Source organism: Bacillus sp. URHA0034, assembly GCF_056280405.1.
In genome coordinates, this window is record NZ_JBWCDK010000002.1 from 745,393 (window position 1) to 860,735 (window position 115,343).

The 115,343-nt window shown below is 38.5% G+C and carries 104 protein-coding genes and 3 pseudogenes (2 of these 107 only partly in view); 31 read left to right on the forward strand and 76 right to left on the reverse strand.

The genetic code is table 11. From position 1 onward, the window contains the following. The 5 genes from ACZ9EE_RS05760 to ACZ9EE_RS05780 form a co-directional block, all read right to left on the reverse strand. On the reverse strand, positions 1 to 351 hold the 5' end (the start) of the coding sequence (locus ACZ9EE_RS05760; protein ID WP_476025707.1) for an alginate lyase family protein. The gene continues 2,409 nt to the left of window position 1, outside the view; the window shows 351 of its 2,760 coding nt (coding positions 1-351); it begins with the start codon at positions 349 to 351; the stop codon falls past the left edge of the window. A gap of 114 nt (positions 352 to 465) precedes the next feature. After that, the gene (locus ACZ9EE_RS05765; RefSeq protein ID WP_476025708.1) at positions 466 to 1,494 is read right to left on the reverse strand and encodes a TRAP transporter substrate-binding protein; all 1,029 of its coding nucleotides are present in this window, start codon (positions 1,492 to 1,494) and stop codon (positions 466 to 468) included. Between the two features lie 45 nt (positions 1,495 to 1,539). Beyond that, on the reverse strand, positions 1,540 to 2,835 hold the full coding sequence (locus ACZ9EE_RS05770; RefSeq protein WP_476025709.1) for a TRAP transporter large permease: 1,296 nt from the start codon (positions 2,833 to 2,835) through the stop codon (positions 1,540 to 1,542). A gap of 1 nt (position 2,836) precedes the next feature. Then, positions 2,837 to 3,337 (reverse strand): TRAP transporter small permease, encoded by a 501-nt coding sequence (locus ACZ9EE_RS05775; RefSeq protein WP_476025710.1) that lies wholly within the window; start codon positions 3,335 to 3,337, stop codon positions 2,837 to 2,839. 217 nt (positions 3,338 to 3,554) lie between these two features. Continuing rightward, positions 3,555 to 6,266, reverse strand: coding sequence for a polysaccharide lyase 8 family protein (locus ACZ9EE_RS05780; protein WP_476025711.1), 2,712 nt, complete (start codon positions 6,264 to 6,266; stop codon positions 3,555 to 3,557). Between the two features lie 291 nt (positions 6,267 to 6,557). Between ACZ9EE_RS05780 and ACZ9EE_RS05785 the strand changes: the two genes are divergently transcribed. Next, entirely contained in the window at positions 6,558 to 7,022 is a 465-nt protein-coding gene (locus ACZ9EE_RS05785) for a hypothetical protein (RefSeq protein WP_476025712.1), read from the forward strand. A 363-nt stretch (positions 7,023 to 7,385) separates the two neighbouring features. After that, positions 7,386 to 7,823, forward strand: a complete 438-nt coding sequence (locus ACZ9EE_RS05790; protein WP_476025713.1) for a hypothetical protein — start codon at positions 7,386 to 7,388, stop codon at positions 7,821 to 7,823. Between the two features lie 153 nt (positions 7,824 to 7,976). On the opposite strand, the gene ACZ9EE_RS05795 is transcribed toward ACZ9EE_RS05790, so the two are convergent. From ACZ9EE_RS05795 to ACZ9EE_RS05835, 9 genes are all read right to left on the reverse strand, one after another. Beyond that, on the reverse strand, positions 7,977 to 8,612 hold the full coding sequence (locus ACZ9EE_RS05795) for an HlyD family secretion protein (protein WP_476025714.1): 636 nt from the start codon (positions 8,610 to 8,612) through the stop codon (positions 7,977 to 7,979). Between the two features lie 44 nt (positions 8,613 to 8,656). Beyond that, a complete protein-coding gene (locus tag ACZ9EE_RS05800; protein WP_476025715.1) occupies positions 8,657 to 10,291 on the reverse strand; it encodes an MFS transporter in 1,635 nt (544 codons plus the stop codon). A 265-nt stretch (positions 10,292 to 10,556) separates the two neighbouring features. Continuing rightward, positions 10,557 to 10,982, reverse strand: a complete 426-nt coding sequence (locus ACZ9EE_RS05805) for a MarR family winged helix-turn-helix transcriptional regulator (protein WP_476025716.1) — start codon at positions 10,980 to 10,982, stop codon at positions 10,557 to 10,559. A gap of 222 nt (positions 10,983 to 11,204) precedes the next feature. Beyond that, complete coding sequence (locus ACZ9EE_RS05810) at positions 11,205 to 12,089, reverse strand: cytosine permease (RefSeq protein ID WP_476025717.1); 885 nt, start codon at positions 12,087 to 12,089, stop codon at positions 11,205 to 11,207. Continuing rightward, a complete protein-coding gene (locus ACZ9EE_RS05815; protein WP_476025718.1) occupies positions 12,019 to 12,675 on the reverse strand; it encodes a cytosine permease in 657 nt (218 codons plus the stop codon). The genes ACZ9EE_RS05810 and ACZ9EE_RS05815 overlap by 71 nt, the downstream gene beginning before the upstream one ends. 272 nt (positions 12,676 to 12,947) lie before the next feature. Beyond that, positions 12,948 to 14,870, reverse strand: a complete 1,923-nt coding sequence (locus ACZ9EE_RS05820; protein ID WP_476025719.1) for an FUSC family protein — start codon at positions 14,868 to 14,870, stop codon at positions 12,948 to 12,950. A gap of 142 nt (positions 14,871 to 15,012) precedes the next feature. Next, complete coding sequence (locus ACZ9EE_RS05825; RefSeq protein ID WP_476025720.1) at positions 15,013 to 16,236, reverse strand: MFS transporter; 1,224 nt, start codon at positions 16,234 to 16,236, stop codon at positions 15,013 to 15,015. Positions 16,237 to 16,589: 353 nt separating this feature from the next. Continuing rightward, positions 16,590 to 17,768, reverse strand: coding sequence for an NAD(P)/FAD-dependent oxidoreductase (locus ACZ9EE_RS05830; protein WP_476025721.1), 1,179 nt, complete (start codon positions 17,766 to 17,768; stop codon positions 16,590 to 16,592). A gap of 37 nt (positions 17,769 to 17,805) precedes the next feature. Then, positions 17,806 to 18,216, reverse strand: coding sequence for a helical membrane plugin domain-containing protein (locus ACZ9EE_RS05835; RefSeq protein ID WP_476032866.1), 411 nt, complete (start codon positions 18,214 to 18,216; stop codon positions 17,806 to 17,808). Between the two features lie 408 nt (positions 18,217 to 18,624). On the opposite strand from ACZ9EE_RS05835, the gene glsA reads away from it, so the two are divergent. Continuing rightward, positions 18,625 to 19,554, forward strand: coding sequence for a glutaminase A (gene glsA, locus ACZ9EE_RS05840; protein ID WP_476032867.1), 930 nt, complete (start codon positions 18,625 to 18,627; stop codon positions 19,552 to 19,554). A 180-nt stretch (positions 19,555 to 19,734) separates the two neighbouring features. Here the strand turns inward: glsA and ACZ9EE_RS05845 are convergent, their stop codons facing one another. From ACZ9EE_RS05845 to ACZ9EE_RS05870, 6 genes and pseudogenes are all read right to left on the reverse strand, one after another. Next, a complete protein-coding gene (locus ACZ9EE_RS05845) occupies positions 19,735 to 20,523 on the reverse strand; it encodes an ABC transporter permease (RefSeq protein WP_476025722.1) in 789 nt (262 codons plus the stop codon). 2 nt (positions 20,524 to 20,525) lie between these two features. Beyond that, positions 20,526 to 21,299, reverse strand: coding sequence for an ABC-2 family transporter protein (locus ACZ9EE_RS05850; protein ID WP_476025723.1), 774 nt, complete (start codon positions 21,297 to 21,299; stop codon positions 20,526 to 20,528). Continuing rightward, a complete protein-coding gene (locus ACZ9EE_RS05855) occupies positions 21,289 to 22,269 on the reverse strand; it encodes an ABC transporter ATP-binding protein (RefSeq protein ID WP_476025724.1) in 981 nt (326 codons plus the stop codon). The genes ACZ9EE_RS05850 and ACZ9EE_RS05855 overlap by 11 nt, the downstream gene beginning before the upstream one ends. A 245-nt stretch (positions 22,270 to 22,514) precedes the next feature. Continuing rightward, positions 22,515 to 22,616 (reverse strand): annotated as a pseudogene (locus ACZ9EE_RS05860) (universal stress protein); the annotation flags it as partial. Positions 22,617 to 22,630: 14 nt separating this feature from the next. Next, positions 22,631 to 23,410, reverse strand: coding sequence for a Cof-type HAD-IIB family hydrolase (locus tag ACZ9EE_RS05865; RefSeq protein ID WP_476032868.1), 780 nt, complete (start codon positions 23,408 to 23,410; stop codon positions 22,631 to 22,633). 229 nt (positions 23,411 to 23,639) lie between these two features. After that, positions 23,640 to 24,443: a helix-turn-helix domain-containing protein gene (locus ACZ9EE_RS05870; RefSeq protein ID WP_476025725.1), complete on the reverse strand. Its 804-nt coding sequence runs from the start codon at positions 24,441 to 24,443 to the stop codon at positions 23,640 to 23,642. Between the two features lie 217 nt (positions 24,444 to 24,660). On the opposite strand from ACZ9EE_RS05870, the gene ACZ9EE_RS05875 reads away from it, so the two are divergent. The 3 genes from ACZ9EE_RS05875 to ACZ9EE_RS05885 are packed head-to-tail and all read left to right on the forward strand — an operon-like array spanning position 24,661 to position 27,703. Continuing rightward, positions 24,661 to 25,821, forward strand: a complete 1,161-nt coding sequence (locus ACZ9EE_RS05875; protein ID WP_476025726.1) for a Gfo/Idh/MocA family protein — start codon at positions 24,661 to 24,663, stop codon at positions 25,819 to 25,821. 28 nt (positions 25,822 to 25,849) lie between these two features. After that, positions 25,850 to 26,584, forward strand: coding sequence for a ThuA domain-containing protein (locus tag ACZ9EE_RS05880; protein WP_476025727.1), 735 nt, complete (start codon positions 25,850 to 25,852; stop codon positions 26,582 to 26,584). A 27-nt stretch (positions 26,585 to 26,611) separates the two neighbouring features. Further along, positions 26,612 to 27,703, forward strand: a complete 1,092-nt coding sequence (locus tag ACZ9EE_RS05885; protein WP_476025728.1) for a Gfo/Idh/MocA family protein — start codon at positions 26,612 to 26,614, stop codon at positions 27,701 to 27,703. Here the strand turns inward: ACZ9EE_RS05885 and ACZ9EE_RS05890 are convergent. Beyond that, positions 27,692 to 27,814: a hypothetical protein gene (locus tag ACZ9EE_RS05890; protein WP_476025729.1), complete on the reverse strand. Its 123-nt coding sequence runs from the start codon at positions 27,812 to 27,814 to the stop codon at positions 27,692 to 27,694. The genes ACZ9EE_RS05885 and ACZ9EE_RS05890 overlap by 12 nt on opposite strands. Before the next feature lie 96 nt (positions 27,815 to 27,910). On the opposite strand from ACZ9EE_RS05890, the gene ACZ9EE_RS05895 reads away from it, so the two are divergent. The 3 genes from ACZ9EE_RS05895 (at position 27,911) to ACZ9EE_RS05905 (ending at position 29,639) form a co-directional block, all read left to right on the forward strand. Then, positions 27,911 to 28,057: a hypothetical protein gene (locus ACZ9EE_RS05895; RefSeq protein ID WP_476025730.1), complete on the forward strand. Its 147-nt coding sequence runs from the start codon at positions 27,911 to 27,913 to the stop codon at positions 28,055 to 28,057. Positions 28,058 to 28,385: 328 nt separating this feature from the next. Continuing rightward, positions 28,386 to 28,772 carry a hypothetical protein gene (locus ACZ9EE_RS05900; RefSeq protein WP_476025731.1) on the forward strand — a complete coding sequence of 129 codons (387 nt, stop codon included), beginning with the start codon at positions 28,386 to 28,388 and terminating at the stop codon, positions 28,770 to 28,772. Positions 28,773 to 28,913: 141 nt separating this feature from the next. Continuing rightward, positions 28,914 to 29,639, forward strand: a complete 726-nt coding sequence (locus ACZ9EE_RS05905; RefSeq protein ID WP_476025732.1) for a VC0807 family protein — start codon at positions 28,914 to 28,916, stop codon at positions 29,637 to 29,639. Positions 29,640 to 29,714: 75 nt separating this feature from the next. On the opposite strand, the gene ACZ9EE_RS05910 is transcribed toward ACZ9EE_RS05905, so the two are convergent. Continuing rightward, positions 29,715 to 30,614: a diacylglycerol/lipid kinase family protein gene (locus ACZ9EE_RS05910; RefSeq protein ID WP_476025733.1), complete on the reverse strand. Its 900-nt coding sequence runs from the start codon at positions 30,612 to 30,614 to the stop codon at positions 29,715 to 29,717. A 152-nt stretch (positions 30,615 to 30,766) separates the two neighbouring features. On the opposite strand from ACZ9EE_RS05910, the gene ACZ9EE_RS05915 reads away from it, so the two are divergent. Together ACZ9EE_RS05915 and ACZ9EE_RS05920 are read left to right on the forward strand one after the other, a co-directional pair. Then, positions 30,767 to 30,985 carry a hypothetical protein gene (locus ACZ9EE_RS05915; protein WP_476025734.1) on the forward strand — a complete coding sequence of 73 codons (219 nt, stop codon included), beginning with the start codon at positions 30,767 to 30,769 and terminating at the stop codon, positions 30,983 to 30,985. A gap of 148 nt (positions 30,986 to 31,133) precedes the next feature. Further along, positions 31,134 to 31,403 (forward strand): DUF2188 domain-containing protein, encoded by a 270-nt coding sequence (locus ACZ9EE_RS05920; RefSeq protein WP_476025735.1) that lies wholly within the window; start codon positions 31,134 to 31,136, stop codon positions 31,401 to 31,403. A gap of 119 nt (positions 31,404 to 31,522) precedes the next feature. On the opposite strand, the gene ACZ9EE_RS05925 is transcribed toward ACZ9EE_RS05920, so the two are convergent. Together ACZ9EE_RS05925 and ACZ9EE_RS05930 are read right to left on the reverse strand one after the other, a co-directional pair. Continuing rightward, positions 31,523 to 33,199: an ABC1 kinase family protein gene (locus ACZ9EE_RS05925; protein ID WP_476025736.1), complete on the reverse strand. Its 1,677-nt coding sequence runs from the start codon at positions 33,197 to 33,199 to the stop codon at positions 31,523 to 31,525. An 8-nt stretch (positions 33,200 to 33,207) separates the two neighbouring features. Continuing rightward, positions 33,208 to 33,537: a phasin family protein gene (locus ACZ9EE_RS05930; RefSeq protein ID WP_476025737.1), complete on the reverse strand. Its 330-nt coding sequence runs from the start codon at positions 33,535 to 33,537 to the stop codon at positions 33,208 to 33,210. Between the two features lie 231 nt (positions 33,538 to 33,768). Between ACZ9EE_RS05930 and ACZ9EE_RS05935 the strand changes: the two genes are divergently transcribed. Beyond that, on the forward strand, positions 33,769 to 34,071 hold the full coding sequence (locus ACZ9EE_RS05935) for a hypothetical protein (RefSeq protein ID WP_476025738.1): 303 nt from the start codon (positions 33,769 to 33,771) through the stop codon (positions 34,069 to 34,071). Between the two features lie 131 nt (positions 34,072 to 34,202). Here ACZ9EE_RS05935 and ACZ9EE_RS05940 read toward each other — a convergent pair whose 3' ends face one another. Together ACZ9EE_RS05940 and ACZ9EE_RS05945 are read right to left on the reverse strand one after the other, a co-directional pair. Continuing rightward, a complete protein-coding gene (locus tag ACZ9EE_RS05940; RefSeq protein WP_476025739.1) occupies positions 34,203 to 34,760 on the reverse strand; it encodes a CBO0543 family protein in 558 nt (185 codons plus the stop codon). A gap of 359 nt (positions 34,761 to 35,119) precedes the next feature. After that, positions 35,120 to 36,040 (reverse strand): aldo/keto reductase, encoded by a 921-nt coding sequence (locus ACZ9EE_RS05945; RefSeq protein WP_476025740.1) that lies wholly within the window; start codon positions 36,038 to 36,040, stop codon positions 35,120 to 35,122. Positions 36,041 to 36,667: 627 nt separating this feature from the next. Here ACZ9EE_RS05945 and ACZ9EE_RS05950 point away from each other — a divergent pair. Next, a complete protein-coding gene (locus ACZ9EE_RS05950) occupies positions 36,668 to 37,006 on the forward strand; it encodes a hypothetical protein (protein WP_476025741.1) in 339 nt (112 codons plus the stop codon). Between the two features lie 112 nt (positions 37,007 to 37,118). On the opposite strand, the gene ACZ9EE_RS05955 is transcribed toward ACZ9EE_RS05950, so the two are convergent. From ACZ9EE_RS05955 to ACZ9EE_RS05980, 6 genes are all read right to left on the reverse strand, one after another. Continuing rightward, positions 37,119 to 41,588 (reverse strand): coiled-coil domain-containing protein, encoded by a 4,470-nt coding sequence (locus tag ACZ9EE_RS05955; protein ID WP_476025742.1) that lies wholly within the window; start codon positions 41,586 to 41,588, stop codon positions 37,119 to 37,121. After that, entirely contained in the window at positions 41,566 to 42,312 is a 747-nt protein-coding gene (locus tag ACZ9EE_RS05960) for a DUF6063 family protein (protein ID WP_476025743.1), read from the reverse strand. The genes ACZ9EE_RS05955 and ACZ9EE_RS05960 overlap by 23 nt, the downstream gene beginning before the upstream one ends. After that, positions 42,309 to 43,823: a hypothetical protein gene (locus ACZ9EE_RS05965; RefSeq protein ID WP_476025744.1), complete on the reverse strand. Its 1,515-nt coding sequence runs from the start codon at positions 43,821 to 43,823 to the stop codon at positions 42,309 to 42,311. The genes ACZ9EE_RS05960 and ACZ9EE_RS05965 overlap by 4 nt, the downstream gene beginning before the upstream one ends. Further along, entirely contained in the window at positions 43,814 to 44,893 is a 1,080-nt protein-coding gene (locus tag ACZ9EE_RS05970) for a Wadjet anti-phage system protein JetD domain-containing protein (RefSeq protein ID WP_476025745.1), read from the reverse strand. The genes ACZ9EE_RS05965 and ACZ9EE_RS05970 overlap by 10 nt, the downstream gene beginning before the upstream one ends. A gap of 176 nt (positions 44,894 to 45,069) precedes the next feature. After that, entirely contained in the window at positions 45,070 to 46,440 is a 1,371-nt protein-coding gene (locus ACZ9EE_RS05975; protein ID WP_476025746.1) for a glycoside-pentoside-hexuronide (GPH):cation symporter, read from the reverse strand. A 5-nt stretch (positions 46,441 to 46,445) separates the two neighbouring features. Further along, positions 46,446 to 48,845: a hypothetical protein gene (locus tag ACZ9EE_RS05980; protein ID WP_476025747.1), complete on the reverse strand. Its 2,400-nt coding sequence runs from the start codon at positions 48,843 to 48,845 to the stop codon at positions 46,446 to 46,448. A gap of 255 nt (positions 48,846 to 49,100) precedes the next feature. Here ACZ9EE_RS05980 and ACZ9EE_RS05985 point away from each other — a divergent pair, with 255 nt between their 5' ends. Further along, positions 49,101 to 49,979 carry an AraC family transcriptional regulator gene (locus ACZ9EE_RS05985; RefSeq protein ID WP_476025748.1) on the forward strand — a complete coding sequence of 293 codons (879 nt, stop codon included), beginning with the start codon at positions 49,101 to 49,103 and terminating at the stop codon, positions 49,977 to 49,979. Positions 49,980 to 50,003: 24 nt separating this feature from the next. Then, entirely contained in the window at positions 50,004 to 50,171 is a 168-nt protein-coding gene (locus ACZ9EE_RS05990) for a hypothetical protein (protein WP_476025749.1), read from the forward strand. A gap of 74 nt (positions 50,172 to 50,245) precedes the next feature. Here the strand turns inward: ACZ9EE_RS05990 and ACZ9EE_RS05995 are convergent, their stop codons facing one another. Next, positions 50,246 to 52,111: a sigma-54 interaction domain-containing protein gene (locus ACZ9EE_RS05995; protein ID WP_476025750.1), complete on the reverse strand. Its 1,866-nt coding sequence runs from the start codon at positions 52,109 to 52,111 to the stop codon at positions 50,246 to 50,248. A gap of 288 nt (positions 52,112 to 52,399) precedes the next feature. On the opposite strand from ACZ9EE_RS05995, the gene ACZ9EE_RS06000 reads away from it, so the two are divergent. The 6 genes from ACZ9EE_RS06000 (at position 52,400) to ACZ9EE_RS06025 (ending at position 59,905) form a co-directional block, all read left to right on the forward strand. Further along, complete coding sequence (locus ACZ9EE_RS06000) at positions 52,400 to 53,386, forward strand: heme-dependent oxidative N-demethylase family protein (RefSeq protein WP_476025751.1); 987 nt, start codon at positions 52,400 to 52,402, stop codon at positions 53,384 to 53,386. A gap of 26 nt (positions 53,387 to 53,412) precedes the next feature. Continuing rightward, positions 53,413 to 53,931, forward strand: a complete 519-nt coding sequence (locus ACZ9EE_RS06005) for a dimethylamine monooxygenase subunit DmmA family protein (protein ID WP_476025752.1) — start codon at positions 53,413 to 53,415, stop codon at positions 53,929 to 53,931. A gap of 57 nt (positions 53,932 to 53,988) precedes the next feature. Beyond that, positions 53,989 to 54,963: a PDR/VanB family oxidoreductase gene (locus ACZ9EE_RS06010; RefSeq protein WP_476025753.1), complete on the forward strand. Its 975-nt coding sequence runs from the start codon at positions 53,989 to 53,991 to the stop codon at positions 54,961 to 54,963. 98 nt (positions 54,964 to 55,061) lie between these two features. Continuing rightward, complete coding sequence (locus tag ACZ9EE_RS06015) at positions 55,062 to 56,558, forward strand: aldehyde dehydrogenase family protein (RefSeq protein WP_476025754.1); 1,497 nt, start codon at positions 55,062 to 55,064, stop codon at positions 56,556 to 56,558. A gap of 138 nt (positions 56,559 to 56,696) precedes the next feature. Then, positions 56,697 to 58,229 carry an APC family permease gene (locus tag ACZ9EE_RS06020; protein WP_476025755.1) on the forward strand — a complete coding sequence of 511 codons (1,533 nt, stop codon included), beginning with the start codon at positions 56,697 to 56,699 and terminating at the stop codon, positions 58,227 to 58,229. Between the two features lie 275 nt (positions 58,230 to 58,504). After that, positions 58,505 to 59,905, forward strand: a complete 1,401-nt coding sequence (locus ACZ9EE_RS06025) for a PQQ-dependent sugar dehydrogenase (RefSeq protein ID WP_476032870.1) — start codon at positions 58,505 to 58,507, stop codon at positions 59,903 to 59,905. A gap of 132 nt (positions 59,906 to 60,037) precedes the next feature. Here ACZ9EE_RS06025 and ACZ9EE_RS06030 read toward each other — a convergent pair whose 3' ends face one another. The 11 genes from ACZ9EE_RS06030 to ACZ9EE_RS06080 form a co-directional block, all read right to left on the reverse strand. Further along, positions 60,038 to 60,901, reverse strand: a complete 864-nt coding sequence (locus ACZ9EE_RS06030; RefSeq protein ID WP_476025757.1) for a carbohydrate ABC transporter permease — start codon at positions 60,899 to 60,901, stop codon at positions 60,038 to 60,040. Beyond that, entirely contained in the window at positions 60,898 to 61,887 is a 990-nt protein-coding gene (locus ACZ9EE_RS06035) for a carbohydrate ABC transporter permease (protein ID WP_476025759.1), read from the reverse strand. The genes ACZ9EE_RS06030 and ACZ9EE_RS06035 overlap by 4 nt, the downstream gene beginning before the upstream one ends. A 59-nt stretch (positions 61,888 to 61,946) precedes the next feature. After that, the gene (locus ACZ9EE_RS06040; RefSeq protein ID WP_476025760.1) at positions 61,947 to 63,239 is read right to left on the reverse strand and encodes an ABC transporter substrate-binding protein; all 1,293 of its coding nucleotides are present in this window, start codon (positions 63,237 to 63,239) and stop codon (positions 61,947 to 61,949) included. Positions 63,240 to 63,522: 283 nt separating this feature from the next. Further along, on the reverse strand, positions 63,523 to 64,344 hold the full coding sequence (locus tag ACZ9EE_RS06045; RefSeq protein WP_476025761.1) for an STAS domain-containing protein: 822 nt from the start codon (positions 64,342 to 64,344) through the stop codon (positions 63,523 to 63,525). A gap of 141 nt (positions 64,345 to 64,485) precedes the next feature. Continuing rightward, complete coding sequence (locus ACZ9EE_RS06050; protein WP_476032871.1) at positions 64,486 to 65,085, reverse strand: PP2C family serine/threonine-protein phosphatase; 600 nt, start codon at positions 65,083 to 65,085, stop codon at positions 64,486 to 64,488. 89 nt (positions 65,086 to 65,174) lie between these two features. Next, positions 65,175 to 66,179 carry a SpoIIE family protein phosphatase gene (locus tag ACZ9EE_RS06055; protein WP_476025762.1) on the reverse strand — a complete coding sequence of 335 codons (1,005 nt, stop codon included), beginning with the start codon at positions 66,177 to 66,179 and terminating at the stop codon, positions 65,175 to 65,177. Between the two features lie 3 nt (positions 66,180 to 66,182). Then, a complete protein-coding gene (locus ACZ9EE_RS06060) occupies positions 66,183 to 66,599 on the reverse strand; it encodes an anti-sigma regulatory factor (protein ID WP_476025763.1) in 417 nt (138 codons plus the stop codon). A 3-nt stretch (positions 66,600 to 66,602) separates the two neighbouring features. Further along, positions 66,603 to 66,965, reverse strand: a complete 363-nt coding sequence (locus ACZ9EE_RS06065) for an STAS domain-containing protein (RefSeq protein WP_476025764.1) — start codon at positions 66,963 to 66,965, stop codon at positions 66,603 to 66,605. Between the two features lies 1 nt (position 66,966). Beyond that, positions 66,967 to 67,791, reverse strand: a complete 825-nt coding sequence (locus ACZ9EE_RS06070; protein WP_476025765.1) for an STAS domain-containing protein — start codon at positions 67,789 to 67,791, stop codon at positions 66,967 to 66,969. 278 nt (positions 67,792 to 68,069) lie between these two features. After that, the gene (locus ACZ9EE_RS06075) at positions 68,070 to 68,720 is read right to left on the reverse strand and encodes a FusB/FusC family EF-G-binding protein (protein ID WP_476025766.1); all 651 of its coding nucleotides are present in this window, start codon (positions 68,718 to 68,720) and stop codon (positions 68,070 to 68,072) included. A 351-nt stretch (positions 68,721 to 69,071) separates the two neighbouring features. After that, positions 69,072 to 69,341, reverse strand: coding sequence for a CD3324 family protein (locus ACZ9EE_RS06080; protein WP_476025767.1), 270 nt, complete (start codon positions 69,339 to 69,341; stop codon positions 69,072 to 69,074). Positions 69,342 to 69,708: 367 nt separating this feature from the next. On the opposite strand from ACZ9EE_RS06080, the gene asnA reads away from it, so the two are divergent. Further along, on the forward strand, positions 69,709 to 70,722 hold the full coding sequence (gene asnA / locus ACZ9EE_RS06085; RefSeq protein WP_476025768.1) for an aspartate--ammonia ligase: 1,014 nt from the start codon (positions 69,709 to 69,711) through the stop codon (positions 70,720 to 70,722). Positions 70,723 to 70,807: 85 nt separating this feature from the next. Here asnA and ACZ9EE_RS06090 read toward each other — a convergent pair whose 3' ends face one another. The 3 genes and pseudogenes from ACZ9EE_RS06090 to ACZ9EE_RS06100 all read right to left on the reverse strand — a co-directional run bounded on the left by ACZ9EE_RS06090 (position 70,808) and on the right by ACZ9EE_RS06100 (position 73,140). Next, positions 70,808 to 70,933: a hypothetical protein gene (locus ACZ9EE_RS06090; RefSeq protein WP_476025769.1), complete on the reverse strand. Its 126-nt coding sequence runs from the start codon at positions 70,931 to 70,933 to the stop codon at positions 70,808 to 70,810. A gap of 95 nt (positions 70,934 to 71,028) precedes the next feature. Further along, positions 71,029 to 72,434, reverse strand: a pseudogene (locus ACZ9EE_RS06095) (amino acid permease). 250 nt (positions 72,435 to 72,684) lie between these two features. Beyond that, on the reverse strand, positions 72,685 to 73,140 hold the full coding sequence (locus tag ACZ9EE_RS06100) for a C40 family peptidase (RefSeq protein ID WP_476025770.1): 456 nt from the start codon (positions 73,138 to 73,140) through the stop codon (positions 72,685 to 72,687). 311 nt (positions 73,141 to 73,451) lie between these two features. Between ACZ9EE_RS06100 and ACZ9EE_RS06105 the strand changes: the two genes are divergently transcribed. Both ACZ9EE_RS06105 and ACZ9EE_RS06110 read left to right on the forward strand, forming a co-directional pair. Further along, positions 73,452 to 74,375, forward strand: a complete 924-nt coding sequence (locus ACZ9EE_RS06105; RefSeq protein ID WP_476025771.1) for an MFS transporter — start codon at positions 73,452 to 73,454, stop codon at positions 74,373 to 74,375. Between the two features lie 12 nt (positions 74,376 to 74,387). Further along, positions 74,388 to 74,600: an MFS transporter gene (locus ACZ9EE_RS06110; RefSeq protein WP_476025772.1), complete on the forward strand. Its 213-nt coding sequence runs from the start codon at positions 74,388 to 74,390 to the stop codon at positions 74,598 to 74,600. A 318-nt stretch (positions 74,601 to 74,918) separates the two neighbouring features. On the opposite strand, the gene ACZ9EE_RS06115 is transcribed toward ACZ9EE_RS06110, so the two are convergent. From ACZ9EE_RS06115 to ACZ9EE_RS06125, 3 genes and pseudogenes are all read right to left on the reverse strand, one after another. Further along, a complete protein-coding gene (locus ACZ9EE_RS06115) occupies positions 74,919 to 75,929 on the reverse strand; it encodes a LysM peptidoglycan-binding domain-containing protein (RefSeq protein ID WP_476025774.1) in 1,011 nt (336 codons plus the stop codon). A gap of 299 nt (positions 75,930 to 76,228) precedes the next feature. After that, on the reverse strand, positions 76,229 to 76,936 hold the full coding sequence (locus ACZ9EE_RS06120; RefSeq protein ID WP_476025775.1) for an SDR family oxidoreductase: 708 nt from the start codon (positions 76,934 to 76,936) through the stop codon (positions 76,229 to 76,231). Positions 76,937 to 76,997: 61 nt separating this feature from the next. Next, positions 76,998 to 77,549 (reverse strand): annotated as a pseudogene (locus tag ACZ9EE_RS06125) (MFS transporter); the annotation flags it as partial. 260 nt (positions 77,550 to 77,809) lie between these two features. Between ACZ9EE_RS06125 and ACZ9EE_RS06130 the strand changes: the two are divergent. Next, positions 77,810 to 78,703, forward strand: a complete 894-nt coding sequence (locus ACZ9EE_RS06130; RefSeq protein ID WP_476025776.1) for a LysR family transcriptional regulator — start codon at positions 77,810 to 77,812, stop codon at positions 78,701 to 78,703. A gap of 116 nt (positions 78,704 to 78,819) precedes the next feature. On the opposite strand, the gene ACZ9EE_RS06135 is transcribed toward ACZ9EE_RS06130, so the two are convergent. Both ACZ9EE_RS06135 and ACZ9EE_RS06140 read right to left on the reverse strand, forming a co-directional pair. After that, positions 78,820 to 79,797, reverse strand: coding sequence for an aldo/keto reductase (locus ACZ9EE_RS06135; RefSeq protein WP_476025777.1), 978 nt, complete (start codon positions 79,795 to 79,797; stop codon positions 78,820 to 78,822). 53 nt (positions 79,798 to 79,850) lie between these two features. Further along, positions 79,851 to 81,023 (reverse strand): MFS transporter, encoded by a 1,173-nt coding sequence (locus ACZ9EE_RS06140; protein ID WP_476025778.1) that lies wholly within the window; start codon positions 81,021 to 81,023, stop codon positions 79,851 to 79,853. Between the two features lie 293 nt (positions 81,024 to 81,316). Between ACZ9EE_RS06140 and ACZ9EE_RS06145 the strand changes: the two genes are divergently transcribed. After that, on the forward strand, positions 81,317 to 81,856 hold the full coding sequence (locus ACZ9EE_RS06145) for a TetR/AcrR family transcriptional regulator (RefSeq protein WP_476025779.1): 540 nt from the start codon (positions 81,317 to 81,319) through the stop codon (positions 81,854 to 81,856). 177 nt (positions 81,857 to 82,033) lie between these two features. Here the strand turns inward: ACZ9EE_RS06145 and ACZ9EE_RS06150 are convergent, their stop codons facing one another. After that, positions 82,034 to 82,537, reverse strand: coding sequence for an arsinothricin resistance N-acetyltransferase ArsN1 family A (locus ACZ9EE_RS06150; RefSeq protein WP_476025780.1), 504 nt, complete (start codon positions 82,535 to 82,537; stop codon positions 82,034 to 82,036). Positions 82,538 to 82,658: 121 nt separating this feature from the next. Between ACZ9EE_RS06150 and ACZ9EE_RS06155 the strand changes: the two genes are divergently transcribed. The 3 genes from ACZ9EE_RS06155 to ACZ9EE_RS06165 all read left to right on the forward strand — a co-directional run bounded on the left by ACZ9EE_RS06155 (position 82,659) and on the right by ACZ9EE_RS06165 (position 84,018). Then, positions 82,659 to 83,105, forward strand: a complete 447-nt coding sequence (locus ACZ9EE_RS06155) for a MarR family winged helix-turn-helix transcriptional regulator (RefSeq protein WP_476025781.1) — start codon at positions 82,659 to 82,661, stop codon at positions 83,103 to 83,105. A 149-nt stretch (positions 83,106 to 83,254) separates the two neighbouring features. After that, positions 83,255 to 83,740, forward strand: coding sequence for an ArsI/CadI family heavy metal resistance metalloenzyme (locus tag ACZ9EE_RS06160; RefSeq protein WP_476025782.1), 486 nt, complete (start codon positions 83,255 to 83,257; stop codon positions 83,738 to 83,740). Positions 83,741 to 83,805: 65 nt separating this feature from the next. Then, positions 83,806 to 84,018, forward strand: coding sequence for a hypothetical protein (locus tag ACZ9EE_RS06165; RefSeq protein WP_476025783.1), 213 nt, complete (start codon positions 83,806 to 83,808; stop codon positions 84,016 to 84,018). A gap of 406 nt (positions 84,019 to 84,424) precedes the next feature. On the opposite strand, the gene arsC is transcribed toward ACZ9EE_RS06165, so the two are convergent. From arsC to ACZ9EE_RS06185, 4 genes are all read right to left on the reverse strand, one after another. After that, the gene (gene arsC, locus ACZ9EE_RS06170) at positions 84,425 to 84,847 is read right to left on the reverse strand and encodes an arsenate reductase (thioredoxin) (RefSeq protein WP_476025784.1); all 423 of its coding nucleotides are present in this window, start codon (positions 84,845 to 84,847) and stop codon (positions 84,425 to 84,427) included. 25 nt (positions 84,848 to 84,872) lie between these two features. Then, entirely contained in the window at positions 84,873 to 85,928 is a 1,056-nt protein-coding gene (gene arsB, locus ACZ9EE_RS06175; protein WP_476025785.1) for an ACR3 family arsenite efflux transporter, read from the reverse strand. Positions 85,929 to 85,953: 25 nt separating this feature from the next. Continuing rightward, positions 85,954 to 86,301 (reverse strand): ArsR/SmtB family transcription factor, encoded by a 348-nt coding sequence (locus ACZ9EE_RS06180; RefSeq protein WP_476032872.1) that lies wholly within the window; start codon positions 86,299 to 86,301, stop codon positions 85,954 to 85,956. A 407-nt stretch (positions 86,302 to 86,708) separates the two neighbouring features. Further along, positions 86,709 to 89,792: an MMPL family transporter gene (locus ACZ9EE_RS06185; protein WP_476025786.1), complete on the reverse strand. Its 3,084-nt coding sequence runs from the start codon at positions 89,790 to 89,792 to the stop codon at positions 86,709 to 86,711. A gap of 239 nt (positions 89,793 to 90,031) precedes the next feature. Here ACZ9EE_RS06185 and ACZ9EE_RS06190 point away from each other — a divergent pair, with 239 nt between their 5' ends. Further along, entirely contained in the window at positions 90,032 to 90,577 is a 546-nt protein-coding gene (locus tag ACZ9EE_RS06190; protein WP_476025787.1) for a TetR/AcrR family transcriptional regulator, read from the forward strand. Between the two features lie 114 nt (positions 90,578 to 90,691). On the opposite strand, the gene ACZ9EE_RS06195 is transcribed toward ACZ9EE_RS06190, so the two are convergent. Further along, a complete protein-coding gene (locus tag ACZ9EE_RS06195) occupies positions 90,692 to 91,450 on the reverse strand; it encodes an SDR family oxidoreductase (protein ID WP_476025788.1) in 759 nt (252 codons plus the stop codon). A 73-nt stretch (positions 91,451 to 91,523) separates the two neighbouring features. Next, positions 91,524 to 92,978, reverse strand: coding sequence for a DHA2 family efflux MFS transporter permease subunit (locus tag ACZ9EE_RS06200; RefSeq protein ID WP_476032874.1), 1,455 nt, complete (start codon positions 92,976 to 92,978; stop codon positions 91,524 to 91,526). A 277-nt stretch (positions 92,979 to 93,255) separates the two neighbouring features. Between ACZ9EE_RS06200 and ACZ9EE_RS06205 the strand changes: the two genes are divergently transcribed. Beyond that, the gene (locus tag ACZ9EE_RS06205; protein WP_476025789.1) at positions 93,256 to 93,849 is read left to right on the forward strand and encodes a TetR/AcrR family transcriptional regulator; all 594 of its coding nucleotides are present in this window, start codon (positions 93,256 to 93,258) and stop codon (positions 93,847 to 93,849) included. Between the two features lie 202 nt (positions 93,850 to 94,051). Here the strand turns inward: ACZ9EE_RS06205 and ACZ9EE_RS06210 are convergent, their stop codons facing one another. From ACZ9EE_RS06210 to ACZ9EE_RS06290, 17 genes are all read right to left on the reverse strand, one after another. Beyond that, on the reverse strand, positions 94,052 to 94,234 hold the full coding sequence (locus ACZ9EE_RS06210) for a Fur-regulated basic protein FbpA (RefSeq protein WP_476025790.1): 183 nt from the start codon (positions 94,232 to 94,234) through the stop codon (positions 94,052 to 94,054). Positions 94,235 to 94,551: 317 nt separating this feature from the next. Beyond that, positions 94,552 to 95,334, reverse strand: coding sequence for a 2-dehydro-3-deoxy-D-gluconate 5-dehydrogenase KduD (gene kduD / locus ACZ9EE_RS06215; protein WP_476025791.1), 783 nt, complete (start codon positions 95,332 to 95,334; stop codon positions 94,552 to 94,554). Positions 95,335 to 95,382: 48 nt separating this feature from the next. After that, complete coding sequence (gene kduI / locus ACZ9EE_RS06220) at positions 95,383 to 96,213, reverse strand: 5-dehydro-4-deoxy-D-glucuronate isomerase (RefSeq protein ID WP_476025792.1); 831 nt, start codon at positions 96,211 to 96,213, stop codon at positions 95,383 to 95,385. Positions 96,214 to 96,287: 74 nt separating this feature from the next. Then, complete coding sequence (locus ACZ9EE_RS06225) at positions 96,288 to 97,754, reverse strand: tagaturonate reductase (RefSeq protein ID WP_476025793.1); 1,467 nt, start codon at positions 97,752 to 97,754, stop codon at positions 96,288 to 96,290. Positions 97,755 to 98,003: 249 nt separating this feature from the next. Further along, positions 98,004 to 99,434, reverse strand: coding sequence for a glucuronate isomerase (gene uxaC / locus ACZ9EE_RS06230; RefSeq protein WP_476025794.1), 1,431 nt, complete (start codon positions 99,432 to 99,434; stop codon positions 98,004 to 98,006). A 210-nt stretch (positions 99,435 to 99,644) separates the two neighbouring features. Continuing rightward, entirely contained in the window at positions 99,645 to 101,225 is a 1,581-nt protein-coding gene (locus ACZ9EE_RS06235; protein WP_476025795.1) for a response regulator, read from the reverse strand. Beyond that, positions 101,225 to 103,018: a sensor histidine kinase gene (locus ACZ9EE_RS06240; RefSeq protein WP_476025796.1), complete on the reverse strand. Its 1,794-nt coding sequence runs from the start codon at positions 103,016 to 103,018 to the stop codon at positions 101,225 to 101,227. The genes ACZ9EE_RS06235 and ACZ9EE_RS06240 overlap by 1 nt, the downstream gene beginning before the upstream one ends. Before the next feature lie 177 nt (positions 103,019 to 103,195). Then, positions 103,196 to 104,506 (reverse strand): pectate lyase family protein, encoded by a 1,311-nt coding sequence (locus ACZ9EE_RS06245; RefSeq protein WP_476025797.1) that lies wholly within the window; start codon positions 104,504 to 104,506, stop codon positions 103,196 to 103,198. Positions 104,507 to 104,524: 18 nt separating this feature from the next. Continuing rightward, complete coding sequence (locus tag ACZ9EE_RS06250) at positions 104,525 to 105,643, reverse strand: glycoside hydrolase family 88/105 protein (RefSeq protein WP_476025798.1); 1,119 nt, start codon at positions 105,641 to 105,643, stop codon at positions 104,525 to 104,527. Between the two features lie 27 nt (positions 105,644 to 105,670). Beyond that, complete coding sequence (locus ACZ9EE_RS06255; protein WP_476025799.1) at positions 105,671 to 105,994, reverse strand: cupin domain-containing protein; 324 nt, start codon at positions 105,992 to 105,994, stop codon at positions 105,671 to 105,673. After that, entirely contained in the window at positions 105,995 to 107,164 is a 1,170-nt protein-coding gene (locus ACZ9EE_RS06260) for an oligogalacturonate lyase family protein (RefSeq protein WP_476025800.1), read from the reverse strand. It lies immediately after the preceding gene. A 70-nt stretch (positions 107,165 to 107,234) separates the two neighbouring features. Beyond that, a complete protein-coding gene (locus tag ACZ9EE_RS06265; protein WP_476025801.1) occupies positions 107,235 to 108,578 on the reverse strand; it encodes an ABC transporter substrate-binding protein in 1,344 nt (447 codons plus the stop codon). 121 nt (positions 108,579 to 108,699) lie between these two features. Next, a complete protein-coding gene (locus ACZ9EE_RS06270) occupies positions 108,700 to 109,533 on the reverse strand; it encodes a carbohydrate ABC transporter permease (RefSeq protein ID WP_476025802.1) in 834 nt (277 codons plus the stop codon). A gap of 1 nt (position 109,534) precedes the next feature. Continuing rightward, a complete protein-coding gene (locus ACZ9EE_RS06275; RefSeq protein ID WP_476025803.1) occupies positions 109,535 to 110,482 on the reverse strand; it encodes a carbohydrate ABC transporter permease in 948 nt (315 codons plus the stop codon). Positions 110,483 to 110,658: 176 nt separating this feature from the next. Next, entirely contained in the window at positions 110,659 to 113,265 is a 2,607-nt protein-coding gene (locus tag ACZ9EE_RS06280) for a right-handed parallel beta-helix repeat-containing protein (RefSeq protein ID WP_476025804.1), read from the reverse strand. Between the two features lie 127 nt (positions 113,266 to 113,392). Continuing rightward, the gene (locus ACZ9EE_RS06285; protein WP_476025805.1) at positions 113,393 to 114,904 is read right to left on the reverse strand and encodes a pectinesterase family protein; all 1,512 of its coding nucleotides are present in this window, start codon (positions 114,902 to 114,904) and stop codon (positions 113,393 to 113,395) included. A gap of 283 nt (positions 114,905 to 115,187) precedes the next feature. Next, positions 115,188 to 115,343: the end of a fibronectin type III domain-containing protein gene (locus ACZ9EE_RS06290; protein WP_476025806.1), read on the reverse strand. The gene runs 2,787 nt beyond the window's last position; the window shows 156 of its 2,943 coding nt (coding positions 2,788-2,943); its start codon lies beyond the right edge, outside the window; its stop codon occupies positions 115,188 to 115,190.

The following is a 115,343-nucleotide window of genomic DNA, read 5'->3' on the forward strand; positions in this document are numbered from 1 at the left end:
TGCAAACGTATACTCCATATCATTGGTTAAAGCATCAATTGTAATAGAGCCAACACCCTTATCTACTAACCTAGTTAATGGGTGAGGATTAGAGGGCTCGGAAATATCCGTTACAATCACATGATCAAAATCTACATAGTTACTATTTTGTACCGGGTCTTTCCATTGAATCGTCCCTTTTTCGTTTCCACTTACTACAAATGCATTCGTAACTGGAGCAGTTTCGGGTGTAATTGCGTTGTCAGCTGCCTTGGCACTGTGCGTATTATGACCTGTTTGAAACAATGAAGTAATCACTAGAATAATAGTAACTATGCTGATTATTCTCCGAATATCCTTTATTTTCAACATGGATTCCTCCTGGTATTTATAGATTCAACTACTCTACGTAATCCAAAATATAAAAATAAAAGACTACGTAATCAATGTTAAATTACGTAGTCCGTCTAGTTGGCCAAAGTGTAATTATCTTAATTTGTCAATTTCATCAAGGATATCTTTATACTCACTGCGATATTTCTCAATAACTGGTTTTACCTTTTCCTGCCAAGGTTTTAAATTTTTCACTTCCGTTACGGTTACACCGGCAGCTTTTACTTTTTCTTCCGATTGTTTTTCAAATTTAGCCCATTCCTCACGTTCTGTCTTTACAGACTCTACGGCAGCATCTTGAATAATCTTTTTGTCTTTTTCACTCATTTTATCCCAAATCGAATTACTCATCATCAACACTTCCGGTACACGCTGGTGACCGTCCAAAATGAAATTTTTCGCAACCTGATAATGGTTGGAGGAGTCATAGCTAGGGTAGTTGTTCTCAGCACCATCAATAACGCCTGTCTGAAGGGAACTGAAGACTTCGCCGTATGCCATCGGGCTGGCATTGGCACCAAGAGCTTCCATTAAATCAATATTAATTTTGTTCTGGATGACACGAATTTTTAAGCCTTTGAGGTCTTCCACTTTCTTAACTGGTTTTTTTGTATAGAAGCTGCGCGCCCCTGAGTCATAATAGGCCAAGCCTTTCAATTTTGAAGATTCGAGGCCGTCTAATAACTCTTGCCCTTTTTTGCTTTCCAGGAACTTCCATTCATGTTCTTCATTATCAAAGATGTATGGAAGGCTAAATACACCTAAATCTTTGCTAAATTCGGCAAGTGGCCCTGAGCTCACACGAGTAAATTCAATCGCACCTAGTTGCACCTGTTCAATAACTGCTTTCTCTTCACCAAGCTGGGAGTTCGGGAATACATCGATCTTAATCCGTCCATTTGATTTTTCACTAACAATTTCAGCGAATTTCTTATCTCCCAAAACCGTTGGATAGTTATCCGGGTGAGTATCAGCGAGTCGGAAGGTGTACTTTTTGGCTTCTGACTTCGTCCCGCCTCCACTGCTTGATGTTTCAGAGCTTCCGCAACCAGCTAACAGCAAACTAGCGGAAAGAGTTGTACCTAACAAAACAGCCATCGACTTTTTACTAAAAAATCTCATCGTTTACCTCTCCTTTATAAAGCGAATAATTTAACAGATTCATTGTTAATGGTTCATTAAACCAGGCAGCCACATTGATAGTGATGGAATAAAGGTTAAAAGTATTAATACGGCAAGGAGAACCAAACCGAAAGGTGCCATTGCTTTTGTCCCTTGTCCAATTGATACCTTACCTATTGCACAGCCTATGAACAAGACGGTTCCAACTGGCGGGGTCAAGAGACCAATTCCAAGGTTAAGCATCATGACAATACCAAAATGAACAGGATCCATTCCCAGAGATGTCACAACAGGAAGCAGAATCGGTGTCATGATTAAGATTAAAGGTGCCATATCCATCGGAGAACCTAGTATTAACAGTAAAAGAATGATAATTAGCATAACAATCGTAGGATTGTCAGAAATCTGTAATAAAGCATTCGTAAAAAGCGCAGGAATTTTCAAATAGGCCAGTACCCAGCCAAAGGCGTTTGATGCCGCGATCAAGAACAACACCATAGAAACCGTCCGCAGTGTTCGTTTAATAATCGTCCACATCCGGCTGATTGGTATTTCACGAAAAACGAAAAAGGTAACAATAAATGCATATAAACAAGCGATGGCACCGGATTCTGATGCGGTAAACCAACCAGAGAAAATCCCGCCAAGTATGATAATGACTGGCATAATCGCAAGGATTCCGTCGATTAAAATTTTAGGAATGTCTTTACGTTCAACCACGTAGGTTTGTGTAAACCCTTTTTTAATTGCCATGAAATAGCTGGCAATCATTAGGCAAATACAAAGGATAATCCCTGGAACAACACCGGCTAGAAACAGTGCAGAAATGGAAGTTCCACCTGCTGCAAGGGAATAGAGAATTAAATTATGGCTTGGGGGAACAACAACGCCTTGGATTGCGGCTGATGTAGTCAAGCCAACCGCAAAATCGGTGCTATATCCTTTTTTCTTCATCATCGGGATCATAATCGATCCTATCGAAGATACGTCAGCGGCTGCAGAACCGGATATATTCCCAAAAAATAAACAGGCTACACAGTTAACCATTGCCAGTCCGCCACGGATTCGGCCGACAATTAGTAATGAGAAATTAATAAGTCGTAAGGCAAGTCCGCCTTCTCCCATGATTTGTCCTGCAAGTATAAAAAACGGAATGGTTAGCAAGGCATAAGAGTTAACTCCTTGAATCATCCTTTGACCAATTACTTCTAGAGGAACATTCAAATACATAAGCGTAAATATCGTTGACCCCGCCAAGCAAAGTGCTACAGGAAAACGCAGAATCAGCATGGCTATAAAACTAATTAGTAATATCAGGATTGCGACTGTAGTCGATTCCATCTTAATGACCTCCTTCCTCTATATCTTGATGACGTTTTGTTTCGACCCCTAGTAGCTGCAGTAGTGAATATAAACTAATCATTATTCCCGATACTGGCATGACTGCGTAAAACATGCTGTTCGACATGTGCGTGGCTGGAAGCGTGGAGTCGCTCATAAGAACTGTAAAATCCCAACCATACTTAATTAAGTAAATACCGAATGCGAGACCCCCAAAATCAACTAATCTATCAATCCAAGTAATCACATGTTTCGGCCATTTTGCCGTAAACGAGTCAATCGCCAAATGCAGTTTTTCCCGAAACCCAATGGCGATCCCCATAAACGAGAACCAGATGAGCAGTACCATGGTAACCTCTTCTGACCAGAATATGACGAAATTGAACAGCTTCCTGGTTATGACTTGAACAGTTACAATGATAATCATCGTTAATAAGGAAATTTGGGCGATATTTTCAAAAAAGCTATCAATGAGTAAGGCAGCTTTTTTTATTGTTTTCATTGATTCATCTCACCTCCTCTGGATTGAAAGTGCTTTCATCCTTTGATATTCTTATTGTAATGAATTTTCTAAATTTTAAAAACAGGCCTCATTTTAGGGTTTGTTGTAAATTTTTTAGGTTGAGCTGTACCACCTATTTGATTATAACGAAACGAAAACCTCTCCGGGCTATACGCTCGGAGAGGTTTTTGACTATGCTACAATCCGTTGACAAGAATCACGATTGAGACCAATATTCGATCAGTTGCTGCACTTTAGAGCTTAGTTCCTCTTTTGCACTACTTGAAATATTGTCCTGCTGAGCTTTTATTTCGATATGCTTTAAAAAATCTTGTAAACTCTTAATCGCTTGTGTTTGATGCTGTTTATCAGCTTGGTCCTGCGCCTGTTTCAAGCTTTCTGTAACCTGCACCAGCATCGGTCCTGCCAAATCTCCGGACTGTGCATATTGATCGACAAGCTTGCTGATTGAATCAATACTTAACAACGCCACTTTTGCTTTAAACGTTTTTCCTTGTGCATTCTTGACATCGATGGATAATTTTATCGCAGGGTATACTTGAGTCACTTTAACCCCACTGTCAGCCGATATCGCAAACGCAGCTGGATCATTAATCTCCACATTAATGGTGCCGCTGTTTGCTTGGGTCGGATCCGATACTGAAATTTCCAATTCATTTCCTGTTTGCTTGGTCATAACAGATGCCTTTTTATCACTAGTGATATAATTTTTACCGTTTACTTGTACAGATTTATTCTTATCACTCCAGAAATTTGCGGCGACAATGTTTAGTTTCTTTTCCTGAACAGCTTGCAAGTCACCTGAATTTTCCAATACTTGAATATCAGGATTGTTCGCATATTCGGACACCGCGCTGCTTGTTTTATTCGGTAGAAGTACATATTCATACATAGCGTTAGATGGGTTCTTGCCGTGGTCCAGCCAAAGTGTGACAAAGTTCTTTGTTACATCCGCTGAATCTGTGAATTTAGGATACAGGTTACTATTGCTCCATTTGTCGGTTCTTGCTTCACGTAAGCCATTAATGGTAGCTGGCTCAGGGAAGAAGTAACCGATATCAGATCCTGGCTTGCTGCCTTGAAGATGAACGGTTTTGACACCCTTCATCGTTTCAGACCATCCTATATTGGATGGCTTGATGCTTCCATTTACTGTGAGTGTATTATTGCCGGCATCACTGATTTTCCGATTTTCAATTGTGGTTTCAATCGTACGGTTGTCTGTGCTGCTAATGCCTGTACCCAGCGCAACGACCTCGTCATCAAACATGAACCATGATTTTTTAGCGGTCAACGTGCTGTTCCATGCATCTAATTCCATACCGGATACACCGTAAAGCCCAGTTATGTTGGTTCCACCCACCCAGTTTTTCGAGCTCTTATAGCTTTGTCCAGAGCTGTTCTGACGCAGTTGGGTATCCACTGTTGTACCAGGCAGTCTATACATATTGACAGTACCCCAGTAATCATCACTGTACTGTGATAAATCACTATTATACAAATAGGTCATGCCATCTCCCATATACCAGCCCTTTAAGTTTTCGCTATTAATAGACTCATAGTTAAAGATTCGGCTGGAGGACATACCAATGCTGAAACCAAAATCAGGGCGAAGATGAACCGTTCGATCCATATTCGGGAATTGGCGGTTTGTGACCAGTTCTCCTCTTGGTTTAATAGTAGAATCTTGAACAATCTGTTTGGCTAAAACCACATGATAGATAGGTGCAGTTTCATAAAAATTCAAGTAAGTATCTGATTGAATCCATTCCTTCACCATGCTTTTCAGCCTTTCAGCATACTTAGGAGGAGCAAACTGGGCAAGATGAACAATTGGCCTGATCGTCTCGTGGCCCATTAAATGATCCTGCTGATTGAACCTCGATATTTCACGACCGCGGATAATATCCATCAAGCCACCCTTGTAGATAACCGGTTCATAGGAATCAAAAATCCATTGGTACATGTTATCAAGGTTCGGATCGGTGACTTTCCATGTAGATCCATCGAGCAAATAAACGAACGAGACTAGATTGGCAAGCAGTGCCTTACCATACCCTCCAGTATATGGATGTGAGCCATGCTGCAGGAAGGACCCGTCTTCATAAAATCCATCCCCAGAAGTCACATATTCGAAAATCGGACTGATGGCATCACGTGAGGCAGCAACTTTCGCCCCATCATTCACGATGATTCCACGTATACCAACAACTGTTGCGACATACATTAGATTTGCTCCAGTTGCCTTACCTCCATTTGCTTTGGTCGGATCTGGGGTGAATTTGTTAATCACTTTCATATAGTTCGTTATTTCTTCCTCTGATAACTGATCGTATAAGAGCACGACAGTGTTATTAAGAGTCAGCGGTGTCCCAATACACCAGTCAAACCAGTTCGTTTTGCCAATCGTTCTATTCTCATTGTATTTTTTGGCATAGAGCCAGCTTAGTCCATTTTTGATATCTGTTAATAATTGTTCATTTTGATACAATTTGATAGTTTCTCCAGAACTCTCCTTAACAGCAGTACCTTTAGTCGAATAAGCCAATGCCATCGATTCTAATCGCTGATAGGCCAAGGTCATCGGGCTAGATTTACTTTTTTCTTCGGTTATAATGCTATCGTCTAAATCCGGCCAGATATAGTTGTCAGGGGATGTTTTAACCATCGTTTTCCAATAATCATTTGCCGTATTCGCAATGATATCAACCTTACTTGCCACATCCGGATCATCAAGTGAGAAGTCTCCCCCTACTAAATAGGATTTCCACTTTGATCTAAGGGTTTGAAACTCATCAGATGTTCCTTCCGCTGCGAAACTTTTATGTACTGCCACAGGGAAGTAAGTTGAAATCACAACTGCTAGGGCTAAAATGATTTTACCTAATACCGAAAATTTCAATTTCAAAATTTCTCCGCCTCCTCAAAAAGAGATAAACAATAGTCAGTAAGGTCATTAACAAAGTTCTAAGTATGGTAAATTGCTTCAGTTGCTGTTAGCACTTTTATTTAAATTGCATCCCCCCATTTTAAAACAACCTTTTTACTCCTCCTGAAAAAATATCGCAAACGCTTTCAAAGAGAACGTATTCCGATTCTAGCACTTATGATAAAAAAGCGTTACCGACTTGTTTTAGTTTTTTTTGCAATTATATTAGGTTTTAACTTTTCCTAAAGGTTTTTAGGAGGGTCCTTTGGGGTGGCGGGTACAATTTCGTTTTATTTTGACCGTCCCGGCTTCCCTTTTACCGAGGCGGGCACAATCCCATTTTATTTTGACCGTCCCGGCTTCCCCTTTACCGTGGCGGGCACAATTCCTTTTTATTTTGACCGTCCCGGCTTCCCTTTTACCGTGGCGGGCACAATCCCATTTTATTTTGACCGTCCCGGTTCCCTTTTTCCGTGGCGGGCACAATCCCATTTTATTTTGACCGGCCCGGCTTCCCTTTTTCCGTGGCGGGCACAATCCCATTTTATTTTGACCGTCCTGGTTCGCCTTTTACCCGTGGCGGGCACAATTCCTTTTTATTTTGACCGGCCCGGCCTTCCCTTTTACCCGTGGCGGTCAAAAATTCGTTTTCTTATCCATTTCTGGTGTGTACTGCACAATGAATCAGGCATAAAAAACGTGGTAAGCAATAAAAAAAGTCCCATCAGCCGTTAATCAGCCAATGGAACTATTTCTAAATCATTATCAAATGTTAATTCCCGATTCTAGTTTTCAAATCCCAACCTGGAAGATAGTCTTTTGTGTTGTCTAGCATTCTGTCAAACAATTCCCTCGCCTCTTCAGATGGGATAGCCACCAAGGGATCGTTTACAAAAGCACGGAAAGCCAAATTGACGTCCTTATTTAGAGCGTCTTCAGTGTTGTTCGGGGGGATTTCCTATTCTTACTAATTGTACCTACTTCTTTATAACCCAAGTGCTTAAGAATTTAAAACAAATATCATTGCTGTCTTTGAACAATGTATAGAGGAAACAGTATTTGTAAAACCTTCTAGTAATGATTATTTGATGGAGGAAAATGGAAATAACTATGTTTTCTTTACGTGGAGATGCTCATAAAATCTATCTAAAACTTAAAAAAGCTGCAAACAACAAAAAACCTTTCAAATCAATTAAAGAACTTATAGAAGTAGAGGATATTGAAAAATTTTATATTTCTATTGATAGTGAAACACTAAAAAAAATTTATTTTTGTATGATAAAAGAAAAAAGTGGATCCGGAATCATTCCAATTCTCATATCTTCAGCACCATGGCTCTTCTTCTTATTCTCAAAACAATTACAAGAATTCCTTTTCAAAGAAGGTAGTTTTCTTTGGGTCATCTTTGTTTTTGCTTACATAACTATTCTTACTGTAAGTGTAATTCTTCACTTTCATGAAAAATCTTGGGCTTCCGTCCATATTGAAATTATTCAAGAAATATTACATGAGCGAAAACAAAAGCTCTCCGAATAATGTATCTGACATTAGATCCAATAACCCCAAAAATTTGCTTTGTTTATAACTTCTAACATATCTTACTCCCCCTTTTATCCTTAACCGAAACACACTTAACGGATGAAACCCCATTTGCATGAGCAAATGGGGTTTCCAAAGAGGTAAATTTTATTATATAGAAATTTTGACCTCAGCATTCATACCAGGCAGGACCTTACTTGAAGGATTTTCAACTGAAATTTTTACAGGAACCTTTTGAGTTACCTTTGTATAGGTGCCGTTAGAGTTTTGAGAAGGAAGAGCGGAAAATACGGAATTAGTCGCATAACCAATCTCCACAATCTGACCATTAAAGGTTGTTTCAGAATCGCCGTCGACAGTAATATCGACACTATCTCCTACTTCAATATTGTTTAATTGGTCTTCTTCAATGTTGGCTGTAATATATAAATGATCCATATCCGCTGTTTGAGCCAAAACCTGACCAGCCTGTACCATTTGATTTGTTTTTGCTTCATTTTTAATGATCGTTCCTTTAGCCATGCTATCCACAGGAAGACCTTGCTGTCCTGTTGAAATTTTGCCCAGTTCCTGATTTCCAGTGACTACTTCACCCTCTTTTGCAGTCCAATTGGTCAATAAACCAGAATTAGTTGCGACTATTTGGTTAATATCTGCTGAAACAACAGCATCATCGGTTTTCACATAATTCTGATTATCATAGTAGAAGTATCCACCTGCTGCAATTAATGCCAAAACAACTATCATCCCAACAACATTAATCAGTAATAAACGACCTTTACTCATGTTTGAAATCTCTCCTCACATTTTTTAAAAATTTCCTTGGTAATTTAAACGGATGTCTCCATGCCAGCTTTTGCTTTTTTATCTGGTAAGTGCACTCTCTTCTGTTTCTGAACCAATGACCGTCCTTTGCCAGTCAAAGTTTTTCCTATCGAGCCAATCAGCATAATAATGCTGAGAACAAGTAAGATCGTAAACAAATCATGATAGGCACCCAAAATAGCAGATTTTTTAGAATTGGCGACTAGTTCATAAGCCGCTGTACTCTTTGCATCCGATAAAGACAAGTGTTTTCCCATTAAGGAACGAATTGATTTTGTCATTTCCCATTTAAATTCTGAACTATTGGGGTCTACCTGCCCGCGTATGTCTTCATAATTTTGAGCGTTTTGTCTCGTTAAAAACCAGCCGATCACTGGTGAAATAACCGCGCCAATAAAATTACGAATTGAGTGCAAGGTGACGGACCTCATGGATGCTTTATGAATATCTCCGGCTAGTGCAGTTCCAAGTGCACCTGAAACGAGTGTCATACTGATCCCGGCACCCAGGAAGGCCACTTGAAAATATAATGAGGATAAAGTAGTTGCTGGACCAATCACTCTCCATTTGATGCTTACAAATAAAACGATGAGTGAGCCAATAATCCCAAGTACCCCAGCCCCCCATTTATCATAAAATAGGGTCTTGAATATGGCAGTAAACACAATGCCTGCAAAAAACCAAAAGTAAAAATGGCTTAGATATAAAAATGGCAGGTTCAAATTATTTTTTAAGAATCCGTTTATCCCTGCAATGGCAACAATAAGAGAAGCATGGGATGCGACTGCCATAATGGTACCCGAAATAGGCTTTGGTGCCTTTAATGTCCGAAACGGAACGATTGGTGTATCGGCTTTTACGTCTACATAAATAAACAATAGTAACAAGATTAGCCCTACAAGTAGAAATGGCCAAACATATAAAGAAGTAAACCCTTTTTCTAATAAGTTACATAGTGGAAAAGCGAGTACAATCATAAGAAGACTCAACAAAAAAACTCCTGTTTTATTGACGGGACTATGATCAGGAACAGGCTCTTCATGCTTAGGTAAACCAAAAAAACCAATGATTAAGCAGCATATTGATGCAATTACATTTAAAACAAATAACCAACGCCATGCATCAGCTCTTAATGATATAGAACCGAATAAAGCTCCAATTGCACTCGATCCAAATAATCCCGTAATGACCATAAACAGAAAGGTATTTCGGATTGCATTTGGGAAAGATCTCAGACTAACTGGCAAGATCGTTAAAAAAAGCAAACCTGCACTCAAACCTTGAATGATTCTACCTACAATTAAAATAATCAATCCTGGTGATACTGCAGAAATAATGGAGCCACATAAAAAAACAAACACGAACATTAAATAGTTTTTTCTTAATCCAAACTTCCTTGTGAGTACTGGACCCAATGGCACACCAAGTGCAAATGCCAAATTCGATAGTGTAGATGGGATTAGTAAATGATTTGAACCTAGTCCCAGCCCATTCTGAATAATACCTTGGTTTAAGATGTAGGACAGATTAGAAAAATACTGTGAGCCAATCGCAAGGATTGTCAAAATGGATATAACCAAATATTGTGGGACAGCAACCTTTTCAGTCTCTGAAGCTGCCGTATTAATCTGTCGACTCATCATTTTCCTCCTTTCAATACCTGTAAAATTTCATTATAAATTTGTTAAATAAAGAATTATAAGTGGTTCTTATCAACATATTTTTCATCATAAATATATTGCATGGCACAAGTTGCATTATACAACCTATAGCAAAAAAAAATCAATGAAAAACTTTATTTTATAAGTACTAGCTAAAACAAAAAGATCGTGACAACTGGTCACAATCCTTATCTATTACCGTTTTTCTTGCTTTTTTTATGAAAAAATTAACAAAAAAATATTATCATTTTCGTTGTTTAAAATCCATATTTAAGCGAATTAAGTTAGCCTCCAATTGCTGTAATTCCTCCTTCGACCACTTTTGGAGTACTTCGGAATAAAACTTATACCGAGATCTTTGAACAATGGTAAGTATCTCTTTTCCCTTATTTGTAATTTCTATGAGACTAATCCTGCCATTGTCAGGATCTGGAAAACGCTTAATATATTCTTTTGATTCTAAAGTACCAACTTGCCTGCTCGCTGTGGATATATTTAGCATTAGTTTTTCAGCAATCACATTAATTGCCAGCGGGCCATTTTCATTAATTTCACTCAATATAAGATACTCTGAACGGTCCAAGTCACCTAGTTTAGGACTATAAGCTGTTGTAAGCCGAACCAACAAGGCAATTTCATATTCAATAGATTGGAGTGAGTCGCGATTCAAAAGTCCTTCCCCCTTATAAAGCAAACCGTTTTACTTATTGTAAACAAACTGATTTTATTATAACAGATATATCATAGTTAACATTTATTAACAAAGTGTTTTTGGGAATTCTTTATGTATATTTCTTGGGTTCCGGACAAGCAAATGCAAGTACTCTTTAAATGTAAGTAACATCAATAAAGGCCCGTCTATATAGATGGGCCTTTGTTTTTGAAAGACAAATTAGATCGTAGTCTCCACATTTTCAAGATTTGCTTCTGACAATTTTTCCGATTTCATCAAGAAAAGGTACGAAATGAAACCGAAACCAATCCCCAAGAACCATGAATACGTGTAAAGCTCCTTCAAAGCAGGGATCATTAATCCAATAAAGGATGCGATCAGCCCAATCACCAAGGCAATCAATGCTTTAACATTCCAGCCATTTGTATACTCGTATATTCCGTCTTTTTTATAAAAACTAGCTAAATCATATTTTCTGCGTGCAATCAAATAATAATCGGCAATCATAATACCACCGACCGGTCCAAGTGCGCCGCCGATTGCCCCCAGGACATTAAAAATGGTACCGGAGTTGTTATACCAAAGCCATGGTGCAAAAAATAAGGCAACCACGATCGAAATAAGTCCCGCTTTAACAAAATTAAGTTTTCTAGGAAATAAATTTACTAGATCATAGGCAGGTGAAACAACATTTGCAGCTACATTGACAGACAAGGTAGCAATGAGCAGGGCAAAAGCGCCTAAGAATAAAACAATCGGATTTCCGAATTGCTGAAGTAATTCAACTGGATCCCAAATCGGTCTGCCAAAAGCAATAATCGTTCCAGAAGTGGTAATAATACTCATAATGGCAAAAACAATCGCTGTTCCTGGCAAACCAATTGCCTGACCTATGACTTGATCTTTCTGACTTCGAGCAAACCTCGTAAAATCTGGAATATTCAATATTAAAGTCGCCCACGTTCCAATCAGTCCGGTAATTGCTATCCCAAAGGCACTCCAAAAGGCGCCACCCGTTAATTTTGCTGGTTCATCAAATAGCGGTCCCAATCCATTTGATACGGAAACTGCCCAAATGACTAACGCTAAACCTAAAACAATCACGAGGGGGTCCAGCCCAAAGCTCAAAGAATTTCACTCTTTCCATCCCATGAGAGATGACCCATGCATGTAAAACCCAGAAAAGAGCAACTGCAAGGGCATCATTTAATCCCATACCTAAAACATGGATGGAGGACAAACTGTTCCAGCTTGGGATTAATGCACCTAGAACGGCACCAACAGCTTTACTGCCCAAATAAGCTTGAACGGCAAACCAAAAGATCGCCACAAACGCCCTGATAATAATGGGAAGCTGTGCCCCTTTGTATCCAAAAGAAGCACGAATGAGAACCGGAAATGGGATCCCGTACTTCGCTCCGGCTGCACTGTTCAGCCACATCGCTATAATTAGGATAATGTTGGCAGTTATTACTGTTGCTAGTGCCTGCCAAACACTCATTCCTAAACCAAGCAGACTACCAGCTGTTTCATAGGCGACAATATTATGAACCATCCCCATCCAAACGGTCGTATAGTTCAGCCAATTCCAATTCCTCTTTCCTTTTTCAAGTGGTGCAAGATCCTCATTGTATAAAGAGGGATCCTTTTCGATCAAGGTTTCTTGTTCTTCCATAGATATGGTACTCATTGCTTTCACTCCTTTTTCTTTTCATCTTAGAAGGATAGATTAAAATCTTCATATTCTTTCTGAATGTTCTGAATTTCATCTGCGCAATGTAGCTCCCCTTCCCTTTTTACTTGTTGTGATAAAAGTACAACTTATTGATTGTATTCTACTGAAAGAATCGTAAGTTGTATCAAAATTGGTAAGAAAATCTCACAGAAAATTCCATAAACAATGCGAAACAAAGGCCGATCCCGTTAGAGAGGCCTTTGTTTCGCATTGTTTTTTTAGTAGAACTAGTCCAGTGTTTGAAGTCCTTTTTGTAAATTTAAAATCTCGTTTTTTATGCTTGGAAATTCTTTTATTTCAGGAACCTTTCTAATGATTGGCGATCTTTTCAAATCTGCTGCAATGGCCATTGTTTCATAAATATAAAGCAATTGGGCAAGTATCTCATCAGAAAGGAACCGACGTACACCTGTTTTAGCGCAATTTTCCAATAAAAAACCTAAATGTTCAACCGAGAATACAACAGTCCAGTAATAATCCAATGTTTTTCGATCGGCTGGAATCTCACCTAAAGCTGTATTATAGAGGGTTTTTAAATTAAAGATATTCGTTTTCATCTTGTTTAACTCTCTGCTATCTCTCGCATTAAACCCCTTTCCTTGGTCAGAGAACAGACTAACTAAAAATTGACCTTGACTCCGAATAGTTTTTGAAATCAGGTGGGGAAGACGACTAGAGGCTGTTCTTCTCCCTACTAACCATACTCCTAAGAGACCTATGATGCTGCCGAATAAAACATCAATGATTCTTGCAGAAGCAAAATAGCTAAAGTCAAACTCCCCCAAACTAGTACTTTCAGCCATAAGTAAAGCGTTAGGTGTAAAAAACAGTGCGGCTAACCCATAATTTTTCACGATAAACAGCTCTGTTATAAACGTTAATAATAAAACGAGGAAGGCGATTAAATAACTACTAGGATGGAAAGAAAGTATGACGCTGGCTATTAAGATCCCTAGCAATGTACCAAGCCCTCTTTGGATGGCACGATGAAAGGTGGCCACAATCGAGAATCCTGACATGACAGCTACACAGGATAGCGGAACCCAATAAGACCGTGTTAGACCAAACTGAAAAGCGATAATGGCAGCTATAGTTGTGACAATACCAAACCTGAAGGCCGTAATAAAAATAATCGAATTTTTGTCTAACGCACCCCCAAGCATAGTCTTTGTGGAGGGCTTCGAGAATTCAACTACTTTATTAATTTTGGCAGCTGGTTCGTTAAAGATTGCATCTGCATCAAAAATTATTTTAAACAAGTAAGCAATTTGATCATTCATCACATCTGGCTGTAAAATTTTCTGATCAGTAAAATGACCCTTCCTTTTGGCATCTAACGATAAAGTCATTTTCCGAAGCGAGTACCCTAGTTCAGGAGGTAACTTAGCAGAATGTTCGGAATAGTTTTCAAGTATGTACGTGAATATCGTATGGGCAGAACTATTTAATACATATAATCGTTTAAAAAAGTCTGTTTGTTTCCATGAGATATAACCGGAAGCAAGTGTTTCTTCTGCCTCATTTAAGACTGACATGACACGATGTCTCGACTCGTTAAAACGCTCAGTTCCGACAGCATCAAGAAATGCAGCGAGCTCGATTAAGGCCCTTATCATTACACCCCTTTCTGGACCGTGCGGGTCAAAAAAATAACCAAGCATTGCAATGATCCACGACAAACATCCACCAAGGAACACAAGTCCTGCTCGTAAAAGGGCTTGTTCCGGTTCTACAGGCATACCTGACGTCATTGAAAAAACCAGAACAAAAAAGATGGCCGATGGGCCTGTAATTCTTAACGCTCCAAAAATAAATATGGCTGCGGCTCCAATCATCCCCATTAAAATGGTAATCGCCATTGGGTATGGAGCAACAAGTGTCCCTAGCGCAGTTAGTAAAGTTAAAGCAACTAAGACAAAAAATATTTTTTTAGCCCTTTGAGCGTAAGGAATATTAAACACGTAAAGATAAGTAAAACCACCTATTCCAGCTATCAACCCATATTTGAAATTGCCTAATAATAAGCCAATCATAATGGGCAAAGACGCAGCAACCCCTGCAGAAAATGCCTTTAACCATGGAAACGGCCTTTTATTAACCGACAATGCCTGATTAATAATGGATGGAGATTTGGAGGGACTTTCTTTCATTCTTTTCACTTCTTTCTAAACTACCTAATTCAATTTAATATGCATTATTAAGATATAAGTTAGTTGAAATACTACTCTTGAATTATTATCTCCCAACAAGGCAAAAAAACCCAAGTGAAGGCAATTCACTTGGGCTTTTTTCTTAATAGGACTCAGCTTTAGAAAGTACAGTGAGCTTTTTTTTAGTAGCTTTTCCTTTTTTCAGACTAAGCATGGCGATAAAAGAGATGCAGTAAAGTACGGCAAGATAACCCATTGCGACCGTAACATTCGTATGCTGGAGGATATAACCCACTAAAATGGGAGATAAACCGCCCAATGCTCTGCCGAAGTTAAAGATGGTATTAGTGGCTGTGCTGCGAATTTCTACAGGATAATAATTACTGATTAAAGCACCATATCCGGCAAACATTCCATTTGAGAAAAATCCTACAAGCGCCCCGCCGATTAAAAGACCGGCACTACCTGATGCATAGGAATATAAGAACACAGCCAATGCTGAAGCAGCAAGGAAAATTCCATATGAGCGCTTCATTCCAAAACGATCCATAAATTGGCCAAACGTTAACATTCCTGCAATCATCCCTACAGCCGTACTAATCGTCCAAAGGGCCGAATTGGAAACGGATAATCCTTGTGATTGTTGAAGCATCGATGGCAGCCAAATCATCAAACCATTATAGCCAGCAATTTGAACAGTTGCCATGATTGCTAACGCAATTGTTGTGACTGAAGTTCTTGGAGAAGCAAACAATTGTTTTAATTTCCCTTGCCTAGGCAGAAGTTGTTTTTGCTTTTGTGCCTGTACCCAAACAGGTGATTCGTCTAATTTCTTTCTCACGATAAAAGCGAATATAACCGGAACCAATCCGACGAAAAACAATCCTCTCCATCCCCAGGCAGGAAGAATCATGGCACTAAGAAGCGCAGCAAGGATTACACCGTATTGAGCACCGATACTTACGTAGGAAGAAGCGCGCCCCTGTTTATTCTTTGGCCAAGCTTCTGCCACAAGCGCCATACCAATACCATATTCTCCACCTGCACCTAAACCTGCAATAAATCGAAAGAGGTAGACTTGTTCAATATTCTGAGCCAACCCAGTTAACGCTGTTCCAATCGCGAATAGTAGAATCGTATAGGTAAATACTCGAACTCTCCCAAATTTATCCGCTAAAATACCGAAAATCATTCCCCCGGCAAGCATTCCTATGTTTGTTATCGAGGAAATAAGACCTCCAGACACCATGTCAATATGAAACTGGGCAATAATCATCGACATTGCAAAGGATATAAACATAATATCCATACCCTCTAGTGTTAAACCTGCTACTGATGCTACTACTGTTTTTTTACGATAATCCATTTTTGTCGTTCTCCTTTCAAGCCTCACGGGACTTTGATTTAAAAGATAGCCGGCAAAATAAAAGCCCTTTTATCCAATGGACAAAAGGGCATTATATATATAAAAATATATATAAAGTTTACTTTTGCCTTTTTGGCCTCTCTGGACCAATTTAAAGGAACTAATTTTATCTAATATTAACACGATAGTATGTATGTGACAATATTTTTATATTATTTTCTAAATAATAATAAAACCACAGCGTTTAATGAACCGCTGTGGTTTTACTGAAAGCTAGCCTATTCTCATTTAAGAGAATATTATTGAAAAATAGAGATAACATTCTACGAAACGAAACGTTAAAACCTATTTAATTAATAAGCTAAACTATATAATGCTTTAATATGTGATAAATATCGAACATTACTTGCTTCTTTCATTAACGAAGCTGGAAGCCCTTTAAGCGGGATAGAGTTAGCACCAATCGAAGCAACAGCGTCTTTACGTCCCAAGCTTGCTAGTGTTCCAGAGTTAACTTGAGTAAACTCTTTAAATGATTTGTTTTCCAAGAAAGCAAATACATTATAGCCTGTTTGTTCTCCCATTTGCCAAGCTATTTGGGCAGTAGGAGGTAATGGCCGTCCATCTTCTCCGAAAACAACCGCACTGTCACCGACAACAAATACGTCTTTATGTGAAGTAGATTGAAGGTATTCATTTACGGTTGCGCGTCCACGATCCACATCAAGGCCTGATTGACCGACTAGAGGATTCCCTTGTACGCCGCCAGTCCAAACAAAAGTATTAGCCGTAATCTTTTGTCCATCTTTTAAATCAATGACATTTCCTTCTACGTTTGTTACTGGAAGACCTGTCAAGAATTGAACACCACGAGCTTCTAGACTTGCAGTTGCGCGTTCGATTAATGGAGCTGGTAACACTGGTAATATCTTAGGCCCTGCTTCTACTAGCAGCAGCTTAACTTCTTTAGGATCCACGCCATAGCCTCTCGCAAGTTTAGGCATCATATCAGCTATTTCTCCCACCAACTCAACGCCAGTTAAACCGCCGCCGCCAATGAGGATTGTTGCATCTGCTTCATTTTTAGTTTTGGCATATTCAGCAATTCGTTCTTCGATATGTTGATATATCTTATTGGCATCGTCAGCAGATTTTAACACCATGCTGTGTTCTTCTAATCCTGGAATACCGAAGTAAGCAGTTTTGCTTCCCAATGCAACGACTAATGCATCATAGGATAAAGAAGATCCATCTGATAGTTTAACCTCTTTTTTATCTGCTGAGAAGGATTCAACCTTTGCGATTTTAAGGTCAATATCTTTTCCTTTGAAAAGCTTCGTTAAAGGCATTGCAACAGCTTGTTCTGCCACATTTCCTGCAGCCAAACGATGAAGCTCTGTGATAATTTGGTGCGTAGGGTACTGATTAATCACAGTAACTTGCGCTTGATCTTCATTTAAATATTTACGTATATTCATTGCAGCTAATAGTCCGCCATAACCGGCACCTAAGATGACAACTTTCTTTGACATAGTCTCTCCCCCGTCTCTATGGATGTAATGTAAATAATTATTTTACTGAACGTTCTGCTGAAACCTCAAGGTAAGCGTTAATGAAACGGAAAAGTTTTTGAGCTTGAGGATCTTTAATCATTTTCAAAAGTCCAAATAAACCAATCACTTCATTACTTTCCTCTGCACGATCTTTTGCTTCAATCGCAGTTGCAGCCACGCTTTTCACTGTATCTTTAATAGGTTCAACAATCTCTGTGATGGCACCGATTGTATCACTTTTTAATACTTCGTCCGTAGCAACTGACTGAGCAAAGTCATACGATTTTGTTAAAACATTCACAAGTTCAGTTAATTTTGGAAGCTGTTCCACTAAAGTAGTCAAGGATTCCTGAACCTCTGGCTTTAACAATTGGTCAAGGACATCCAGTTGCTCTGCTTTAAATTCTTGTGACTTCGATTTTTCCATAACTTCTGACATCTCTAATTCCCCTTTCGAATGGCCGGTAAGGATTGCTTAGGTAAATCGATTTATAAAATGAACAATTATAAAAAGTTCCTACGAGCCTCTTTTCTTAAAACAACAAATACACTATTTTCAAATTAATTAACAAAGAAATATAATAGAGTAAGTGAGCACTTTTTTCAAGAAAAAAGCTTCGAGATACTAATTTCTAAGTTTTCCGTAAAATGGATGGTAATAAGTAAGACCAATGAAAATCTTACCATTTCCAAAAGAAAAACCTAAACTACTGAACAATTGTTCATTATAATTAATAGTGATGATCACATACTCCAAATAGGTTTTTATACTAGGTCTATTATCGATGATGAATTTTGCCGATATCGCAGGCTCATACTACTATGGGTGATGAAAATGCTATGTCAAACAAGCAGTGAATTAAAGCTATTGGTGGAGGAAGCAAAAAGATATACACAAGATGGCAAGGTCGCAGACTATATACCGGAGCTAGGTAAAGCAAATCGGGATGATTTGTCCATTGCCATTCATTATCCTGACGGGAGATGTCTTTCTGCGGGAGATATTGATAAAAAATTCACCTTGCAAAGTATCTCCAAGGTTATAAGTTTAGCCCTTGTTTTAATGGAAAGCGGATTTCATTATGTATTTGAACGGGTGGGAATGGAACCGACCGGAGACCCCTTTAATTCAATTGCCAAATTGGAAACAATGGCCCCTGCTAAACCGTTAAACCCCATGATCAATGCAGGGGCACTCGTTGTCACCCATATGATTAAAGGGGATTCAGCAGCGGATCGGTTGAATCGACTATTAGGCTTTATTCAGGAATTGGCCGATGACTCTTCCATTGGATATTGTGAGCAAGTTGCTCGGTCCGAATTCGAAACAGCAGATTTAAATCGCGCACTATGTTATTTTCTTAAGCAGCATAAAATCATCACGGAGGATGTCGACGTATTATTGGATTTATATACAAAACAGTGTGCTATTGAAATGAACTGTTTGGATTTAGGACGAATCGGGATGATTTTTGCCATGGATGGAATCGATCCTCTCAACGGGAAAAGGATCATGCCTGAAGATGTAGCCCGAATTTGCAAAACCTTTATGGTTACGTGCGGAATGTATAATGCTTCTGGTGAATTCGCCATCAAAATCGGTATACCAGCGAAAAGTGGAGTTTCCGGCGGTATCATGGGCGCGGTTCCAGGTAAATTTGGAATTGGAATCTTTGGCCCAGCATTGGATGAAAAAGGTAATAGTGTAGCGGGAATTAAACTTTTGGAACTTTTATCAAAAAATTATCGGTTGAGTATGTTTTAGTTTTTTGCCTAGAGCCATTTACTACAAAAAGGCATGGAATGTTTTCCATGCCTTTTCCTTCGAGGTTTTGATCCGGTCTTATCTGCTGTACCCCCTGCTTTCTTTCTCTTTCAGGGGTTATGAACCGTTTTTATTTGTTGTAGCTCCTGATTTTAGCCAAGGCATATGCCCACTCTACTTTTAACTGCTAGCACTAGTGTAATTCGCAAGTGCAAATTTCCAGAATCTACGAGCCAACCATAGGAACACGACAGCGACAACAATTGAAGCAGCGGTTGTTCCGCCATTCCACTTTCCAATTAAGGAACTGGCCGGCGAAAACGTAAGAAACGCTGCAGGTAGAACATAGGTTAACGCCATACGCAGCCAGCCCTTATACATCGTGATCGGGAACCGAGTCGTTTCAAAAAAGGAGTTAAATAAGAAAGACAGATCATCCATTCGAATCACCCAAAAGGCGGTGGTCATCAATAACATCCACAAAGAGTAAATGATTATTAAGGCAGCAAAAATACTAATAAAAAAGAAGCCCACATCAAGTAACGACGGGATAAAATGCTTTTGAAATAGACCGTAAATTATTAATCCAATCCCTAATAAGACATCAATCAAGCGCCAGAACACCAGATGTCTTAGACTCACGAAAAACATGCTGTCCACCGGTTTGGTTAGCACATAATCCAAGGTTCCCATCCTAATATGCAAAAGAAGTCTCGGCATATTGGGGCGAAGAGCGAAGTCTACCAATCCTTGCAAAGTATTGAAAATACCAAGCAGAATCAGAACATCGGCATATGCCCAGCCACCCAATTGGTCCGTTTGAAAGAAGAAAATTTGGACCATCAAGATCGAGATGATAATGCCAAATAAGCTAGACAGAAGATTTCCAATAAATTCACTTCGATATTCAAGTTCCTCTACGAGGCATGTTCGAAAGAACTCTTTAAAAATACGCCAATATCGCCTCATGATTATCCTCCCACCGCCTGATTTTTCTTTAATCCAGCCTTCCACAACCACCCTATCGCCAAAATGAGAACAACAGTCCAAATAAAAGACCCGATAAATCCAACTAGGAGAGTTTGCGAATCGGCTGATTCCGTTAGAATTTCTAAAGGAAATCCAATCATATAGCGATATGGTAAATAGGTACTGATTTGTTTAACCACCGGCGGTAAGAGTGAAAAGGGTGCGATCCGCCCGGAAATAAATAGCGAAACCGTTTCGAACATGGCAAAAACCGCGGTCACTTTGGTCATCCAAAAACCCAAAATCCCGAACATAAAACTAAAAGCAAACCGGATAATCGCTCCGAGTAACAGCGCAATTAGGAATAGTCCCCATTGGCTTACGGTTAGATGCAGCTGCAGAGTAGGAATAAAGAAAGACAGGATAATCCAGCAAGGAATAAGAACCACTAAAAATAAACCTTTATAAACGATATTTTCAGCAATCGCCCAATGAATGGGATGAAAAGGTCGAACAATTTGATAAGAGAACGAGCCCTCCCGTATCTGACGGTCCATCTCCCAAACATCCCAAGCACTCGTCAACCGCTCGACCACAATCAATGACGTAAAATACAAAATAAAAGAATCTCCTTGGTCGGGATAAATATTCATCCAGACCATCATCGTTATCAATGGCTGAACCATCGTCCCAAACATCCAGACCAGCGTAGAAAGCTGATAAGAAAACATCTCGACATATTTCATCCGTAAAATCGCTCGATATTTAGTGATCATGGGATTCCTCCTGGAAAGCTAACGAAATCACTTCCTCCATCGGCGGATCTTGTATATTGAGGTCATTAATTTCAAAATTAGCCAGCAGTTCAGATGAGACAATCGGTACACGCTCCCGTGCGACTCGAAGTGTCAATTTCCCATCCTCAAATGAAACCACTTCACCGAAGGACTCCCATCGACCGAGTGAGCCAGAAGGAAGACGAACCTCTAACAATTTATAAGGAGTTAACTTTTTAGTTAAAACTTGTAACCCTCCGTCGTAAAGAAGCTTCCCGTGATTAATGATCAAGACCCGATCACAAAGTGCGGTAACATCGCCCATATAATGAGAGGTTAGCAGAATCGTGGTTTTGTGTTCACGATTATATTTGGCAATGAATTGACGTACTTTTTCTTGCGTATCCACGTCCAAACCAATCGTCGGTTCATCTAAAAAAAGAACCGACGGCCGATGTAATAACGACACCGCTAATTCACACTTCATCCGCTGACCAAGACTTAGGTTTCGGACGGGTTTTCCAAGCAACGGAGCCAATTCTAGTAATTCAACTAGTTCATCTAAAGTTTGACGATACACGTTTTCCTCAATTTCATAGACGCTTTTATTCACGAGAAAGGTCTCCATCGGTGGGATATCCCAAATTAATTGACTCTTTTGCCCCATGACCAGACTCATCATTTTTTTAAATTCATTCTTCTGTTCTTGTGGTTTAAAACCGTTCACTTCAATATTTCCTGATGTAGGATGCAGCAAACCAGCTAACATCTTTATTGTGGTCGTTTTCCCGGCACCGTTAGGTCCTAAGAATCCCACAATTTCACCTGTATGAATAGTAAAAGAAACGTCCTTTACAGCATGAACGGCTTGGTACTCCCGTTTGAACAAACTACGTAATGCTTCTGACCAGCCCTCCTGCCTGACATGGACACGAAAAGACTTATTTAAATTTTGCACTTGAATAGACATAGTTCCTCCAACGATGAAAATAGTAAACTTACTCTATAAGTATAGTTTTTCAAAATATAGAAGTACAAGTATAAAAACATCTGTTAGTCTTACTACTTATTGGTAATGATGGATCTAACATTGATATATTTATGACATTTGCCCTAATCATAATGACACGATAATTGGCCTACCTTTTTAAGAGGCAAAATAAAAAGGGCATGACCAGGAACAATATCGTGGTCATGCCTACCTTCTACTTGAATTTATTTAATAATCAAAACAGGACAATGCGATAACTGAGAAACCTTTTGACTAACACTTCCGAGCATTAAGCCTTTAATTTTCCCCAGACCTCTACTGCCCATGAACATTGATTTTTTTAAAATAATCCTACCATGTGAAGACCATGGCGAATACCATCTTCTTCAACAGATTTTGTTACGTATTTTGCTGCAGACTTTACTATTTCTTCTGCATTCCCCATCGCTACACTATTTCGAACGGTTGAGAGCATTTCCATATCATTGAGCCCATCCCCAAAGGCATAGTGCCGTTCTGGTGGAATACCTAAACTTTCAACGATCTTTTTAATACCTTGTGCTTTTGATCCTCCCCTTGGGAGTACATCAACTGAAACTGGATGCCATCTTACAAAATCAAAATCGTGAAACTGCTGCTCATATTGTTTTTCTTCCCCTTCTGGACAAAAAAGAAGCGTTTGAAACAGCTCGCGACCTTTGTAATAATGCGGATCATGCGAAGGAAAACGCCCTGTTTTTAACGTCGCAATACTTTCATTAATATAACTATGTTCTGGTACATTAGCTTTCATATCCTCATGGTCCATAAAAACGACGGGATGATCGTTATGAAGTGCAACTTCTGTTAACTTTTCCAGAGACATTACGTTTAATGGATTTGTATATAATACTTCACCTTTTAAGACAACGTACTGCCCGTTATAACTAACAAAAGTGTTAATATCTAATTCTTTTCGCAGTTCCTCGAACATAAAAGGGGCTCGTCCAGTCGCAATGGCTACTTCATGACCAAGGTCTTTTAATTTAAAAATAGATTCTTTCGATGAGAGAGGCAATTTTTTATCATGGTTAAGCAACGTTCCATCAATATCAAAAAAAATAATACTTTGATTCGTCATTTTTGTTTCCAACTTTCGAGATTTAATCTAGTTTCCTTTTATAATTTATATTTTACTGTTGGGTTTATAGGAAAGTTTACCCGAAAATATAAAAAAATAACTATCTCACCATATTACTTGCTTTTTGCTCCATAAGAAAGCCTCCTTCGCTAATTGTGATTCTCACTAGCAAAAAAAGCTATAAATCCTTAAATGAAATCATTAATAGACAGCACTAGGTGAGCTCCTTTTAGGTAGTATGAACAGGGTGCAAATTAAGATACATCAAAGGTATATTTTCTCGGTATTTCTTAGGTGTGCATAAAGTTTTCTTCACAAAATTGCGGTTAAATGAACGAATGTTTTCATAACCACAAAGATAAGCAATTTCAGTTATATTTTTTTCTGTCGTTCTTAGTAGATGACAGGCATAGCTAATCCTAGTTCCATTTAAAAAATCGGCAAAAGACGTTTTAACACTTGCATTAAAATATTTCGATAAATAATTATAACTATACCCAAGGGTAACAGCGATACTGTGTAACGAAATAGCCTCCGTAAAGTGATCTTGTATATAGGTTAGCAAGGTATGGAGCAACTCTGAGTCATTTTTTTCCGCTTTAATTAAAGTGGTTTGTGCCATTAGTTCTGATAATAATAAATAGAGACTGCCCTTCTGTGCTAGTAGATTTGAGTCATCTTTAAAGAGGGTCCTAGAAATAATTGTGTTTGCCTCGGAAGATAGACTGAAAATGGGATTTTCAAGGGAATGATTTTCGATCATCCTTTGAAACGTCGGAATATAATCCGGAGAAAAGATACATATTTTAGCTCTAGCTTGTGATTTTGTAACGATTGAATGAACCTCATTCGGTAATATTAATAAGTATTGTCCAGTATGTAAATGACAACTTCTTAGTTCAATGATAACCTCCATTTCTCCCTCAACGACAAATATTAATTCATAACAACGATGGAGATGACTTGGAAAGTTTAAATTGATAACATCAAAGTTTGAAATCAGATCAAAATGGTGGGGTTCATATAGTAACATTAAGATTGACCCTCTCGAAAGGTTAAATTTTGTCTATGATTATATAAGTTTTATCTTGTTGTATCAAACGTAAAAGTGTTACATTTACAAATATTATAGCATTTTTCATAGTCTTGGTATCAGATTCTCAGAGTTACACTTGTGGACTCCCTCTTATTCTCGTTTTTGGAGTGTCCACACCTATTCTTAAAATATCAGATAAAAAAGGAGATAAGCTATGGAAAAACTTAGAATTGGCATGGTCGGCTATAAATTTATGGGCAAGGCACACAGCCATGCATACCGGGACCTTCCCCTTTTCTTCCCGGACACTGTTCATCCTGAAATGAAGGTCATTTGCGGCCGTGATGAAAAGGCTGTCGCTGCTGCTGCTAAGCAATTTGGCTGGGAGGAATATTCAACAGACTGGAAGAGTCTCTTAGAAAGAGATGATATTGATTTAATTGACATCAATGCACCGAGTGATGTACATAAAGAAATCACGATTGCTGCAGCACAGGCAGGCAAGCATGTTTTTTGCGAAAAACCGTTAGCGCTTACATTAAAGGATTCTAGAGAAATGCTTGAGGTTGTTGAGGCTGCTGGGGTTAAACATATGGTTGGATTTAATTACCGCTTTGCCCCTGCTGTTATGCTGGCTAAAAAACTGCTTGATGAAGGTAAATTAGGTAAAATCTATCATTTCCGCGCCTGGTTCCTACAGGATTGGCTCATTGATCCCAACTTCCCGCTAGCTTGGAGACTTCAAAAGGAAATTGCAGGATCAGGTTCTCATGGTGACCTCGGGGCTCATCTGATCGACTTGGCCCACTACCTAATTGGTGATATGACAGAAGTGATTGGCATGAATGATACCTTTATTAAAGAACGGCCAATTCCAGCTCAGATGACCGGCTTATCGGCAAAAGGCAGCGATAGTGGTGAAAAAGGCGAAGTGACGGTTGATGATGCTACCCTTTTCTTGGCTCGTTTTGCAAACGGAGCTCTAGGAAGCTTTGAAGCAACACGCTTTGCTGCAGGACATCGCTGTACGAATTCATTTGAAATCAACGGCAGTAAAGGCAGCGTCATCTTCGACTTTGAGCGCATGAATGAACTGCAGGTTTACTTCACGGATGACAGAGATGATGTACAAGGCTTCCGCCGCGTATTAGCCACTGACCCTTCTCACGCTTTTTCAGAGGCATGGTGGCCGCCAGGACATACAATCGGCTATGAGCATACGTTTATTCACGAAGTAGTGGAACTCATGGAGTCTTTCCGCGAGGATCGCGAGCCGGTTCCCAACTTCCGTGATGGCGTAAAGTGCCAAGAAGTTTTGGAAGCGGTTGATTTATCGATTGAGAAACGCCAATGGATTCGAATTTCTGACGTTTAATATAAACCTATAAAGGAGTGCTTTTACCATGAAGAAAAATGCATTGATCGTGTGGGGCGGATGGGATGGACATCAGCCTGAACAGGTTGCAGACATTTTTAAAGGAATCCTGGAAGAAGAAAATTTCCACGTCGAGGTATCCAATTCGCTTGACACTTATGCGGACAAGGAAAAGTTGAAATCAGTGGATTTAATCATTCCCCACTGGACAATGGGTGAAATTGAAAGAAAGTATGTACTCAATATCTCTGAAGCAGTCGCAGCTGGTGTCGGTTTAGCGGGCTGCCACGGTGGGATGTGTGACTCTTTCCGTAACAATGTCGACTGGCAATTTATCACGGGCGGAAATTGGGTTGCTCATCCAGGTAATGATGGTGTGGAATACACCGTAAATATCAAGCATTCCTCCAGTCCACTACTAGAAGGAATCTCTGATTTCAAAGTCGCTAGTGAGCAATATTACCTTCACTATGATCCAGCTGTGGAAGTGTTAGCTACTACCCGCTTCCCTGTGTTTCATGGACCGCATTCTGCCAATAAGGCAGTGGATATGCCTGTTGTATGGACCAAACGCTGGGGACTTGGAAATGTGTTCTATAGTTCATTAGGTCATCAGGCAAATATCGTTGCGATGCCGGAGGTTTCCCTGATTATGCGCAGAGGATTTTTATGGGCTGCTGAGGGAAAGAAACGGGCTGAACAATTCGTAGATTCTATTTATGGAAATGTACGTACCTATACTGGTATGGGAGACAGCCAATAAGAAATTCAAAAACTAGGAGGAGCTATTTTGAAAAAACTAAAAGTTGGCATCATCGGCTGTGGAAATATTAGTTCGATTTATATGGAAAACTGTCCGAAGTTCCCTCACCTTGAACTGGTTGCCTGTGCGGACTTAGATGTACAGCGGGCCCAATCTCAAGCTGAAAAATACGGTGTTCCGACCTCTTGTTCCGTTGAAGAACTACTGTCTGACCCAGAGATCGAACTAGTGATCAATTTAACCATTCCAAAAGCACATGCCTCTGTTTGCATCCAGGCACTTGAAGCAGGAAAGCATGTTTATACGGAAAAACCACTGGCTGTTACACGTGAGGAAGGCAGACAAATTTTAGAAACAGCCAAAAAGCACGGTCTCCTTGTTGGCAGTGCACCCGACACCTTCTTAGGTGCTGGTATTCAAACGGCCATCCATTTGATTGAACAAGGTGAAATTGGTGTGCCAATCGGTGCATCTTCCTTTATGATTTGCCGCGGGCACGAACATTGGCATCCAGACCCTGCCTTCTATTATGATTTGGGCGGCGGACCAATGTTTGATATGGGACCATACTATTTAACAGCTTTGGTGGCCCTGCTAGGACCAATTAAACGAATCTCTGGCTTCACTCGGATCAGTTATCCTGAAAGAACAGTGCTAAGCCAACCAAAAGCGGGTACAAAAATCGAAGTAAGTATTCCCACTCATATTTCAGGTGTAATTGACTTTGCATCAGGGGTAATTGGAAACATTACTACCAGTTTTGATGCGTTCGGCGGTACATCCCTTCCACCAATCGAAATTTATGGAAGTGAAGGAACTATACTTGTTCCAGATCCAAACACCTTCGGTGGGCCTGTTAAAGTTAGAAAACGTGACGAAAATGAATTTACTGAGGTCCCACTTGCTTACGGACACGCCCAAAACAGTCGAGGGCTTGGTGTGGCCGATATGGCCCAAGCCATCCTCGAAGGTGGTCAATATCGAGCCAATAGTGACTTAGCATATCATGTTTTAGAAGCAATGCATGGGTTCCATGATTCCTCAGATAGTGGTAAACACTATATAATGGAAAGTACATGTGAGCGTCCTGAATCCGTATCTTTTGAATTACAGAAGTAAATTTGATTTTAATCCTATATTTGTATCCTTTCCAATCTTTATAATCGATTCACAAGGGCTGCCTCTTTTTTGAGGCAAGCCCTTTTTTGTTGCATTTATTTTAATCATCACTTCTTAACCACCTTATTGAGAATAATTCCCGATTGTATGTTTCTAGTTATCTTAACAGATAATATGGGAGGTATTATTATATAGGAGGTGAGTAGAGTGAAAACAAAGGATGATTTTCTAGAAGGCGCGAAAGTAACACAGGATAATCAAATCTATGGAACACCTAATAGTAAGAGTAAAAATGGAACTGGTGATTCACCAAATGATAATGTAGGGAAGAAAACTTCTGATCGTAACCGCTAAACTAGCAGCCGGCTAATGACCGGAAAGCTTGATAAACTAAGGGCTCGGGCTGTAATCCAGCCGACTGAAATATGAACTGCACTCCTCATTGTTAAACACATTCAAACAATGAGGAGTGCAGTTTTTTTGATTTTTATTCCAATTATTTTGTCATAACGTTTATCAGTTTGGCTTAAAATGATAGTAAATCCATTTTGTCCAGCTTCGTAGTCGTTTTTGAGTTACGGCGTGTAATGATTATGTAAGTTTAATTTTAAATCACTTTCAAATTTCTAGATTAAATATGATAAGATAAAACCAATAAGTGAACAAGGGTGGGCAAAGAAAGATGCGAAGTCTAATAGGCAGGGCTGACATCAATAAATACATGAACCAATTAATAGATATAGTAGAAACCATGGGAGGAACTGTCCGTTTTTCACACGAAAACCGGGTGAGCTTTAAGCCGGATTTAACGGTAACGGTCCCGCCAATAGCAGAGCAAGAAAACCTCTATGCTCTAGCACATGAGACGGGGCACCTCATCGACTACATCGAGGGAAACTTAGACTACGACCAGTGGATTTCGAACCGTCCCTATCGTATTAACGCCGAAATGAAGGCATGGGTCAATGCGTATCATCTTCTGAAACAGATAGACGCGCCCTTAGACGAGTGGGAGCTTCATGTACAAAAAAAATTGTTTACGTATTTTGAATTTGAAGAGGTATCATGAGTGAAAAAGACACCAGTTCCCTAGTCATTTCTTTAACAATGGATAATTCAATCTTAGGACCGGGTGTATGCTTGGTTCTTTTTATTGAGGTTGGTCCATATATATGAAATTGAATGACTCCGGAAAGTATGGTGAAAATAAATGAGATCATCCTTAATGCTGCTAGTAGATTTTGTACTGTTTTTTATTTTCCCTTTGGCATTTTGGGAGCTGTCTCGGGATATTATAGGAGACTATCCTGCCATGATTCTCTCCACGCTGCCTGGAATTCTTTATAGCTTGTACCGATTCAATGATACTGGAAAGCTTAATTATACGGGAATATGTGTCATCCTTAATTTAACTGCAGGCCTATTGGTGGATATTCTATCTGGGTCTGCTTTGCAGCTTTTATGGAATAATGTTTTTTACTCAGCCTCCTTATTATTAATATATTCTGTAAGCATGGCAGCGAGGAAGCCTCTTTATTTATACTTTACATTGGATCTAATGGCGTTAAGGGGGTATGACAGAAAGACAACAAAAGCGTTGCTTTTTGAAAAGAAAACATACAAGCTTTTTCAATTAATAACGTTAATATACTGTGTGAATGAACTAATTTATATTGTGTGTTTATCCAGATGGATCCTGAAATACGGAGTAGAGGCATACCGCTTTGATATTTTATTAGACAAGTCCCTTAACATCATATTGTCGGGTGCGTCGCTGGCTGTCTTCTTCTTTATCCATCAGGCAGTAAACGAAATAACGCCGGTTAAAAAAATAGCCATTACGAAGCCAAGAAGAAAATTAGTTTCTCTTTCATCTTACTGGACCTCCTTTCATCTTGAACGGACTTACTTTTATTTTAGTATTCATAAGCGGTAGTGGGAGTATGTTAATTTTTAATTAACGTTTTGATTATGAATTGGACCGTGATTACTCACCTTTTAGGACTCTCATTTACCATTTTCCACTTGGCGTTAACATTTGCAGGTGGTGTTTGAGCACAGTAATATGACTAGGCGTTTTAGTATACACTTCTCCGTCCATATCTGCATCCATGTCCTCTTCCGTATAAATGGTGATTGATTTTCCGGAGTAATGGTCCATTTCCTCGCTTAATTGATTAGTCTGAATCGTAATATCAGTCGTAAAAAGTTCTTTCAACAACGTTAAGTTTGTATGTTTGATAATAAAGACATCTGCGAGTCCATCATGATAACTAATCGCTTTAAAAGGCAGCCTATTGGTTCCTATGTAATTCCCATTGGCTGTAATGATTAATAACCCCTCTCCTTCGATTCTTTCCCCATCTATATCTATTATATATTTAAATTGATCCATATTTTTCATAGTCCTGATGGCACTGAGGAAATAACCAGCTTTACCAAAATGGTCCTTTTCCGTTGGTCTAATATTATTAGAAGTTTCTGCGATTAAACCTGTCCCCCAAAAGTTTAAACAGTATTGTTCATCCACTTTTAGAACATCCACTGGTATGCTTTCACCTGAGATAATTTGGTCTGCCGCTATGGCGATATCCTGTTCAATCAGTAAGGTTCTTGAAAAATCATTACACGTACCAGCAGGCAATATACCAATCATTGGGCGTTGCTCCAGATTTGATAGTCCGTTAATACATTCATGAACGGTACCATCTCCGCCAAGGATAATGACTAAATCAACATCCGGTCCATGCAGCTGACAAAGCTCCTTTGCATGGCCGCTTCTTTGCGTTTGGACAATTATTAAATTTGAAATACTGGATGAAAGAATCGGGACAGAAACACCCAGTGCCTGTTTCATATCCTTTTGTCCGGCATTTCCATTATAAATTAATAGTGCCCGTTCGAAACGCATATAAACCACTTCCTCTTTAGTATCTTTTTACTTATATACCCATTTCTATCACTTATTCCACCAATCTAGAATGCTTAGAAAAGTATCATTAAAAATCGTTTATTTAACTACCAATAGGGTAAGCAATAGACAAAAGAAAGAGGAGTGATTGGATGGAAATTAAAAAGAACAGCGAAAGTTACAAAACAAATAAAATGGATCATCCAGAACAATATGAAACAACTAACGAAAGCTTATTTGATAAATTTGAAAGTGAAAGAACGGTAGATCCCATCCCGATGGAAGACCTAAATGAAGAAAAACAGGAGGAAAAACACAAGCGTGATAGCAAAAATACATCATCTAGTGAAAAAAAATATGGTGGTGTGTAATCTCATTTGAAAAATGAAGCATTTAACTAATATATATATATAAAAAGCGGTCCCGCTAATTGTTTTTTCTTAGAAAGGGGTCATGTTTCTGTTTTCATTAATCGGGTAAATGTAAGGTATAAGAGAATTTATAATGGGAGGTAAACCAATGGCAAATAAAGCAGATAACCATTTTGACCGTGACCAATATTTTAAAGAGCGCGCCGGAACCGATGATGCAAGGTTCCATGTCGTTCCACATGACGAGGAAGGCTGGGCCGTGAAGATTGAGGGCAAAGAGGAGCCAGCCTGCACCACTCATTCAAAAAGTGAGGCTGTAAAAGAAGCCAAACGGATGGCAGAGGAAGCTAATACGATGGTCTACATTCATGATGATGACGGTAAAATTGAACAACAACTTAATTACATGGAATCATAAAATGCCCCGGGAAGTGAGCCTTCCCGGGCATTTTAATGTATAAAAAAATTCCCATCCATCTTTCACAGTTAAACAGATCAATCAACGGATCAGGACCTTAAGTTTGAAGAAAAAAGACGCTAAAACCGGCCTGTTTTAATGATGGAATAAATAATCCATAAAAACATTAAGAAGGCAATAACAAAGCCAACTTCGACTGCGTGTATGCTGGTTAGAATGGTGTTGGTTCCGAAAGTAGCACCTACTATTAAGCCCAATACGACAATACTAAAGGCAAGTAGGGTTAAACTAAACGAGAATTTGTTGCTTAAGCGATCTATCTTTGCAAAGATATCTTCCAACTCATGGACACTAATTTTCACCTTTAAGTCACCTTCTGAAGTCTTCTGAAGAACATCCTCGAGTTGTCCAGGAATTTTTGTAATGCTTTCCGTCATGTCCTCTGCCTCGTTCAGAAGTCTTTTTCCCAATTTGACAGGATTATACCGTTCCACTAAAAGCTGTTGACCATATGGCTTGGCCAGTTCAAGCAGGTTCAAAGAAGGATCTATATCCTTAATAATTCCTTCCAACGTTATTAACGTTTTCCCCAGCATCATGAAATCTGTTGGGATATAAATCTGATGATTATGTGCACTCGAAAAAAGTTCATTGATGGTCAAACCAAAATTCAATTCACCTAAAGGGGTATGGCTGAATTTTTTTCTGATTCTGTCAATGTCATCGTAAAATTGCTTATCATCAACCGATGAGGGGACATAGGTCAGCCTGTACATCGCCTTCACGATCAAATCGGTATCCTCGTTCATAAGACCGATCATCAATGTGGTCACATCATATCTCTTTCTCGAGGATAACCTGCCTATCTGGCCTAAATCTATAAACCCGAGCTGCTTGGTATCAGGAATGTAAAGGATGTTACCGGGATGCGGGTCTCCGTGAAAAAATCCTTCCCTTAAAATTTGGGTAATAAACGAATCTATCAACAAATCCGCAATCTGTCTTTTTTCCTGCTGACTTAGGTCAAGCTGCTGTATCTCGGTAATTTTTATTCCATCTATCCGTTCCATGGTAAGTATTTCGGCTGTGGTGTAATCCCAATAAATTTCAGGGACTTTTATGCCATTATTGGTTTCAAATTGAAGCTGAATCGTTTCGGTATTCCTGCCTTCCTCCATGTAATCCAGTTCATTCTTGATCGATTCTGCCAGCTCATCCATCAAATCAGTTATATGGTAATGTTCGGCCCAATCGTAGTAGTTTTCCATCATCTTCGATATATCCTTTAATATTCCAAGGTCGGCATAAACCGTTTCTTTTATTTTAGGCCGCTGTACCTTTACCATTACCTTCTGGCCGGACGGCAGAACCGCTTCGTGGACTTGGCCGATAGAAGCAGATCCAACCGGTGTTTCCTGAAAGGAATTGAATACGTCCTCCACCGTCCGTCCAAATTCGAGCTGAATTTTCTCCTTAATCTCCTTAATTGATACCTGATTTACATTGTCCTGAAGAAGTTCCAATTCAGAAATTACTTCTACAGGAAACAGGTCACTCCTAATACTAAGGAGCTGGCCTAACTTAATAAAAGTCGGGCCAAGCTCCTCTAATAAATGGCGTAAGCGGTGCCCCATTTCCTGCGAATTTCCTTGTTTAAAATCTGTAATGAGCCGGTCTTTCATGGTAAGGGTATCGGTTAAACCAATCTCTTGGACTATGTAACCAAACCCATGTTTAACCAACAAGGAAACAATTTCTCTATATCGATTCAAACGTCTAATTCCATTTGTCCCCATCCTGCCACCTATTTCTGTTCTTCGTTTGTCGTATTATTTTTCAATTGGACGATTTCTTGTTGAAGCAGTAATAGTTGGGACTGAATGTTATCGATTTCCTCACGGCCCACGAAACCCAAGTCCTTTAGTTGGGACTGTACCATTTCGCGGTATTGTTGATTCCAGCTCCCACTTTTTTCTTCACCGCGCTTCAAAAAATCACTGAATAATGAATTTGCCTCTGTTTGGCTTACCATCCCTTTTTCGATCATACTCTTCATCAGATCATCCAGTTTTTCTTTGCCATACAAAGCAGCCCCAAGCCCTAATAGGAATCCATTTTTAAATAGGTCTTTCATTCATCTATTCCTCCTTAAATTTAATTATTACTATTCCATACCCTTAATTAGAGGAGCTATATCAAAAAAAGTACGAAAATCAGAGGTTACAAGAATACTAGACTTGGAAAATTATAAGTTGGATATAAACTGACCGTTGTAGCGAATCTTAGATTATAAACCAAATAGCTATTTTTTTGTTTAACGAATTTGAAAATCCATATTATACTACTATACAAGGAGTGATTAAGTATGATAAATCGAGTAAAAGATAAATTGGAAACAGCTCTAGAAGATTGGGAATTAATGAAGATTGCCTCAGAGGATGAAAGCGAAGAATGTGCAGAAAGGTTTGAGCGGCATTTTTATGAGTTTATTGACGAATTAAAGGATTGGTATCAGCATTTAAAACAACCTCCCTCTACGATTGAGGAAGCAGAAAATCTTATAGAAATTAAGGAACTAATGGAACGATTACCTGCACCGCTTGAACTTAACTTTATTACAGAATTAGAGCTCATTATAGAAGGAGAAGATCAAGTTCGTTATGATTAAAATCTACCCCCTGGGACATAGATCAACCTTCCAAAAATATAGCTTAAATAAAAAATAAACCTATACAATACAAAACCTTCCAATCGTCAAAATTAGGAAGGTTATTTGGGATGCTTACCCTAGAAGTACATTTATTCTTTGTTTTTGGAATGTGATTCAATTGAATTAATTTTTTGTAGAAGCACTTTTACAAATATACCAATTAATATATATAACGGGACAGAGTATATATGATTCCATTTAATTATTTTGTATATCCCAAGCCATTGAAAGATATTTTCTCCTATATATGAAGCAAAAAATGCATAGGCTATAGTTGCTAATATGTACTTCTTCCACGTAGGAAATCTCTGATAAATCATCGAGTAAATAAAGGGCACAATAGATAAATCAGCAGGGGCAAACTCATCTCTTTCTAAGGGCGTTAAGGTATATGGATATATCCAAAAACCTAGAGATGTACCAATTTGATCCAAAATAAAGGCAATCCCTGCTGTAATCAGCCCAACCAGACCTATTTCTTTTAAACGTGTTTTATCGACAAATCGCCACCATAAAAACAATAGAAAAATAACTAATAAAATCTCAAACCACCACTGATATGTAAAAATCACTTCTTGAGTCCAGTAATCGAACCACAGCTTTCGGAGGTAGACATAGGTCTTTTCTATTTTTAGAAAACTATCCATTTCTCTCCTCCTCTTTTAATTTTAAACATTGATCGGTAAATATTTCCCTCGTATCCATAAAAATCATTTTTTAATATTCCTCTCAACAAATCTTATTATTCCGACTTCATCTTCCATACACCATTTTATAGAAATAATTGTAAGGTAATTTGAAGGTAAAAAGTAATTTGATTTGTAAGGGTACACTGGCTCTTGTACCCCTACATTTTTATACACAAATTAATAGCCATCTTAGATGACGTTTTCAAAGTTAGCGAAAGGCAACGGAACCCGTTCCAATTTTAGCGAACCTTTTTTACATAACTAGGACTACTAACCATTTTTGATTAAAAGTTGTGGTAATGTTTCTAAAACTATTATTAATTTGTTACCGCACTAGGATGATCATCCTTTACCAAATCAAGACAGGCTGCTCTTGCATTAACTTCAACTTGCTCAACACTTTTACAGCCAGGTATGACACATGTAACTGCAGGGTGCTGCAAGCACCAGGCCAAAGCCCATTCTGCCATATTAACTCCTTCTGGAACTTCATTTTGTTGAATTTGTTCAACTAGACGTAACTTTTCATCCATTTCTTCTCGCTCTCGTCTTTTCCTTACATTATCATTAAACACTGCACCAGGTTTATATTTCCCACTTAAGAAACCACTAGCTAGAGGAACTCGCGCTAAAACACCCAAATCCTGTTCCAAACAGGAAGGAAATACTTGCTCCTCAGGGATTTGATCGATTCGATTATACACAACTTGAATTGCCTTCGCTCCAACTTTAGTGGCATTTGACGTCTGATAAATATTATTATTACTGCCAATTGAAATACCAAGGTTTCGTATTTTTCCAGCTTGTACTTGTTTATCCAGCATCGTCCATAAACCATCATTATTAAAATCTTCATCTGATCCGGAATGGAATTGATAAAGATCAATATAATCTGTTTTTAAAGCCTTTAAAGATTCTTCTAATTGTACGCGAACATCGTCAACACTCCATGCATGACCCCATTTTTCGTGCCAGCTATGGCCAAATTTAGAAGCAATAACCCAATCTTCACGGCAGTCTCGAGTTAGAAAATTCCCTATGAAACTTTCAGACATATGATGTGGACCATAACATTCAGCCGTATCAATCAAATTTATTCCTAACTCTTTTGCTCGTGATAATATGGCATCGACTTCATTTTGATTGAAGTCCCTCCCCCAATCACCCCCAAATTGCCAAGTACCAATACCCACAACCGAAACATTTAAATCCGTTTTTCCTAAACGTCTATACCTCACCTATACCACCTCAATTTTCCTTTTTATTTTTATTGATTTTCTAGTTCATAAATTAGTTCTTCAAAAAGTTGTTGATTCCTTTTTTTACTTCAAGCAATGAAAGATTTTAAAGAATTATGTACAGATAACTTCTTCTCATAAGAACGCCCCCACCAAGGACAGATTTGTTTGCTTTCTTTTATGCTGCTTATGGAGGGGACGATTTTATTTCACTTTCACTTATTCCTTCAATCTATTTTTTCTTATTTTTTTGGTTGTTTTTTTTAGAATTATTATTATTCTTGTTATTGCTATTCTTTGAGGATGTGGAGTTTTGTTTATTGTTGTTTGATTTTTTTGCCATAATCATCACCTCTATTTATTTTGAATGGATAGTACTTGTTGCTTATTATAAATTATTCATAATCAGTAAATAGGACATCAAAAAAAGCGGCGATGAGCCGCCTTTTTTCTGAAGAATCGAGATGGTAAAAATAACAGCTTTTTGTATTGTAAAAAGGTTATAAGGGCGATACTAGAAGCGGAGAAAAAAAGGTATACATCCCAAAAAGCCAAAAAAGCATCTATGTCTGAAAGAGAGGAAGGTTTGATTCAGGAAAGGAAAAATATCGTAGGGGAGAATGGACAATGACCAAATCAGAGGTAGTCAATTTATTAATACTTATTGAATCGGTTTATTCCAACTTCGTATTCAAGGACGAAACGGTTCTGCAATGGTTCCAATTCTGTTCCGAAATGGATTATGAGAAAGTGCTGGCGAAATTGAAAAACCACATCAGAAAAAGTCCTTATCCTCCAGCGATTGCTGACATTGCGGTATTCCCCTTTGAAGAAAATCATTTTCCCGCAACATTACAGGAATGGATAAAGGAAGGACGGGAGAGAATTGAAAGAGTACACAACCCAAACAAACGAATTCGATTACCCGGATGGCTTGGCGAATATTCATCAAGAAAATCCATTTGAAAAGGGGTAACCTTTTATCAGGTTGGACGGTTGTTAGTTTTTTCTGATAGAGGTAAAGTAAAGAAACTCTCCATAGAAGAGTTTCTTACTTACCACCATTTTTAGAGCTGGTTCATTTTACATGGGCTGCTTCAGTTCCCTGATAAATTCGGAAGGCTGGAACAATCGTGTCAGAAACAATTTCTTTTCCTTTTTCGCGAATGAAATCCAATTTATAATAGGCATCAAATCTTTGACTGATTTCCGTTTTCACCAATTCAGGCGGAGTGACGACGATAAATTGGAACTTCAGTTTTTCGGCAACAGAGAAGATCGGGTCGAGGACATGTGCTGACGCAGCTTGTCCAAACGGATTATCACAGACTAAAGGAACCCAGCTTTGATCTGATTCGTTTTTAACGGATAATAACATCATCATCATTACCATTCGGGCTGATAGTTTTTGTCCGCCACTGCCATCGGATTTCGTCTTTGAACCTTGATTGATTGTCTGCCAGGTTGAATAATGTTCTCTTTGCGGTTTCCCATACATAAAGGCATTATCTGTCCGCATATTATAGACAAGCAGCTCAGGATATCGATTTCGTAGTGAAACAAACAAAATTTGCTCATCACTAATGAGTTGTTTGATTTCTTGGTCTACTGCTTGGTTATGGTGATCTATCGTATCAAATTGTTTGGTAATTTTGTTAATAGCAGCTACAAAATGCTGCTTCAGCAACGGCTCGATATCTTCCGGCTTTTTAGGTAAGATGTCTTCCTTTAGCTGGACAAGCGGAAAAGATCCACGTTCATTTTTCAGTTTCATTTTTACAATCATGGAACGAATGGCCTCTGAAATGCTCATTACCTTCATACTGGCGCGGCTGGCCCAGAAGTTTTGAGCTTTTTCTGCCCTTTCTTTGTCACGTTCTAGTTGTTCTAATCCACTTTGTGAAAAACGCTTCATATTTTTTACGACGCTTTGAATATGCGAATAATGCCTCGTATCCATATGGTCTAATGTAGTTATTACCTCATTTTTGAAACGAATCTCCCAATCCTTTCCTTCAATTGTCAGCTTTAAATTACGCAAGGATTGTTCGATTTTCGCGTGCCTCTCTTGGCCTTCCTCCTGAATTGCTTGATGGTCTTCACACCAGGATAAGATACAGGCTTTCCCTTGACTCTTAACTTTTTCAATATCCGTCTCCGTAAAAGCTGCTGCTTCCTCCTTAAGAATCACAGATAATGTTAACAAATCCCCTTCATAGCTAACAATGTTCGCTGCTGTTTCTTTTCGGCGTTTTTCAGCCTGCTTCACTTCTTCTATGGTTTGTTTCGTTTGGTCTTTTATTTCTACTCCCTTTACTTCTAAGTCAAGCTCTTCCCATTCTTCAGGCTGTTTATCATGTTTTGCCACTTTCTTTCCTGACTTGTCACGTTGAACCGTCGCATGTTGTAATGACGTTTCTGCTACCGTTACAGCCGTTCCTTGATCGCGTTCTTCCTTTTCCGCTGTCTTCGCTTCCTTCTGTGCTATTTGAAGCATATTTTCTAATATACTCACAGGTTCCTCTGGTACTGGAACTTCCTTCCACTCCTTATTATGAGTAACTATTTTTTTCTCTAATTTCTTTTGCTGCTTTTGTTCTGTTTCCTTTTTTGCTTGAATAATCAGTAATTCTCTAGCCTGTTCCTCTTTTGATTTTTGGAGCTGTTTTAACTCCATGATGCTTCCATTCATCTCGTCTAATAAATGCGATGATAAACGCGGGACCTCTTCACACGGCTCAGCTTTTTGATTAGCGGGAAAAACGGCTTCTTCAATAAAAGAGGCAATTTCCTTTATATTTTGTTCGGTCGTAACCTTCCATTCTAAATAGGTTTGATTCCATTTGGTTTGCAGTTCAACTATATTTTGGTGCTCTATTCCAATTTCTTGCTGCCTTAATCCTAAGACTTCCATTTGTTTCTCTTTCTCTATCTTCACACGTTTGTTTTCTTGATAGAGAGACTTTTCACGCTCAAATTCCTCAATAGATTCTACATCTCTTGTAAGCTTATCAATCTTCACCTTTGTAGTCTCCAACTGTTCTTTTAGTTGAAGCTGTAATTCTTTTTCTTTTTGCTCTTTAGTGGTGATTTCCTGTAATTTTGTTCTCTTAGACAGAAGGGCATTCTGTTCCTGATTGAAAACTTTCTCTAGATCAACAGAAAGCTCACCTGATAAAAATCGATCAATTTCTTTTAAAATATGACGTAAGGAGGATTCTGTTTTATTTATTTCAATAAGTGTATCTTTCTTGTCTTCTATTTGTTTAGCAATCGTTATTTTCCAGTTGGTAAATTGATTTTTATCCGTTAATAGCTCTTTCTCTGTTCCGTTAATCATCACAAAGGATGGTTGGTGTTTTTCACCTTTCATTTCCTCACGCATGAAAATCGGAACAGGGCTCTTATACATTCTTCCTGAAAGAACCTGCTGATTAATTTTTTGCCACTGCTGTCCGCTTACAACTAAACCATATGGAAGGAGCGGATAGATGAGTAGGGAGTTAAGGATTTCTTCCCTACTTAACGATTGGAGAAATTGAGTTCCATAAAACACATCAATTCCAGTTTTTTCATCAATCCAGTGCTTTAATTCTTTGACATCGTTATTGGGAATCCAGAAGTGCTCATCATTTAAGGAATGGTCTAGTTGTATCTCCCAAAGGTCTTTTTTAATTTGTTCACCTTGTTCTTTATTATTGCCTAGTAAATCTTCAATCTGTAAGGCATATTTTGAAAGAAGCGCATGAGTTAATGGTGCAGTCACATCATCTAATAACCCATGAAGCCGATCTATTAGGTTTACTTCTTTTTGCTTTTGCTCTTCGTTTGCGGCCTTAAGCTCTTCACATTTTTCCTCTGAAAACTGAATCGATTGGACGAGCGTACCATGTGAGGTAGCTAGTTGATTTTGCCGTTCACTAGATTCTAGATCTTTTGCATGCAGTTCTTCTAACATGATCTTTTTGTTTTCAATTTGTTTAGATAGACTGAGGGTAAATCCTTTTAAGTCATAGGTTAAGCGGTCGCCAAATTCTCCGATGAGCTCTTCTTCCTTAGACTCAAAGGTATGCATTTGACTATAGAGATAATCAATTTCAGTGCTAAGCTGAGCAATCTCTTTTGTCTTTTGTTTATCCTGCTGCGCCAGCTGATTTCCTTTTTTTGTTAAGAACTTTTGATACCCCGCATACTGCTTGGCAGCGTCTTGGATGGATTGAAAAGAATCCTCCCATTGCTTTCCAGCTTCTTTTTTGATTTCGTCCATTTTTTGATTCACTTGCTCTAATCCACTATTTTGTTCTAATGTCGCTAACTGCTGTGTGAGCAAGCGAATCGTTTGTTCATTTTCACTCCACTCTTTCAATAATAGTAGAAAGGCCAGCTGTTCTTTTCGTTCCTGTTTATCTTTAACGATTTCTTGTAAGGAAGTATGCTTATTCCGTTCTTCTGCTAATTTCTTCTCCCAATCTAGTACCTCTCTGTGTGCTTTTGCATATTCTAAATTGTCTTTTTGATAGCGTAAATCCGCTTTTCTCATGATTAATTTTTCGATGTGCTTCTCTAAAGTAACCAGTGTTTCTTCTTCCGATTGCTTCAGGTGTTGTAAAGCACCGAGCAGTTGTCTGCCCACTTTAACACTTTCATGAACAATTTCTTTATGCTCTACTCCTCTAGCCAGGTTCTCTTCAAAAGGAACAATATCTTCTAAAAATTCCTTATGGGCTTGCTCTCTTTTTAAGAGTACAGGCAGGTCCTTGGCAATACTGGCCTGACTCTTGAAAATCTCAACTAGATCGTCTTTTTGATGTTCGGTTCGATGTAAGACCTGACTAACCGTAGGAATGATTCGTTTTTGGAACAATGAATGATCATCCTCGGCTCCTTCAAAGAATTTCCCAACACCGCCTTCATCCTTGTTAATGTCCTTCATAATATCCCAGTCTTTACGGTTAATTCCGTATGTATCCAGAATTCGATAGTGCTTCTTCGTATCTCGGTAAACGTCATATCCATTCCATTTTAAATAGTCCTTCAAGCTTTCAGTTTCAGCAACCTCATTATTTTCAAACAGTGGAATATGCTCAAGTGATACCTCTTCTTTTCGTTCAAATTCTCTTGTATAAAAGGTGATATTAGGGAGGATCTTAGCTTCCTGCTCTAACGTTTTGCTTTCATTGCCACTTTCTTCACTCATCGAAATCCGCTGTTCGGCTGAGAACATTCCTCCCGTTACCAAATGCCTGTGGTCGGCACCGTCCAATTCCCATTGAATAAGAACATGAAAGGTGTAGGGAACAAATTGCTCTTTATTATTAAAAAAGAACTGCTGATAATAACGGTTGTTTTGTTTTCCCCATGAAGTTCCAGGTTTAAGAATTTGAAAGATGGTTTGAAGGAATACACCCTTGCCACCGCCATTCATCATCGCAATGAGACCATTTGTTGATGTCTCCTCATTATGGAAGTTAAAAATGGTATCTTTATATTGCTTTTGCATGCCATCATACTTCAGGCCAACAATTCTAATTCGATGGATTTTCGGCATGCTCTTCCTCCTCTGCAGTCATTAATTTTTTAAATAATTCATACCGGTCATAGTCGTGATATAGGTATTCAATTCGCTCGAAAAGCTCTTGTTTTGGAATCGCCTTTGGAATATCATCTCGATCAAGAATGACGATCAGCCCCTCAGTCTCTAATAAGCGCATAGCACTAGCGATTAATCCGATTCTGGTTCGTCGATTGGCTTTTTTAAGCCCATAATCATCCGTGTCAACCTCCATGTATTTCCAAGCTGTCACAACTTCCTTCATATCAATTCGTTCTTCTTCTCCGAAGGCAGGTTTAGCTTTAAGAATGCTTTCCCAATTGGTGATGAGATCGTTGACAAGACGCTCTAATGCGTAGAAGCTTATTCCTTCCCGCTTTGTTCGGATTTTGGCAGCCTGATTCCGGTCAATCGTGGCTAAAAAAGCCATAATGACAATACTAATAAGGTGAAAGTGTTTTTTCGATTCGACTTGCTTATGCTTCTCTTTCATATGTGTAAAATTGGTTGCAAAGACAGAGCCGGTTGGCTGGACAACTAAATGGATTCTTTTAGGCGATTCAATAATATATGTACCTGATTCGTCTGCTAATAAAAGCACGGTCTGTCTCACTTCCGGATCAAAATACGTTTGGAAGTGTTCACTATTTTCGTCGATTACTCTATCCTTTAATAAGGAAAAATAGACAGCTGATGCTTTTTTGATTGATTCTGCATTCATCCTTGGTCCTCCTGTACGCATATCTTAAAAGGGGTAATTTTCATTTGATACCAGAGGAAAGGCTCCGCTCGATGATCAAACATGGTAAAGATTTTCAAGCCTTCAAACACCTGAAATTGTGGATATTCCTTCATTAGTTTATATAGAAGGATTTCCCGTTCGTCACTTAAAGTTTCTTCCTTCCGATGCAGCACTTGAACCTTCAGCGGCTTTTTATCAAACATCATCCATAAATCAATGGTTTCAGATTCTTCAAACCATAAATCCTGCACCTCTAATGGCATGGCCTGCAAATCAGCTAATGAAAACTCACCGTATGTTTGTAAATGTTGAAAAACATAACTCCATGCCTTAATAACTGAGTCCCAGTTTGTCACTCGGAGTCGAGTAATGCTTTCCCCTGCCTCTTCTTCAATTACAGGTTCAGATAATTGTCTTTCATCAAATTCTTGTTCACCCCAAATCCAATCCAGCGGCAAAATAAAATCATTTTTTGGTGAAAATAAGGGAGAAAGCACACTTTCTACCGTCCCGAAACTTTTAATCCCTTCCTTCATTAACCAATTTTCATAAAGATGTTCTCGAAAGGAAACCAAGCTTGTTTCCCAAAACAAGGAAGGGTTTTCCGCTTTTAATTTCATCTCATAAGAGATATTTTGAATGACAAGCTTGGCAAAACGATCATGCAATTGCCTGGTATGACCAATTTTTTCTTGAAGCAGAATCAATTCTTTCTGAATATAATCATCTTCTTCATTTCTTCGTTTTGTTTTTTCAATCATGCTAGTAATGGTACGGAAGTGATTTTTTTCTTCCTCAAATTGCTTTTCAATTTCAACACGATTGTCGGCCCTTTGCCATTCTTCTTCCATTAATAAGATTTTGGGGTTGTTAATCATTTCTTTTTGAAAAGTGAATTCTTTTGCCATTAAGCGGTTTACTCGTGAAATGAGGTGATCGAGGTTTCGAGTAGCTTTTCTAAAATTACCATTTTTAATTAGCTGCATACTATAGAGCTGTTCTATTGTAATGGAGAATTCCTCCGCCATTTCCCTGCTCATAAAAATCATTTCTTGAGAGACATCCGTGAGTTTATAAACAATCGATCCGCCTATCTCTAAATTCGTATATAATTCATCCATCGTGACATATCGGAAGACCTGAGTTTCCCATGATTGTCTTATTTCATCGTAATACAAAGCTTCAAATGGTTTACTATACTCTTCTTTCCCCTGATATAAAAGCCCACTGGTAATCCGTTCAATTTGCTTATCGTCCGCTAAAAGCTTCATTTGCTTAATCGAATCTTCTACCATATACCTGATATCTGATTTGCGTCTTTGATCATCATCATTTAGTTCTCGATAAAAGATTGTCAGGAGCACTTGCATGAGAATCGTTTGGATATGTGGCTTCAACTCTCCTACTTCCATTCCCCTGCCAAGCTCAAACAGTGGATTTAATCGTTGCAAACGCTTGCCGAATCCTTCCCATGATTCGTTCACATCCATCTCCTCCATGTTTCAATTGTTAAAACCTCCTGTGGAATCCGCTTATTTTCCTGCCATAATTGACCTAACAACGCTTGTTCTTCTTCAGTAAACCATTGAAAAAATAAATCACGGTATTGGTGGTTTTGGTTTTGGGTTTGGCCCATTTTCTGGTCATTCCTTTGTTCTAGACATTCGAGCATTTTTCGATAAATTTTTAAGGCAGGCTGAATACAGCAATCTGGGTATTTTTCTATAAGCCGAATGAGAATCCCATATCCTGCGGCATCAAGATCTCCTGCGTAGTAAAAATAATAGGATTTTGGCGGAAACATTCGAAAGAAAAAAGAGAAGCTCCGTTCAATTTTGGTCCCTTCACCATAAATAATGAGTTCTGGTTCATAATCTAGAATATTTGCTTCCAATAATTTAATGGAAGTATGAAAGAAAGATAGATTTTCTACGATTAGGACTCTCTGAATATCTTTTATTTCTTTCCCCTGTTTCATCCAAAATACAAAAGGCTCCCCATAATTCACCATTTTCAGTTGGTCTTCTGTTAGTCCAATTCTAGCCAAAAATCCTTTCCCATCAGGAAAACTATCACTATCATATAAGAATTTTTCATGGCCAAAGAGCTCCAGGCTTCTTTCTTCTAATGATACGATTTCCCGTTCCTGACCGGACTTTAGAAACGTATATACATTCTGGATTCGATTCCATTCATCTTTTGTTTGCCATTCGGGATGCCGTTCATAATAGGAAAAATCAAACTGATCACTTAATTTCATCATCTCGAGGCGATCCCATTTAGAGGCCTGAACTTTTATATTTACCCAGTAATATAACGGAAGAGCTGGTAATCTACCATTATATTGATTATTTTGAACAGGAATAAGTTGGCCTTCTGCTTGCAATGTTTCTATGGCACGATAAAACAACGAATAACCGTCCATTTCAAAATAATCATTCAATAGCTTGCGCAACTGAATTTCTAAATCGTTAATATTTATTTTCTTCTTTTGTTTAGGGTGTTGAATATCTCCAATAAAACCTCTCACCCTTGTTTCAATGACATCGATTGTCCTCACCTACTTAAATCTTAAATCTTCTTAATGTCATAAATAGATTTCCATACCTATTTTGGCCATCCTTATATTATAAACTAGTTGCTTTATGGTTGGTAAATGAAATTTTTTTAACATAATATATAGATAAAAAAGAACAGGGACCGTCCCCTGTTCCAAAAAGAACCGAGAACCGTCCCCTATAATAACTCTTTACGCACATTTCCTTCATTCTTTTCATATTTAATGTAGTTAAGCATGATAATCGCTCCTACAATAAAGAAGACCGCCGGCAACCAGGTAAAGCAAAATTTAATCGCGGCTAATGATGTAGCCGATTGAGATACATTTGCGACATATCCTGCTTTTTCCATAATGATCGAAGGGATAAAACTGCCTAATCCAGATCCTAATTTGATACAGAACGAGCTGCCGATGGCCGTTAAGAAGCCGCTCGCACGAATACCTGTTTTCCATTCTCCATAATCGACAGTATCGGATAACATGGCAAACGGTAATGTAACTGCAATACCTGTTCCGAGCGATGCCACAATCCAGCCAAAGATAATCAGCGCAGCACTGCTTCCCGCAAAGGCAATGATGACTTGACCAATTGCCGCAATCACAAATCCGATGATTTGGGTATGCGTTTTCAAAAACTTTTTCACAATAAATGGGAGAATCGTGATTGATACCATTTGAAAAACGACGAGCCCATTTAAGATGGAAGCTAGGTTTTTATTATGAAGATTATATTCAGAATAATAGATTAAAGTTGAAGTTCTTGATGTATTACCTAACCAATAGAAGATGAAAGCAAGAACTAACGTAATCCACGGCCAATTTCCCTTTACTGCTCCAAAGCTTTGCTTGATAGGGATCGATTTTATACTTTTTGTATTGATTTCCTTCGTTCCTGCAAAAGCAAAAAGTAGTAAGGCAATGGCAACCACGGCATATATGCCCACGGTTACTTGAAACCCTAATTTATCGTTTCCTTTACCAAAAAACGACACAAGCGGTAAAGTGAATGAAGCCGTAATTAAATAACCAATCATCCCACCATTACTTCTCCAAGAATTTAAACGAACTCGTTCAGTTGAGCTATTAGTTAAATTCGGTAAAATCGCAGTGATGGGTGTTCCAATACCTGTATATACGATTCCAGCAATAATGTAAGTGACTAAAGCATAGACTACTTTGGCTGTTGGAGATAAATCTGGAGCTAAAAAAGTTAAAAATACCATTAGTCCAAATGGAATGGAAAACCATAGCCAATACGGACGGTTTTTTCCCCATTTGGTTCGTGTATGGTCAATGACTAATCCCCAAATAGGTGCATCCAACGCGTCAAAAATACGAGCAATTAACAGAACTAATCCTGCTGAAGCGATTGAAATTCCAAAAACATCCGTATAAAAATACATAATAAAACTAGTAAGTGTACAATATAGCAAATTACCAGCCGTATCTGTACTTGCGTAAGCTAATACTCGTTTTAAAGGCAATTTGGAGTTATTCTTTTCCTTTATGCTGAAATCTAAATTTTTCGCTGTGTTTCCCTCCATCATTCATCTCACTCCCTAGTAAGTAATTCTTTTTTTATTTTAAATTCCCCATCGACTAATAAAACTTGAGGAATAGTTTCCCCACTTCCTGATACAAAATGTAAATTTCTGTCATAGAAATAGTATTCAGTCGGATAAGGTGCATAACTAGTAATTAAAAGTCCTTCGTCTGTCCTTTCGATCGAGCCATTCACAACGGAAACGGTTCCATTTTCTTCATATAAAAAGGTCTTCTTCCCAAATCCATCTAAATAGGCAACCAACTCTTCTCCCATATCCCAATCAGCCGTTTCTTCTTCTTTCGAGAATAACCGAGTGAAAATGCCTCCGTCTCTAAAGAAAGTCGACTGGCCAAATCTGTTTCGGGATAAGTCAGGCCGATTGATATGAGGTCCAGCTATACTATAGGTGGACGCGGCTTCCCCTGTTGTTAGCTTCGTATTCGTCGCTTTTGCATTGGTATCATAGCAGTAAAGAATACCGATAGTCGCACGATAGGCGGCTTTTAAGTATCTAGGATCATGTAATTCTTCATACGCTTTTAGACATGCTGCAGCTGTGACTCCTCCCCATAACGAATGAATCATATAAGATAATGCTTCCCACCAGCGATCAGGGCTTTGAGCACGAAAATCATTGGAAAAGCCCATATTCGCAAGTACTAATTCCCCATATCTTTTTGCTGCATCGAAATGATGGGTGCTTGCTAAAGCTCCAGTTGCAGGGCCAAAACCAGCATTATCAAAAAAGTGCTCGGTTACTGCCGCTTTATACGTTCTGCTATCATTAGATACATTTCGCGCGATCTTGGACCATAAGGAACTGATTTCTTCATATTTCTCTGTTAGTCCACGACTTTTAAGCTCTTCCATTAATTCATCAATGTATAAGAAAAATACACCTAACATCCCCGCTTCTTCTTTTCCTCGCGGGTTATCATGTAAATCTGGGTTAACCCGTAATAAGAACACGTCAGCCGCCCAGGATAAGTAAGTATCCGGATGATGTAACTGTAATAGATTCTCATCAAATTGTGAAAGAAGGTAAAATACGTGTGCAATATATTCGAAATCCATGCAACGATAAAAATCTCCATATAAATCGTTAGGTTTAGTAAAATCTCCGTTTTGGAACCACTTTTTACGAATATAATAGACACAGCTTGCTTCTACTTTTAGAACTTCTTTGACATTCGTCTTCCCTAACAGATTATTTTTTAACACTAAACTTAATTTTCCTAACGATTCTCCCTGATTTGAAATAGGAGAGTAACTATATGGGATTTCACTGTTTTCTCCATTAAACAATACGTCACTAATATATTGAGACCGATTTTCAATTGTCTTTTTGATTGGTTCCATCACATTGAGGATAACGTTATCATAAAAGTGATCATCCATTTCTATTGTGATCTTATGTTCCCCAGGTGTGGTAAAAGTTAAGTTAGCCTGATAATTATTTTTTTCATTTTTAATTATCGCAAAAATATTTTCACGTTTTTTGTCACCAGCTGGATCCAAATATTCGATATAAGCATCGGTTAAGCGCCTATCCTCCGGTAATTCGAAAGCGAAATAATAGGTTTGGTCTGCGATTGCAAGTGGTTCGAAATCAAAAATAGGATGACCATAATTTTTTTGACCAATCAGATAAAAATCTTTTTGATCTTTAAAAGGCTCTAACGCATATCCCCATTCTTTTCCACCTAAACCCGGAAGAACAACCCCCTTTTTTTCATATAACCAATCAGCATTTTCGAACTTTTCTGGATATCCTCCTGCTAAGATTAATTGATGAAAAAGAAGCCCATCTAAAGAAGGGGAAACGCTTTCGAAAAATAGATTATTATACGTACAATAAGTTCCTACTGATAACGTTTGTCCTTTTGTTTGATACATCCCTAAATGGGGTGCCTCATTACTTCTGCGAACACATGCCAATTTCGAATAATGATTGGAGATCGACGGAAAGACAGCTGCTGAATGATTAGTTTGCAAGTTCAGATTATTGATACGATACATCACATAAGAAAAAGAAGACCATATTGCAAAATCTGTAATATTCAATTCGTTTGCTGTACGATTTCTTAGTTTGATATTCCATTCCAATCGGTCTTCTGATCGTGATAAATCATACTTCATGATGACTTCTATTTGTTCAAATGCATAAGTGACTGTAACTTGTGCATTGTCCTGTGATATGGCCGGCAGCATATCTCCACTACTTACTATTTCCCCATCTATTTTTAGAGCAAAATTTCCAAACAATTTATCTTTTTCATCATATCCACTTTCATTTAGATAAGATGAATCCATCACCCAATTCATTTGATGAGTATCTTCTTTTAATACTAGATTTATCAAATTTCCACTCGGTGAAATTTCCAATCTGAATTGTTTATTCTCCAAAAAATTACCTCCCTTTCAAAGGTTTACTAATAGAAAACGGTTAATAAATGTGCCATTTATAGGTATTTGAAGGTATAATGAATTAGAATTGAAAGCGTTAACTGTAAGTTCTACTAAAATATATCAGACAATAAAACGAATTAAAATAAAGGATTCTAATCACTTTTTAAGATATTTCACACGGTTTAAAATTTTCATATAAAAATGTAGAAGTTTGAGAGTAATAAAAATTGAAGAAATGCAGAGGTGATTTGTATGGAAATCGTGTCGATTGCTGTGCCCCCTTTTCCCATTTTTATTGAAGGAAATATCACGAAATATGAACAAGGGACATCGCATCCAAATAGAAGTGATTTGGAGTATTTCGATATGATTTTTGTGAAAAAAGGGAAGCTTTACTTAACAGAGGATGGAAAAGATTTTACTGTAAATAAAAACGAAATGTTGGTATTACTGCCTTTAAAGCACCATTTTTCTACACGGCCAACAGATGAAGAAACAGAATTTTATTGGCTGCATTTCTATACAAATAGTTACTATTCAGAGGGAGTTGAACCGAGGAAGTTAAAATCAGACATTCCAATCCCCTCTTTACACTTTCACAATCATAGCTATACCCTTCAGTTACAAAAAAAGTGTAAATTAGTAGACTATGAGGAGATATACAAAAAAATAGATCAGCTGTTATTAGCCACTACGAAAGAAAATAAGGAATTATCATTTTGGGATATACAAATCAGTTTCTTTTCTCTCATTAATCTCTTAGAGTCTCAAGGAATGGCCAAGGATAGTGGGTACATTATTTCAGAAAAAGTAGCTCAATTTATAAGAGATCATTACCATGAACCCATTACAAACACGCTGTTAGCAGAACAATTTAATATCCATGAAAATACAATCGCTAAGTATATGAAAAGATTCTATAAAGTAACAGCACTCGATTATTTAAATACGTATCGTCTTGAGCAAGCACGAATTTTGTTATTAAAAACAGATCATTCCATTCAATCAATCGCTGAACAGTGTGGTTTCAGTTATGGGCCCTATTTTTCGAGTGCTTTCAAAAAAACTTACAGCATGTCACCACTCAACTATCGGAAAAAGCATATGAGGAACGTAAATGGAAAGGGTTGATAGCCGCTGTCTACTTCACGGCCTATGGTTAAACCAATTCTTTGGTTTACTACAAAACAGTCGACCTCACAATGGCTAGCATTCAAAGTGAAGAAGATAAAAGTGAACCACACCATTACCTTAACAAAGGGTAATACGTCCGGCGGTAATGCTTATTGCACGGAGGTATTACCCCAAATCATTTATTTTTAATGCTGATAAGTTTCATTTCAGTCATTTCTTCGAGGAGTACGGCCTTTTTATTAGCTGAAATGTCTATCAATCTGCTAGTTCGTTTTTAACATATTTTCTATTTTCTTTAACTCAGTTTCTATATAAGATCTGCTATGGTCAAACCCAATAATGGCCAAAACTTTTCCGTTATGATCCATTAAAGGTGCAAAGCTAGTTTTCCATTCTCCATAAATATCTTCATATAAAGGCGTTACTCCTGCTTCTCCATTAAGAGCCTCAAATGCGACTTCCATCATTTCAGGTGGACCTTCATATAGTTCCCCTGGTGCAATCACGAAATCTTCATCGGCCACAATCGTCAGCATTTTATTATTATCTAATACTTGGAAAATATAGACCCACTCAATAATTCCTTCTTGTTCACGTATTTTTGTTAATTGTTTCTGAACCTTTTTAAAGGTTGGATTGGATGGTGAAACAGGTTGATTTACTAATTCAGAGATTTCTTCCGGCAGAATGACAGCAGATGTAACAATAGCCATTGATCGTAATTGTTTATTTAGATGTTGTTCCAGTATGTTTCTTTTAGTAGAAGGTGAGAGAGATTCGTTTTGAATTTTCTCACGAATTTTCTTATATTTTCTACTCATTGTAGGTTGACTTATATCGAGTACTTTAGCTGCAAGCTTAACCGATTTGAATTTATCCATAGCCATTTTGATAAGCTGTTCTTCAATGATATCAACTGCTTCTTGCAATGGCATGATGTGATTAATAATCGGAGGCTCCTTTAAAGCACCCTTTTTCCATGGAATGTATTTGTAAACTAAGCTCGAGTCTACGTTCAATTCTCTACTCGTTACAACGATTCGTTCAATCGTATTCTCTAATTGTCGAACATTTCCCGGCCAATCGTAAATACACAATAAATCTATCGCATCAGGTAAAATAGTCATGTTGCGCTTGTACAACGTATTATACTTTTCTATAAAATGATAGGTTAAGTAAGGGATTTCTTCTATTCTCTCTCTTAATGAAGGGATTTCAATTGGTACTACATTTAAACGGTAATATAAGTCCTCTCTAAATCGTCCATCTCTGACCATCTTTTCTAATGATCGATTGGTTGCAGCTATAATTTGAACGTCAATTTGAATCGGTTTTGAACTTCCTAAAGGGGTGACCTCTTTTTCTTGTAAAATCCGCAGTAGCTTTACTTGTAAGTTAAGCGGCAGTTCCGCAATTTCATCGAGGAACATAATCCCTTCATTTGCTTGTTCAAATTTCCCGGGAGCACCATTCTTGTTTGCACCACTAAATGCGCCGCCCACATAACCGAATAATTCACTTTCTAATAAATTTTCCGGAATGGCACCACAGTTTACTGCAATAAAAGGTTTAGACCTTCTATTTCCTAATTGATGAATGGTCTTAGCAATCATTTCTTTCCCTACACCAGATTCTCCTAATAAAAGAACTGTTGTTGAAACTTTTGAAACCATATCTATTGTGTTTAGTACCTCTTTCATTTTTTCACTATGTACGACCATTGACGAAGTGTGAATGGTATCTAGGTCATTAGCTATTTCTTTTGAATCTATAACAGGATCGGAAATACTTTTTAAACCCCAAATCACTAAATCTCCATTATCTCCATTTGAAGAAAACAGAGTAATAAGAATATGATTGCCATTCCAAGCCTTTAATTGAAGAGAATGAACCTCTCTATTTAACAATTGTAAAATGGAATCACCAAAGAATGAGATTTCCTCTAATTCTGTAAACATCCTTCCCTGAACTGAGGAAGAGCTGGCTGACCAAAAGTTTTTTAAATTTCCATTTCTATATAAAATAGTTCCCTTAAGGTTCGTGACAATAATTTCATCATAAATAGATAGCATACTCGATTGAAAAGCTTGAAGTAGTTGTTCATTAGATAAAATCATGGACACACTCATATCACACTTCCTTATCTGTAGAAGAAAATCAGATTATTTAGGAAAATTATTTCATATTTAAATAGGAATTTCAATTATGAAATTCCTATGGGGTGAATGATCCTTCAAATTTAGGACAGAGCAAGAGGATATTCTAATGATTTCATTTTTGAATGTAGATTTTATAAGTGGAATGTTCAGAATATACTTTAAATTTAATTTGTAGACAAAACAACTAAGACCCTTATTTTTAGATTTGGCACAATAATTGCATTAAAGAATGGTAAAAAAATAAAAGGAGAGATTGATATGTACAAATCTACTATTCTCGATCTATTTCCCTACCCTTTTCAAACTATTAAAGAAGGAACCAACTACCGGTATTCAAATGACTTGAGAAAACTTGAAAAGGATCAAACGAATTGTGTAGTAATAACACCAGAATATGAAAAACAAATAAAAAGAAAAAGAGAATTATTGAAGGAACAACCGGAAGTAAGGTTCCAATCGTATCCACATACAATGGAAATGCAATGGGAAGTGGCCGAAATGCTAATTAATCTGGCGGTTGAACGTTACCCAGAGCACTTCCAATTGAAAAAAAACGGTAATCATTGGACATTTCATAATTTCATTTTAAATGAAACTGAATCCTTCCTTTTTGGTGATGCATCGAGCATCGAGCTTGAGCCGCTTGACTTAATTGGCCGTCATTTCGCCACCGATTTTGTCTTAATGGTTCATCGAGATGACAATCTTTATTTGGAAGTTGCTCAAGAATCTTATGCAGCTTTATTCTCACCTCACTGGAATAAAGGGATGTCATTTGACGAAATTCATGGACCTGTCCCATTTGTTTCACGCACAGGAGTACCTCTAGCTGAACGGGTTCGTAATTTCTTGCTGCGTAATGTGTTACCTGGAGAACCTTGGACTAGAATCAACTGGAATTTAATGGCGAATCGTTGGGATGTGAATTATGAAACATTTGATACTTGGGGACCAACACGCTCTTTAGTCACTTCAGAAAATGCTGGTAAACTAGTAAGACTTCGTGTAGAAGAACAATTTTTCTATCGTATGCCAAGGAGTAATGCTATTTTGTTCGTATTGAATACTCAATTCCTGCCAATGGAAGATTTAGCATTAAGACCAGAATGGCTTAAGCAAACTTACTCGATTCTCTCAGATATCCCTAAGCCAATGGCTGATTATAAAGGATTTACCCCTTTTATTGAACCGACAGTCGAATATCTGAGAAATTTAGTTGAAAAAGTAGAATTACAAATAAGCTAAGGCCGAAAAGATGGGAGGTATGTAAAGTGGTCTATAACAACCCAGTATTATTCGATCAGTCAGTAACCATTGTAGAAAAATTTAGGGTTAGAAATGATCGAAGAAAATTACTTATTATTTCTGCCGAACCGAAAGAAGCAGATATAGTCCAACAATTTATTAATGAAATAAATCATCAAAAAGAATACGAATTATTTGAGTTGAACAATGAATTACAAATTACAAATATTAGTGAGGTCCTAGACTGTCAAAAAATGGGGACACAACTTTATATATCTGCTAAATGGGATGATGCGGTTACTATTTTCAACACGGCAATTGATGCTGGTTTTTCAGAGGATGAAATTCAAACGCTTATTTCCGGCGAGAAGAGACGTTATGTTTATTGTTTAAAGTGCTATCATCTACAAGAAATAGAGGCAGAAGATACGGATACCATTTGTTATCACTGCCAAATCAGCTTAGAAATTGGCCCTTTCTTCTCAAGAGAGCGAAAAGGATATATTGGATATCCTTACAATCCTGCTTTCGTAACGTCAAATTAGATGTGACATGCGAGATAAATAATAAGAGTTGACACATAACGATGGGAGTAATGTTGTATGAGAGCTTTCGGAAAAATAAAAGTATACGTAGGAAAAATAGTACAAGAAACAAACCTGGTCAGGCGCTTCCACTTGTATCCGGTTGATCAAGAATTACTACCTGCATTTACGGGTGGTTCACATATCGCTACGTATGTAAAAAATGGCGATGAGGTGATTGAAAGAAATTACTCACTTGTTAGTCATCCAACTGACCGGACTAAGTATGCGATTGCCATTCGTAAAGATGACCATTCAAGAGGAGGATCTGTTTATTGGCATGATGAGATCAAAGAGGGAAATCAATTAGAGATCAGTTGGCCTAAAAATCATTTCCCACTAGCTTTCAAAGCTGCTAAACATCATGTGTTTTATGCGGCTGGAATTGGAATTACTCCTTTTATGACAATGATGGAAGATTTAACAGCTGAAGGTAGATCATTTGAATTGCATTATACAGCCAGAACAAAAGAAGATTGTCCTTTTTATCATTATTTGAAGGCAAAATACCCTGGAAAATGTCATTTCTATTTCTCAAGAACCGAAAATCCTAACAAAATGGTACCTTCAACTATGGCAGAACATCGGATTGGTTCACATGTGTATTTCTGCGGACCGGTTTCAATGGTAAAAGAATTTAGGGCAGCCGCAGAAAACTACGGTTACCCACCCCACTCCATCCATTTTGAATTATTTGCTGCGACTGATGAAGGTCCAAAACAATCTTTTGTGGTAAATTTGGCAAATAGCCAAAAGAAGGTCGAAGTTTCTGAAAAAGAAACGTTATTAGAAGCCTTATTAAAAGCCGGGGTGGATGCTCCATATTCTTGTAAAGTAGGTGGATGTGGAAGCTGCGAAGTAGAGGTAGTTGAAGGAAAAGTTGATCACCGCGATCACTTTTACAAAGATCAAGAAAGACATGAGAAAAAAGTGATCCTAACTTGTTGCTCAAGAGCAAAAGAATCTGAAAAAGAGCTCATTTTAAATCTTTAATGAACCTTTTTTCACAATTTCTGAAAATTCAATCTACTATTTGTACTAACAATAGGCTTGAAATATAATAGAATTATGAATAATCCGGAGGTAATCCTATGACAACAACCACTCAAGTATTAGAATTAAAGCTGTTTATAAATGGTGAATGGAGACTTTCTAGTAATCCTGATATCAATAAGGTTATTAATCCAGCAAATGGCGAATTAATTGCTATAGCTCCTAGAGCGACAATTGAAGAAACCGAAGAAGCTATTAAATTAGCAAAAGAAACGTTCGAAAGTGGTGTTTGGTCTAAGCTAAGTGCACAAGAACGGGCGGATTACCTACTGAAAATTGCCGATAAAATTGATGAAAAACACGATGAACTAGTAGAACTTGAAGTAAAAGATAATGGAAAAATCAAGGCTGAGGCTGAGATTGATATAAACGATGCTGCCTCCTGTTTCCGCTATTATGCCGGTTTAATTAGAACTCCGGATGGAGAAACCTATCATGTTGCGGATCCCATGCAAGCGATGGTCGTACGTGAACCAATAGGGGTTACAGGACTGATTGTTCCTTGGAATTTCCCTTTCCTAATGAGTGTATGGAAATTTGCTCCTGCTTTAGCAGCCGGAAATACAATTGTGTATAAACCGGCTGAAGTTACTCCAGTAACAGCAACGAAATTAGTAGAAATTATTGATGAAGTTGGTGTCCCAAAAGGTGTAGTGAACTTGGTATTGGGAAAAGGTTCTGTAATTGGTGAGGTAATCGCCCGCAGCCATGATGTAGATATGGTTTCGTTTACAGGCAGCACTGAGGTAGGAAGAAACATTATGCGGAATGCTGCAGGAAATTTGAAAAAGATTTCACTTGAACTAGGTGGAAAATCACCAAATATTATTTTTGCCGATGCTGATTTTGAAGCTGCTGTGGATAATGCCTTGGTTGGTATTTTCTTTGGCTCAGGTCAAGTATGTTCTGCTGGCAGCCGAATCATTGTACAAGAAACCATTTATGATAAATTTGTTGACGAGTTCGTAAGACGCGCCAAAAATATCAAAGTAGGACCTGGATTGGAAGAAGGTTCCGAAATGGGTGCCATTGTAAGTGAAGCACAGCTGAAAACCATTCTCGAGTATATTGAAATCGGTAAAAATGAAGGCGCAACATTAGCTTGCGGTGGTAAGCGTCTTTCTGAAAATGGTTTAGATAAAGGATTCTTTGTAGAACCGACTGTATTCATTGATGTAACTCCAGAGATGCGTATTGTAAAAGAAGAAATCTTCGGACCCGTTGCCGTTATTCAAAAGTTCGAGGATGAGGAAGAAGCAATTAAACTCGCGAATGATACGATCTATGGTCTTGCTGGCGGTGTATTCACTTCAGATGGGGCAAAAGCAATGCGTGTGATTAAACAAGTACGCGCTGGGATAACTTGGATCAACACCTATGGACCAACCTATAACGAAGCACCATGGCACGGTTATAAGCAAAGTGGAATTGGTTCAAGCCTTGGAACATTTGGATTAGATGAATTTCAAGAAGTAAAACAAATTAACTTTAATCTTACTGTAGGACCAACTGGCTGGTTTTCAAACAATAAATAAGGAATGGGATAAAGAGGTTATTTTAAAGGGCATGGTATGTCTTTAAAATCAACCTCTATCCAAAATTAATTTACTTAATATTCCTAACTTTATCGACAATCCAGAGAATAAAAAACAAGAATCTAAGGAGGTCAAACTATGCAAGAAAATCTAAACAAAATGAGCGGATCTATGTCAGAACATCATGATAGTGATGCTGCTCACCTGGCATCGCTTGGATACGAATCGGAGTTTCGCCGTGATATGAGTCCGTGGGCAAACTTTTCGCTTGGGTTCACTTACCTTTCTCCTGTAGTCGGTGTGTACTCCCTATTTGCATATGCTCTTGCGCAAGGCGGCCCACCAATGATTTGGAGTTTTGTCGCCGTTGGTCTCGGACAATTACTGGTCGCACTAGTCTTCAGTGAGATTGTCGCACAATACCCTGTTGCAGGAGGAGTTTATCCTTGGGCGCGAAGATTATGGGGACGCAAGTGGGCGTGGATGACTGGCTGGGTTTACTTAATGGCTTTACTTGTGACGATTGCCAGTGTTGTCTACGGTGCTGGACCGTACCTAGCACAAGTTCTGGGTTTTAAAGTTTCGGTAGACTCCACCATTCTTTGTGCAGTAGTGATTCTTGTTCTATCTACGATCATCAATTTTCTTGGTACAAAAGTTCTCGCTGCAGCTGCAGTTATTGGTTTTACTGCAGAGATTATCGGTGCACTTGTCGTTGGTTTCTGGTTGCTAGTCACACAGAGGCATCACGGTCTTGGGGTGCTCTTTGATTCTTTTGGTGCTCAAGGTAGTCATAGCTATTTGTATGCATTTGCAGCGGCTGGATTAATTGGGATTTTTCAATATTATGGGTTCGAAGCTTGCGGAGATGTTGCTGAAGAAGTACCGAATCCAGGTGTTCTCATTCCAAAGGCAATGCGCCGGACGATTTACATTGGCGGTGCTGCAGCAACTTTTGTGTGTCTTGCATTAGTACTTTCAGTGGCTGATATCCCAGCAGTTATCGCTGGTAAAGATGTAACTCCTGTTGATACATTACTAAACGATGCATTTGGTGCGGTTGGTGCGAAAATTGTACTTGGAATTGTGTTAATTTCTTTCCTTTCATGTGCGATGAGTTTACAAGCGGCTGCAAGCAGACTTGCCTACTCCTATGGCCGTGATGACATGATTGTAGGAAGCCGCCTTTTAAAGAAGTTCTCGGTCGCTCGTCACATTCCTCCGTATGCCCTGCTTCTTGCAGCTATTGTTCCTGCTATGATTGTGCTTGGATCGAAAGTGTCTACAGATGCGCTTACGAAGGTAATCAGTTTTGCGGCATTTGGCATTTATCTTGGATTCCAAATGGTTGTCCTTGCTGCACTCCGGGCTAGACTTAAAGGATGGAAACCAAGTGGTAAGTATCAATTGGGCAAGTGGGGTCTTCCTATCAATATTGGTGCCCTCGTATACGGAATAATCGCAATGATTAACATGTGCTGGCCAAGAACGCCAGATGCAGCTTGGTATGATAACTATATCGTGCTCCTCTCAGGAGTGATAGTTGTTGGTGCGGGTTTGATATATATGATCATTCATCGCAGCTACGGACATAGCAATATGCCCTATAATGATGCCATACCGAAAAAAACGATCCCTTTTAAAAATAAACGCAATGACATGTTAATGTAGGTTTGTTGCTAACTCATATTGCCTTCCCTTTGGAGGTTCATGCAATTAGATCATGGTGATGACTGTAAAATTGAAGAACAACGTAATTACATGGAAACTAAAATGCCCGAGAAGGTTCACTTCCCGGGCATTTTATTATAGCAAATTAAAAAGTAAGTGCCCCTGATACCTTGGCGGAGATTCCCTAGCCCTATTTGGTACTAATAGACCAATTTCAACCATATTCTTATAAAAGAAAACCACATGAAGGGGTGTAAAGTTAGGTGAAAAAAGTTATGGTTCGTTTACAGCCCATTGTTAGTAAGATAAATTTACCCACTGTTATAAAAACAGCTACGCCCCCAGGTGCTTCAATCGAAGGATTATTTATTGCAACCCAGGTAGGAGAAATCTTTTACATAGGGAACGGTGGAATTAGGACTTTTTTAGATATCCGCCCACAAATCATCAAACTAGGTGCATCTAGTGGTGGTTATGATGAACGGGGATTGCTGGGGCTAGCCTTTCATCCTGAATTTTATTCTAACGGTCTGTTTTATCTTCATTATTCAGCAGCTGGAACACAAGGTACAGGGGCTCTTTCTGAGCATTTTAGTCCTAATCCGTGTGACCCCAAAACCTTAAACCAAACGTGGTTAAATAGAGAAACTCGCTATGATCATATTGATACTGTAGAGGAATGGATTGTATCAATGAATGTTCAACCTCAAAAACGCCGGACATTGCTTAACATACGAAGACCATTTATGAACCATAATGGTGTCAATAGCTTAAACTTTTCGCCTGAAACAGGAAAACTCGTTTTAACCACCGGTGATGGTGGATCAGGCTATGATCCTTTTAATTTAAGTCAGGATAATCTGGAAATAGCGGGAAAAATAATTGAAATCGACGTATCCAAGAATACCTATAGCAATAATCCACCTGTGGTCACACGTTTTAATGAACTTCCCGCCCCTATTCAAGAAACGCTTACGGTTATGGCCAAAGGGGTTCGCAATATGCCAGGCATTTCATTTCAAAGGTTTTATAATCAGTACATTAAATATGTGGGAAATGTCGGGCAGGATTTGGCAGAGTCGATTTTTTCATTCGTTCAATATAAACCCATGCCGGTTACACAGCTTGTTCAAGCTTCTCTAAGAAATACCGAACCTGACCAAGAAGGATTCATTAACTTTGGCTGGCGTGGATGGGAAGGTGCTTTTCCTACTTCAATTATCAGAGTCTGCACTAATAATTCGACTTTGGACGAAAAAACAATTGTCTATTACAATGAAGCGGTCAACACCTCAACAAGGCGTCTTCAGCCTCTAACTAATTATTTCCATAAAGATCACAGGCCCGATAAGTTTGCTGGAACTGCCCTGACAGGTGTTCAAGCCTATATGGGCAATGGCATCCCTGATTTAACGGGAAGTGTTTTGTTTACCGATCTTGCCCGAAAAGAACCTCCATCTCCGGTTAGAGGGATTCTAGCTTATACCAGGGTAAGGACAGATGGTAAACTAAATGATTTTAGTGTGATTGAAACTGATTATAATTTTGGGTCTCAATCCGCTTATTATGTTAGTTTGGGAACGAATCTGGATCAAACCAGACTCTATTTAGGGGTTTACGGCTCTATGAAAGTGACTGATTTTAACCAAGGTACTGTTTTTGAAATGGTTCGATGATTTTTATAAATTCAATGATTAAGATTGGCGTGAAAACTTTAAACCGTATTGGCAAAATAAAAACGACTCTAGTTTACCAAAAACGTTATTGAAACGATTTCGGTGAAGCAGAGCCGTTTTTTTATGAATCACTTATCCCTTCATTCCAGCAGAAATATTAGAACCTTTGATAAAATACTGTTGGAATAGGAAGAAAATCAATATCGTCGGGATCAGGACCATCACAGACATGGCCATTAAATAATTCCACTGAGTCTGGACACTGCCTTTAAATGTCTGTAGCCCCAACTGAAGTGTATACAGCTTTTCATCACTTAAATACAATAATGGTCCCAGCAAGTCATTCCATGCTCCAGTAAAGGAGAAAATCGCTACTGTGATTAACGCCGGCTTAACCAGCGGCATCGCAATCGACCACCAAATCCGAAAATGGCTTGCTCCGTCTATCGTCGCAGCCTCAATGATATCTTTCGGAATGGTCAACATAAATTGTCTAATTAGAAAGATATTAAACGCACTTCCCAAAAACGCCGGCACGATGAGCGGCAGGTAGGTGTTGATCCAACCTAATTTTGAAAACAACACATATTGCGGCACCATTGTTACAAAACCGGGAATCAGCATCGTAGACAGGACCAAAACAAAAAGCGCATTCCTTCCCTTAAAACGTACCTTTGCAAAACCATAGGCAATAAATGCATTGACAAAGACATTACCAATTGTATTTACGACAGCAATCAGTAAGGTGTTCAAACTCCATCTTGTAAAGTCACCGGTTTTCCATGCTTCTATGTAATTCGAAAAATGAAACCCCTTTGGAAAAAAGGAAGGAGGGTATTGCATGATCTCCTCGGGGGATTTTAGAGAAGTTGAGATCATCCACCAAAGCGGAATTAGTAACACGATACTTCCTAAGAAAAGGATGAGAAACACCATCGATTTTTTGACGTTAAGTTTTTTATTTTGACCTGACCTTCTTACTCCAGCACCAATCACTTGTCATCTCCTCCATCATAATAAACCCATTTCTTGCCTGCTTTTAAATTAATAAAGGTCAGCACCATGATAATAATAAATAAGAACCAAGCCATGGCTGAAGCATATCCCATATCAAACGATTTGAACGCGTTGTTCCACATATGTAGATTGTAGAAGAGCAGCGAATTGCCTGGTCCGCCTTGTCCATTCTGGGTCATGACATACGCTTCTTGAAAAATTTGAAACGATCCAATGGTACTCGTAATGATATCAAAGAAAATGATCGGCGTTATCATCGGAAGAGTGATGTGAAAGAATTTTTGAGGTCCACTCGCTCCATCTAAATCTGCCGCTTCATATAATGACGGAGAAATGCCTTGCATTCTGCCAAGATATAATAGCATACCTCCCCCTACACTCCACATTTTCATCAATATCAATGCCGGCTTTGTCCAGTGGGGGTCGAAGAGCCAAGATGGACCTTCGATTCCAAATAGGTGTAAAAATTGGTTAACTAATCCTGTAGACGGACTTAACATTTGCATCCATAAGAAGTAGACTGCTACCCCAGACAGAATAGATGGAAGATAGTAAATAGTACGGAACACCTTCATCCCGATCACCTTTTGGTTTAATAAAACCGCAATCATGATGGCTCCGGCCGTTGTTAAGGGTACAGAAAAAATCACATAGTAAAGAGTGTTCCAAAGCGCTGTCCAGAACATATCGTCTAATGTGAACATTCTTTTATAGTTTTCCAAGCCGATAAAATTCATTTTGGAAGTAATATTATAATCTGTAAAACTGGCAAATAGGGAAAAAACTAGGGGACCTGCTGTCAATCCAACAAACCCAATCAGCCAGGGTAAAATAAATACATAGCCTGTCAGATTCCGTTTCCATTTAACACTGGAAGCCGACTGAGCATGGGCTCTTTTCTGCTGTGTGCTCATCGGGATACTCGGTATTCTTGTATCCACTTGACCGGCTGTTACTTTTTCCATCCTGCTCATCCTTTCTTATACGAGGAAGAGAAGCGCTGAACGCTTCTCTTTTCTCGTCGTTATTTTTTCATCTTTGCGACATCTTTTTCTGCCTTCGTTAAGGCGGCTGCAGGTGTCATTTTACCTTCAATCGCTGACTCTACCAGCGGATTAATGCGTTCTTGATAGTCTGGATACTGATTAGGAACTGGCGATAGGGTTGTATATTGCAATGAATCTACTGCGTTTCGGTACACCGTCTTAGCGTTTCCATTTAAATCATTTAAAACGCTCTCAGCCGCTTTAATATTGGCGACGTTATCATAGTTCTTCTCTGCCCAGTATTTTTGAGCTTTTTCCCCGGTTAGGTATTTAATAAATTCCATCGCTTCTTTAGGATGTTTCGCTCCTTTTGGAATCTCCGCGACGAATCCGCCGCCATCACTCCATGGCTTGCTGTTTTCATCAAATGCGGGCATGGTTGTTACACCAAAATTCATCTTTGTACCAGAATCCCGGATTTGAGTATAGAAGGTGGCTACATCTGTAAACATGGCCACTTTTCCTGCAATAAATGGATTGGTTTGCCCGTTACTGAATTCAGCTTGATAGTTTTGGATCGTCTTTTTTCCGTAGCGTTTTTGCCAGTCAGCTAACCATTCTAATCCTTTTACTTTGTTTGGCGTGTTTATTTTTAACTCTCCGTTTTCGACGTACCCAATGCCATTATCCGCATTTTTCAGCCAGCTGGGAGCACCAAAGCCGCCAAACAATGGATAAAATCCAATCCGGGTATATTTGCCGTCTTCTTTTACATCTAGCTTCTTGGCATCTTCTTCAAGCTCTTTCCAGGTAGCAGGCGGTCTATTAGGGTCTAAGCCCGCCTCTTTGAATGCATCTTTATTGTAAAATAGCAATCTTGTATCGGTAGTGAACGGAACTGCATAGGGCTTGTTTTTATATAAGACTGTTTCCCAAAGATTTGGATAAAATTGTTTTTTAAATGCATCTTGATCTATGTATTTTGATAAATCCTCTGCTTGATTGTTTTCGGCGCGCTGCGAAACACTATTGATATCATTGATTACAACGTCGGCTGGGTTTCCTGCTGCCACAGCGGCAAGATCCTTGGTCCAAATGTCTCCCCAAGGGATAAAGGTATGCTTAACCAAGATTTTGTCCTGCGATTTGTTAAAGTCGTCGACTATTTTTTCAATGACCGGTCGTCTTGTTTCCGAACCCCAGAATGTCCAAAAATCGACCACTACCTTCCCATTCGTACTAGCAGCACTGCTCTTACTCGAACATCCTGATAGGAAAGTTGACAAGAGGAGGATTACTATCAGAGATAAACTTCCAATTATTTTTTTCATATATGTTTGCTCCTTAGATGGTTTAATCATGTTAAAAGATTTCCGGAATCTTTTCTATTAAACATATACCCCGTATTCTGTCTAATAAACTAACATTTTGTCAAAATAGGAGGAAAGTCGCATCGAGAGGCCAGGTGCTGGAGTTGGCGCATTTACCCTGGAAAAGGTTACCACAAGGTTAATGATTTCTTAGAATAAAAAACCGGCTGCCTAATGGCGGCAGCCGGTTTTCAATTCTCTTTTAATTACTATTTCATACTGCAATAGCTGAAATATGTATAAGTTAACTGAGATAATTATTTAATGTTTGCTGTAAAGTTGCTTTTGTTTCTGTAAAACTAGAAAGATCAATTCCTAAATGAACCATTTTCCTGACAAGTTCTGGGCGTAATCCCGTTATCACTGATTTAGACCCCATCAACGTAATACCAATCAACACTTTTTGAAAATGAGAAATGGTTACTTCGTCCATATCTGATATTCCTGATAAATCAATAATTAATGTTAGAAGCCTGTGCTTGGAAATGTCTGTTAATACTTTTTCTTCAATAATATCCATTCGATAAGAATCAAATGTACCGATCAATGGCAATACAGCTACCGTTTGGCTAACTGGAATAATTGGTACAGAAAGATGTTCGACTAATTGCCTTTGGGAAAGGATTAATTCATCTTTATACTGTGAATAGCTAATGAAAAATGAGTTCAGAAACTCATCGATTCCATCATTAACCTTCTCTTCCAACTCAAAGAAATTTTCAGCCAATTTCTGATTATCATGGATTTGATCATAAAGTCTGATAAAATGCCATAAAGCGCGTCTTATGGCATGTACCCATTCTAATTTGAACGCAAGAGTTAATGAATGTTTCGCCCAAGCAATCCCTTCTTCTTTCGCAAAAGCGGTGAGGTCATCTTTTCTATTTTCCACAACATAAAGAACTAGCTTTTGAGCATTTTTCAATAAGTCAATATTACCTTCTCTTAAAATACCCTCAATGTTTGAGGCAACATTGACAGCCTCAGATAATAGTTTATTCTGAAATTCTTCATTATGGTTGGTAATATAGTCCGAAATATTTTTAGTATCATAGAGCTTTTCCAAAATTTATTCCTCCTTAGTAAGTCTATCTAAACTTCACAAAGGTATCTGGATAATAATACCCGCTAATAGAGTAATGAAAAATTTTTTATTAAAAATTTCCAATATATATAATTTAACTTCCAATCAATGGAATCGTTGTTGTTAGAGAAGTTTACCTACTATATAAGTTAGGTCGTCTTTTCCTGTTTTCGCATGGCTCTCTAAATAATTCGAGATTTCTTCAACCGAGCAAGAGGAACTTACCAATGACTTAATACCGGGAATTACAAGACCGTCCGTATGAAGAATAAATTTTGCCCCCTCTTCATAAGAGTATGTTTCGCATCGGTATTTTTGCGGCTTCCCTGATAAATATCCAAGGATAGGTAGTGGATAGATAAATCGGCCAGAGGGGCAAGAAAGTACAAATTGAATGTTGCCAACCGAGCTATAGGTGAAAGTCTTTTGTAAAAAATTTACCTTTAATATGGATATAGTGGCGCCCCTTTTATTTTTTAGGACCTGATTGCAGCTTTCAATTAATACCTCTACCTCTTTATCATGGTTTTTTTCCACTTCTTGACTAATCGCGTTTGACGAATGATAAGCATGCTCCCCGCTCCCTAAACCATCAGCAACTACACAAATAAAATAATCGGACGTTACCTTCATAAAAAAGCTATCCCCGTTGAATACATTCCCTGCCTTTGGAATTTGGTAGGCAATTGCCTGAATATGTTGGTTAAGGTCAAGTTCAAGCATTTTTTCACCCTGCATCTTTACCAAGTGCCTTTCCTGATTTTTGGTTACTGTTGATATGTTTCATTAAAAACTACCCCACTTAGAGAGTTTTAAACTCTTTTTAAAATGATGAGCGTAAAATCATCCCTTAACTCAAAATTCTGGAGTCTCTCAAAATGACGATAAATGTTTTCTACCATTTCTTGGGCGGATAAATGCATAAAGGATTGAATTAAATCGGTAATGACCGAACGTTCAATAAATCCATTTTCTGTCCTAGATTCAGTCACACCGTCCGATAGTAACACGATCATATCTCCGGGTTTAACCTTTTTTTCATACTGCTCATATGTAAAATTTGGTTCTACCCCTAACACAATACCCCTTGTTTTTATGTCCTCAAAGGATTGAGAAGAAGCATGATAATAGAACCCTTCCTCATGTCCCGCAGCAGCATAAGTAAATGAATGCTTAACAAAATCATATATTCCGTAAAACATAGTTATAAACATAGTTGAATCCACATTATTTTCTACGACTCTATTTAAATTTGTTAACACATCATTCGGATTTTCTCTAGACTTTGCTACACTATCCATTGCATACTTCATCATAGACATACAAAGTGCGGCAGGTATTCCTTTGCCAATTACATCTGCAATAGCAACACTAATACTATTTCCATCCTGAACAAAGCGATAAAAGTCTCCATTCATTTTCTTTGCCGGTATACTTATCGCACCAATATCTACTTCCTCAAGCTTCGGAATTGGCGTTTCTAATAAGGTTTCTTGGATGCTGGCGGCAATTTCAATTTCTGATTTTATTTCAGACTGCTGGTCTCGTAAGCTCAGATGTTCTTGATAGGCTAAGCCATAATTCATCATAAATTCGATCAGAAAATCAAACGATGCTAGAATTTCAGCACTAATATCTGGAAATAGGTCCTTTAAGACTTTACAATGGATACTAATAATTTCTTCCGGGGATATTTGCTGTTCAATCGATTTCCTGCTAAACATTTGTCCTTGATACAGTGCTGCTTCGGAACAATCTTCTATATATCTACGAAGAATCTCCCGATAGCTTGATTCTAAAACCGCTTTAAAATCCATCTTCTAACCACCCCTCCTATCTCGAAGCCATTTTGTTACCCGAATAGTGGTCCCTTCTCCAAGCGTTGAGATTAGATCAAATTCATCCATTAACCGTTTTACTCCTGGTAAGCCTGCCCCTAAACCACCAGATGTGGAAAACCCATCCTCCATCACTCTCCGAATATCATGAATTCCTGGGCCATGATCAACCGCCATTACTTTTAAACCTCTTTTTTCGAAATCATTGACTGGCTCGAAATGAATCTCTCCATGCCCAGCATATAAATAAATATTACGTGCCAACTCAGAAATGGCAGTAGTGATTCTTGCCTGGTCAACTGTTCCAAATCCTAGCTCTTTGGCAATGTTTCTTCCTAGTTGCCTAGCTGCAACAATATCCCATTCTGATATTATTTGTACAGAGGATTCGTTTTCCATTCTTTAATCCTCCAACTCCCTTTGTATTGTTTCTAACCCCTTTTCTAGATCTAATGCTGTAAGTACATCTTGGAGGTGAATTCCGAGTTCAACTAACGTAATCGCTACAGCTGGTTGAATGCCAGTTAAAACCACTTTTGCACCCATCAATTTGGACATACTAATCACATCGCCTAGAACCTTAGCAATAAACGAATCAATCATATCGACAGAAGTTAAATCAATCACTACACCGCTAGCACCAGTTTCATGTATTCTTTCAAGCAATGATTCTTGAAATTGTAATGCTGTTTTATCATCAAGCTCCCACTGAATGGAAACAAACAAACAATTATATAACTTTAGAATTGGGATTCTTGTATTCATTCTATTCCTCCGTTGATACAATCTTTCGATTTGTCATTTCTAACGCAGCCATAATCCCTTTTTGCAAGTTGGTCTTTGTTATAACCTGATTTAGATTAATTCCTAAATTCACAATCGTTTGGGCTATCTCGGGCCTTATCCCCACAAGTAAGCATTTTGCCCCAACTAATCTAACCGCTTCAATGGCTTGCATAATATAATGAGCCACCATTGTATCCACTACAGGGACCCCTGTTATATCAATTAACACCACTTTGGATCGATGTTTGACAACACCTTCAAGCAAATTTTCCATAATACTTTTTGCCCTCTCTGTATCAATGGTTCCAACGAGTGGCATAACGGAAATATCATCAAAAACAGGAATAAGTGGTGCAGCTAATTCATCAAGTGCGATTCTTTGCAGTGAGATCGTTTTTTGCCAAGAAGCTGCGTACTGACTGTATAATTGGTTATTAATCGGACTTATCCACATATCATAATCCCAGACAAACTCCATTTGCTTCTTTTCTATCTCATCTTTGGTGAGTTGAAAGAAAACAATCTTACCAAATTCGGATATACAATCCATCATAAAACTTAATGTCCACCCTAATTGAATTAATTTTTGAGTGAACTCACTTATTTTGAGTTTAACTTTATCCTCATTAATAGAGTCATAAATTAATAGATTTATGTATTCATTACAAATATTGTGATAGCTTTGGTCTGATATCCTATTTAATATCTTCTTTTCATCTAAACTGTTTAGTTTATCTAACCACTTATTGATCAGCTGCTCTCTATTTTTTTGAATATATTCAAGGATATAATTAGGCTCCCCCATTTACATTCCTCCTTCCAATGATAAATGTGCTTTTATTGTATTATACCAATAACATGAATACTAAGAAAAGCGGTAACTCTAGGAAGCAGTCATGTACAAACGAATATAAGCAGGCTCACTCGCCTAAAATTTTCTATATTAAATATTGGAATCAAAAAAAAGGACTATCCATAAGATAGTCAAATTTTTGCAGCAACATAAGGATATGGGGGAATGTAGCTAATTATTACATACCCGTATTTTAAAAAGATAAACCTAAAAATTGCAACCGGCATGATTCACACTTCTAATGAGTCCTTTAAAAAATTAATTAAATAGTCGACATTGGTTATTTTTTTATTGCATTCGCTGCTATCAGCACAAATTAGATTGCCAATGGACTTGTAATAATCCGGATTTTTAGCCTTTTTTGCTTTTGTTACAGTAGAAAAATAGCCAACCTCGCCTAAACAATTACAGATGGAACAATAATTATATTTACTAGTCGGCGTAAGTTTACATTCAATCCCGACCATATTTCCTTCCAGCTCATATATGATAAATTTTTTGTTGGATCTTAAATCGTTCCAGCTTAAATAGGTTAACTGGCTGTGATCAATTTTTGATAAATCAGGTAGCTTTAATTTCTTATTCTTCGGAAACATTTTTTTCAGTTGCTGCTCAGTAATTTGAGGAAAGGGCAGCAAAAAGGACCCAATACGCTGAATATATTGCTCATATTCGTCATCTGTTTTCAGTCTGGAAAGATCCAGCATTTCTTGTTGAGCAGGTGAGGCATTTGGAAAGAGGTCCAAAATTTTGGCATTGGCTAAGTCAATTGCAGCAGCCAGCACGGTTTGCGGTACATTTTTTTTGGTCGTGTCTTTAATCAAAGTAATCTGTTTTTTTATAAAATTTAGCTGCTCATTTTTGATAAATTTTTCGGTCATCACATATTTCTCCTATCATTTTGCGAACTTCTCTTTACACTTATTTTATAGAATAAAGCCAGCTTCAAAAATGGAAAAAATGATTTAGAAACGTTTTATACATAAAAAAGAAGGTGCTCCCAAAAATATAATTTTAGGGAGCACCTTCTTTTTTGTACATTAAATTAGTCTGTTGATTTCCGCTCCAGGCGCGAGCGGTTCGCGGGCGGAACGGGAAGCCTCCTCGTCGCTTCGCTCCTGCGGGGTCTCCCATGCCCTGTACTCCCGCAGGAGTCTTCGCGCCTTCCGCTCCAATCAACAGGGTGTGCAAAAATTATTCATCAACCGCCTTTTGGGTCAGCCTCAGTACTACTACTTTTTATGTGAATAAACAATTTTTTTGATGGTTTCGGTTGAAAGGTAATACTCCTCAGCTAATTGCTGGATACTGCAGCCACTGCTAAAAGAATTTTTAATGGCGGCATTTCGACGATCAATCATCAGTCTTCCGCCACTTGAGGTTCCCCATTTCTGATACTCTGTTTCCTGCTTCGGAATGTAAAGGGTTTCCCCTTGGATATACTTTTGGATTTCCACAATTAAATTTTTAGGTAAAACTTTAGCAGCGTTAATATATTTCATTCTGCTCGCTCCTTATTTTGATTTTCCAATAAAATAAGGTGCAAAGCCAAAATATTAGAAAGCTTGTTCAGCGATAAACTAAAGGTTTCGCCCCATGCAAAGTATCGCCTTTCTAATAATAGGCTTTGCATGAGTAGAAGAAGTCCCAGACAATCTTAACTGATTCTCCATCTGTAAACACCCCCTTTAATTTAACATTATAACGAAATTCACAATTGGATTGATACTTTATTGCCATGTTTTTTTATAATCCATTTTAAAAATTTTTTATAGGCAAATGCTGATGGCAAAATTAACACTCCAACATAATGTAAACAGGGTAAAGACCTACAAAAATAGAAGTCTTAACTGGAGGTTGTTCGAAAATATGGCTAAATCCCTTTTTATTCCTAGGGTTTATCAATCCACATTGAATTTGATTCAAACGGAAATGGCAATTAAGCAAGTAAAAGATCATTTTGAGCGAAACTTATCCGGAGTATTGAACTTAATTAGAGTGTCCGCCCCAATTGTTTTAAAAAATGGCAGTGGGATAAATGACAATCTAAATGGAGTGGAGCGCATCGTTTCCTTCGATGCTCACGATATCAAAAACTCCTCTATTGAAGTAGTTCAATCCTTGGCAAAATGGAAAAGAATGGCCTTAGCTAGATATGGATTTACTGTTGGCGAAGGGCTCTATACAGATATGAACGCCATTAGAAGGGATGAGATTCTAGATAACCTCCATTCGATCTATGTGGACCAGTGGGACTGGGAGAAAGTCATCACCTATAAACAAAGGAATCTAAAAACCTTAAAATCCGAAGTACAAAAGATTTATCAGGCTTTATTAAATACTGAAAATTACATGTATAAGCTATATCCTCAACTTGAGCCGATTCTTCCAGAAGACATCAAGTTTATTACCACTCAAGAGCTTGAAAACAGATATCCCGATTTAACACCGAAGCAACGGGAAGATGCGATTGCAAAGGAACTTGGGGCTGTTTTTATTATGAAAATAGGCGGCAAATTACTTTCTGGTGAAAAGCACGATGGACGTTCCCCAGATTATGATGATTGGAATTTAAATGGTGATATTGTGATATGGTATCCTATCTTAGAACGGTCGTTTGAAATATCATCCATGGGGATTCGTGTGGATGAAAAGGCGCTGTTAAACCAATTAAAACAGTCAAACATGAAAGATCGCTCTAAGTTGGAATATCATCAAGCAATCCTAAATAAAGAGGTTCCTTATACGATTGGCGGAGGAATCGGGCAGTCCCGGTTATGTATGTTTTTCTTAAGGAAAGCCCACATTGGTGAGGTTCAAGTTTCCGTTTGGAATGATCAAACCATCGAGGATTGCAAAAAAGGAAACATTACTCTTTTATAACACATTCCTGTGGGAAGTATATTTAGTTTAGAAAGCGCTAGATGACATATCCCTAGCGCTTTCTTGTTTAAAGCGTATTGTAAGCTTATGTGGAAGGTCTTGTTTTTTCTGTTTTTTTGTCTTGCGGTTTCATTTCAGAAGCAAATTCGGTACTTGTTATACTTTTCGCACTTTGCAGCCCTGATTTAGTTTTAATATTCCTTTTTGTCATGTTTTCACCACCACTGTTAAGATGCTTATAATTTAACCAACCAGCAAAAAAACATTCGGATAAGTTCTTGATCGCACCGCTACCTTACTCTTCAGCTAATCTGGATTTAATATCGCACGCAACCCTTCTACCTTCCCACCATCTTTTTTGGATTTGCTCCAAATTTTATTCATGATCAAGGTGATAATCCCGATAATCGCAATGAGAAAAAGGCTTACAAAAAAACCAAAACGAATACTTTCTTCAAATATTGTTCCAGTTACAGCTGCCGTTAATAATAACAGCCCAAAGGATGATAGGATTCGATCTCCCATTTTGAAATGGAGAATCTTCATCGCGGAAATAATGATAAACGCCCAATTATACATCTGCAAAATTCCGGCTGCTGTAGTAATGTACCCATATATTTTTCCCGGCAGCAGTAATGCAGTGATAACCGAACCTAATAAGCCGAAAGTCGCAAGTCCCAAAGAGGGGAGCGGGAGGTTCTTAAACTTTTTAATTTCTTTCCCAAACAGCGCCGGCGCATCCCCGTCTTTTGCCAAAGTTACAAGCAATTTGGTCACCGCAAATAAGGATGCAGTCATCGTTGAAAAACCAGCCGTTATAATGGCTCCATTAAAGACATGTGGAAAGAAATTTAAGTTATAGCTGGCCATAGCAGTTACGAATGGACTTTCTTTTTGATTAATCGATTGATATGAAACCATACTGATTACGAATATAATTGAAGCAACATAAATAACCGTCAATACAATTAACATGATCTTCCCGGATTTCGGGGCATCATCTTTATTTTTCAGCTGCATGGACAAAAGGCCGATGGTCTCGATGCCTCCATAAGCATAGAAAGCATAAATTAAGGATGACCAAAAAGCTGATATCCTTCTGGAAAAATAGTCCCCATCGTTGTCGGAACACCCGGTTTATTCCCACCTCCATGCAACAGGCCAAACAATCCGATACCAGCAAGAATTATAAACATAACAATCGCAGCTATTTTCGTAACAGCGAGTATATTTTCAACCTTGTTAAACCCCTTTGTACCCAACAGTACTACAATAATAGCTAAAACCGCAAACCCAGCTGCAAATACCCACAAAGCAACTCCCGGGAACCAGAATTTCGAAAGAATGGATAAAGCAGTCAATTGGCTTCCCATAATTAGGATTTTAGAACTCCAATAATTCCAGCCACAGCTAAATCCTGCCCATCTTCCATAGGCCTTGGCAGCATAATAACAAAAAGATCCTTCCTGCGGGTCGGCTGAAGTCATTTTCGCAAGAAAGTGAAAAACGATATACGTTCCTAATGCCGCTAAGATAAAAGAAAACACCATGGAGGGTCCGGTAATTTTTATTCCGATTCCTGAGCCTAAAAAATAACCTGTTCCAATTGTGCAGCCTATCCCTATTAATGATAATTGCCACCAAGATAAATCCCCTTTAGTCTTTCCTTTCGAGGATTTTCCGCCACCTGAACTATTTGTAAAGAAATCCATCCATCGCCCTCCTCAAAGTTATTATGGTTCGCTATGAGAAAAATGATGTGTAATTCCACAGGACATGGATTCAGCCCATTTTTACCATAATACCTAAAACATAATCTCCTTCATTCGGGTGAAAATAACTATGTATTATAAAAGAAATAACGATGGTAAATAATAAGGAACCTCATAATCTTTATTAGGAAAGATTTTTAGATAAGAAAAATACCAGCCAATAAAAAAAAGACCATCGTATTGATGATCTTTATACTCGTTTTGCTCCAATATATCTAGGATGCCAATATGGGTTGTTGGTGTTGGTGATGATGACTCCTTTTGAAGAGGATGCCATGATCATTTTCCCATAACCGATATAGATGGCAACATGAGTTGGGGCACTTACTTTGGACGGACCATAAAACAGTAAGTCACCAATTTGTAAATTGGATGGTCGATATCCGTTACCATAATACATTTGGGCAGCCGTGCGATTTAGTGTTCTTCCTGCTTTTCCATATGAATACTTCACAAGACCTGAACAATCAAATCCGCTTGGTGACATCCCTCCCCATCGGTAGGGAACTCCAATATGAGATTTCGCAATTGAAATGGCTGCTGTATGATAATTATAAGATGCTGCTTCCGCTTTTTCACCCTTGGCGGCGAACAAAGAGCCACAAGAAGCTAATATAGTAAAGGCTACGATGAATTTCTTTAGCATGATTGTTTCCTCCTAGTGTGTGATTTGATAGCTTTACTATACTAGAAAGATATAACGGACTCATCACAGCCATATAACAATTTCATTACAAAGTAATTCTAATATAATTTTTATAGCACTAAATACTTATTTTTTTCATGTTCAGAGCCACTTTCTCTTTTCTATTAACCCCTTTATATGAATAACTTAATAACACTCCAGCAATCCTGATACTTCTTCACTTGACCTTTTTAAGTAAAATATTTCATATTCTTGGTAAGGTTATTTTGCTACTTTTCTGATAAAATTAAAAAACGGGTGGAGGTGACCTAATGAGGTTAAGAATTTCTATTTTTTATTTGATTTTTTATATTGGATTAGGAGTTTATCAGCCTTTTATGAGCTTGTTTTTAAATCAAAGGGGATTCGATGGAAGTGAAATTGGGTTGATTCTTTCAGTGGGATCGTTAACAGGGATTTTAGCTCAACCAATATTCGGGCTGTTAAGTGACGCTGCCAGAGATTATCGGACAATATTAAAAGTGTTGCTATTACTATCCGCAATCGTGGTAATGGGCTTTTTCTACAGCACGAGTTTTGTATTCATGGCTTTGATTACAATTATTTTCTCCTTTATCAATACCCCTATTGGACCAATTGCTGATTCCATTGTCGTAGAGAAAGGCCATACATACGGTTTCACTTTTGGGCAGGTACGCTTATGGGGGGCCTTCGGGTTTGCACTTATTTCCTTTATTGCCGGATATGTATTCAGTGTGACAGGCTTTCAATATAGTTTTATCGTATATGCGATTGTTGCGTTAATCCTAGTTTTCTTGGTTTTTATGTTTCCTAAATTTGAACAGCCAAGCCGTCCCGATGTCTTAGGGAGAGAGGTACTCACCAAATTATTTTCTAATTGGCGTTTTGACCTTTTCGTATTCATTGGGTTGGTTATCTTATCTACTGTTACTATGAACTTCAGCTATTTACCGATTTATTTTCAAAAATTAAATTACCCCATTAATTTAGTAGGCTGGAACTTTACAATTGCTGCAGTTGTAGAGATTCCACTTTTCTGGTTTTCATCGATAGTTATACGCCGGATTGGATTGTTTCAAATGTTAGCAATAGGAACACTTGCTTATGCGATCAAGTACACTTTAATGGGTTTTGCTCCTCCAGTGGGTGTGGTGCTCGGCCTCCAGGCCTTGGATGGAATTGCCTTTGCCTTTTACATGAGCTCAGCAGTGTAGATTGTTAACCTAATGGCACCGGCACGCGGGAAAGCGACTGCTCAAACGGTGTATACAGCAGCTGGCGGCATTGCAGGTATTGTCGGGAATATGGTCGGGGGGTGGATTATCGAACATCAGGGACCTCAGTTTCTTTTCTGGCTAATGGGTGGAATTGGTTTTGGTGCTGTACTTTTGATTACCTCCTTCCCAAAGAAACGCGAATATCAACTGAAAGGATTGTAACACTTTATCGTAATCAAAGATTTCCTCTTCCATATGTCCTGCAATGCGACCTAACGCGGTTCTGCTACATACAATACTTTCTTAAAGCCGCCTAGTGGCACAAAGTATTATAAAACTTGGATTTATCAAGCAAGTGATTCCTATTACTATTATGGAAAAGAAGTTTCTAATCAATATTGTGATTCTGCTAAAACAAAGTTGGAAAAAACTCAAACATTCTTACTCGATAAAAAAAGAACCTGTCATTCGTGACAGGTTCTTCTAATTTCCTATAATTTGCTTATGGTTAAATAACATGTTTCACCCCTCCCTCTCTCTTTACAGAGTAGCCAAGATTTCCTGCATTCTTTGTCTCACAAGTGGATAAAAATTATTTTTTGCATCCGTAGTACTATTACCGCCGAAGAATCCTGTTCCCGGGCATGTTTTAACTGCATGTCCCGCACTCTGATCTAACACTCTTTCACTTGTGTTCATATCCCACCAGTGATGATACTGAATGCTGTCAATCGATGGAGTCAACCCAAGTTTAATAGAAAGAACGGCTGCTACTGTTATAATGGTTTGTCTTTGAGCTTCGGTCATTTGGTCATTTCCTTTATCAAAGTTTCCTACATTTTCAATCGCTAGGGAATGTGCTTCAATGCCAGGAGTGACAGACTTATTGGTTAAACCGAATGAGCCTTGCGGCGGCGTATTAATCGGTCTGCCTAATATCAATGTTCCATCAGGGAATGTTGTGAACTGCTGACTAATATCACTCCAACCCATTGTATTGACATGATAATCTTTCATGTCGCTCATAAGTTTAAAATAATTGGAGCCATTGTAGTCCTTATAGGATGGAGAGTAAGTATGGTGCTCCTGAAAAAAAGTAATGCTTCGTGTGATTTTTTGATTGAATAGCCAATCTTGAAATTGGTCCCTTGTCATTCTTACATACTGCCCACTCATTTCAAGTTTGATAGGATTAATTCTCAATCTTTGTCCTACATAGATAGTGTTATCAGTAAGTCCATTGGCTGTTTTAATAAGTGAAACGGTTGAATTAAAGGATTGGGAGAGCTTCCATAAGGTATCTCCTGCCGCTACTTGATAGGTAATCGGAACCCTTAATTTTTGGCCGACAAGCAATAAGTCAGGGTTCTGTAGGCCATTCATTAGTTTCAGGTCATTAGAAGTAGTTCCATAGATTTTAGCGAGTTTCGATAGGTAATCGCCTGATTTAACTTCATAAGTATTCCTAGGATTGTTAGCGGCAAGTGCAGATGAAATATGCAAGAACATCGTTAAAGTGAAGCCGACAAGACCGATAACCTTTTTATTCATGTCTAACCTCCAGTGGGCTTTTTATGATTGAACAACACAGTAATACCTCCTACTATTATTTCTCTTTGGGTAAAAATAATTCTCAAAGAACATAAGGAGGTAATCATGTGAAGGAGGTCTTTAAGTTTGGATGTTTAGTGATTATTGAACTGATTGTATTAATTGCCGCGATAAGACAACATCTCCAAAAGAAACAACTCCTGCCAAACCTGGTAAAGGCGGTATGACGAAAGAACAGGTAGAGGCTATTCTTTGAGAACAATCAATACAGAAACTCAATCCTGCCTATGTGTGTAATGTTACCAATCGATTCGTTTTCCATCTCTAAAGAATCCCCCATTTGGTCCATCAGGCCCAATAGTCGCTAACCAAAGGATAGACTCAGCTGCTTGTTTGGGAGTTCTTGGAGCAGATGGTCCACCCATATCTGTACTTACCCATCCCGGATCGACCGCGTTTATTTTGATATCCCCATTGATTTCTGCAGCTACCAACTGTGTCAATCCATTCAGGGCAAATTTAGACAACTTATAAGCGCCTACACCTCGGTAAGACATTTCACTCATTGCCCCATATTCGGAAGAAACATTAATAATTCTTCCATAACCTTGCTTTTCCATGAGCGGCATAAAGGATTGCAGACAATAGTATACGCCAAAGAAATTAGTTGCCATCGTTTTCTCTAAAATCGAAGGTTCAAGATTCAATAACTTTTTATTATCATCCAAATACACGCCAGCGTTATTAATCAAAACGTCTAATCTTCCATACTTCTCCTTTATTGTAATTGCAGCTTGACGGGTGCTTTCTTGAATATTGACATCCATTACCTCAAACGAAACATCTAGTTCCAACTCCTGTAATTCTTGTGCAGCTTTATGCCCCATTTCTGTATCCCGACTTGCCAAAATGACCTTAAAACCATTCAAAGCCAAGTGTTTGACCAGTTCATATCCAATTCCCCGATTCCCTCCGGTGACAAGCGCAACTTGTTTATCGTTTGACATTTAACTCATCCTTTTGTTGTTGTTTGATTGAATAGCATCTAAAATTCCTAATGGGTATTCCTTATATGGAGAGTTGTTTTGTAGAACTATACCTATAATTTCTTAATAAAATAGTTACCAAACTTAGTATCAATGATAGGATTCCTACTAATACGACGTATTGGGTACCCATTTCTGCTATAAATCCCCCGTCTACAGCAGCACCAATGGTTGTTCCTATATTACAGGATGATAAAAATAATCCGTTGGCAAAATCAGAAGCTTCGGGAGCTGCAGTCGAAAGCCAATATTGATTGATATTACCCCCTACTCCACCTAATATCCCCCAAATTAAAGTTATGAACGCCATAGGTAAGGTAAACTGTCCAAATAAGAATAATAGGATGTATACGACCCCTAATACAAAAGGAAAAGAGGCGACAACTTTCTTTGCATTTCTAGTTAGTCATTTCCCTGCCGCAATATTTCCAATAATATTGGCACCGTCGTATATCAATAATATTAAACTAATGGTGTTCGCAGGCATATTCGTAACAGTTTTTAGATAATCAGCAAGATAACTATAAACCCCAAATACGCTCGAGATTAATAGAATGACCGTCACGATGGAAAGCCGCAGTTTTCCAACGAAACGGTGGTTCCTCTTGATTTACGATGTTGATTAGAGTCTTTGAAGCGGCTGTTACTTCAAATTCTCCCTAAGGAATGCTTCCAACTTGTGGAATGGAAGCAAATTGGTCTTCTTTTCACCCTCTGCTATTTATTCTAGTTGTGCTTTTTGCATATGCCAAATACTTATATCTTATATCAAGATATGCTTGATGAGCATTTCTAAAAAGGATATACTCAACCATTATGAAGGAGGAGTGCTTTTTGGAATTAAGAGTTTTGCGATACTTTCTTACTGTTGCAAGAGAAGGAAGCATTACGGGGGCTGCTGATTTTTTGCATGTTACACAGCCAACCTTGTCAAGACAATTAAAAGACCTTGAACAAGAGTTAGGGAAAAAACTATTTATTCGCAGTAGTCACAGTATCATCCTCACAGTTGAAGGAATGCTGCTGCGAAAAAGAGCAGAAGAAATCATAGATATGGTCGATAAATTAGAGACAGAGTTTGGTTCCATGGAAGAAACAATTAGTGGTGATGTCTTCATAGGCGGGGGGGAAACAGATGCTATGAGACAGATTGGAAGGGTAGTAAAAGATTTACAGTTACGTTATCCGGATATCCGGTATCACCTCTACAGCGGAAACGAAGACGATGTAACCGAAAGGCTTGACAAGGGATTGCTTGACTTTGGCATTTTAATTCAACCAGCAGATTTATCAAAGTACAATTATCTCAATCTCCCTGGTAAAGATGTTTGGGGCGTTGTGATGAGGAAAGACAGTCCTCTTGCTTTCAAAGATTCCATTGAAGCTGTGGATTTATTGAATGTTCCGCTAATCTGTTCACGCCAGGCTATGAAACAGACATTTTCCAAAAATGAATTTGCGGATTGGTTTGGTGAAGATTTTGATAAATTAAACGTCATGACAACCTACAATCTTGCCTATAATGCTGCCATTATGGTTGAAGAAGGCATTGGTTATGCAGTAACTCTTGATAAAATAGTGAATACATCTAGTGATAGTAACCTTTGTTTTAGACCGCTAGAGCCAAAACTTGAATCTGGCTTAAATATTGTTTGGAAAAAGCATCAGGTTTTTTCCGCTGCATCTGATATGTTTTTAAAAGCAATTCAGACGAAATTTTCAAAATAACAGCTCGAATTTCCATCAGGTAAAAAGGCACGCGGTTTAGGCGTGCCTCCTGATAAAAAGAAGTGTGTACACATACTACATCCTTCTTTACCTACTTCATCATAAGTTTGTAACCCTTACTTCCATTTACCAGTTAATACCTCTGTCCGATCCGTTGCAGGTGAAGGTGTTCTTGATAAATTAGTAATTTCAGCGTACATTTCTTCTGTCATTTTAAAATCAGCTGCAGCTAAGGAATCTTCCAACTGGTTTAAATTACGTGCACCAATAATAGGCGCAGTAACAGCTGGATTTGCCATTACCCAAGCAACTGCTAAAGTTGCAGGTTTCACATCATGTTCCTGTGCATATTTGGTGAACTGTTCGGCCGTGATAAAATCTTCATTGGCACCGTAACGGTCACCATAGCGGGCATTCTGTACAAGACGGCCCTGCTCAGGACGTTTATTCACTCCATATTTTCCTGAAAGAAGTCCAGCACCAAGTGGGCTGTAAGTAATGACGCCAATTTGTTCGGAAGCAGCCATTGGTAAAATTTCAACCTCTGCTTGGCGTTTAACAAGGTTATACATAGGTTGGATTAATTCAAAACGAGTAAGTTGTTCTTTTGCAGAAATTCCTAATGCTTTAGTGATTTGCCATGCTGCCCAATTGCTTACTGCTGGGTAAAGAATCTTTCCTTGACGGTGTAAGTCATCGAGTGTTCGCAGCGTCTCCTCCATTGGAGTTTGTTCATCAAAATCATGGACGAAATAAAAATCAATATAATCCGTCTTTAAGCGACGCAGGCTATTTTCAATACCCTGCATCATATGTTTTCGGGACAAACCTCTAGCATTTACATCAGCACCTGTGTTCCAGAACACTTTTGACGTTAAAATGATTTCGTCTCTTTCATGTGCGATACACTCCCCTAGAATTTCCTCAGAACGCCCATAAACATCGGCAGTATCGAAGAAATTGATACCAGCTTCCCGACAACGATTATACATGGCTTTAGATGTTTCTTCGTCAGCGTCTCCGCCAAAAGACATGGCACCAAAACATAAATTTGAAACCTGTATTCCTGTTTTTCCTACTGTCCGATATTCCATAATAAATAAATACCTCCTGGTCTAATTTTTGCTACTCTCAATCCTACCCTCCATTAAATAGCTTTCTCGTATTTCGAGGGTTTACTACTTAGTCCGAACGAGACCGCTGTGATAATTGCTGCAATGGCGACTGATACAGCTCCAATCCAACTCACCGCCAGCACCGATGTGCTTTTTACCGCAATACCCCCAATTCCAGCGGCTGCTGCTATGCCCAACTGGATAAAAGATCCATATAGACTAAGCATAATTCCTGATGCTTCTGGAGCAAGCCAGACCAGATTATACTGCATACCTGGGCCAGATGACCAAGCCGAGAAAGACCATAGCATAAGCAAGGGAATGGCCACAATGGTTGACCTGGCAATCGTGGATAGCAACAATAAAGCTATAACGTGGACAACCAAACCGCCGACAAGAGTTGTGGGATTACCAATCCGATCTGTCATGAATCCACCAAATTTCGAACCTATTAAGGTGGCGATACCGAAGGCAAACAAAGCACCGCTCACTTCTCGTCCACTCATTGATGTAACGGTTAATAAGAAGGGAGCAATATAAGAATACATCACCCCGTATCCTAACTGCCAAAAGAACGTTACACCAAGGCCCATTAATATTTTCGGATCCTTTAAATAAGAGAGTTGCTTGCCAAGAGGGATGGCACCTCCGTTATTTGTGGCAGGAATCGTACGCAAGATAACGAAGATTGCTAGTAAACTAAGAACACCGATCCCCACAAAGATTAGTTTCCAATCATAGACAGTGGCTACAACACGGCCAATTGGTACGCCGACAATGATGGCAGCACTAAACCCAAGAATAACTGTGCCGATAGCACCTGCTTGTTTTTCAGGTGGTGCTAGTTTTGCTGCGGCGGTTTTTGCAGCTATGGCAAAAACTCCACTTCCTAGAGCAAGTATGATGCGAGAGATGATTAGAAAACCGTAGCCAGGAAAGATGATGGTCATAATGCTGCCGAGCACCATTAAAACAAGAGAAAGCATTAATAGCTTCCGCTGATCCAATCTTGTGGTCGCCATCACGATAAGTGGGGAACCGATTGCATTAGCAAGTGCAAATACGGTGATCAGTTGTCCTGCTACCGATACCGATACATGATTGGAGGCAGCGACCTTATCCAAAATACCTGCTATGACGTACTCCGATGTACTGACCATGAAGGTAATCAAGGCAAGCATGTAAATTTTCCAGGTGTTCTGCATATTTCCCCCCCTATAGCATTTGGTATTGATTCAACAAGAGTTTTTAGTGATCTTCACGACTTTTCAACAGAGTCCATAATTAAACCTCCTGCTTGAATTTAATTCACTTCTATTGTTCCGAAGATGTTAAACTAAATCCCTTTAAAATCAATATTGATTGATTAATCAACATCTGTTTATAATTATAAAAAGATACAGACTACATTCAATGGTTAAATCAACGCATTTCGTTGATTATTCAACAAATCAATCAAAATTGTTGATTATCTTTAGGAAAAGTTGGTGATTTAGTAATGTCTAAAGTTGATAGAAGGATACCCAAAAGCCAAGAAGCCAGCAAAAATGCACTTATAGAACTGATGTCTGAAAAAAATTTTGATGACATTACCATTCAAGATATTGCAGACCGGGGAAATGTTAATAGAGGAACGATCTACCTTCATTACACCGATAAATATAATCTTCTAGATAAACTCATGGAAGAACATATAAACCAGCTAAGGGAAACAAGTGTATGGGCGTGTGAAAAAGAATGGGTAGATGCTACCCTAGTCTTTTTCGAATACTTTGAAAGGAATTATTTATTCTTTTCCACGATGTTAGCGAGTAAAGGAGCGCATTCTTTTCGCAGTAAGTTCCTAGAGTTTCTTATCGAAGAGTTTAAGGATGAGGTGGACGAAGGGAAAAATCAAGGTCTAAGTGAAGATGTTATTGTTAAATTTGCTGCAAATGCTTACGTAGGGGTTTTGGAATCATGGTTAAAGGAAGGAATGCCGTCTCCACCGCAGTCAATTGCAAAAGAATTAGGGATATTGTTAGAGAGGATCGTATAGGAACAGTAGACTTATTTTTTCTTTTGTCCCAAAAAACTGCACCTTAATATTTTGTATTTAAGATCGATAACCATCCATGAAGATCAAACTGAGCAATTTACTAAACCACGACCAATTCTAAAAAACTACTAAAAAAGCTAAGAAGGTTCACTCCTTTGGTGAACCTTCTAGAATAAATTAGGGATTAAGGAGCTTTTCCATAATCATAACATCAACAAAGCGCCCATCTAATTTCCCTTGGTTCTTAAAAATACCGACTTCTCTATATCCATTTTTTCTGTAAAGACCCTGTCCTAAGTTATTAAAAGGGAATGTAAATAGAACAATTTTATTAAATTGATTCAGTATCGCAGAACTCTCGATTTCCTTTAATAAAAGTGATCCAATTCCCCTTCCTCTATAATCCCTTCTAATATAAATTGATAAATCGGCTACCCCGGCATAGGCGCAACGATTTGAATACGCATTTAATGAAGCCCATCCAACTATTTCATCGTTATTTTCGATTATGATGACCGCAAAACGTCCGGTATGGATGTTAAACCATTCAGTCATGTATCCAATATCTTTTTGGTCTTCCTCCAACGTTGCAATCCTATCTTCAATTCCTTGATTATAAATGCATAAAATCGATTCCAAATCATTTATTGAAGCCAGCCTTGTTCTAAACTCCTCTTCCATTACTTTACCTCCCAGATTTTTAATGTCTTATAACCATTATATAAAAAATTTTTCATTTTAAAAAGAATATTAGTTGCACTTTGCAAATAATTATAATATAAATAAATCAGAGGTGAAAATAATGGAAAACGTTAGAGAATTGTTCCAAGTTATGACTAGGAGATTTGGTCTTTTAAATAAAAACTGTTGTCAACTAGGTGAAACTGAAATATCCCTTGTACAGAGTCATATCCTTTATGAAATTCTCCGAAATGATAAACCTTCGATGCAGCAGGTTGCTGATACTCTAGGGATCGATATAACCACTTTTAGTCGTCAAATACAAACTTTAGTAAAGTTGGAGCTAGTTAAAAAAACGCCTCTTCCTGATGATAGACGTGTTTCATTACTTACCTTAACTACCCAAGGAAATTATGTTGCTGCTAAAATTGATGAGGAAATGCATCAATATTTAAATGAAGTATTTTCATATATGAGCGAATTTGAACGAGAAATGGTTATTAAATCAGTCAAATTGCTAAATGAAGCAATGTCAAAATCCACTGTTTGTTGTAAGCCATTAATTTGAGCAAGAATCACTTGCTCTTTTAATAAAAATAATTACTTGCAAATTACAAGTAATTAAAAGGAGGGATTATTTTGTAGTCACTATATTTGAATAAATCCCAATCATTCTATCGATGATTAATCAAATTAAATTAGTAGGAGGAAATCGAAATGAAATATGCACATGTTGGTCTTAATGTTACTAACCTAGAAAAATCCATCGAGTTCTACAGTAAAGTTTTTGGAGCTAAACCAGTTAAAGTAAAGCCTGATTATGCAAAGTTTCTTCTTCAAACTCCAGGATTAAACTTTACCCTTAATCTTCGAGATAAAGTAACTGGAAATCAAGTAGGACATTTTGGGATTCAGGTTGAAAGCACAGATGAGGTTATTGCTCACAAAAATAGACTTGAAGCAAATGGTATTTCTACACAATATGAAGAAATAAACACCACATGCTGCTATGCCCTCCAAGATAAATTTGGGGTTCTAGACCCTGATGGAAACGAGTGGGAGTTTTTCTTTACAAAAGCAGATATTGATGTTAAGAGTGAAAATGACTCTTCTTGTTGCACTCCTGAACCGAAGGTTGAAAAAGTGGAGCAGAGTTGTTCAACGGCAACTCAAAGCAGTAATACAATTAAATGCTGTTCTTGAAATACTTTAATGAACTACGAAGGGTCTCATTTTAGTTGGAGACCCTTTTTATAGGGGGGAAATGTATGACCGTAAATCATGCATGTGCATTAAAGAAGGAGTATTTTTTATCTTATTTAAACCTAATTAGACTTTCACGAAATTGTACGATTGAGGAAGCAAAAGAATTTGCCATCGAGCTATTTTTTCATTCCAACATCGAAGAATACGGCTTACAAACATACCAGCAATTTTTAGCCGCATTTCACGAACTAACAGATAAAAAAAAAGACCCGTAAGGTCTTTTCTAACAGCATCTTCCTGTATTACCGATCATTGATATCCCATGACCATTCCCACTGCGATCAAGGATAAGGTCTTCGGTGTTCGGTTCAATAATTGGGTCAATTGCTACTTTTATTTCATTTATTGTGAAAATAACATCGTCTGCTTCAGGCTCATCCAGAGCCAGTCCAATTCTTGGCTGTCCTCAGCCAAAGCCATCAAAAAAGATACGAATGTTTTTAGCATTCTCTTCTTTGAACATTTTTTTAAATTCATCACGAGCTTCGTCAGTGATTTTCATGTCCATACCCTCCTGCTTGTTTTACCTATTTATTTTAATCTACCTCTTTATAATAAAGTAATAAAATTGCTTAATAATTAAAGCCTGGAAATGATAAAACCTCCTGGTTATTCATTTTTTTACTCACCGGTTTCAGCAAATTGCTTAATGCGGTCGCTGATTTCATCTCGGACACGTTGAAAAAATGCCCATTTTTCTTCTTCAGTTCCTTCTGCCTTTGCAGGGTCATCAAATCCCCAGTGTACTCGTTTTACATGTGGAGGAGTTACTGGGCAGTGTTCTGCAGCATGTCCACATAGTGTAACAACCAAATCAGCATGGTTTAAAATTTCAGGGTCGATAACATCAGATGTTTGATTTGAGATATCGATTCCCACTTCCTTCATGGACTTTACCGCATTAGGATTTAATCCATGCGCTTCAAGCCCGGCACTTTTCACTTCCCATTGGTCACCTAGATGCTTTTTAGCCCACCCCTCTGCCATTTGGCTGCGGCAAGAGTTCCCTGTACATAAGAAATATATAGTTTTTTTGTTATCCATTTGATTTCCACCTTTATGATTAGTTTTAAGCTGCATGTTCTTTAAAATATTTTCTTTTGAACCATAAGGCCACGTTTACTAACGCAATCATCACTGGTACTTCTACAAGTGGTCCAATAACTGCTGCAAAAGCTGCTCCCGAATGGATTCCAAATACACCAACAGCTACGGCAATGGCTAATTCAAAGTTATTACTTCCCGCTGTAAAAGCAAGTGTCGTTGTTACAGGATAGTTCGCCCCAATCTTCCTTCCCATGAAAAAGGAAACAAAGAACATAATCACAAAGTAAATTAATAAAGGAATGGCTATACGAACAACGTCTAGCGGCAAGCTCACAATAGCGTCCCCTTTTAAAGAGAACATTAGGATAATCGTAAATAGTAAAGCAATTAATGTAACAGGACTGATTTTAGGTATAAACACTTTTTCATACCATTGCCTGCCTTTAGCCTTTACTAACGTAAAACGAGTAATCATACCGGCTATGAATGGTATTCCAAGATAGATGAAAACCGATTTAGCCACTTCCATCATCGTTATGTTCACCACTGCCCCTTGGATTCCTATCCATTGGGGGATGATGGTCACAAACACATACGCATAAACGGAAAAGAATAGCATTTGGAAAATAGAGTTGAACGCGACTAACCCGGCAGCATATTCCGTATCTCCTTTTGCAAGATCATTCCAGACAATGACCATCGCAATACAACGAGCTAAACCAATCATGATGAGACCAACCATATACTCTGGTTTATCAGGAAGAAAAATAATGGCTAATAAAAACATAAGAATTGGTCCGATGATCCAGTTTTGTACAAGGGATAAAGCTAAAACTTTTACATCTTTAAATACTCGCCCAATCTCCTCATAACGAACTTTCGCTAATGGAGGATACATCATTAAAATTAATCCAATAGCAAGTGGAATCGATGTAGTTCCCACCTGCAAGCTGTTCATGCTATCGACAAATCCCGGAGAGACAAAGTATAAACCAATTCCAATTGCCATAGCAAGAAAAATCCAAATCGTTAGGTATCTATCCAAGAACGATAAACGTTTCTTTTCTGTCTTACTCATTTTTTCACTCCCTAATTAAATAAAACTAACACCCACATCGAAGCGTGGGATTGCTTTTCTCAATCATTTTGATTTTCTCTGTTTGATCAGGTACATGTACCAAAATGTCTTGAATTAATCCATATAACTCGCTTTGTTGATTCAGAGAATAGTAAATCCACTGACCTCTTCGTTCTTCCCTCACCATCCCTGCATCTTTTAATTTTCGGAGATGCTGACTAATGGATGGTTGACTCATTTCGAACACTTCAAGAAACTCACACACACAACATTCACGGTGTTTCAAAATCGCAACAATAGTTAATCTTGTTTTATCCCCCAATAATTTTAAAATGTTCGCAGAACGCTCCAGATCAACGATTAATTTCACTATGAAAAGCACCTCCCTTTCAAGTTTATAAGTAAATAGTAATTTGCTTATATATATAACATAATAAAAACTCTTTTATTGTTATCTAAATTAGGTAGAGCAGATTTACTTTTAACTATCATTTAAATCAACATATAACTATTCGCTTATATGTTAATTTAAATGGTCAATGAATTCAAGCGTTTAAATGTGTAAAGTTACTGTAAATATAAAAAAGAAAACCAGAAGATGAAATGTTTTGGCCTTTAAAGCATAGTCCCTTGTCTCTGTCGTTTGGTTTGGCTTTGTTCCAGACAAGTCAAGCTAGGAATTAATGATTAATGATTACAAAAAAACTGCACGGCCAACTGTTAGGACAGTCTAACAATTAGCTGTGCAGTTCAAAAATCTTTTGTAGTTTTATCTCTTACTTATATTACTTTTTCCTCTAAACTTAAGTCAGCTGCCTTTTTTCTAGAAAATAAATTTCTTAGTGCATCTGGAAGTGCGATCATCGCCGGCAAAAAGACAGGAAGTAGGATAAAGCAAAGTACTACGAGACCTGTAATAACAGCTATTGCCAATTCAAACAAAAGCAGTATACCAGAAGGCATAAGGGTAGCAAAGGTACCCCCAAGGATGATAACTGCCGATATGATAACCCCACCTGTCTGCCTAGAAGCTAACACGATGGCCTCTTTTGGCGACAACTGCGGATATTCCTTAAAGCGCATCATTAGGAATATACTGTAGTCCACTCCTAATGCAACAATGATAATGAATGAGAAGAACGGAACAAATGAAGAAATCCCTTCATAACCGATCAAATCTATGAAAATATAATTGATCACGAACATGGCTGAATAGTAAGCTCCTAAAAGAGATCCAGTTATGAAAACCGGTATCCAGAAAGATCTTATCACAAAGAACAGCACAAGTAATACTCCGATAATAACGATAGCTGTTGTTTTATTCAAATCCCGGCTCAGGATATTATTCATATCGTTTGTTGCAGCACTTGGTCCTGATACACCAAACTTCGCTTTTGAAAGACCTGTGCCCTTAAGTCCATTAGAAATGGTAGAATTTATTTTATTGATCGTACTTAAAGCTTCTTTGGAATAAGGATCAGCTTTCAAAACAATTGTCATCTTTGTGATTTTTCTATCATTGGACATGAATGCATCTAATGATTTTTTAAAATCCTTGTCCGTCAAGGCTTCCTTCGGAATAAAGAATGTTTTATTGGATTTAAATTGCGTTAAGAAACCATTTGTCTGTCCTAGTCCGTCAGAAATTTGCTTAAGCCCGTTGTTTACATCTGATAGCTTTTGTCCAAAGGAGCTGAAACCATTGAGACCAGCTACAAGCTGCTCCTGTCCTGATTTCATCTGGCCAAGTCCATCGGAAACATTATTCATATTGGTAACAATGGTGCCTATTCCAGAGGACGCTTTCCCAAGGCCGCTTTCAAGTTTTTTCAAACCATCTGCCATTTGCGACAAGCCGCTGCCCATTGTGGCAAGATTTTTATTGGCAGTCCCAAAACCAGCCGTTACGGTATTATAATTTTGATTTAAGGCTTGTATTCCTTCAGGTGTAATTTGACTTAAAGATGATGATAACTGATTGATGGTTTGCTTTAATGCCTGGTAATTAGCATCACTCTCTGAATCTGCATAACTATTTCCTAAAGCAGCCACCATTAATTGCATTTGTGAGAGTGCACTTTTTACACCAAGAAGCGCTTGAGCCGCACTTTGGTAGTGAGTACCCATTTCTTTATAACCAGCCTGCATTTTCCCATAATTATCAGCTAATACTGCCACTCCACTACTCATCTTTGTGAGATTGGTTTCTATCGTGGCTAAGCCATTGCTAATCGTTTGAGAATGACTTGCCCCATCATCGATCCCTGATTGGATTTGCTTCAATCCATTGGTTAAGGCAGTCATTCCATCCTGAAGCTTTGCCGTACCATCGACCATTTGGCTGACCTGAGAGAAGTCTGCTGAGCCAAGCTTTTCTTGAGCCAGCTTTAATCCATCATTGATTTGATTGACACCATTTTGTGTTTTGGTAATACCATCCGTAACGGACCCCATTTGACTGTCGACGTAAAAATTATCAATTTGCTTTCCTTGAGGTTGTGTTACCGAAGAAACCAGCTTAACTCCCTTCATACTCTTGAGTCTTTCCGTTAAGTTATCCACCACAGCGAGTGATTCATTATTATCAAGAGCTTTACTATTTTCAATGACAACAGTAGCAGGCATGGCCTGACCTTTACCAAAATGGTCCGCAACTAAATTAAAGCCTTTAGAAGAAGGATACTTATTTCCAAGTTCTCCAATCGTATCAAAGTTAAGCTTTTCCTCATGTAAATACACCATCGGTCCTATGATCAAAAGAATAATAAGAACTGGTAAAATAGGATGCTTAGTTGCAAAGGAAGAGGTCTTATCCCAAAACTTATTTTCCTTATGACCCAATACATTCTTGGAAGGCCAGAACAGTTTTTGACCTAAAACTTTCATTATAAAAGGTGTTAAAGTCAAAATTTCCAATAATAGTATCGTTACCCCGATTACCACTACAACACCGGATTTGTAAATTGGTGATTCAGCAAATACCAGAGCAAGGAAAGCGATAAATACTGTGAGTATACTATAGGCAATCGTTTTACCTGCCGTTTTATAGGTGTTGACAATCGCTTCATCGATAGAGTGGCCATGTGAAAGCTCCTCCCTAAAGCGATTAAATAGAAGGATGTTGTAATCAGTACCAATACCAAAGAGAATCAGGATCAAGAGCATTTGCGTAAGACTCGTAATTGGAAATCCGGCTTTATCAATTAATTGCGCTGCAATTCCCATCGAACAAAGATAGGAAAAGGCTACAGCCAATAACGATATCAAAGGAGTAACAACTGATCGAAACGCTATGATTAGTACAACTAAAATAAAGATAACGGTCAATGCCGCACTTTTCTCTACCCCACCCTGAGATGCTTTCAAATAATCATTATTGATGAAATCCTCACCGCTTAGGTAGTATTCCACAGGTACTTTACTAAGTTTGCTATCTAGTTCTTTTTTAATATCATCTACTTCTCTTGATTTCTTATCAAGCTTAAAACTAACCATAAGTGTGGTGCCATCTTTAGAAACTAATGAGCTTTTGGCAGCAGGCATACTAAAAGGATCTATCATGTTAGTAATACCTAATTCTGTGCTGCTGTCGCTAATCGCCTTGACCGCATCACCGATTTTGCTCATTTCATCATCGGAAATTTTATCTTTATCGTAATATACGATAAGGTCGTTGGTTCCTTTAGCGGTATCAAGCTTTTTTAAGATATGATCTGCGATGACTGAGGGGCTTTGGCTATTGGCTCCTTGCTGCCCTTTTTGTCGGAGTATGGCATTTATGTCTGGCTGAATGACTGTAAGCACTATCGTCGCAATTACCCATACGATGAATATAGCCCAGCGGCCATTTATGATCTTTCTCATCTTGTATCCTCCCTGATGTATTGTATTAAATAGTTATTTTCCCCTTCATCTCATTAAGACAACTAGTTATTATTCAAACACCTTGTTGATTTAATGGCGTAAGCAAAGTATATTAAATCTAATGAAAAGTAACAATAAGCAAATTGAAATACTCATGTTATTAAATAGACAAAACCTTGTGTTTTGTTCAATAAAAACAACACTGGAGAGATGTGATTTATAATTAGGAGGACCATTTCATGGTTGGGATAAAAGGAAACCGAAGAACATTGTATAGTAAAAAAGTAATTATTGATGCTTTTTTAAAGTTGCTTCAAGAAAAGAACTTAAATAAAATTACCGTAACAGATATTTGCAAAGAAGCTGATATTAATCGTGGAACTTTTTATTCGTATTACAATGACCCGTTTGATTTAATGAGACGTATCGAGGAAGAAATGGCAGAGAAAATGATGAGTACGATTAATATCGCAGGAGACGAATCCATCAAGAATATACTGAGTGATATTTTTAAATTAATAATTGAAAATATAGAGCTTTGCAAAATTATTTTTAATGAAAAAAATGGCTCGCATGTGCTAAATACTATTTTGAAATCTGCGTATGTAAGAACAATAGAAGAACAAAAAAAACGGTTTCCACATGCAAGTGAGACCCAATTAGAATATTTTTTTACTTATATCACAGGAGGAACGATTGAAATCGTACGAAAATGGATAAATGACGATATGAAACTTCCTTCTGAAGAAGTTATACGTATCTTAGAAACAATGTACATGACCTAATCTATAAAACTTTTTTTAAATAATTGATTGTCATTTATGTACACAAACTGATAAAAAATCAAACAACCGTCAAGATAAATCTCGACGGTTTTAACACATTTAATAAGGAATATACTAATATGCTGTCCAACCTGCATCTCCAGTAATAACTGTTCCATTTACAAAGCTTGATTCATCAGAAGCAAGAAATAGCGCTATATTTGCAATTTCTTCTGGTTTACCTACACGCGGATTGATTCCCAATCCTGCTTGAATGCGTCCCATGCCAAATTCGTTAATACCGGTTATCGATGTACTAATGTTTGTTTCAACTCCACCTGGTGCAATGGCATTGCAACGAATACCTTTTGTTGCGTACATAAATCCTGTATTTTTTGTAAAACCAACAACTGCATGCTTAGAAGCTGTATAAGCGGCACCTGCTCTAGCCCCTTGAAGTCCACCAGCTGAAGCGACATTAATGATAACCCCATATTGTTTCTTTAAAAAGATAGGTAGGGCTTTACGTGTTGCACGCATAACACTGGTAGTATTTATGGATAAGACTCTTTCCCATTTCTCATCTTCAATCTCGCCAGCAGGTTCAAAGTTATCCATAATTCCTGCGTTATTGACTAAGATGTCTAATGTTCCGAATTTATTAACTGCCGTGTTGATTAGATTCTGTATATCTTCTTCTTTCGCAACATTGGCCATAGCTGCTATTGCTTCCCCGCCATTAGACTTAATTTCTTCTACAGTAATATTTGCTGCTTCACTGTTTATATCAGACACTACTACTTTTGCACCTTCTTTTGCATAACGAATCGCAATGGCTTTACCCATCCCAGAAGCAGCGCCAGTTACGACGGCTACCTTATTTTGCAGTCTCATATCCATTCCTCCACTTGTGTTCAGTTCATTTTCTATTCTTTTAAAACATTACATTCAATGGATGTTAATTAAGTTAGGTAGTTTTCAAGTCTCTTTGTTGCACCTTTCCCAAATTGGCTTTGGAATCTATATTGGACGCCTGCTTCATCTTCTTGATAAAGAAGGAAAGAAGTAATCCAATTACGCCAATCCCAATAATGACAAGGTAAGCATCGTTAATCCCCTGTATGGTCGCTTCATTAATAAGCTGCCCTTGGGTCAAGCCCTTGGCGGCTGCAGTAGGAAGCATATCCTGCAGATGCGATTTCGTCCTGTCCGACATAACCGTAACAAGAAGCGAAGTACCGACGGCACCGGCAACCTGCCGAATCGTATTGCTTATCGCAGTACCATGGGCATTTAACTGCTGTGGCAGTTGATTCAAACCTGCGGTCTGTAAAGGCATCATCATCAAGGCCATCCCAATGCGGCGCCCCGTAGACATAAGAACCAAATACATATAACTCGTCGAGTCCGTCAAGTTGGTAAAGCCCATCGTTGTGGCAATGGTAATAATCATTCCGATAACAGCCAGCCATTTAGCACCAAAGCGATCGAAAAGCTTGCCTGTAACCGGCATAAGGAAGCCCATTATAAGCGCTCCTGGAAGAAGGAGGAGACCAGACTCAATCGCTGTGTAACCACGGACATTCTGAAGGTAAAGTGGAAGCAGCATCATATCTGCATACATTACCATGGTAACCGCGATATTAATAATGGTTGTTAAGGAGAACATATTATACTTAAATGCACGCAAGTCAAGGAGCGGATTTTGCGATTTCATCTGCTTCCATGAAAAGAGTGCAAGAGACAAAATGCCTACCCCAATTGTACTTACTACCTCCGTGTCCGACCACCCAAGGCTTCCAGCTCGGCTGAAGCCATAAAGCAATGCACCGAAACCAATGGTAGATAGGACAACACTTAGGATATCGAGTTTTGTCTTGAGTGGTTCAGATACATTTCGGAGATAAATGAATCCCAGTGCAATAACAATCACAGCAAATGGGATCATACCATAAAACATCGTTTCCCATTTGTAGTTTTCAATTATATAGCCTGCAATGGTAGGCCCAATTGCTGGAGCGAAAATAATCGCAAGCCCGACCATCCCCATGGCAGCTCCTCGTTTGTTGGGTGGAAAGATGGTCAGAATGACATTCGTTAAGAGCGGCATGATAATTCCTGCACCAGCTGCCTGAATCATACGTCCGGTCAATAATAAAGAAAAACCCGTCGCTAAGCTGGAAACGATGGTTCCGGCTAGAAAGATAAACATAGAAGCCTGGAAAAGCTGTCGGGTGGTAAACCGCTGCATTAAATAGGCGGTTATGGGAATCAAGACACCGTTAACGAGCATGTAACCTGTCGTTAGCCACTGTGCTGTTGAAGCTGAGATTTTAAATTCAACCATTAGTTCAGGAGTAGCAACGCTCATTAGTGTTTGGTTTAACGTTGCAATGAATGCACCTAAGATCATAATGAACATAACAGGGCCTTTTTTTATCGAATTTGTGACAGTTGTCGGATTATTATTCAATTTTCTTCTATCCTTCCTAATTTGAATATAGACTTTTTTTACAATGTGTTTAATAATTAACATTGTATAAATTACTTTATAACGAGACCGTTGTTCTGACAACAGACAAAATCTTGAGAAGTGTAAATTAGTTATCGTTTATTTCAATTTTGTTGAGAAAGCGCAAAATAATAGACAGAATTAAAATTATTGTAAATTTACGAGTTTTTGTAAAGGATGAATTAACATGACAGACAATAAAAAGATGCGAATCGATCCTCGGGTACTTCGTACTCGCCAATTAATAAAAGATGCTTTAATTTATTTGTTGCAAGAGATGGATATTAATAAAATAACGGTTAATCGGATTGCGGAACGTGCAACCATCAACCGTGTTACGTTTTATCTGCATTATCATGATATACAAGACATGTTGGAGAAAATGGCACAGGAAATGGCCGAGGATATTGAGTCCATTATGATGGGGACGACAACAAACATGAAATCCATTGAAGAAATTGATTCGTTGAAGCTTATAAAACTGCTTGAGCATATAGCCGAGAATTCCAAATTCTATAAAGTGGTTCTTGGTTCCACACGAACACCAATCTTCACTGAGCGGTTATTAAGAATCCTTACAAAAACCATAACAGAGAGAGCGGAGATAGATTCCCTGGTCGCTAATACTGATATCCCAAGGGATATTGCTATATGGCATGGGTCTTCCGCTCTAATCGGCACAATCGTAGCGTGGTTGCGGAAGGACATGCCTTATACTCCACAATTTCTTGCAAAGCAGTTGTATAGGCTTTTTCATTTAAATAAGGATAATTGGAAATAAACATAAAAAAAGCAAAAAGGACCATGAAACAGATCATTTTCTCCGTTTCATGGTCCTTTATTTGTTTTAAGAATCTTCAATTCTGAATAAACATGGAATCCTTTAATTTCCTACCTTGCATGTTAATTAAAAAAGACTCCAGGTTCTGAAACTCCATACAGTCTTAGGTTATTAGAGGTATCTTCTTGCAAGCAAATCTACTTTAAACCCATTTAATTGAACCAAACTCACCATGTGGGTGGTTTTGTAATTTAAATCTTCTATACTCATATTCTAATTTCGATAGTGGTAGATTATAAATCTGTTGATCTTCTTTGGTATAAACGTTAAAAAAAATGAGTTTATTGATAAGTTTTTTTCGCTTTTTTTCATCGTTATTTCTCATCATAAACACTCCTTTAGTTTTACAAAAAATCCCCTTAAATATAAACCTTTAAATTGGATCTGATTAAATTATTAGATTAATTGTATTATAAACTTATAATTCCTATCTGTAAAGTAGGAATTATAATTAAATAAAGCAGACACTATCATCATTGCTGTGCCTTCGCTATTCTTAATGACAAGCAGTATGGACCTTACCGGTTAACTATTTATAACCTATCTAAGATTGAGCTGAATAGCCAACTTTTGTTCCATAAAAAAGCCGTACCAAAATAGTTTGGTACGGCTTTCTGATTTTATATCTTGACCCTTTCCGAGTTATCTGGCAAGCCATCCTCCATCAACGGCTAACACATGTCCGTTCATATAGTTAGAGGCCTCACTAGCCAAGAAAACCACAATACCCATCAAATCTGCCGGACTAGCCCAGCGTCCGGCCGGTATCCGAGAAAGTATTTCCGCATTTCGTTTTTCGTCCGCACGGATCGGAGCGGTATTATCCGTCGCAATATATCCAGGTGCGATGGCATTGATTTGAATGTTATATTCGGCCAATTCATTCGCAAACGCCTTAGTTAAGCCGGCTACTGCATGTTTGCTGGCCGTATACGGTGGAACAAATTTACCTCCCTGGAATGAAAGCATGGAAGCAATATTGATGATCTTTCCCGATTTTTGTTCTACCATAACCTTTACCGCCTCCTGGCTGAGGAGGTACAAAGAATTAAGATTGATTTCCATGACGTCATCCCAATCTTCTTCTTTGTACTCCAACAACGGGGCTCTGCGGATAGTTCCCGCGTTATTGACTAGGATATCCAATCTCCCATATTCCTTAAGACATTCTGAAACTACCTGTTTTACCTTTGTCCTGTCACCTAAGTCTGCCTGGAAAAACACAGCCCGCTGACCGGTTTCTTCAATCAAATCCTTTGTTTCCTGCCAATCCCCGCTTCGTGCGACTACGAAAATATCAGCCCCAGCCTTAGCCAATGCAGCAGCGTATGCTTGCCCAAGCCCCTTATTGCCCCCGGTAACGATAGCAACTTTTCCTTTAAGGCTAAAATAATCTAGTGAAAAAGCTTTAAGTTCATTGGACATTCCGATAACCCCCGCGCTTTAATTTATCATTTCGTGAAAGCGAACTACTTATCTCAAATCTTCCATTTTGACAAAATCCATGTCTGTATAAGTGATGTTCTCTCCGCACATTCCCCATATGAATGTATAGTTGCTTGTCGCTGTCCCCGTATGTATAGACCAGCTTGGAGAGATGACCGCCTGCTCGTTCTTCAGGATTAAATGCCTTGTTTCTTCGGGTTTACCCATAAAGTGAAATACACGTGTTTCTGGTTCCATATCGAAGTATAGATATACTTCCATGCGGCGTTCATGTGTATGACATGGCATAGTATTCCAAACACTGCCTGGTGACAACATCGTCAAACCCATTTGAAGCTGACAGCTTTCGCACACATTTGGATGAACATATTGATAAATTTTACGCTCGTTCAAAGTCCCAGGCTCACCTGTTTCAAGAGGTACAATTTCATTAATATCGATTTTAACGGTAGGATACGAATGATGAGCCGGGGTAGAATTAATATAGAATTTAGCCGGATTACTGACATCCTTGGAGCGGAACAGTACTTCTTGTGTTCCCTTTCCAACGTATAATCCGTCTCGAGCCTTCATATCATATTCTGCCCCATCAAGGATGACGGACCCTTCCCCGCCTATATTAATGATCCCAAGTTCACGGCGCTCAAGGAAATATTCAACACCCAATTCTTTATCCAGTTTAATCGTCAACTCTTCTTCCGCTGGTGTAACCCCTCCGAAAATCATGCGGTCATTGTGGGTGTAGGTTAAGCGAACCTGCCCTGGTTCAAAAAGAGTTTCTACTAAAAATTCTCTTCTTAACTCTTCAGTTGTATATTTTTTCATATCTTCTGGATGAATCGCGTAACGTGTTTCCATTTTCATTTCCCCTTCTCGTTCAATTTATTAATTAATATTACCGTACTTCACCGCTTGCCATATTGAAGATATAATCAACTAAATTTTGTTTGAGATAATTCTTTTAGCGCATTCCTTACCCCTAGTTGTTCGATAACATTAAGATGTTTCGTTACCGTACTTGTTAGGTTTGTAATCTCATTAAGATCTATTTCCCAGAGCTTCTTGTCACTTAGTACTCTTTCCGCTACATCGTGTAACTCTATTTCCTTATTTTCATACATCTTCCAAGTAGATTTAAAGAATTGCAGTGTTTCAGGCCGATCCTGCAAACTAATGTTTTCTTCGCCCCGTTTCCCCCGGTAAAAATAGATCAGGCAGCTCAAAGCAAATACCATTCTTATCGGCAGAACGTTAGTCTGCTTCACATAATCAATAAGTGAAGGCAAATTCCTTGTTATAAACTTTGAAATCGAATTTAAGGATATACTCGTTAAATAATGCTTAATATATGGGTTCGCAAACCGGCTCAGGACTTCCTTGGCATAGAATCCGAGCTCCGCTGCATCCCCTTCCAGGGTAGGTATAATTTCCTCTGTTATCAGTTCTCTAATAAATAATCCTACTTCTTTGTCACTTACTGCCTCTTCAACCGTATCTAATCCAGATAAATAAGCAATGGGCGTCATCGCTGTGTGGGCCCCGTTTAGTATCCTAGCTTTACGAGTACGGAATGGAGTTAAATCCTTCACAACAATCGTATTTAGTCCCGTACCGTCAACTGGAAGCTCATGTTTAATAAATTCCGGTCCTTCAATTACCCACAGATGGTACTGTTCACCCACCACCATTAATTCATCATGATAACCAACTTCAGCAGTCTTTTCATTGATGGTATCGGAAGGAAATCCAGGGACAATTCGATCAACCAGACTCGAGCAAAACGTATTAGCCTGCTCGAGCCAATTGATAAACTCGCTGCCAAGGTTCCAGTTTTGGGCATGTTTTAGTACAATCTCCTTCAGGACCGTCCCGTTATTTTCAATCAGTTCACAGGGAATAATGACGCAGCCGCGCTCAAGATCTCCGGAAAAAGCTTTAAAGCGATGATACAGGAATGCAGTCAATTTTCCCGGAAAACTCTTCTGGGGCTGATTCTCCAATTTATCCTCAGAGTCATAAGCAATGCCAGCCTCCGTCGTGTTACTTATGATAAACCGGAGCTCCTCCTTAGCAGCCAGCTCGATATAGGACTGATAATCAGTAAAAAGGTTGATTCCACGGCTGATCGAATCAATTACCATATGTTCGTTAACAGGGCTTCCATCCTTGATTCCCTGTAAATAAAGGGTAAACAGTCCATCTTGACGGTTAAGCCTCTCAATCTTCTCTGATCCTCTTGGCTGGACGACAACGACACTGCCATTAAAATCCGTTTTTTGGTTCAGGACTTGAACTTGCCAGTCAACAAACCCTCTTAGAAAGTTCCCCTCACCAAATTGAAGGATTTTTTCCGGATAATTTTTATATTCCTTATAATTCCTTCGGTTTAATTTTTGCATAGGTCATATCTCCTTATTGACGACTAAAAATGCACACGTGAACATTCATTCGCACACCTGAACAGGATCGGTAAGGAGCAAGCGAATGGATACTCATCCTTACCAAATCCCTAAAAAAACATGGGGACGGTTCTTCTGCTTCCCATCCTTACCAAATCCCTAATAATCCGTTCTATTTTAAAGAAAATCCCGTCCTATCATATAGACCCTATTCTTCTTTTCTCTCCAGCATGATATGATCCTAATAAATTAGTTTAGGCTGCCCGCTGGTTCAGCGATTTTGAAATTAAAGTATTCTTTTGCATTGTTGAAACAGATGCCTTGGACGATTTTGCCCAACAGCTCGAGGTCATAGGGGACATCACCGTTCTCGACCCATTCCCCAATTAAGTTACATACGAGTCTGCGGAAATACTCATGTCTGGTATAAGATAAAAAGCTTCTCGAGTCTGTTAGCATACCAATGAACCTGCTGAAGAGACCTACATTAGATAATGCCTTCATCTGATCGAGCATTCCATCCTTTGTATCATTGAACCACCACGCTGTCCCAAATTGTATTTTCCCAGGAGTGGTTCCGTCTTGAAAACTATTGATAATACTCGCAATTACAAAGTTATCTGTTGGATTCAATGAATAAAGAATGGTTTTAGGAAGCTTGCCTTCTTGTTCTAAAGAATCTAGAATCCTAACCAATGGTTTAGCAATTTGATCATCATTAATAGAATCGTAACCCGTATCTGGACCAAGTTTGTGAAACATTCTCGTATTATTATTCCGATGAGCATTAATATGGAATTGCATGGCCCAGCCAAGGTCCGCATACTGTTTACCAAGGAAGACAAGCGTATAAGTCTTAAATTTCCTTTCATCTTCCAGTGAAAGGATGCTGCCAGATAACCTTTGTTCAAAAATGCGGGCCACATCTTCAAATGCAGCTTCTTCATACACCATTGAATCTAATGCATGGTCGGAAACAGTGCCACCTGCTTCGTGAAAGAACTGAACCCTGGCTTCTAATGCTGCAAGATAATCTTCAAACGTGTTAATTTCAATGTCAGAAGCCTCCTCCAGTTTTTCCACCCAATCAAGAAAACCTTCACGATTAATTTCTAGCCCCTTATCAGGTCTGAATCCGGGTACAACAGTAACCGGGAAATCTTTTTCATTCTTTAACAATGCATGATATTCCAAACTGTCAACCGGATCATCTGTTGTACAGATTACTCGTACATTTGACTTCAAGATTAAATCACGGACAGAAAATCCTTCCCCATTTAGTAATCCATTTACTTTTTCCCAAATTCCAGGTGCACTCTGTTCGTTCAGGACATCATAGATACCAAAAAATCGTTGCAGCTCTAAATGTGTCCAGTTATAGAGCGGGTTACCAATTGTCATTGGAACAGTTCTTGCCCAAGCTAAAAATTTCTCATAGTCGCTTGCTTTTCCCGTTATATAATCCTCGGGTATCCCATTAGCTCTCATTACCCGCCATTTATAGTGATCACCATAAAGCCATGCTTCTGTAAGATTTTTAAATTTCTTATTTTCATAGATTTCTTTTGGACTTAAGTGGCAATGATAATCAATTATTGGCATTTCCTTCGCAATATCATGATATAAAGAGATAGCGACTTCATTCTTCAATAAATAATTGGGTCCCATGAATTTTTCCATTCCAGCACCTACCTTTGTTATTTTTGTTAACGTTAACAATTTTATATAATTTTAGTCTAACAAACAAAACAATATATGTAAACAATAAATGTAAACGTTAACACTCACTTTTTTATATCTTTCTAAACTACTTTTCTACCCCGTTTTCTCTTTCATTTCCATTTTTTCAAAGGGTCATTTATTTTTATCCTGAATGGCGAACTATTATGCCTATTTTAGCTTTTTAAATTCAACCGGGGTATAACCCGTGTATTTTTTAAAACTGCTGCTGAAATATTGGGGATTAGAGTACCCGACCTTCTCAGCGACCTCATAGGTCTTCAAATCAGTTTTCTGAAAAAGCTCCATAGATTTCTTCATCCTCGTCTCAAGGAGAAAATCTCCAAAGTTAAAACCCTTGTCGACTTTAAAAAGATTGCTAAGGTAGGCTGAGCTGACGTGAACTTCTTCTGCTACTGTTTGAAGGCTTAAATTGGCCACGTGGTAATTTTCCCGAATGAAATCAATGGCCTTATCAACAAGTGTATGCTTATGATTCCCATTTAATCGTTTTACAAACTCGGCTAAATCAACAGCAATTATTGTTATTACGGAAAAGATTTCATCGATGGTCTGTAATTTCACTACCCTGTTCTCGAAATTTTCAAACTTTTTATCGTCCCAGTTTTTTGCCATTTTAGACGATTCATAAACTATTAAACTAATGACTCTAACAGCAAACAATACGATTTCCTGCAAGGATACTCGTTTATTTGTAAGAAGTTCATGTTTGGCCTTTTCTAACAGCTCCGTCACTTTTTCAGGAAGACCCAGTGAAATATATCGGAAGAGATCTTCTTCAATTTGTAGTTGCTCAGCCACTTCCTCACGCTTTGACGATTCAATTACTTCAATAGAAAAAGCTTGATTAATCCCTACTAAATGACGGAAGTCCATCGCTTTTACTGCCTCTCGGTAGGAGCGGCAAACGTCTGCCAGTTCATTATAGATTCTCCCGCTTGTAATAGTGATCGTCGTATCAAGTTTCTCTTTTACCGTTGAAAGGAATTGGCGAGTTACATTTGAAATAGCACCAGAAAAATCATCTTCCCGTAAATCGGACTCAAATAGGAAGACAGCAAAATGCTCGTTTTCAGCGTTTATCACGCAGCCGTCCATCTTAAATCGGTCAAGGATATTTCGGCACTGCTCCATGATAAGGTCCTTCACAGTTTCCATATCTCTCTCAGGGTCAAAGTCGGTTTGGTCCATTTTGACATACAGTGCCGCTGAATGTGTCCCCTTAGGCTCTATTCCTACTATACTTAACTCTTTCACTAATTCTTCATTCGTAAAGTCGTTAAGGCTCAGCCTCTTAAGAAACTGCTGCTGAATATAAAGTTGACTCTCGTTGATATGATTTTCCTTCTGCAGCTCAAGCTCTAATTCTGACGAGGCTTGTTTCAGTTTTTCAATCAATTCACTAGTTTCTACTGGTTTAAGCAGATAATCATAGGCTTTTAATTTAATAGCCTCATGTGCGTATTTAAAATCCTCATAGCCCGTTAACAAGATTACTTTTGTTTTGGGATTATATTCTTTGATCGCCTTAGTCATCTCGAGTCCATCCATAAAGGGCATTTGGATATCGGAGATGACAATATGTGGATCATGTTCTTTAATAATTTCGAGGCCTTGTTCACCATCCGCACCGACACCTACTAACTTAAATCCATGTTCCGTCCAGGGGATAATACTAGATAACCCTTTGCGGATAATTCGATCGTCATCCACGATTGCTACCTTATACATTAGTTAAGCCCTCCCCGTGTTTTTGAGATCCTTACCAAAGCCTTGGTTCCTCCTCCTGCGACACTTTCAATGGACAATCCATACTCTTCCCCAAAATGAAGCTTGATTCGCTCATGGACACTTCTTAGACCAATGCCAATTGTCGGGGAATTGCTCTTTTTGTTCTGCAGCTCCTCCTTAATAATTCTTAATTTGTCACTGTCGATACCAGAGCCATTGTCGATGACTTCAAGGCAAATCGTATCGCTCATTTCATAGCCCGTTATCATAATTTCCCCTTTACCCCTTTTTTGCTTAACTCCGTGATAGATGGCATTTTCTATCAGAGGCTGCAGTGTCAGTTTAACAATTTTGCAGGTTAATAAATTGGGATCAACCTTAATTTCATAGGAAAAATCATCGCCATACCTCATTTCCTGGATGATAAGATAATTCTGGATATGCGAAATTTCTTCCTCTAAACTGATAATTTCTTTCCCTCTGCTGATACTAATACGAAAAAAGTTAGAAAGTGCTGTAATCATACTACTGGCTTCCTTATTCATTCCCATATCGGATAAGCCCTTTATCGAATACAGAGTATTATATAGAAAATGAGGGTTAATTTGGGCATGCATGATCGAGAACTCAAGCTGCCGCTTTTCATCCTGTTCTAGTCTAATTTGATCCAAGAGCGTATTAATTCTAACTAATAAATCGTCCAATGCTGTTTTCAAAATTCCAATTTCTCTCGGACCTTTATGAGAGAAGGTAATATTTAAATTATTTTCATTGATTTGCTTAGTTTGTGAAACTAGAGCAGAGACTGGATTGGTAATGTATTTAGCCATAAAGTTTGCAATTAAAATAGCTATGGCAGTTAACATGATAATTACAACTGCTGTTACGATTTTGATATAATTGACTTTCTTTAATATCTCATTTGTTGGGAAAACAGCAGCCACTTTCCACTTATTCACACCGATTGTATCGTAGATAATCGTCATGTTCTTTCCAACAGCATTTTGAAACTCATATCGCCCTTTTTCATCCTGTAATGACTGCAGATAACTTAATTCCTTTGGATTCAAACGATATTGGTCTTCAACTGTTTTTGAATTAAAAGTACCATCCTGGCTGACAAGGGTAAGATAGCCATGTTCTCCAATCAACGATTTATTTAAAACGTTTTCAAAAAAACTTTTCCGTAAGTTAAAGAGCAAAATACCATTTGCCTTGGTGTGGTCATTCCCTATCAGCTTAAATACACTTACCACATCAGATTTACTGGCAAAAATATCATCAGGATGCTCATTTTGCCAGTAAAATCCCTGCTTACTGTCACGATATTGTTCTGCATATTTCTTATAAGGAAATTGATTGAAATTCTTCCGAAAATCACTGCGATATAAACTAAATTTCCCATTTTGCATATCCACTAGAATGGATTCAATAATGGTGTTGTAGGTTAAATGAATCACCTTCAATGAATTGTTCATTCCAATGTAATCATTTGAGTCCACCTCAGAAAATTCTGAATCTATTAAATCTAAAGTCTTCGGGTCATTCGAGATAGCGACCAGCTGTTCGAATACATCATATAATCTGTTTTCTAAATAGGACTTTGTTTGGAATATCGTATCATCTACATTTTTATAAGCATTTTCCTCCAACTGGGTCACAGCGAGCCGATAGGAAATCCAGCCTGTAAATGCGATAAAAAATATCATGACCGGCAAAAATAACGAAATGATTGTGGATCGTAGAGAAAATAGAAAATATTTTTTTATGAATACGACTAGTTTATTTTTCATAGCACTACAGGAAGCGTTTCCAAAACAACAACCTCCGCTCCATTCCTTTTCTCCTATAATCTTACTATTAAAACATACATTATTTTGCTAAACAGGTAAATGGGTTTTCTTTCTCATCTTAAAACTTCCATGACAAAACAGCTAGAACCCATAATCATTTTATGGGTTCTTTACCGCCTATTTTAGTTTGCCAGTACCCGCCTTAGCTTTTACCAATGCTGGGACTGCCTGTGTCGGGTCAATCTTTGTAAACAAGGAAGGTTCCCAGCCAACATTTTCGTTTAGTTGGACTGTATGTGATTGATTAAAGGCATCAACTAAGTCGACTTCATTCGCGGAGCTTTTTCCATCTACAAAAGATCCACTTTCATAAATCGACGTACCCTTCCAATCCTGGATAATTTCTCCAGGATCCATATCATAATCGAAATTAAAATAATTGTTCTCTGCATAAATCTTTGAGTTTACGCCAACACCTAGTGCATAATCAAACTCGTAATCTGAGTCTTTATTAAACTCATAGTAATTGTTGTACACATGTACTTGGCCATAACGGACCCTTGGCAGTCTCTGTGTGAGGTTTTTGTAATAATTATGGTGAATCGTGACTTTTAAGTGTCCCTCGTCGCTCTTTTTACTATCACTGGAACCGATAAGGGAGGTCTTGTCATGATCCTCTAACGTATTGTAAGAAATGGTTACATAATCAGCACCATTTGTCACATCAAGCAAGCCGTCATGCTGCTGGTAGGTTCTTCCGAAAACTTTCCCAAAATCCTCATCATGGTGCTCTCCATCTGTTAACTTGTTATGATCAATCCAGACATTGTGCGAGTTATTTGTTACCGTTACATTATCGTATTCGGAGTTCCATTCACCAAACTCGCCGTCTGTCGGATCCCATTGTGGGAAGAAATCAACAGGGGCTTGAAATTCGATATTGCGGATAATAATATTTTCCACTCCGCTCATAATTAAGCTGCCGCCGATAATTTTAGCATCGTCGCCTAGTCCAATTATCGATGTGTTGGAGCCAATATTGACAACTATCTGCTGTTTTTGGTTCTGAGCAGAGCGGGCGCGTGCATCCTCAAGCGGACCGGACACTTCTTTTTCGTGTCCCCATACATCAGGTTTATACGCTTCAAGGTAGGCATTATAATCATACGCGGGATCTGCATAAAACTCAGGTCCAACCGGCATATTATTCGAATCTACATTAAAGTCAATCGTACCTTTAACATAAATAATTTTAGGGGTGTTATCCTTACCGCCGCCAAGGGCCTTAAGAAGCTCGGCTTTATTTGTTACGGTAAACACATGGCTGGCATCAGCTTTTGCTCCGCCTGTTGTTCCCGTTCCATAAGCGGCCCAGCCATCCTTCGGTTCAAGGACCTCCCTTCCCAAATCAGGCGATGACGCAGAAACCGATGAAATACCCATTGTCAACATAGACACTGCTAACAGGCTGCTAAAAGTTTTTTTCACCCAGAACACTCCTTTAATTTATGATTTAATATTATTTACTAAAGCCATGCTGGCTAAAATAAAGGCACCCACACCATGAAGGTCATTTTCGGATACTGGACGAGACACGTAGTAGTCATACTCTCCTGCAGAAGTTCCGATACAGATTCCTTTCATCGTCAATGAATCACCATCGACCTCAATCATCTCATTTAATAATCCTTGATATCCCTTGATTGCGGCTTCAAGGTATTCTTTACCCACATATCCCTGTTCAACCGCTCTAGCAATGGTATAAATGAACAGGCTGGAGCAGGAAGATTCAAGCCAGTTATCTTCTAGACTTCCTTTGTCCACAATTTGATACCATAATCCGGTTTTTTCGTCCTGAAAGCTGACGATGCTTTTTATAAGACCTTGCAGGGACTCTATCAATTCTCCTCTTCCATTGTGATCCTTTGAAAGCAGATCGAGGATATCAATCAAAGCAGTGCCATACCAGCCAACTGAACGTCCCCAAAACTCCGGTGAGCAGCCTGTCTCAGGATTTGCCCAAGGCATCTTTCTGCTTTCATCGTAAGCATGGTAAAGAAGTCCTGCATTTTCATCTTTCATATTTTTGCGCATTAGCTTTTCCTGGAATAGGACCATGTCGTCCAACCCTTGTTCGTTAAAGGCATTCTGGTACATCAAAGCAAAAGGTCCAGCCATAAACAAACCATCCAGCCACATTTGATATGGATATTTGTCTTTATGCCAGAAACCGCCTTCTTTTGTTCTGTTCAAGGTATGGTATAAATTTCTTAGTTTATCGGCTGCTTTCTTATAACGTTGATCCTTGGTCTCATTTAACAATGGATATAACAATATTCCTACTTGAATAGAGTCCAGCTGGTCCCGTTCGAATAGGAAATTGCCTTCTTCATCTAGGAGATTATCAATATAGCTTTTAAGATAATCAAAAAACTCTTGATTTTGTGTCTTCTCCCAAACTCGCTGCATCCCGTAAAGGTATACACCCTGATGATAGTGCCAGACATTTGCCGGCGGCAGTTCTTCCGGTGTAAAAGTCCTCATCAATGTTCTGGATGCTTTTTCGGCCATCGTTAATGCAATGTCTGCTGTTACATTTGTGGTTTTGGCTTCTGAATAATTCATGAATGTACCTCCTGTTATTTCCAATTATTAAAGAAAATCGTCTCGCTTCGGTGTAAAGATATCTAAAATAATAGATTCGTCCTCGAGGGCCTTTACACCGTGCAAGGTGTTTGAAGGAGTATAGATGCTATCCCCTTTTTCCACGCGTTGTGCCTTCCCATCCAAAGTAAAATCAAAACTGCCTTGAACAATATAACTAATCTGTTCATGGACATGGGAGTGAATTTCACCAATGGCCCCCTTTTGAAACGTGACCTCAGTCATCATCATGCTTCCGCCCAGGGCCAAAAGCTTGCGCTCCGCTCCTTCACCTGCAAAAACAGCCTCAATGGTATTTCCTTTTACAAACATTTACGCTCCCCCTTTACGTTTTTTTATATCTACCAAATAAAGATTCGTCGGACCTTCACGGTCAGAAGTGAATAAGATTTTTTCATTATTCCAGCTAAAGGTAGGATGGCAATGAGTTTGCTGCGTATTCCAGCTAGTCATATGGGTGCAGAGTGTTTCAATTGAAGCCTCTTCACCTTCGATGTTGATTAACACAAGGTCCTCTACCTCATCTCCAACTAAAAGGGTATTATCCTTATTGCTGTGATAATGGTTGCAGTAATAAGGTAAATCCACTGTACGGAGGATCGTAGCGTCTTTGTCTGCCAGCCCGATGAATGGAACTTGGTCTGTTTCCACTTTTTGTATCGTCGCTTGGGTTTTATCAACTGTAATCGTCCCATCATGACCTCTTCGACGATTGTCGAAAAAGATTTTCCCATCCGTTGTCCAAAATTCGTGACCGATACAATCATCTTCCCCTTGACGGTAGACAGGCTGTACACTTCTGCTCATCATATCGATTAGCCAGATCCTTTGGTGGACAAGGTTCCACGGACCTTCGTGACAGAACATGCCAAGACTGCTGTCGATCGGGCAAAATTGAAAATGCCCGAGCCAATGTGTATCTTCAAAGACATCCATTACCTTTGATCCATCGAGGCTAATCAGGGTAATCCAACCCTTTTTAGTTGCGTACATGGTTTCTTTAAATCCTTTGTAGTTGGCTCCCCGGGGGATTCGGACTCGTTCATTCCTGGCCAGACCAATATACTTTTTATCTGGGGAGATATGTGGATGGCCCAGATGAACATCGTTTCTTTCTTCATAAACAACCGTTATCTCCGATGTTCTTGTATTAAGCTTTTTAATCAGATTTCCCGTTACATATACGATAATCTCGCTATCTGGCGTTTTTGTATGGCTGCCCGGGGTAATCCCATCCATTTCATCCGTTAATTGAATCAACCTTCCTGTATACAAATTCATCTTAAAAAGATTATAAATCCGCGGTACCTTCGAAGAGCGGTCAGAGAGGAAGAAAATCTCTTCGTCTCCTTCTGTGAAAGCATTATCTGTAAAATAAAAATGATAGTTGTTTGAGCCATCGGATGTTAACTGTAAAACAGTGGTTCCCGTCTTCTCATCCACGTATTCTTTTATTTCAGAGGGAAATTCTTTTCCTATCAACCTATCCGCCTCCTAAAGAAGAGATAAAGCCGTCTCGAAAGTAGTTTCTAGACGGCTTTATTTTTAATGTTTATTTTTTGAAATGCTCATCGTATTTCTTTTGAGCGTCTTCAATCGCTTTTGCCCACTGATCAAGGAACTCTTCTACCGTCATTTTTCCGCTCATGACCGCCTGTGTTCCTGGATCCACTACTGTATCAAGAATGGATCGGTATTCAGGCAGATAGAATGGCGGCTTGTAAAGAATGGTATTGGGATCATCATAAACTTTGAATGCTGTTTGAATGTGTGGAGAATCCTTTACCCATTGTTCAGTTAATACATCAGAGTTCGTAGGAATCTGACCAACCTGCTGGTTCCAGTAGGATTGGCTGTCCTTTGAATTCAGGAATGCTGCCAATTTCCATGCTGCTTCTGGGTGTTTTGTCGTTTTGAATACACTGATTCCGATGGTGTTACCGCCTTCTGCTACATATTTGCCATCAGCCGTTTTTGGAAGTGGAATCGCTTGGAACTGATCTGGCTTTAATGCCTCTTTATGTTCGCCGAAAGAACCAATGTTATGCTGAACCATAGCAACTGCACCAGTATCAAATCCAGCAATCATTTCTTTGTATCCGTTTGTGATATCACTTTGCGGTGTATCTTTTTTATACAAGGCAAAATACTTCTTCAGAAACTCAACATGTTCTTTGCTGTTGATGGTACTTTTGCCATTTTTAATGTAGTCCTCTTTACCCGAGTATGCATACATTAAACGCTGTAATTGGAACGATCCGCCAGCTCCACCGCGGATAGTATAACCATAGCGGTTGTTGGCTTTGTCTGTTTGCTGTTCAACAGCAGTGAAGAAATCATCCCAGGTTTCAGGAATTTTTGTCCCTTTTTCCTTGAACCAGTCAGGACGAACCCATAGAATATCAAGGTTTTGTGTATATGGAATGCCGTATAATTTGTGGTCAACAACGATTTCTTTATTAAAGTCAATTGCTCCTTTATTAATCTTGTCTTTATCCTCCCATTTTTTATAATAGGAATCTAATGGCAGCAATGCCTCTCTCAATGCAAATTCTGGCAGCCAGCTAGTCTGCACACTTCCCACATCTGGAGTATCCTCGGCAGCGATGGATGCATCGTACTTTGCTTTTGCTGAGTCTTTTGGAAGCCCTACATATTCAACATCAATGTTAGGATTTTTCTCTTCAAATCGTTTAATCAATTCTTCCCAGATTGGTGTACGCTGCGGTCCGGCATTTTCATCCCAAAACGTTAACGTGATTTTTTCATTTGGATCTGTTTTCTTTTCCTTTGTGCTTGCTTCTTTACTGCTGCCGGAATCGGAAGCGCAGCCTGCAAGCAGTAATGACGCTGCCATTGATGTAGCGGCAATTGTTTTCCAAAACTTTTTGTACACAAAAATCCCCCTCAATCCTTTTGGTTTATGTTGTTATATAGGCTGTGTTAAAGTTGCTTTTCCGCTCCAGTCAACAAGGCAACGGATGAACTTTAACACAGTCTTTTAATCAAACAGTAAGTTATCCTTTGACAGCTCCACCCATGCCATTTACCAAATGTTTTTGTGCATAGGCAAACATTAGAACTGCCGGAATTAAAGCGATTACACTTCCGGCCGCTAGAGCGCCATAGTTGATATTAAATTCACCCATCATATAGCTGAGGCCGACTGGAAGTGTAAACTTGCCCTGCTGGTTTGTCAGCATCAAGGCAATCAGGAATTCATTCCAGGTGTAAATGAAGGTAAATACACTCGTTGCTACGATCCCTGGAACCAAGAGCGGGAAAATAACATAACGAATTGCCTGCAGCTTGTTACAGCCATCTACCATCGCCGCTTCTTCAAGTTCTCGAGGGACGTTTGAGATGAAACCATTCATTAAAACGGTCGTAAATGGAATTTCAACAGCCGCATAAGTAATAATTAAGGAAAGCGGGTTACTGATTAACCCCATGTGCTTGAAGATAATAAACAAAGGAATAATTAACATGGACCTTGGAATAAACTGTGTGCACAAGAGCATAAGAAGGAATGCACGCTTCCCCTTAAACTTGTATCTGCTTAAGGCATAACCTGATAAAGTTGATAGTATTAATACTATAAAAACTGTACATACACCAACTATTAAACTATTTTTAAAGTAGGTTGAAAACCCTACATTTGTCCAAGCTGTAACAAAGTTATCGATTGTGGGCGACGCTGGTATGTATCCAAGCGGCCGTTTGACGATATCTCCTTCGTGCTTAAAAGCCGTATTAATGGTCCAGTATAACGGAAAGAGAGTAAAAGCGAGCATAACTAGGAGCGGAAGATTAAATGTCAGCAGCCGGTCAACTCTTTTTGTGTTATTCATGTTAATTCCCCTCCCGATCATATCGTGTAATCCGTAAATAGATGATTGCAAAGATTAGTAATATACCAAAGGCAACAACTGTTAGTGCTGACCCATATCCAAAATTTGATCCGTGTACTGCTTGTTCAGCAATGTACATCGTCAAGGTTGTGGTACTGTGTGCCGGCCCTCCGCCAGTAAGGTTGAAAAGAAGGTCGACGTTATTAAACTCCCAAATCACACGGAGTAACGTTGTCAGGACAATTGTATTTTTCAATGAAGGCAGTGTCACATATAAGAACGATTTCACTCTGCTTGCACCATCCACTTTTGCCGCTTCATAAAGTTCTTCTGGGATACTTTGAAGTGAGGCGAGTAAGGTAATGGCGAAGAAAGGAACACCTCTCCATAACTCTGCAATAACGACCGATATAAAAGCAGTCGTGCCATCAGCCAGCCATGCCTTGCTTTCACTGATAATCCCCAGCCTCATGAAAAGATCATTGATAACCCCCATATGTTCATTAAACATTAGGGACCACATTACAGATGCTAACACACCCGAAATAGCCCACGGAATAAAGGCAGCCGCTCTTATCATCCCTCTGAACTTAAATTTTTGATTAAGAAGGAGTGCTGCAATTAAGCCAAAGATCAACTGTAAGCCTACCTGAGAAACCACCCATTTAAAAGAGGTTAACAAACTTGGAAGGAATAATTTATCCTCCGTAAAAATCTTCTTGAAATTGCCTATCCCGGCAAAACCGTTATAAAAGGGAGCGGATATATCATAATTTTGGAGACTGTAGTAGAACACCGTCCCAATCGGATAGAACAAAAAGGTTACAATCATGAGTGTTGATGGCAAAATAAACAAATAAGGTATCCATTTTTCTAGTTTATACCTTTTGATTGGTTTCTTTTTCTGAGTAGAAACTACTGGTACTTCCAGCTCTTGTCTTAGATTCATTGAATAGATCCTCCTTTCTTGTTTTTATCTTAACAGAAAACGCTTACACTAAGAATTCAATATCTTTAGCTGTTTGTTTGATTTTTTTAGATGTTCATAATTTTTTTAATATTGTTTAAATATGCACAACAAAAGAAAGGCAGCTGCGAACAGCTGCCTTCTTTTCTTTCATTCGGTTATTTTTTTAACCCTGGTGGCATTTGTTTTACATGGATTTCAAGCTTTGCCTTCAAGCCATGGTAAAAAGCGGTAACGGAAGTTTTCCCTTTCTCCCCGGCTTGAAGATTGCCTCCCCGGTCTACTGCAACAATGGAGTTATCTCCACTCTTGAACTGAATTCCAGAAGATAAAACTTTTTCAGAGCCATTAAAGAATCTGGCAACGACAACTGCCTTTGCTGATTCCCCTTCTCTTAGAGTGTCAGGGCCATCCAGTCTAATTGACACAGGATCTGCCGGCAGTGCGCCAACATAGCCTTTATTGATACCAGCACTATTTAGGAAACTATCAGGAGAGATACGAAGAAAGCTGCCATAAAGGATGTTTCCATCTATATCTCTATCAAACTGGTCTGGTATCTCAAAACTGGCAAAGTCTTTAGAAGTAACAACGGTCCCCTCGCTGTTGGATGTTTTGGCCCCGTCATAGAAGAAATTCGTGCTATCATTATTACCTGAAATAAAATCCTTTACTGCACCGGAAGCAGTTCGATAGGAAAGGTTGTTTTTAAAAGTCCCCTGCTCTTCAGCCGTGAAGTATGGATTGATCCGAAACACATAGTTAAACCTTTTATTATTAAAAGCTGTGTTATTTTCCACAACCATTTTACCTGGATTAAAATTGTCTGTAAAACCATCCATATTATTGTCAAAAGCAATATTGTTTCGAACAATATGAGCAACCGGCAATCCTTCCCCGCCCAGCTTAAAACCATTACCAGCATTGCCATCTTTGTTATAGCCATTGCTTAGTTTACCGTTTGAGTAGGCAATGTTTCCTTCTAGGGTTATTGGCATATTTGCGCCTTCATTCGTTCGGTTGTACAAATCCCATCCATCATCGATATTATGATGGGCGATGTTTCCTCTGAAGACATTTCCGACACCGACACCCAGCTTGGCGGCAAATCCGTCTGCATTTTCGTCGGAAAGGTCACGGTTATCATGTGATTCACAATTTAAGATTAAATTATACTTCGGCCATAAATCTGGATTGGAACCACTGCCGCTAATTTGCAGACCTGTATCTAGGTTAAAGTTGAACAGCATTTGTTCCACAATATTATGGTCACCGCTCACTCGCATCCCACTTGAAGATGCCTTCGTGATCTGAATGCCAAACAAGTGCCAGTAATCTCCATTTAATTGCAGGACATTACCAAGTTTCCCTTGCCCATCAATCACTACTTTTTCACCATGATAAGCCGTTAATGTTTTCATTTTTTCTTTGGAACCGCTATATTCCTTCTTAATATTAATGATCGAAGAAGGGGTATAGATACCCTCACGCATGTAAATCGTTTCACCAGGTATGGCGAATTTAATGGCCGTTTCCAAATCTACTGGATCATCGATTGTTCCTTTGGCAAAACTAGTCCCTTTTGGTGAAACATACAATCCTGCCCCGTTCGTATAAATTTTCTTTGTTACGGAAAGGTTCTTGGTGATGGATGAAGTGGATGGTCCTTCACTTGGCGTATAGGTCACAATAAAATCGGTGGTTGGGCTATCCAATACTGTACTAAATGAATATACCTGATCCTTATGAACCGCTGCCCCGCTCACTACTTCTTCCCCATCTTTTACTATTGATATTGTGCCGCTATAATTGGCAAGTGCTTTCAGTTCATACTGTTGTGAACCAGATTCTGGCGCCGAAAGTAAGCTCATACTTGGTTTATCTGGTACAGGCTCCGTTGGCGGTGTGGGTACAGTATGGGCCTCGCTAAGAGTTAGTTTTGCATTCTGAATCGTCATTTTGGCATTTCTGGCTGCATAAAAACCAACATACATATGATCCTTGTCCATCACTTGAACAAGATCGGCTCCTTTGACTCTTTGTTCAAATGTTTTTTCTTCAGCCAAATGAGTATAGGTAGCAGACATGATAAATTCTGTGTCAGTCCGCTCCAGCCTTACCTTAACAGGTGTTCCTACAGGAAGTTTATACTGTGAATCAGTTGTAAAAGAAGAGGCTTTTAATTGACTTCCGAGATTCCCCCATGGATAAAGGACACCTGTCCTGTAGATTGGAGCTACACCATTACGCATCATCCCGACTCCAAAAACATTGGAAGCAGCCGGAACTTCTTCATAACCAAGGATCATCGGGTCTTGCCGCGGTGCACCGATCGTGTCCCTGACCATAATCCCTGCACTTTCCTGACCATTTGGTCCGGCCCCTGTTTCCGGACCGAACTGTTCGATTGTCATGTCAGCTTCCAAGACGAAGTTATCTAGATTGGGATCGAGCTTCGTATAGTAGAAGGTCATCCCGTCGTGTCCAGGAGCCAGCTTTCCTCCCCTGCTCTCTAACGTAATTTTTCCCTCAATGGTGCCTGGCTTTTCTGGTGCTGCATAGTTTGTACCAATTTTTTCAGGCAAAACATTCGCGGCAAAATTCACATCTGTTGACTGGCCAAATGTAACGCTTTGCCACACTACTCCCTCAGTTTGGGCTGCTTCCTGATTACCGCCTGTTTCTTCTGCATATGCTGCTGGAATGCTGCTGCAAACGAAAAGCAAACCAAGTAAAACACTTCGTATTTTTGCTAACGCCTTCAAATTTCTCACTCCCCATTCACTTTCATACAGTAATTTTGAAGTTACACAGATTTCATTTTTGCTATTTTAATAGAATTTTTTCTTTTAGCTTTTTTCTCATCATACTCCTCCTCATATTCCTATTTTTTTACAAGTTACCTTTAGGATTCCAGCCTTTCAGGACATTTTCAATCGTGTACTGCTTGGCTTCTTCGTCAGACAGCTGCCTGCGATCTTGATTGATTACCGCTCCTGGGCCATCATTTTGGTATTCATAAAATCTCGCGTCTTTGTATGAAAAACCTGACATATCAGTCCAGCCTTGCGCTATGATATGTGGTCCGAGATAACTATTCATAAAAACTACACTTCCGATGGCATTAGGGTCTCCACTAGGATGCCAAGGCCGCCCCAAATAAACGGTACCTGCCGGAGCATTGCTTAACAGCTTCGAATCAAGAAATAAGAATCCATACGGCTCCGTGATCAACGTACTGGCAGCGGTTACAAACCCGTTACTCGTTGACGAGCCGCGGTCAAGAGAAAAAATGTCACATTTTTCAAAGACGGCACTTGAGCGGCCAAAGATGAAATCAACATCACCCTCGATATAAGATTGGTAGAAATATTGTGTTCCGCCATTTACATACAATGTATCCTGATTCCCAATAAACCGGGAATTTTTGAAGATTTGGCGTTCTCCTCTTGCATAAACAGCTACAGCCTGCTTATTACTAACATTCACACTTTGCTCATCAAATGAATTTTCAAAGGTAAGGTTTTCAGCGGTAAAATCATCTCCATAAACGTAGACGCTGGCACTGCCGGTTGTTCCATATGTTCCTCCGCCTGGCTTCTCCTTACCTGAGTAGTTATCATAAGTAATGACGGTCCCGGAAACGCTTTCACCTTTAAGGTGAATAAAAGGCTTATCCTTAGGAATGGTAACAAGCTCCTTATACACACCATTTTCGATAAAAACTTCCACTTTTTCGGCATTATTCGCAGGAATCGCATCAATTGCACCCTGGACGGTAGTATAATCTGCTAGGCCATCCTTGGATACGGTCAATAAATTGGGTATTTCATTCAACTTTGGTGTAATATCTTTGATCTTTCTGTGGTCTTCGATTTTTAAAGTATTTCCATTGATATCTGTGGAGTCTTCATTTACGACTGAGGCTACCATTTTGTCTTCCAAGTTGATGGATTCTGAATTGATGGGGGTGGCAGATTCAAAGAAGATGACCGTATGACCATCCTTATTTTCAGCAATTGCTGCTCTTTTTACATCAAGATGTTCTCCATTTTTTAAAAAAGAGATGTCATGAAGGTTTATTGATTCTAGCTTTCTGTCAAACGTTACTGCAATCAGGTTATCGCCTATGAAATCTACCTCTTTCATTTTTACTTTATTACCTGGCGGATAAATGTCGGGAGATTCTGTTTCCATCTCTCCCCCTGTAATGCCTAACATTTTTAACTTTTTCATATGAAGTCCGCTAATTAATTGAGACGTATCGACAACTGTAATCTCGGTTGCAGAAGCAGCCACGGAGGTTTCCGTATAGTTTGGTGATCCCACAGCTGACTCAGCAAAACTGAAATCTGGATGAAAACCACTTAGTATTGTTACTAATGTCACTGAAGAGAGCATCATTTTTTTGTTTCCCTTTTTAAAAACGACCAATTCTATTACCTGCCTTTCGTAAAGTCTAAGTGTTATTATGCAAGTGCAATATTTTTTTGAGAATACAAAATCTTTAGAAAACCGTTTTATATTTTTAACTGTTTTAGAAATTAGTAAAATAGTTTTGGTTGTAACAACTTGATTAATAGTCATATTTACTTATTCTTTTTTATAAAGACTTAAACTTGTGATATCGTCATTAAAAACAGGGGGGATTTTAAAATCCCACCCTGTTTCTTCTATTATTCTATTCTTACTTTGATTTGGCCTGTTCGCTAATAGCCTTCCCGGGTATTAAATGAACGGTTTCGCTTGGTCCAAATCCACTCCAGCGATATCCTATAACTTTATCAAGACCGTTTGGAATAACATCAGATAGTCTTTCTCTTTTTGAATATTTGATTCCCTG

Coding starts and splice junctions, on each gene's coding strand:
- ACZ9EE_RS06270 (WP_476025802.1), bottom strand. CDS start 109,533: ATGAATAACACAAAAAGAGTTGACCGGCTGCTGACATTTAATCTTCCG.
- ACZ9EE_RS05915 (WP_476025734.1), top strand. CDS start 30,767: ATGGAAATTAAAAAGAACAGCGAAAGTTACAAAACAAATAAAATGGAT.
- ACZ9EE_RS06250 (WP_476025798.1), bottom strand. CDS start 105,643: ATGAATTATTCAGAAGCCAAAACCACAAATGTAACAGCAGACATTGCA.
- ACZ9EE_RS05845 (WP_476025722.1), bottom strand. CDS start 20,523: ATGAGGCGATATTGGCGTATTTTTAAAGAGTTCTTTCGAACATGCCTC.
- ACZ9EE_RS06000 (WP_476025751.1), top strand. CDS start 52,400: ATGTACAAATCTACTATTCTCGATCTATTTCCCTACCCTTTTCAAACT.
- ACZ9EE_RS05875 (WP_476025726.1), top strand. CDS start 24,661: ATGGAAAAACTTAGAATTGGCATGGTCGGCTATAAATTTATGGGCAAG.
- ACZ9EE_RS06255 (WP_476025799.1), bottom strand. CDS start 105,994: ATGTTTGTAAAAGGAAATACCATTGAGGCTGTTTTTGCAGGTGAAGGA.
- ACZ9EE_RS05815 (WP_476025718.1), bottom strand. CDS start 12,675: ATGAGTACCATATCTATGGAAGAACAAGAAACCTTGATCGAAAAGGAT.
- ACZ9EE_RS06275 (WP_476025803.1), bottom strand. CDS start 110,482: ATGAATCTAAGACAAGAGCTGGAAGTACCAGTAGTTTCTACTCAGAAA.
- kduI (WP_476025792.1), bottom strand. CDS start 96,213: ATGGAAACACGTTACGCGATTCATCCAGAAGATATGAAAAAATATACA.
- ACZ9EE_RS06050 (WP_476032871.1), bottom strand. CDS start 65,085: ATGCTTGAACTTGACCTTAACCAACATATTCAGGCAATTGCCTACCAA.
- ACZ9EE_RS06090 (WP_476025769.1), bottom strand. CDS start 70,933: ATGACAAAAAGGAATATTAAAACTAAATCAGGGCTGCAAAGTGCGAAA.
- ACZ9EE_RS06115 (WP_476025774.1), bottom strand. CDS start 75,929: ATGAATAAAAAGGTTATCGGTCTTGTCGGCTTCACTTTAACGATGTTC.
- ACZ9EE_RS05925 (WP_476025736.1), bottom strand. CDS start 33,199: ATGGGGACAAATGGAATTAGACGTTTGAATCGATATAGAGAAATTGTT.
- ACZ9EE_RS06135 (WP_476025777.1), bottom strand. CDS start 79,797: ATGGAATATCGGACAGTAGGAAAAACAGGAATACAGGTTTCAAATTTA.
- ACZ9EE_RS06160 (WP_476025782.1), top strand. CDS start 83,255: ATGAAATATGCACATGTTGGTCTTAATGTTACTAACCTAGAAAAATCC.
- ACZ9EE_RS06025 (WP_476032870.1), top strand. CDS start 58,505: ATGGTTCGTTTACAGCCCATTGTTAGTAAGATAAATTTACCCACTGTT.
- ACZ9EE_RS05865 (WP_476032868.1), bottom strand. CDS start 23,410: ATGACGAATCAAAGTATTATTTTTTTTGATATTGATGGAACGTTGCTT.
- ACZ9EE_RS06210 (WP_476025790.1), bottom strand. CDS start 94,234: ATGAGAAATAACGATGAAAAAAAGCGAAAAAAACTTATCAATAAACTC.
- ACZ9EE_RS06240 (WP_476025796.1), bottom strand. CDS start 103,018: ATGAAAAATAAACTAGTCGTATTCATAAAAAAATATTTTCTATTTTCT.
- ACZ9EE_RS05975 (WP_476025746.1), bottom strand. CDS start 46,440: ATGATGGAGGGAAACACAGCGAAAAATTTAGATTTCAGCATAAAGGAA.
- ACZ9EE_RS06155 (WP_476025781.1), top strand. CDS start 82,659: ATGGAAAACGTTAGAGAATTGTTCCAAGTTATGACTAGGAGATTTGGT.
- ACZ9EE_RS05800 (WP_476025715.1), bottom strand. CDS start 10,291: ATGAGTCGACAGATTAATACGGCAGCTTCAGAGACTGAAAAGGTTGCT.
- ACZ9EE_RS06200 (WP_476032874.1), bottom strand. CDS start 92,978: ATGTTCATTATGATCTTAGGTGCATTCATTGCAACGTTAAACCAAACA.
- ACZ9EE_RS06065 (WP_476025764.1), bottom strand. CDS start 66,965: ATGAATACAAGAATCCCAATTCTAAAGTTATATAATTGTTTGTTTGTT.
- ACZ9EE_RS05950 (WP_476025741.1), top strand. CDS start 36,668: ATGACCAAATCAGAGGTAGTCAATTTATTAATACTTATTGAATCGGTT.
- ACZ9EE_RS06205 (WP_476025789.1), top strand. CDS start 93,256: ATGACAGACAATAAAAAGATGCGAATCGATCCTCGGGTACTTCGTACT.
- ACZ9EE_RS05930 (WP_476025737.1), bottom strand. CDS start 33,537: ATGAAAGACCTATTTAAAAATGGATTCCTATTAGGGCTTGGGGCTGCT.
- ACZ9EE_RS06285 (WP_476025805.1), bottom strand. CDS start 114,904: ATGATGCTCTCTTCAGTGACATTAGTAACAATACTAAGTGGTTTTCAT.
- ACZ9EE_RS05870 (WP_476025725.1), bottom strand. CDS start 24,443: ATGTTACTATATGAACCCCACCATTTTGATCTGATTTCAAACTTTGAT.
- arsB (WP_476025785.1), bottom strand. CDS start 85,928: ATGAGTAAGACAGAAAAGAAACGTTTATCGTTCTTGGATAGATACCTA.
- ACZ9EE_RS06020 (WP_476025755.1), top strand. CDS start 56,697: ATGCAAGAAAATCTAAACAAAATGAGCGGATCTATGTCAGAACATCAT.
- ACZ9EE_RS05775 (WP_476025710.1), bottom strand. CDS start 3,337: ATGAAAACAATAAAAAAAGCTGCCTTACTCATTGATAGCTTTTTTGAA.
- ACZ9EE_RS05985 (WP_476025748.1), top strand. CDS start 49,101: ATGGAAATCGTGTCGATTGCTGTGCCCCCTTTTCCCATTTTTATTGAA.
- ACZ9EE_RS05955 (WP_476025742.1), bottom strand. CDS start 41,588: ATGCCGAAAATCCATCGAATTAGAATTGTTGGCCTGAAGTATGATGGC.
- ACZ9EE_RS06060 (WP_476025763.1), bottom strand. CDS start 66,599: ATGGAAAACGAATCCTCTGTACAAATAATATCAGAATGGGATATTGTT.
- ACZ9EE_RS05935 (WP_476025738.1), top strand. CDS start 33,769: ATGATAAATCGAGTAAAAGATAAATTGGAAACAGCTCTAGAAGATTGG.
- ACZ9EE_RS06120 (WP_476025775.1), bottom strand. CDS start 76,936: ATGTCAAACGATAAACAAGTTGCGCTTGTCACCGGAGGGAATCGGGGA.
- ACZ9EE_RS06055 (WP_476025762.1), bottom strand. CDS start 66,179: ATGGATTTTAAAGCGGTTTTAGAATCAAGCTATCGGGAGATTCTTCGT.
- ACZ9EE_RS06165 (WP_476025783.1), top strand. CDS start 83,806: ATGACCGTAAATCATGCATGTGCATTAAAGAAGGAGTATTTTTTATCT.
- asnA (WP_476025768.1), top strand. CDS start 69,709: ATGGCTAAATCCCTTTTTATTCCTAGGGTTTATCAATCCACATTGAAT.
- ACZ9EE_RS05770 (WP_476025709.1), bottom strand. CDS start 2,835: ATGGAATCGACTACAGTCGCAATCCTGATATTACTAATTAGTTTTATA.
- ACZ9EE_RS05940 (WP_476025739.1), bottom strand. CDS start 34,760: ATGGATAGTTTTCTAAAAATAGAAAAGACCTATGTCTACCTCCGAAAG.
- uxaC (WP_476025794.1), bottom strand. CDS start 99,434: ATGGAAAAATTCATGGGACCCAATTATTTATTGAAGAATGAAGTCGCT.
- ACZ9EE_RS05825 (WP_476025720.1), bottom strand. CDS start 16,236: ATGGATTATCGTAAAAAAACAGTAGTAGCATCAGTAGCAGGTTTAACA.
- ACZ9EE_RS05990 (WP_476025749.1), top strand. CDS start 50,004: ATGGTTAAACCAATTCTTTGGTTTACTACAAAACAGTCGACCTCACAA.
- ACZ9EE_RS06100 (WP_476025770.1), bottom strand. CDS start 73,140: ATGCTAAAGAAATTCATCGTAGCCTTTACTATATTAGCTTCTTGTGGC.
- glsA (WP_476032867.1), top strand. CDS start 18,625: ATGCTATGTCAAACAAGCAGTGAATTAAAGCTATTGGTGGAGGAAGCA.
- ACZ9EE_RS05960 (WP_476025743.1), bottom strand. CDS start 42,312: ATGAATGCAGAATCAATCAAAAAAGCATCAGCTGTCTATTTTTCCTTA.
- ACZ9EE_RS05790 (WP_476025713.1), top strand. CDS start 7,386: ATGGAAATAACTATGTTTTCTTTACGTGGAGATGCTCATAAAATCTAT.
- ACZ9EE_RS06070 (WP_476025765.1), bottom strand. CDS start 67,791: ATGGGGGAGCCTAATTATATCCTTGAATATATTCAAAAAAATAGAGAG.
- ACZ9EE_RS06105 (WP_476025771.1), top strand. CDS start 73,452: ATGAGGTTAAGAATTTCTATTTTTTATTTGATTTTTTATATTGGATTA.
- ACZ9EE_RS06035 (WP_476025759.1), bottom strand. CDS start 61,887: ATGGAAAAAGTAACAGCCGGTCAAGTGGATACAAGAATACCGAGTATC.
- ACZ9EE_RS05910 (WP_476025733.1), bottom strand. CDS start 30,614: ATGCGTTTCGAACGGGCACTATTAATTTATAATGGAAATGCCGGACAA.
- ACZ9EE_RS06010 (WP_476025753.1), top strand. CDS start 53,989: ATGAGAGCTTTCGGAAAAATAAAAGTATACGTAGGAAAAATAGTACAA.
- ACZ9EE_RS06225 (WP_476025793.1), bottom strand. CDS start 97,754: ATGCAAAAATTAAACCGAAGGAATTATAAGGAATATAAAAATTATCCG.
- ACZ9EE_RS06190 (WP_476025787.1), top strand. CDS start 90,032: ATGGTTGGGATAAAAGGAAACCGAAGAACATTGTATAGTAAAAAAGTA.
- ACZ9EE_RS05830 (WP_476025721.1), bottom strand. CDS start 17,768: ATGTCAAAGAAAGTTGTCATCTTAGGTGCCGGTTATGGCGGACTATTA.
- ACZ9EE_RS05995 (WP_476025750.1), bottom strand. CDS start 52,111: ATGAGTGTGTCCATGATTTTATCTAATGAACAACTACTTCAAGCTTTT.
- ACZ9EE_RS05820 (WP_476025719.1), bottom strand. CDS start 14,870: ATGAAAGAAAGTCCCTCCAAATCTCCATCCATTATTAATCAGGCATTG.
- ACZ9EE_RS06040 (WP_476025760.1), bottom strand. CDS start 63,239: ATGAAAAAAATAATTGGAAGTTTATCTCTGATAGTAATCCTCCTCTTG.
- ACZ9EE_RS05905 (WP_476025732.1), top strand. CDS start 28,914: ATGAGATCATCCTTAATGCTGCTAGTAGATTTTGTACTGTTTTTTATT.
- ACZ9EE_RS06235 (WP_476025795.1), bottom strand. CDS start 101,225: ATGTATAAGGTAGCAATCGTGGATGACGATCGAATTATCCGCAAAGGG.
- ACZ9EE_RS05965 (WP_476025744.1), bottom strand. CDS start 43,823: ATGGATGTGAACGAATCATGGGAAGGATTCGGCAAGCGTTTGCAACGA.
- kduD (WP_476025791.1), bottom strand. CDS start 95,334: ATGTCCAATGAACTTAAAGCTTTTTCACTAGATTATTTTAGCCTTAAA.
- ACZ9EE_RS05855 (WP_476025724.1), bottom strand. CDS start 22,269: ATGTCTATTCAAGTGCAAAATTTAAATAAGTCTTTTCGTGTCCATGTC.
- ACZ9EE_RS06075 (WP_476025766.1), bottom strand. CDS start 68,720: ATGACCGAAAAATTTATCAAAAATGAGCAGCTAAATTTTATAAAAAAA.
- arsC (WP_476025784.1), bottom strand. CDS start 84,847: ATGGATAACAAAAAAACTATATATTTCTTATGTACAGGGAACTCTTGC.
- ACZ9EE_RS05765 (WP_476025708.1), bottom strand. CDS start 1,494: ATGAGATTTTTTAGTAAAAAGTCGATGGCTGTTTTGTTAGGTACAACT.
- ACZ9EE_RS05795 (WP_476025714.1), bottom strand. CDS start 8,612: ATGAGTAAAGGTCGTTTATTACTGATTAATGTTGTTGGGATGATAGTT.
- ACZ9EE_RS06110 (WP_476025772.1), top strand. CDS start 74,388: ATGGCACCGGCACGCGGGAAAGCGACTGCTCAAACGGTGTATACAGCA.
- ACZ9EE_RS06080 (WP_476025767.1), bottom strand. CDS start 69,341: ATGAAATATATTAACGCTGCTAAAGTTTTACCTAAAAATTTAATTGTG.
- ACZ9EE_RS05920 (WP_476025735.1), top strand. CDS start 31,134: ATGGCAAATAAAGCAGATAACCATTTTGACCGTGACCAATATTTTAAA.
- ACZ9EE_RS05900 (WP_476025731.1), top strand. CDS start 28,386: ATGCGAAGTCTAATAGGCAGGGCTGACATCAATAAATACATGAACCAA.
- ACZ9EE_RS06150 (WP_476025780.1), bottom strand. CDS start 82,537: ATGGAAGAGGAGTTTAGAACAAGGCTGGCTTCAATAAATGATTTGGAA.
- ACZ9EE_RS06195 (WP_476025788.1), bottom strand. CDS start 91,450: ATGAGACTGCAAAATAAGGTAGCCGTCGTAACTGGCGCTGCTTCTGGG.
- ACZ9EE_RS05835 (WP_476032866.1), bottom strand. CDS start 18,216: ATGGAAAAATCGAAGTCACAAGAATTTAAAGCAGAGCAACTGGATGTC.
- ACZ9EE_RS06140 (WP_476025778.1), bottom strand. CDS start 81,023: ATGCAGAACACCTGGAAAATTTACATGCTTGCCTTGATTACCTTCATG.
- ACZ9EE_RS05850 (WP_476025723.1), bottom strand. CDS start 21,299: ATGATCACTAAATATCGAGCGATTTTACGGATGAAATATGTCGAGATG.
- ACZ9EE_RS06185 (WP_476025786.1), bottom strand. CDS start 89,792: ATGAGAAAGATCATAAATGGCCGCTGGGCTATATTCATCGTATGGGTA.
- ACZ9EE_RS06015 (WP_476025754.1), top strand. CDS start 55,062: ATGACAACAACCACTCAAGTATTAGAATTAAAGCTGTTTATAAATGGT.
- ACZ9EE_RS06145 (WP_476025779.1), top strand. CDS start 81,317: ATGTCTAAAGTTGATAGAAGGATACCCAAAAGCCAAGAAGCCAGCAAA.
- ACZ9EE_RS05880 (WP_476025727.1), top strand. CDS start 25,850: ATGAAGAAAAATGCATTGATCGTGTGGGGCGGATGGGATGGACATCAG.